This is a genomic window from Bacillus sp. MN7755 (assembly GCF_054771475.1).
On sequence record NZ_BTRL01000017.1, the window covers coordinates 1 to 114,728 of the forward strand.

114 protein-coding genes, 2 tRNA genes, 3 pseudogenes and 2 other annotated features are annotated in these 114,728 nt (G+C 36.5%); of the genes and pseudogenes, 27 read left to right on the top strand and 92 right to left on the bottom strand.

What is annotated here, in order from left to right; translation table 11 throughout:
* The 4 genes and pseudogenes from exsA to nadB form a co-directional block, all read right to left on the bottom strand.
* Positions 1-1,002 (bottom strand): annotated as a pseudogene (gene exsA, locus ACYVEC_RS19210) (spore coat assembly protein ExsA); the annotation flags it as partial.
* A gap of 226 nt (positions 1,003-1,228) precedes the next feature.
* Positions 1,229-2,335, bottom strand: coding sequence for a quinolinate synthase NadA (nadA, locus tag ACYVEC_RS19215; protein ID WP_199677528.1), 1,107 nt, complete (start codon positions 2,333-2,335; stop codon positions 1,229-1,231).
* Between the two features lie 30 nt (positions 2,336-2,365).
* Positions 2,366-3,199, bottom strand: coding sequence for a carboxylating nicotinate-nucleotide diphosphorylase (nadC, locus tag ACYVEC_RS19220; protein ID WP_460507909.1), 834 nt, complete (start codon positions 3,197-3,199; stop codon positions 2,366-2,368).
* A 19-nt stretch (positions 3,200-3,218) separates the two neighbouring features.
* Positions 3,219-4,748 carry an L-aspartate oxidase gene (nadB, locus tag ACYVEC_RS19225; RefSeq protein ID WP_063224851.1) on the bottom strand — a complete coding sequence of 510 codons (1,530 nt, stop codon included), beginning with the start codon at positions 4,746-4,748 and terminating at the stop codon, positions 3,219-3,221.
* Between the two features lie 152 nt (positions 4,749-4,900).
* Between nadB and ACYVEC_RS19230 the strand changes: the two genes are divergently transcribed.
* The 3 genes from ACYVEC_RS19230 (at position 4,901) to ACYVEC_RS19240 (ending at position 7,318) form a co-directional block, all read left to right on the top strand.
* A complete protein-coding gene (locus ACYVEC_RS19230; RefSeq protein WP_098556267.1) occupies positions 4,901-6,043 on the top strand; it encodes an IscS subfamily cysteine desulfurase in 1,143 nt (380 codons plus the stop codon).
* A complete protein-coding gene (locus tag ACYVEC_RS19235) occupies positions 6,043-6,585 on the top strand; it encodes a transcription repressor NadR (protein ID WP_000812240.1) in 543 nt (180 codons plus the stop codon). The genes ACYVEC_RS19230 and ACYVEC_RS19235 overlap by 1 nt, the downstream gene beginning before the upstream one ends.
* 85 nt (positions 6,586-6,670) lie before the next feature.
* Positions 6,671-7,318 (top strand): MOSC domain-containing protein, encoded by a 648-nt coding sequence (locus ACYVEC_RS19240; RefSeq protein ID WP_063224849.1) that lies wholly within the window; start codon positions 6,671-6,673, stop codon positions 7,316-7,318.
* A 92-nt stretch (positions 7,319-7,410) separates the two neighbouring features.
* Here the strand turns inward: ACYVEC_RS19240 and pheA are convergent, their stop codons facing one another.
* The 32 genes from pheA to hemA all read right to left on the bottom strand — a co-directional run bounded on the left by pheA (position 7,411) and on the right by hemA (position 40,965).
* Positions 7,411-8,262 (bottom strand): prephenate dehydratase, encoded by an 852-nt coding sequence (gene pheA, locus ACYVEC_RS19245; protein ID WP_063224848.1) that lies wholly within the window; start codon positions 8,260-8,262, stop codon positions 7,411-7,413.
* Positions 8,263-8,358: 96 nt separating this feature from the next.
* Positions 8,359-10,272, bottom strand: coding sequence for an ABC transporter permease (locus tag ACYVEC_RS19250; protein ID WP_063224847.1), 1,914 nt, complete (start codon positions 10,270-10,272; stop codon positions 8,359-8,361).
* Positions 10,273-10,321: 49 nt separating this feature from the next.
* Positions 10,322-12,244: an ABC transporter permease gene (locus ACYVEC_RS19255; protein ID WP_063224846.1), complete on the bottom strand. Its 1,923-nt coding sequence runs from the start codon at positions 12,242-12,244 to the stop codon at positions 10,322-10,324.
* Positions 12,219-12,995: an ABC transporter ATP-binding protein gene (locus ACYVEC_RS19260; protein ID WP_063224845.1), complete on the bottom strand. Its 777-nt coding sequence runs from the start codon at positions 12,993-12,995 to the stop codon at positions 12,219-12,221. Before ACYVEC_RS19260 ends, ACYVEC_RS19255 begins: the two co-directional genes overlap by 26 nt.
* A 93-nt stretch (positions 12,996-13,088) precedes the next feature.
* Positions 13,089-14,171 carry a HAMP domain-containing histidine kinase gene (locus ACYVEC_RS19265; RefSeq protein ID WP_063224844.1) on the bottom strand — a complete coding sequence of 361 codons (1,083 nt, stop codon included), beginning with the start codon at positions 14,169-14,171 and terminating at the stop codon, positions 13,089-13,091.
* Positions 14,161-14,868 carry a response regulator transcription factor gene (locus ACYVEC_RS19270; protein WP_000276717.1) on the bottom strand — a complete coding sequence of 236 codons (708 nt, stop codon included), beginning with the start codon at positions 14,866-14,868 and terminating at the stop codon, positions 14,161-14,163. Before ACYVEC_RS19270 ends, ACYVEC_RS19265 begins: the two co-directional genes overlap by 11 nt.
* Positions 14,869-15,006: 138 nt before the next feature.
* Positions 15,007-16,293 (bottom strand): GTPase ObgE, encoded by a 1,287-nt coding sequence (obgE, locus tag ACYVEC_RS19275; RefSeq protein WP_063224843.1) that lies wholly within the window; start codon positions 16,291-16,293, stop codon positions 15,007-15,009.
* On the bottom strand, positions 16,293-16,841 hold the full coding sequence (locus ACYVEC_RS19280; RefSeq protein ID WP_063224842.1) for a sporulation initiation phosphotransferase B: 549 nt from the start codon (positions 16,839-16,841) through the stop codon (positions 16,293-16,295). Before ACYVEC_RS19280 ends, obgE begins: the two co-directional genes overlap by 1 nt.
* A 63-nt stretch (positions 16,842-16,904) precedes the next feature.
* Positions 16,905-17,195 carry a 50S ribosomal protein L27 gene (gene rpmA / locus ACYVEC_RS19285; protein ID WP_000944957.1) on the bottom strand — a complete coding sequence of 97 codons (291 nt, stop codon included), beginning with the start codon at positions 17,193-17,195 and terminating at the stop codon, positions 16,905-16,907.
* 3 nt (positions 17,196-17,198) lie between these two features.
* On the bottom strand, positions 17,199-17,543 hold the full coding sequence (locus ACYVEC_RS19290; RefSeq protein WP_001973720.1) for a ribosomal-processing cysteine protease Prp: 345 nt from the start codon (positions 17,541-17,543) through the stop codon (positions 17,199-17,201).
* An 11-nt stretch (positions 17,544-17,554) separates the two neighbouring features.
* On the bottom strand, positions 17,555-17,863 hold the full coding sequence (gene rplU / locus ACYVEC_RS19295) for a 50S ribosomal protein L21 (protein ID WP_000270907.1): 309 nt from the start codon (positions 17,861-17,863) through the stop codon (positions 17,555-17,557).
* Between the two features lie 14 nt (positions 17,864-17,877).
* Positions 17,878-17,955, bottom strand: a sequence feature (ribosomal protein L21 leader region).
* Between the two features lie 77 nt (positions 17,956-18,032).
* Positions 18,033-19,421, bottom strand: coding sequence for an Rne/Rng family ribonuclease (locus tag ACYVEC_RS19300; protein ID WP_063224841.1), 1,389 nt, complete (start codon positions 19,419-19,421; stop codon positions 18,033-18,035).
* Between the two features lie 67 nt (positions 19,422-19,488).
* On the bottom strand, positions 19,489-20,349 hold the full coding sequence (spoIVFB, locus tag ACYVEC_RS19305) for a stage IV sporulation intramembrane metalloprotease SpoIVFB (RefSeq protein ID WP_063224840.1): 861 nt from the start codon (positions 20,347-20,349) through the stop codon (positions 19,489-19,491).
* The gene (spoIVFA, locus tag ACYVEC_RS19310) at positions 20,342-21,088 is read right to left on the bottom strand and encodes a stage IV sporulation protein SpoIVFA (RefSeq protein WP_060632402.1); all 747 of its coding nucleotides are present in this window, start codon (positions 21,086-21,088) and stop codon (positions 20,342-20,344) included. Before spoIVFA ends, spoIVFB begins: the two co-directional genes overlap by 8 nt.
* Before the next feature lie 132 nt (positions 21,089-21,220).
* Entirely contained in the window at positions 21,221-22,018 is a 798-nt protein-coding gene (gene minD, locus ACYVEC_RS19315; RefSeq protein WP_000503310.1) for a septum site-determining protein MinD, read from the bottom strand.
* 2 nt (positions 22,019-22,020) lie between these two features.
* Complete coding sequence (gene minC, locus ACYVEC_RS19320; RefSeq protein ID WP_063224839.1) at positions 22,021-22,707, bottom strand: septum site-determining protein MinC; 687 nt, start codon at positions 22,705-22,707, stop codon at positions 22,021-22,023.
* A gap of 35 nt (positions 22,708-22,742) precedes the next feature.
* Positions 22,743-23,288, bottom strand: a complete 546-nt coding sequence (gene mreD, locus ACYVEC_RS19325; RefSeq protein WP_063224838.1) for a rod shape-determining protein MreD — start codon at positions 23,286-23,288, stop codon at positions 22,743-22,745.
* A 14-nt stretch (positions 23,289-23,302) separates the two neighbouring features.
* Positions 23,303-24,154, bottom strand: a complete 852-nt coding sequence (gene mreC / locus ACYVEC_RS19330; RefSeq protein ID WP_063224837.1) for a rod shape-determining protein MreC — start codon at positions 24,152-24,154, stop codon at positions 23,303-23,305.
* A 41-nt stretch (positions 24,155-24,195) separates the two neighbouring features.
* Complete coding sequence (gene mreB / locus ACYVEC_RS19335; protein WP_000466737.1) at positions 24,196-25,215, bottom strand: cell shape-determining protein MreB; 1,020 nt, start codon at positions 25,213-25,215, stop codon at positions 24,196-24,198.
* Between the two features lie 157 nt (positions 25,216-25,372).
* Positions 25,373-26,050, bottom strand: a complete 678-nt coding sequence (gene radC, locus ACYVEC_RS19340) for a DNA repair protein RadC (protein WP_199677530.1) — start codon at positions 26,048-26,050, stop codon at positions 25,373-25,375.
* 46 nt (positions 26,051-26,096) lie between these two features.
* Positions 26,097-26,672, bottom strand: coding sequence for a Maf family protein (locus tag ACYVEC_RS19345; protein ID WP_460507928.1), 576 nt, complete (start codon positions 26,670-26,672; stop codon positions 26,097-26,099).
* A gap of 221 nt (positions 26,673-26,893) precedes the next feature.
* The gene (locus tag ACYVEC_RS19350; protein ID WP_063224835.1) at positions 26,894-27,856 is read right to left on the bottom strand and encodes a hypothetical protein; all 963 of its coding nucleotides are present in this window, start codon (positions 27,854-27,856) and stop codon (positions 26,894-26,896) included.
* Between the two features lie 165 nt (positions 27,857-28,021).
* Positions 28,022-29,323, bottom strand: coding sequence for a bifunctional folylpolyglutamate synthase/dihydrofolate synthase (locus ACYVEC_RS19355; protein WP_063224834.1), 1,302 nt, complete (start codon positions 29,321-29,323; stop codon positions 28,022-28,024).
* A gap of 92 nt (positions 29,324-29,415) precedes the next feature.
* Positions 29,416-32,061 (bottom strand): valine--tRNA ligase, encoded by a 2,646-nt coding sequence (locus ACYVEC_RS19360; RefSeq protein WP_063224833.1) that lies wholly within the window; start codon positions 32,059-32,061, stop codon positions 29,416-29,418.
* Positions 32,062-32,098: 37 nt separating this feature from the next.
* Positions 32,099-32,331: a binding site (T-box leader), on the bottom strand.
* 273 nt (positions 32,332-32,604) lie between these two features.
* Positions 32,605-33,630, bottom strand: a complete 1,026-nt coding sequence (ysxE, locus tag ACYVEC_RS19365) for a spore coat protein YsxE (RefSeq protein ID WP_460507933.1) — start codon at positions 33,628-33,630, stop codon at positions 32,605-32,607.
* Between the two features lie 66 nt (positions 33,631-33,696).
* Positions 33,697-34,701, bottom strand: a complete 1,005-nt coding sequence (gene spoVID, locus ACYVEC_RS19370; protein ID WP_142332795.1) for a stage VI sporulation protein D — start codon at positions 34,699-34,701, stop codon at positions 33,697-33,699.
* Between the two features lie 79 nt (positions 34,702-34,780).
* A complete protein-coding gene (gene hemL, locus ACYVEC_RS19375; protein ID WP_063224830.1) occupies positions 34,781-36,070 on the bottom strand; it encodes a glutamate-1-semialdehyde 2,1-aminomutase in 1,290 nt (429 codons plus the stop codon).
* A complete protein-coding gene (gene hemB, locus ACYVEC_RS19380) occupies positions 36,070-37,059 on the bottom strand; it encodes a porphobilinogen synthase (RefSeq protein WP_063224829.1) in 990 nt (329 codons plus the stop codon). Before hemB ends, hemL begins: the two co-directional genes overlap by 1 nt.
* A 20-nt stretch (positions 37,060-37,079) precedes the next feature.
* Positions 37,080-37,832, bottom strand: a complete 753-nt coding sequence (hemD, locus tag ACYVEC_RS19385) for a uroporphyrinogen-III synthase (RefSeq protein WP_199677532.1) — start codon at positions 37,830-37,832, stop codon at positions 37,080-37,082.
* Positions 37,833-37,834: 2 nt separating this feature from the next.
* Complete coding sequence (hemC, locus tag ACYVEC_RS19390) at positions 37,835-38,764, bottom strand: hydroxymethylbilane synthase (protein WP_098556264.1); 930 nt, start codon at positions 38,762-38,764, stop codon at positions 37,835-37,837.
* Positions 38,765-38,779: 15 nt separating this feature from the next.
* Positions 38,780-39,613 (bottom strand): cytochrome C assembly family protein, encoded by an 834-nt coding sequence (locus ACYVEC_RS19395; protein WP_000008996.1) that lies wholly within the window; start codon positions 39,611-39,613, stop codon positions 38,780-38,782.
* A gap of 17 nt (positions 39,614-39,630) precedes the next feature.
* The gene (hemA, locus tag ACYVEC_RS19400) at positions 39,631-40,965 is read right to left on the bottom strand and encodes a glutamyl-tRNA reductase (RefSeq protein WP_275718742.1); all 1,335 of its coding nucleotides are present in this window, start codon (positions 40,963-40,965) and stop codon (positions 39,631-39,633) included.
* 416 nt (positions 40,966-41,381) lie between these two features.
* On the opposite strand from hemA, the gene ACYVEC_RS19405 reads away from it, so the two are divergent.
* On the top strand, positions 41,382-41,834 hold the full coding sequence (locus ACYVEC_RS19405) for a MarR family winged helix-turn-helix transcriptional regulator (protein ID WP_063224825.1): 453 nt from the start codon (positions 41,382-41,384) through the stop codon (positions 41,832-41,834).
* Between the two features lie 2 nt (positions 41,835-41,836).
* A complete protein-coding gene (locus ACYVEC_RS19410; RefSeq protein WP_000359781.1) occupies positions 41,837-42,253 on the top strand; it encodes an organic hydroperoxide resistance protein in 417 nt (138 codons plus the stop codon).
* Between the two features lie 32 nt (positions 42,254-42,285).
* Here ACYVEC_RS19410 and ysxC read toward each other — a convergent pair whose 3' ends face one another.
* The 7 genes from ysxC to ACYVEC_RS19445 all read right to left on the bottom strand — a co-directional run bounded on the left by ysxC (position 42,286) and on the right by ACYVEC_RS19445 (position 51,724).
* Positions 42,286-42,882, bottom strand: coding sequence for a ribosome biogenesis GTP-binding protein YsxC (ysxC, locus tag ACYVEC_RS19415; protein ID WP_000869114.1), 597 nt, complete (start codon positions 42,880-42,882; stop codon positions 42,286-42,288).
* A complete protein-coding gene (gene lon, locus ACYVEC_RS19420) occupies positions 42,879-45,209 on the bottom strand; it encodes an endopeptidase La (RefSeq protein WP_063224824.1) in 2,331 nt (776 codons plus the stop codon). The genes ysxC and lon overlap by 4 nt, the downstream gene beginning before the upstream one ends.
* A 182-nt stretch (positions 45,210-45,391) precedes the next feature.
* Entirely contained in the window at positions 45,392-47,062 is a 1,671-nt protein-coding gene (gene lonB, locus ACYVEC_RS19425; RefSeq protein ID WP_063224858.1) for an ATP-dependent protease LonB, read from the bottom strand.
* Between the two features lie 106 nt (positions 47,063-47,168).
* Complete coding sequence (gene clpX, locus ACYVEC_RS19430; RefSeq protein ID WP_000472281.1) at positions 47,169-48,428, bottom strand: ATP-dependent protease ATP-binding subunit ClpX; 1,260 nt, start codon at positions 48,426-48,428, stop codon at positions 47,169-47,171.
* Positions 48,429-48,692: 264 nt separating this feature from the next.
* The gene (tig, locus tag ACYVEC_RS19435) at positions 48,693-49,970 is read right to left on the bottom strand and encodes a trigger factor (protein WP_063224822.1); all 1,278 of its coding nucleotides are present in this window, start codon (positions 49,968-49,970) and stop codon (positions 48,693-48,695) included.
* A gap of 309 nt (positions 49,971-50,279) precedes the next feature.
* Complete coding sequence (locus ACYVEC_RS19440) at positions 50,280-51,278, bottom strand: hypothetical protein (protein ID WP_063224821.1); 999 nt, start codon at positions 51,276-51,278, stop codon at positions 50,280-50,282.
* Positions 51,279-51,475: 197 nt separating this feature from the next.
* The gene (locus tag ACYVEC_RS19445) at positions 51,476-51,724 is read right to left on the bottom strand and encodes a hypothetical protein (protein WP_060632422.1); all 249 of its coding nucleotides are present in this window, start codon (positions 51,722-51,724) and stop codon (positions 51,476-51,478) included.
* Positions 51,725-52,241: 517 nt separating this feature from the next.
* Here ACYVEC_RS19445 and ACYVEC_RS19450 point away from each other — a divergent pair.
* Positions 52,242-52,856 carry a PH domain-containing protein gene (locus ACYVEC_RS19450; RefSeq protein ID WP_000473867.1) on the top strand — a complete coding sequence of 205 codons (615 nt, stop codon included), beginning with the start codon at positions 52,242-52,244 and terminating at the stop codon, positions 52,854-52,856.
* Positions 52,857-52,950: 94 nt separating this feature from the next.
* Here the strand turns inward: ACYVEC_RS19450 and ACYVEC_RS19455 are convergent, their stop codons facing one another.
* Both ACYVEC_RS19455 and ACYVEC_RS19460 read right to left on the bottom strand, forming a co-directional pair.
* Positions 52,951-53,151 carry a hypothetical protein gene (locus tag ACYVEC_RS19455; protein ID WP_063224820.1) on the bottom strand — a complete coding sequence of 67 codons (201 nt, stop codon included), beginning with the start codon at positions 53,149-53,151 and terminating at the stop codon, positions 52,951-52,953.
* A 653-nt stretch (positions 53,152-53,804) separates the two neighbouring features.
* Positions 53,805-54,059 carry a hypothetical protein gene (locus tag ACYVEC_RS19460; RefSeq protein WP_063224819.1) on the bottom strand — a complete coding sequence of 85 codons (255 nt, stop codon included), beginning with the start codon at positions 54,057-54,059 and terminating at the stop codon, positions 53,805-53,807.
* Positions 54,060-54,144: 85 nt separating this feature from the next.
* Here ACYVEC_RS19460 and ACYVEC_RS19465 point away from each other — a divergent pair, with 85 nt between their 5' ends.
* On the top strand, positions 54,145-54,504 hold the full coding sequence (locus tag ACYVEC_RS19465) for a DUF6572 domain-containing protein (protein WP_063224818.1): 360 nt from the start codon (positions 54,145-54,147) through the stop codon (positions 54,502-54,504).
* 158 nt (positions 54,505-54,662) lie between these two features.
* Here the strand turns inward: ACYVEC_RS19465 and ACYVEC_RS19470 are convergent.
* The 16 genes and pseudogenes from ACYVEC_RS19470 to ACYVEC_RS19545 all read right to left on the bottom strand — a co-directional run bounded on the left by ACYVEC_RS19470 (position 54,663) and on the right by ACYVEC_RS19545 (position 67,957).
* Positions 54,663-54,736 (bottom strand) — tRNA-Arg (locus ACYVEC_RS19470).
* Position 54,737: 1 nt separating this feature from the next.
* A tRNA-Gly gene (locus tag ACYVEC_RS19475) sits at positions 54,738-54,811 on the bottom strand.
* Positions 54,812-54,920: 109 nt separating this feature from the next.
* Entirely contained in the window at positions 54,921-55,424 is a 504-nt protein-coding gene (locus tag ACYVEC_RS19480; protein ID WP_000645495.1) for a metallophosphoesterase, read from the bottom strand.
* A 13-nt stretch (positions 55,425-55,437) separates the two neighbouring features.
* On the bottom strand, positions 55,438-56,046 hold the full coding sequence (locus ACYVEC_RS19485) for an XTP/dITP diphosphatase (RefSeq protein ID WP_063224817.1): 609 nt from the start codon (positions 56,044-56,046) through the stop codon (positions 55,438-55,440).
* Positions 56,047-56,057: 11 nt separating this feature from the next.
* Positions 56,058-56,795: a ribonuclease PH gene (gene rph, locus ACYVEC_RS19490; RefSeq protein ID WP_063224816.1), complete on the bottom strand. Its 738-nt coding sequence runs from the start codon at positions 56,793-56,795 to the stop codon at positions 56,058-56,060.
* A gap of 128 nt (positions 56,796-56,923) precedes the next feature.
* On the bottom strand, positions 56,924-57,973 hold the full coding sequence (gerM, locus tag ACYVEC_RS19495; protein ID WP_063224815.1) for a spore germination protein GerM: 1,050 nt from the start codon (positions 57,971-57,973) through the stop codon (positions 56,924-56,926).
* 131 nt (positions 57,974-58,104) lie between these two features.
* Positions 58,105-58,914 (bottom strand): glutamate racemase, encoded by an 810-nt coding sequence (racE, locus tag ACYVEC_RS19500; RefSeq protein ID WP_060632430.1) that lies wholly within the window; start codon positions 58,912-58,914, stop codon positions 58,105-58,107.
* Positions 58,915-59,124: 210 nt separating this feature from the next.
* Positions 59,125-59,673 (bottom strand): annotated as a pseudogene (locus ACYVEC_RS19505) (MFS transporter); the annotation flags it as partial.
* A gap of 87 nt (positions 59,674-59,760) precedes the next feature.
* Positions 59,761-60,423 carry a type 1 glutamine amidotransferase domain-containing protein gene (locus ACYVEC_RS19510; protein WP_063224814.1) on the bottom strand — a complete coding sequence of 221 codons (663 nt, stop codon included), beginning with the start codon at positions 60,421-60,423 and terminating at the stop codon, positions 59,761-59,763.
* A 156-nt stretch (positions 60,424-60,579) separates the two neighbouring features.
* On the bottom strand, positions 60,580-60,867 hold the full coding sequence (locus tag ACYVEC_RS19515) for a hypothetical protein (RefSeq protein WP_063224813.1): 288 nt from the start codon (positions 60,865-60,867) through the stop codon (positions 60,580-60,582).
* Positions 60,868-61,053: 186 nt separating this feature from the next.
* On the bottom strand, positions 61,054-61,278 hold the full coding sequence (gene gerE, locus ACYVEC_RS19520; RefSeq protein ID WP_000659484.1) for a spore germination transcription factor GerE: 225 nt from the start codon (positions 61,276-61,278) through the stop codon (positions 61,054-61,056).
* A gap of 165 nt (positions 61,279-61,443) precedes the next feature.
* Positions 61,444-62,748, bottom strand: coding sequence for a purine/pyrimidine permease (locus ACYVEC_RS19525; RefSeq protein WP_142332794.1), 1,305 nt, complete (start codon positions 62,746-62,748; stop codon positions 61,444-61,446).
* Between the two features lie 30 nt (positions 62,749-62,778).
* Positions 62,779-63,678, bottom strand: coding sequence for a DMT family transporter (locus ACYVEC_RS19530; RefSeq protein WP_063224793.1), 900 nt, complete (start codon positions 63,676-63,678; stop codon positions 62,779-62,781).
* 93 nt (positions 63,679-63,771) lie between these two features.
* Positions 63,772-65,016, bottom strand: coding sequence for an amidohydrolase family protein (locus tag ACYVEC_RS19535; RefSeq protein WP_063224792.1), 1,245 nt, complete (start codon positions 65,014-65,016; stop codon positions 63,772-63,774).
* A 13-nt stretch (positions 65,017-65,029) separates the two neighbouring features.
* Entirely contained in the window at positions 65,030-66,280 is a 1,251-nt protein-coding gene (locus ACYVEC_RS19540) for an amidohydrolase family protein (RefSeq protein WP_000114206.1), read from the bottom strand.
* 111 nt (positions 66,281-66,391) lie between these two features.
* Positions 66,392-67,957 carry a glutathione ABC transporter substrate-binding protein gene (locus ACYVEC_RS19545; RefSeq protein WP_063224790.1) on the bottom strand — a complete coding sequence of 522 codons (1,566 nt, stop codon included), beginning with the start codon at positions 67,955-67,957 and terminating at the stop codon, positions 66,392-66,394.
* Between the two features lie 270 nt (positions 67,958-68,227).
* On the opposite strand from ACYVEC_RS19545, the gene nikC reads away from it, so the two are divergent.
* From nikC to ACYVEC_RS19585, 8 genes and pseudogenes are all read left to right on the top strand, one after another.
* Positions 68,228-69,127 (top strand): nickel transporter permease, encoded by a 900-nt coding sequence (gene nikC / locus ACYVEC_RS19550; protein ID WP_000453816.1) that lies wholly within the window; start codon positions 68,228-68,230, stop codon positions 69,125-69,127.
* Between the two features lie 15 nt (positions 69,128-69,142).
* The gene (gene nikB / locus ACYVEC_RS19555) at positions 69,143-70,063 is read left to right on the top strand and encodes a nickel ABC transporter permease (protein ID WP_000928489.1); all 921 of its coding nucleotides are present in this window, start codon (positions 69,143-69,145) and stop codon (positions 70,061-70,063) included.
* 14 nt (positions 70,064-70,077) lie between these two features.
* A complete protein-coding gene (locus ACYVEC_RS19560) occupies positions 70,078-71,094 on the top strand; it encodes an ABC transporter ATP-binding protein (RefSeq protein ID WP_063224788.1) in 1,017 nt (338 codons plus the stop codon).
* 1 nt (position 71,095) lies between these two features.
* Positions 71,096-72,082: an ABC transporter ATP-binding protein gene (locus tag ACYVEC_RS19565; RefSeq protein WP_275718768.1), complete on the top strand. Its 987-nt coding sequence runs from the start codon at positions 71,096-71,098 to the stop codon at positions 72,080-72,082.
* A 69-nt stretch (positions 72,083-72,151) separates the two neighbouring features.
* Positions 72,152-72,925 carry a sensor histidine kinase gene (locus ACYVEC_RS19570; RefSeq protein WP_063224786.1) on the top strand — a complete coding sequence of 258 codons (774 nt, stop codon included), beginning with the start codon at positions 72,152-72,154 and terminating at the stop codon, positions 72,923-72,925.
* A pseudogene (locus ACYVEC_RS19575) lies at positions 72,922-73,617 on the top strand (response regulator transcription factor). Before ACYVEC_RS19570 ends, ACYVEC_RS19575 begins: the two are co-directional and overlap by 4 nt.
* A gap of 3 nt (positions 73,618-73,620) precedes the next feature.
* The gene (locus ACYVEC_RS19580; RefSeq protein WP_098556261.1) at positions 73,621-74,925 is read left to right on the top strand and encodes an SLC5/6 family protein; all 1,305 of its coding nucleotides are present in this window, start codon (positions 73,621-73,623) and stop codon (positions 74,923-74,925) included.
* 228 nt (positions 74,926-75,153) lie between these two features.
* Positions 75,154-75,339 (top strand): PspC domain-containing protein, encoded by a 186-nt coding sequence (locus ACYVEC_RS19585; protein WP_000038792.1) that lies wholly within the window; start codon positions 75,154-75,156, stop codon positions 75,337-75,339.
* A 70-nt stretch (positions 75,340-75,409) separates the two neighbouring features.
* Here ACYVEC_RS19585 and ACYVEC_RS19590 read toward each other — a convergent pair whose 3' ends face one another.
* Complete coding sequence (locus tag ACYVEC_RS19590; RefSeq protein WP_048531501.1) at positions 75,410-75,982, bottom strand: helix-turn-helix domain-containing protein; 573 nt, start codon at positions 75,980-75,982, stop codon at positions 75,410-75,412.
* 100 nt (positions 75,983-76,082) lie between these two features.
* Between ACYVEC_RS19590 and ACYVEC_RS19595 the strand changes: the two genes are divergently transcribed.
* Together ACYVEC_RS19595 and ACYVEC_RS19600 are read left to right on the top strand one after the other, a co-directional pair.
* Complete coding sequence (locus ACYVEC_RS19595) at positions 76,083-77,048, top strand: DMT family transporter (protein WP_063224783.1); 966 nt, start codon at positions 76,083-76,085, stop codon at positions 77,046-77,048.
* A gap of 143 nt (positions 77,049-77,191) precedes the next feature.
* Positions 77,192-77,857 carry an MIP/aquaporin family protein gene (locus tag ACYVEC_RS19600; RefSeq protein ID WP_063224782.1) on the top strand — a complete coding sequence of 222 codons (666 nt, stop codon included), beginning with the start codon at positions 77,192-77,194 and terminating at the stop codon, positions 77,855-77,857.
* Positions 77,858-77,916: 59 nt separating this feature from the next.
* Here ACYVEC_RS19600 and ACYVEC_RS19605 read toward each other — a convergent pair whose 3' ends face one another.
* The 3 genes from ACYVEC_RS19605 to ACYVEC_RS19615 form a co-directional block, all read right to left on the bottom strand.
* Positions 77,917-78,348, bottom strand: a complete 432-nt coding sequence (locus ACYVEC_RS19605; protein WP_063224781.1) for an Rrf2 family transcriptional regulator — start codon at positions 78,346-78,348, stop codon at positions 77,917-77,919.
* Positions 78,349-78,466: 118 nt separating this feature from the next.
* Positions 78,467-79,687: an ABC transporter permease gene (locus tag ACYVEC_RS19610; RefSeq protein WP_063224780.1), complete on the bottom strand. Its 1,221-nt coding sequence runs from the start codon at positions 79,685-79,687 to the stop codon at positions 78,467-78,469.
* A gap of 2 nt (positions 79,688-79,689) precedes the next feature.
* Positions 79,690-80,574, bottom strand: coding sequence for an ABC transporter ATP-binding protein (locus ACYVEC_RS19615; protein WP_063224779.1), 885 nt, complete (start codon positions 80,572-80,574; stop codon positions 79,690-79,692).
* 342 nt (positions 80,575-80,916) lie between these two features.
* On the opposite strand from ACYVEC_RS19615, the gene ACYVEC_RS19620 reads away from it, so the two are divergent.
* Complete coding sequence (locus tag ACYVEC_RS19620; protein WP_063224778.1) at positions 80,917-81,744, top strand: 5'-nucleotidase, lipoprotein e(P4) family; 828 nt, start codon at positions 80,917-80,919, stop codon at positions 81,742-81,744.
* Positions 81,745-81,768: 24 nt separating this feature from the next.
* On the opposite strand, the gene motB is transcribed toward ACYVEC_RS19620, so the two are convergent.
* Together motB and motA are read right to left on the bottom strand one after the other, a co-directional pair.
* Positions 81,769-82,557: a flagellar motor protein MotB gene (gene motB, locus ACYVEC_RS19625; protein ID WP_063224777.1), complete on the bottom strand. Its 789-nt coding sequence runs from the start codon at positions 82,555-82,557 to the stop codon at positions 81,769-81,771.
* Complete coding sequence (gene motA / locus ACYVEC_RS19630; protein WP_060632446.1) at positions 82,547-83,341, bottom strand: flagellar motor stator protein MotA; 795 nt, start codon at positions 83,339-83,341, stop codon at positions 82,547-82,549. The genes motB and motA overlap by 11 nt, the downstream gene beginning before the upstream one ends.
* Before the next feature lie 264 nt (positions 83,342-83,605).
* Here motA and ACYVEC_RS19635 point away from each other — a divergent pair, with 264 nt between their 5' ends.
* Positions 83,606-84,385, top strand: coding sequence for a M15 family metallopeptidase (locus ACYVEC_RS19635; protein WP_063224776.1), 780 nt, complete (start codon positions 83,606-83,608; stop codon positions 84,383-84,385).
* Positions 84,386-84,421: 36 nt separating this feature from the next.
* Here the strand turns inward: ACYVEC_RS19635 and ACYVEC_RS19640 are convergent, their stop codons facing one another.
* The 4 genes from ACYVEC_RS19640 to sdhC all read right to left on the bottom strand — a co-directional run bounded on the left by ACYVEC_RS19640 (position 84,422) and on the right by sdhC (position 88,149).
* Positions 84,422-84,868: an acyl-CoA thioesterase gene (locus ACYVEC_RS19640; protein ID WP_063224775.1), complete on the bottom strand. Its 447-nt coding sequence runs from the start codon at positions 84,866-84,868 to the stop codon at positions 84,422-84,424.
* 93 nt (positions 84,869-84,961) lie between these two features.
* The gene (sdhB, locus tag ACYVEC_RS19645) at positions 84,962-85,723 is read right to left on the bottom strand and encodes a succinate dehydrogenase iron-sulfur subunit (RefSeq protein WP_060632449.1); all 762 of its coding nucleotides are present in this window, start codon (positions 85,721-85,723) and stop codon (positions 84,962-84,964) included.
* Positions 85,716-87,509 carry a succinate dehydrogenase flavoprotein subunit gene (sdhA, locus tag ACYVEC_RS19650; protein WP_060632450.1) on the bottom strand — a complete coding sequence of 598 codons (1,794 nt, stop codon included), beginning with the start codon at positions 87,507-87,509 and terminating at the stop codon, positions 85,716-85,718. Before sdhA ends, sdhB begins: the two co-directional genes overlap by 8 nt.
* A 13-nt stretch (positions 87,510-87,522) precedes the next feature.
* Positions 87,523-88,149 (bottom strand): succinate dehydrogenase cytochrome B558, encoded by a 627-nt coding sequence (sdhC, locus tag ACYVEC_RS19655; RefSeq protein WP_000678354.1) that lies wholly within the window; start codon positions 88,147-88,149, stop codon positions 87,523-87,525.
* A gap of 300 nt (positions 88,150-88,449) precedes the next feature.
* On the opposite strand from sdhC, the gene ACYVEC_RS19660 reads away from it, so the two are divergent.
* The gene (locus ACYVEC_RS19660) at positions 88,450-88,899 is read left to right on the top strand and encodes a YslB family protein (RefSeq protein WP_000042215.1); all 450 of its coding nucleotides are present in this window, start codon (positions 88,450-88,452) and stop codon (positions 88,897-88,899) included.
* 114 nt (positions 88,900-89,013) lie between these two features.
* Here the strand turns inward: ACYVEC_RS19660 and uvrC are convergent, their stop codons facing one another.
* The 8 genes from uvrC to ACYVEC_RS19700 all read right to left on the bottom strand — a co-directional run bounded on the left by uvrC (position 89,014) and on the right by ACYVEC_RS19700 (position 97,661).
* Positions 89,014-90,798: an excinuclease ABC subunit C gene (gene uvrC / locus ACYVEC_RS19665; protein WP_063224774.1), complete on the bottom strand. Its 1,785-nt coding sequence runs from the start codon at positions 90,796-90,798 to the stop codon at positions 89,014-89,016.
* 148 nt (positions 90,799-90,946) lie between these two features.
* On the bottom strand, positions 90,947-91,261 hold the full coding sequence (gene trxA, locus ACYVEC_RS19670) for a thioredoxin (protein WP_001018943.1): 315 nt from the start codon (positions 91,259-91,261) through the stop codon (positions 90,947-90,949).
* A 211-nt stretch (positions 91,262-91,472) separates the two neighbouring features.
* Positions 91,473-92,450, bottom strand: a complete 978-nt coding sequence (gene etfA, locus ACYVEC_RS19675) for an electron transfer flavoprotein subunit alpha (RefSeq protein WP_063224773.1) — start codon at positions 92,448-92,450, stop codon at positions 91,473-91,475.
* A 36-nt stretch (positions 92,451-92,486) separates the two neighbouring features.
* Positions 92,487-93,260, bottom strand: coding sequence for an electron transfer flavoprotein subunit beta (gene etfB, locus ACYVEC_RS19680; protein ID WP_063224772.1), 774 nt, complete (start codon positions 93,258-93,260; stop codon positions 92,487-92,489).
* 78 nt (positions 93,261-93,338) lie between these two features.
* Entirely contained in the window at positions 93,339-94,115 is a 777-nt protein-coding gene (locus ACYVEC_RS19685; protein WP_063224771.1) for an enoyl-CoA hydratase, read from the bottom strand.
* Between the two features lie 11 nt (positions 94,116-94,126).
* On the bottom strand, positions 94,127-94,714 hold the full coding sequence (locus tag ACYVEC_RS19690) for a TetR/AcrR family transcriptional regulator (protein WP_460507972.1): 588 nt from the start codon (positions 94,712-94,714) through the stop codon (positions 94,127-94,129).
* Positions 94,715-94,820: 106 nt separating this feature from the next.
* Positions 94,821-96,506: a long-chain-fatty-acid--CoA ligase gene (locus ACYVEC_RS19695; protein WP_063224770.1), complete on the bottom strand. Its 1,686-nt coding sequence runs from the start codon at positions 96,504-96,506 to the stop codon at positions 94,821-94,823.
* A 189-nt stretch (positions 96,507-96,695) separates the two neighbouring features.
* Positions 96,696-97,661, bottom strand: coding sequence for a collagen-like protein (locus ACYVEC_RS19700; RefSeq protein ID WP_142332793.1), 966 nt, complete (start codon positions 97,659-97,661; stop codon positions 96,696-96,698).
* A gap of 448 nt (positions 97,662-98,109) precedes the next feature.
* On the opposite strand from ACYVEC_RS19700, the gene ACYVEC_RS19705 reads away from it, so the two are divergent.
* From ACYVEC_RS19705 to ACYVEC_RS19720, 4 genes are all read left to right on the top strand, one after another.
* Positions 98,110-99,084 (top strand): ABC transporter substrate-binding protein, encoded by a 975-nt coding sequence (locus ACYVEC_RS19705; RefSeq protein WP_063224769.1) that lies wholly within the window; start codon positions 98,110-98,112, stop codon positions 99,082-99,084.
* A 7-nt stretch (positions 99,085-99,091) separates the two neighbouring features.
* Complete coding sequence (fhuB, locus tag ACYVEC_RS19710) at positions 99,092-101,128, top strand: Fe(3+)-hydroxamate ABC transporter permease FhuB (protein WP_460507977.1); 2,037 nt, start codon at positions 99,092-99,094, stop codon at positions 101,126-101,128.
* Positions 101,129-101,241: 113 nt separating this feature from the next.
* Positions 101,242-101,745, top strand: a complete 504-nt coding sequence (locus ACYVEC_RS19715; RefSeq protein WP_063224767.1) for a DinB family protein — start codon at positions 101,242-101,244, stop codon at positions 101,743-101,745.
* A 136-nt stretch (positions 101,746-101,881) separates the two neighbouring features.
* Positions 101,882-102,214 (top strand): YfjL-like protein, encoded by a 333-nt coding sequence (locus ACYVEC_RS19720; protein WP_016109156.1) that lies wholly within the window; start codon positions 101,882-101,884, stop codon positions 102,212-102,214.
* A gap of 62 nt (positions 102,215-102,276) precedes the next feature.
* On the opposite strand, the gene ACYVEC_RS19725 is transcribed toward ACYVEC_RS19720, so the two are convergent.
* The 7 genes from ACYVEC_RS19725 to ACYVEC_RS19755 all read right to left on the bottom strand — a co-directional run bounded on the left by ACYVEC_RS19725 (position 102,277) and on the right by ACYVEC_RS19755 (position 107,477).
* Entirely contained in the window at positions 102,277-102,972 is a 696-nt protein-coding gene (locus tag ACYVEC_RS19725) for an ABC transporter permease (RefSeq protein ID WP_063224766.1), read from the bottom strand.
* Positions 102,973-102,998: 26 nt separating this feature from the next.
* Entirely contained in the window at positions 102,999-103,871 is an 873-nt protein-coding gene (locus tag ACYVEC_RS19730) for a DUF4097 family beta strand repeat-containing protein (RefSeq protein WP_063224765.1), read from the bottom strand.
* 34 nt (positions 103,872-103,905) lie between these two features.
* Positions 103,906-104,610 carry an ABC transporter permease gene (locus ACYVEC_RS19735; RefSeq protein WP_063224764.1) on the bottom strand — a complete coding sequence of 235 codons (705 nt, stop codon included), beginning with the start codon at positions 104,608-104,610 and terminating at the stop codon, positions 103,906-103,908.
* Positions 104,611-104,644: 34 nt separating this feature from the next.
* The gene (locus ACYVEC_RS19740) at positions 104,645-104,806 is read right to left on the bottom strand and encodes a hypothetical protein (RefSeq protein WP_162840214.1); all 162 of its coding nucleotides are present in this window, start codon (positions 104,804-104,806) and stop codon (positions 104,645-104,647) included.
* Positions 104,799-105,722: an ABC transporter ATP-binding protein gene (locus tag ACYVEC_RS19745; RefSeq protein ID WP_063224763.1), complete on the bottom strand. Its 924-nt coding sequence runs from the start codon at positions 105,720-105,722 to the stop codon at positions 104,799-104,801. The genes ACYVEC_RS19740 and ACYVEC_RS19745 overlap by 8 nt, the downstream gene beginning before the upstream one ends.
* 125 nt (positions 105,723-105,847) lie before the next feature.
* Positions 105,848-106,783 carry a HAMP domain-containing histidine kinase gene (locus ACYVEC_RS19750; protein ID WP_063224762.1) on the bottom strand — a complete coding sequence of 312 codons (936 nt, stop codon included), beginning with the start codon at positions 106,781-106,783 and terminating at the stop codon, positions 105,848-105,850.
* 1 nt (position 106,784) lies between these two features.
* Complete coding sequence (locus tag ACYVEC_RS19755) at positions 106,785-107,477, bottom strand: response regulator transcription factor (protein WP_063224761.1); 693 nt, start codon at positions 107,475-107,477, stop codon at positions 106,785-106,787.
* A 168-nt stretch (positions 107,478-107,645) separates the two neighbouring features.
* Between ACYVEC_RS19755 and ACYVEC_RS19760 the strand changes: the two genes are divergently transcribed.
* Entirely contained in the window at positions 107,646-107,819 is a 174-nt protein-coding gene (locus ACYVEC_RS19760) for a hypothetical protein (RefSeq protein WP_063224760.1), read from the top strand.
* Positions 107,820-108,014, top strand: a complete 195-nt coding sequence (locus ACYVEC_RS19765; RefSeq protein ID WP_001014310.1) for a YwbE family protein — start codon at positions 107,820-107,822, stop codon at positions 108,012-108,014.
* A 39-nt stretch (positions 108,015-108,053) separates the two neighbouring features.
* Here ACYVEC_RS19765 and ACYVEC_RS19770 read toward each other — a convergent pair whose 3' ends face one another.
* Positions 108,054-109,253 (bottom strand): class I SAM-dependent rRNA methyltransferase, encoded by a 1,200-nt coding sequence (locus tag ACYVEC_RS19770; protein ID WP_460507987.1) that lies wholly within the window; start codon positions 109,251-109,253, stop codon positions 108,054-108,056.
* Between the two features lie 293 nt (positions 109,254-109,546).
* Between ACYVEC_RS19770 and isdG the strand changes: the two genes are divergently transcribed.
* Positions 109,547-109,870 carry a heme oxygenase gene (isdG, locus tag ACYVEC_RS19775; protein WP_060632463.1) on the top strand — a complete coding sequence of 108 codons (324 nt, stop codon included), beginning with the start codon at positions 109,547-109,549 and terminating at the stop codon, positions 109,868-109,870.
* A gap of 68 nt (positions 109,871-109,938) precedes the next feature.
* On the opposite strand, the gene srtB is transcribed toward isdG, so the two are convergent.
* From srtB to ACYVEC_RS19800, 5 genes are all read right to left on the bottom strand, one after another.
* Positions 109,939-110,703 (bottom strand): class B sortase, encoded by a 765-nt coding sequence (gene srtB, locus ACYVEC_RS19780; protein WP_460507990.1) that lies wholly within the window; start codon positions 110,701-110,703, stop codon positions 109,939-109,941.
* Between the two features lie 31 nt (positions 110,704-110,734).
* Positions 110,735-111,505, bottom strand: coding sequence for an ABC transporter ATP-binding protein (locus tag ACYVEC_RS19785; protein WP_063224758.1), 771 nt, complete (start codon positions 111,503-111,505; stop codon positions 110,735-110,737).
* Entirely contained in the window at positions 111,495-112,478 is a 984-nt protein-coding gene (locus ACYVEC_RS19790) for a FecCD family ABC transporter permease (RefSeq protein WP_063224757.1), read from the bottom strand. The genes ACYVEC_RS19785 and ACYVEC_RS19790 overlap by 11 nt, the downstream gene beginning before the upstream one ends.
* 27 nt (positions 112,479-112,505) lie before the next feature.
* Entirely contained in the window at positions 112,506-113,387 is an 882-nt protein-coding gene (gene isdE, locus ACYVEC_RS19795; protein WP_063224756.1) for a heme ABC transporter substrate-binding protein IsdE, read from the bottom strand.
* A 69-nt stretch (positions 113,388-113,456) separates the two neighbouring features.
* A partial coding sequence (locus ACYVEC_RS19800; RefSeq protein ID WP_460507995.1) for an NEAT domain-containing protein occupies positions 113,457-114,728 on the bottom strand: 1,272 nt, incomplete at its 5' end.

Sequence of the window (114,728 nt, forward strand, 5' to 3'; positions counted from 1 at the left end):
CATGATTGGCATTATATTTGGCGGTTGATTGTTATCCAACATTGGCATGATGTTTGGCACTTGAATATTTGGCGGTATTACTTGTGGAATAACTACATTTTCTTTCGATACATTTGGTGAAACTATATTTCCTATATTTTCTTTCTTTACCTGTGGTGATACTATGTTTCCTACATTTTCTTTCTTTACTTGCGGTGATACTATGTTCCCTACATTTTCTTTCTTTACTTGCGGTGACACTATGTTCCCTACATTTTCTTTCTTTACTTGCGGTGACACGATATTATCTTTTTTCGTTTGAGGAGAAATGATGTTATTAGGTTTCATTTTAGTAATTTGAGGAGCAATTAACTCGCTTCCTTTTTTAATTACATCTGAAATTTTATATTCCTTTTTCGCTTTTATTGGTGGTTGCGGCGGCTGTGGTAAAACATTTACCGAAAACTTCGTGTTTTCTTTCTCTGCTGGTTTTTGTTTTTCTATAACAGGTGGTTTTTGAATAACAGACGGTTTTTGAATAACAGACGGTTTTTCAACTGGTTTTTCTATTTGAATTGGCTTTTCTTTTTGCACTTCTTTTTGTGGCTTTACCTGTACTTCTTTTTGCGGCTTCACTTGCATTTCCTTCTGTGGCTTTACCTGTACTTCTTTTTGTGGTTTTACTTGCACTTCTTTTTGTGTTTGCTGCATAGCAGGCTGCTGTGTAATTGGCGCTGATTGATACGTAACTTCTTCCTCATCTTCTATTCCAAGCGGCGTTGGTGTTGCTGCAAATTCTTTTTGCTGCACTTCTTTTACGTATTGTTTTGGAGGTGCTGAGCCAGCACCAGCATGTTGTTTCACGTGAACGCTGTTTGATGGTACTTTAATTTTCATACCTGGCATGATTAGATCAGGATTACTAAGTTGTGTATTTGTTTGTTTCAGCGTATCAAAATCCACTCCGTACTTTTTCGCAATTTTCCAAAGGGTATCCCCTTTTTGCACGATATGAATTTTCAAATTTTCCCCCTCCTGTATAACTTATCTATAAGTAACAAATCTCATGAAGTAACTCTTTCTAAATAACGTTAACTTCTTTTCACTTTCATCACTTCTTCGATTTTCAATATCATTTGAAGTGGAATAAGCATAAAAAAATCGCAATGATTTCTTCACAACAATGTATGCCCATTTCGTTCTCGTTATGATTATGTGTATGAAAAAAAGCAACGGGAATCCCGCTGCTTCATACACGCTCTAACATACGATTTAATGCAAGAACCGCTTCTTCAGTCACTTGTTTATCTACGCTAATAACGTTAATTTCTTCTCCTCTTTCTATCGTTTCAAGCGCCCATAATAAGTGCGGCAGATCAATTCGGTTCATCGTTAAACATGGACACATAAAGGGGTTAAGTGAAACAATCTCTTTATCTGGATGTTGTTGAATAATTCGGTTCACTAAATTCATTTCTGTACCAATCGCCCATTTACTTCCAGATGGAGCCGATTCAATCATATCAATAATATATTTCGTTGACCCTGCGTAATCCGAAGCTGCTACAACTTCGTAGCAACATTCCGGATGTACAATAATATTCATATCCGGATGATTCTTCCGTACATTTTCAATATTTTTCACTGTAAAGTTTTGATGAACCGAACAATGACCTTTCCATAGAATCACTTGAATTTCTTCTATATCTCCATCGTACTCTAATGAATCTGTATACGGGTCCCATACTGCCATTTTATCTAACGGGATGCCTAAATCGTACGCTGTATTTCTCCCTAAATGTTGATCCGGTAAAAAGACAAGCCGTTCTTTTTGTGTAAACGCCCAAGATACCATTTGTTTTGCATTAGAAGAAGTTACTGTCGCTCCTCCATTGCGACCACAAAACGCTTTAATGGCAGCTGTAGAGTTGACATATGTTAATGGAATCATCGTATCTCCAAATAATTTCGCGAGCTCTTTCCACGCTCTTTCTGTTTGTTCGATATCTGCCATATCTGCCATCGAACAACCTGCGCGCATATCTGGCAAAATAACGATTTGATCAGCTGTCGTTAACATATCAGCTGTTTCTGCCATAAAGTGTACACCACAAAACACAATATATTTTGCTTCTTTATTGCTCGCTGCAACTTGCGCAAGCTGAAGTGAATCTCCTGCCGCATCAGAAAACTGTACCACTTCATCCTTTTGATAATGATGTCCTGGAATAAATAATGTTCTCCCCATTTTTTCTTTAATTTCACGAACCCGCTTTTCCATAACTTCTGTTGACATCGTGTGATAACGCTCCGGTAACATCGTTTCAATCGGTTGCACTTTTTCTAAAATACTCATATTTCTTTCTCCCCCTCTAAGCCACTTTCCTTACGCCTCAATATTGAAACTAATATCAAGTGCTTTCACTGAATGTGTTAACGCTCCAAGTGAAATATAATCTACCCCTGTTTTTCCATATTTCGATAAATCTTTAATTGTAATGCCTCCCGATGCTTCCGTAACGATGGCACTCGGTACAATCTTTGAAAACTCCCGAATCTCATCTGGCGTACGGTTATCAAACATAATAATATCCGCACCAGCAGCTACAGCCTCTCTCACTTGCTCCTCTGTTTCTGTTTCCACTTCCACTTTCACCATATGCCCTAATTTTTCTTTCACCGATGTAACAGCTTTCGTAATAGAACCAGCAAAAGCAATATGATTGTCTTTGATCATGACACCATCATATAAACCGAAACGGTGATTAAATCCGCCTCCGTATACGACTGCATACTTATCAAACATACGTAGCCCTGGCATCGTTTTTCGCGTATCACAAATTCGTGTATGGCTGCTATCTAAAGCAAGAACAGCTTTATGTGTCATTGTCGCTATCCCACTCATGCGCTGGATAACGTTTAATATAACGCGCTCTGCCGTTAATAACGATGCGATTGGGCCTTGGACAGTTGCGATTATTTCGCCTTTTTCTACAAGATCTCCATCTTTTTTATGAAGCTCCACTTCAATTCTCTCATCAATTAATTTAAACCCTTCTTCAATTACTAACCGTCCCGCAAAGACCCCTGTATCCTTCGCAAGAAACGTTCCTTTTGAAAGTAAATTGTCTGGAAAAATAAGCTGAGATGTTACATCTCTTTCTCCTATATCTTCTAGAAAAAATCGATTTAACGCTTCTTTAACCTTTATCGTATTCATAAAGCCCCTCTTCCCCTCATTACACAAGTTGTAGTTTTCTTTTCACTCGAACGATCTCTTTTTTTACGCTATTTCTATCTGGATAATCACTTCGATAATGGCCACCAATGCTTTCTTCTCTTTGCAAAGCTGATACGACTATAAGCTCACAAACCGTTAACATATTAATAAGCGTTATCTCTTCATTTGTAAGAGCATCATGTTGTAATATCATATTTCGAACACCGTACTTACTAAGCCATCTCTTCGCATAAGATAAACTTTGCTCTGTTCGTACAATCCCAACATATTTCATCATGCATTCTTGTATTTCTTCTTTCGTCGGCAAATGATTCAGAACGATAAATTTCTTTTCCTTCTCAGCGAAGTTGTTCAATCTGTCTTTTGTCGCTTTAGTTAAAATATGTTGTCCTATTCTTTTTCCAAACACAAGACCTTCTAATAATGAATTACTTGCTAACCTATTTGCTCCATGAACACCATTACAAGCTACTTCACCGACTGCATATAAATTTGGAATGGACGTCTCTCCATCACAGTTCGTTTTCACACCGCCCATATGAAAATGAGCACCTGGTACGACTGGAATGCGTTTTTCATTTATATCAACACCATTCTTTTTACACAATGATGATACAGTCGGAAAACGTTCTTCGAAATTTTGGATAGGCTCAATATTCAAATACACTTTTTCACCCGCCAACAGCTGTTCATGAATCGCTCTTGCCACTACATCACGCGGTGCGAGATCATAATCAGGGTGTATATCCATCATAAAACGCTGTCCTTTTCCATTTATAAGGACAGCTCCTTCACCTCGAACAGCTTCAGAAACGAGGCCACTGCATCGCTCGCTCGCATATAACATCGTCGGATGAAATTGTACAAACTCTAAATCTACGAGCTCCCCACCTGCGCGGTATACCATCGCAAGTCCATCACCCGTAATTGTCTTGTCATTAGAAGTAAAGGCATATAGACCGCCAATCCCCCCTGAAGCTAACACCGTATAATCTGCAACGTAACGCTTCAGCTTCCCTTCACTATTTCTTGTTAAAACTCCACCACATTTATCATTTTCTATAATAAAATCGAGCACCATTTCCTGTTCCACTACCGTAACGTGCGGCGCTACTTCTTGAATGAAATGCTCTAATAAATTCTTTCCTGTTGCATCGCCACCTGCATGTAAAATGCGACGCTTTCGATGTGCACCTTCTTTTCCAAGATGGGGACCTGTTTCATCTCCATCGAATTTCATTCCATTTTCAATGAGATTATTTATTTCTTTCGGCCCTTCCTCAACTAAATAACGGACCACATCTTCATTGTTATAATGACATCCTGCTACTAACGTATCTTCCAAATGTTCATTTGGATTGTCATATGTAGCAACCGCTGCGGCAATTCCACCTTGCGCTAAATGTGTATTATTATTACGATTCGTTTCCTTTGTGATAATAATCACATTCTTTTCGTGACAAATCTCTTTCGCAACACGAAGTGCCGCAACACCACTTCCAATAATTAAGACATCTGCACTTGGCATAATTGTTGCCTCCTACTTTACACTTTTCAACTGTCTTGACACCTATATTTACATAGTTTTAAAATAATGACAAGAGTTTTTTTATAATTCTTATTTTCACTACCATTAAAAAAATAAAAGAAATGTAACTCTTACTAGAGAGAGGACCTTACATGATGATATATCTTGACTATGCAGCTACTACACCTATGAGTGAAGAAGCGTTACAAACATATATGAAAGCAGCATCGCAATACTTTGGAAATGAACAAAGTTTACATGATATTGGAGGAACAGCCTCTTCTTTATTACAAGTTTGCAGAAAAACATTTGCTGAAATGATTGGCGGAAAAGAACAAGGGGTATTCTTCACAAGCGGTGGCTCGGAATCCAACTACCTTGCGATTCAATCCCTTCTAAATGCCCGAAATAAGAAGCATATTATTACAACACCTATGGAACATGCATCCATTCGAAGTTATTTTCAATCTCTAAAATCACAAGGCTATACGATTACTGAAATTCCTGTTGATAAAAGTGGACTCATTCGTTTAGTAGATTTAGAAGCGGCTATTACAGAAGATACTGTTCTAGCAAGCATACAGCACGGAAACTCTGAAATTGGAACCGTTCAAAATATCGCAGAGATTGGGAAACTCTTAAAAAAATATAACGTTTTATTCCATTCAGATTGTGTGCAAACATTTGGTAAACTTCCTATCCATGTTTTTGAGATGGGGATTGATAGTCTTTCTGTTTCAGCACATAAAATATACGGACCAAAAGGTGTTGGCGCTTGCTATATAAACCCGCAAGTTCGCTGGACACAAATATTCCCAGGAACCTCTCACGAAAAAGGTTTTCGCCCAGGCACAGTAAACGTTCCTGGCATCGCATCTTTTTTAACGGCTGCTGAGAATATATTAAAAAATCAACAGGACGAAAACTTACGTTTTAAGGCGTTACGATCCTACTTTTTAGAGCGATTACACACAATCCCGCTAGAAATTGAAGTAGAAGGTCATTCTACTTCTTGTTTACCACATATTATTGGGGTTACAATAAAAGGAATAGAAGGTCAGTATACAATGCTAGAATGTAATCGCCGCGGTATTGCCATTTCTACGGGAAGTGCTTGCCAAGTCGGTAAACAAGAACCTTCGAAAACAATGCTTGCAATTGGAAAAACGTATGAAGAGGCAAAACAATATGTTCGCTTCTCTTTCGGACAACAAACAACGAAAGATCAAATTGATACTACTATTCATGCACTACACACAATTGGAAATCAATTTTATAGAGGTGTTAAATCATAATGAAACAAAATGACCAAAAAAAGATTTTAGGTGAAGAAAGACGACAACTTATCCTTCAGTGGCTTCTTGCTGCAAATGAACCGTTATCGGGGAATGAACTATCTAAAAAGACGAACGTAAGTAGACAGGTTATTGTGCAAGATATTTCCTTGCTTAAAGCAAGAAACGAACCGATTATCGCGACTGCTCAAGGCTATTTATATTTAAAGCCACAAGAAAAGCAACAAGCTTTCGAACGCGTAATTGTATGCCAACATAAACCAGCAGAAGTACGTCAAGAACTTACAATGCTTGTTGACCACGGTGTTACGATTAAAGATGTAAAAGTTGAGCATCCTGTATACGGTGACTTAACAGCATCTATTATGGTAAGTAATCGCTTTGATGTAGAGCAATATTTACAAAAAATCGAAAACACAAATGCTTCCTATTTATCGCAATTAACAGATGGTATTCACTTACATACAATTGAAGCAGATTCAAAAGAAAAGTTAGATGCTGCTTGTGAGGCACTAGATAAAGCAGGGTTTCTCGTTTATTAATGTAAAGCACAGAGTTTTTATAATTCTCTGTGCTTTTATTTTGTAAGTGATATAATATTGTAATCAATCGTAAAGGAGATCAACTATGGGAATTGAACTCGTTCACTTTAGCATTGGCAAACCGAAACAAATGAAATATAACGAAGATAAAGAAATGATTACTGGTATATGTAAAGAGCTTACAGAAGAAGCTTTCCTCTCAAAAGATGGCTTCATTGGTGATGATGTAGCAGATTTAAAACACCATGGGGGACCTGATCGCGCCGTTTGTGTGTACTCACACGAGCATTACGCACTATGGGAAGAAGAATTTCAAACTACGCTTCCAGCTTCCACATTCGGTGAAAACATTACTGTAACAAATATGTTAGAGCGTGATGTTTGCATCGGAGATACATACCAACTAGGCGAAGCAATCATTCAAGTGACACAAGCAAGAGTACCTTGCAGCACTATTTCAAAACGTCTCGGTATTCCTGGCATACTGCCGCGCATTGTAGCAACTGGATTTACTGGCTACCTATGCCGCGTTCTTCAGGAAGGTACTGTACGTAAAGATTCTAAAATTACATTACTAGATCGTCCATCAAACAATGTATCTGTTTTATTCTCTAACGAAATTTATTTTCATAATAGAAAAGATAAAGATGGCATTGAAAAGATTCTTGCTGTAAAAGAGCTAGCCGATATTTGGCGTGATCAGTTAGAGGATCGTCTTGCGAAGTTAAAATAAAAAATCCCACCATTATAGGTGGGATTTTATTTATCTATCAGACGGTCTACTAGCGACTGAAATTATATCGAATTAACTACTAATACTCCCCTTTACAACCAATAAGAAGAATAACTCCCCAGCACAGTAACAGAAAAGCCGAGTGCTTCGAGTTCCATCGTTACACCTGGCAACAATACATCATCGTACGCTTTATCAACATCGATTAAGAAAAAGTAATTTCCAAGACCCGTTTTCATCGGGCGTGATTCGATTTTTGATAAGTTTAATTTTCTCCATGCGAAAGCTGATAACACTTGATATAGTGCCCCTGCATAATCAGCAGGTAACGTTATCATAAGCGTCGTCTTCTCTCCACGGTTTTCTCCGTTATTTGGGAGTACAGCTTTCTTTTTCTTATGCAGAACGAGGAAACGTGTATGATTGTTTTTATGCGTATGAATGCTACGTCTTACGATCGTTAATCCGTATTTTTCTGCAGCTGCTTCATTTGCAATGGCGGCAATTTTTTCTTCAGGATGTTCTTTCACATATTGCGCAGCGGCACTTGTTGACGTCATATCTCGGACGGTTACCCCTTTTAATTCTTCATTTAAAAACTTATGACATTGTGCAATAGCGTGTGGATGCGAGTGCACTGCATATACTTCTTCCCACACTTCTGCATACTGCGGATGTACAAGTAAATGTTGCTGAATTGGCACTGTAATTTCTCCTACAATAGAAAGTGGTTGCTCATGCACAAGATAATCAACTGTTATATTCACTGAACCTTCTATGGCGTTTTCTAATGGTACCACTGCATAATCTACATTTCCATTTGCAGCTGCATCAATGCAGTCTGGAATCGTTCGATACGGTACATGCTCTGCTTCCGGAAAAAAACGACTCACCGCCATATTTGTAAATGTTGCTTCTGGTCCTAAATATCCTACTCGAATCATCGTCTTTTCCCCTCTTTTTCGTTTTCTTACTGTTATACCATACTTTTTTATATTCTTCTATGTAAATTTCGAATATTTAAAAAAGACTAGCATTCGCTAGTCTAAATGTTTTCTATATTCTCTTTGAGCAAAAAAGAAATAAATGATGCATGCAGCCATATAAAATAGAATAAACAAGCCTACTTTTCTTAATGAACCATCCATAAAGATTGTATTATGAAACGTATATAACGCAACTGCACTATGCATACTCCCTACTATAATTGGCGCAAAAAATAGCATACATAATTGCCAGCGAGAAATCTTCCATACTTCTTCCTTCGTCATTCCCAGTTTAGAGAGTGCCCCGTACTGCTTTCTATCCGTTGAAATATTATGAAACCATTTAAAATATACGATACTACATGATGTAAGGAAAAATAATATACTAATGAATGAGCCTATAAATAGCGTAATATCACCGAACGCTTTCATATTCACATAGAGTTCCATATTACTTCGAAATGCATTATTATCTTGTTTCATATGTTTCCGTAAATCTTCATTTAATTCTTTCGTATTTTCGATATTTGGTAATGTATAGCCTCTATATATCATTTTTTCAGAATCAGGAATCTGATTTGCTATACCGTCAAAGTCTTCATCATTCATGACGAAGAACAGACCATTAATGTGCAAAGGATGATAGTTAAATTGTACCCCTTCCTTTTGACCGTTAAATACGAATGAATAAGTTTGATTCATTACTTGTAGTTGAATCTCTTTTTGATCATATATATACGGATGATTGTATTTACTATAATAAACAAGCGTAACTGTTCCTTTTTTAGGATGATACGTTTTCTGTTTTTGTTTTCTTGCCTCTTGATTGTATTCACTTTCCTTTATAAGCGGCGCTACTTCTGTTTCTCCCTTATTGGACTGAAAAGATGCATACACTCCAACAAAACTCATATATTGAAAATCATCATATCCATATTGGTGCAATAAATGTTCAACCGTACCTTCCGCAAAGACTTCATGAGAAGAAATACCTTTTTCTATGTAAGAAAGTGAGTGCACTCCTCCGCCCCGCCACATATCTTGCATACCAGAAAAATATAAGAACACCGTACCTGTTGCCGTAACTACAAACGTCGTTGCCATTGACATGAGAAAGAAAAAACGACCATTTTCCTTCATTCGATGTGACAATTGATTCACTATAAATAAATACGGATATGTATACATAATCTTTTTATTTCGTTTTATCATTTCTAATACTTGGGCAACTCCGTGTGTAAAAGAAAAGTATGTTCCGAAAAAGACAAGTATAGACACTGGAAAAAAGTATAACGCTATCGTCGTCGGCATCGCCGCTTGTAACGCTAACGTATATCCTACTCCTAAACAAATAAAGCCGAATATACAAAGCCACATTGATGTTTTCTTCTCTTTTTTATCTGTTCGAAATTCTTTCAATAACCGAATGATTTTTATATTCCATATACGTAAAGCACTTATAAAAGATAAGACAACAAATACGACCATATATGTAACAAGCGTTAATCCAATTGCTCTCACGTCAAAAATGACAGGGAGTTCTTTCGGAAGTTGAAGTAACATACTAAATACCATGAAGAAGAGCTTTAAAAAGATCATACCAAGCCCAATACCGAAAATATTAGCAAATATCCCGATCAATATTTGCTCGGTCATAATTACGCCAATTACGTTAGATTTCGTTGCTCCCATTAACATATATAATCCTAATTCTTTCTTACGTGCCTCTATGAAAATAGAAGTAGAGTACAAAATAAATATGACGAAAAAAGAAATGATAATAACATTACATATGATCAGTCCCCAGCGTACGTTTTGATACCACATCGTCTCCTGCATATACGGATGTACAATAACAGACATGTATGCAAAAGACGCAAATATTGCAAAACAACTACTTAAGAAAAATACTTTATAATTACGCCAATTTCCTTTTATATTTTGCAGCGCTAGTTGCCGAATGTTCATCTATCGTCCCCCTATAACTTACTACATAGGCAAAAAGCTAGAGGTTTCTCTAGCTTTGCATGTGTTTCAAATATCCTCTTTGTGCAATCATAAAGTAAATCGCAGAAGCTACAAAGTACGTTCCAATTACAATCGCACCTGATTTCCATAAATCAATATAAAGCATTTTCCCTAACGTATGAAGAGCAAATCCACTATGAATGGCACCGATTAAAATTGGGATAAAGAAGATAACACCCATTTGTCGAATTGCAATTTTACGAATTTCTTTATCCGTCATACCAATTCTCTTTAACGATTTAAATTGAATACGATCTTGTTCTTTATCGTTAAACCATTTAAAGTACGTCATACTACAAGCAAAGAAGAAGAACAGTACAGCTACAAAAAAACCAATAAACATTGTAATTGCTCCTGATTCCCTTATATTTTTATAAGCGAACACCGAGTTATTTAATTCCTCTTGCTTATCTGGTGCAACTTCCTTTTTTAAATCTAACACAAGGTCTTCTGTACTTTTCCAGTCTTCTATATAATAACCGTAATATTTCGTCTTTTCTTCATCTGGTACGAGCTTTGCGTATTTCTCAAAATCTTGCTCATTTACAATGAGATATTCACTATCATTAAAAACAGAAAATGAAGTTGGCTCATTTAATTGAACAGACTGCGTTTGTCCGTTAATTTTAATTTCATACGGTTTCGTACGATCTATCTTCATCATATCGTTCGCCATATCCATTATGACCATCGTTGCACTACCTGGTGCATTATGAACTTCTCTAACTTGCTCTCTCTTTTGTTTACGTACTTCAGCGTTATATTCTTTTTCTGAAACAATCGCCATTGGCATCTCATGTTCACTGTTAAACATCGTGATTTTTTGAGTTCCAGGAAGTTTTACGTACGTTACTTCTCGCGCTTCTTCAAATCCGTGTTTTTTTATTAATTCTTTTGTTTTTCCTTCTTTGATGACATTATGCGTATTTATTCCCTTTTCCTCATACGAAATAGCATGCGGAGTACTAGTTACTGCCTTATAACTCATATCCTCAAAAAATACGTACAGCGTACCAACTGCTGAAGATACAACCGCCGTAATGATAGAAATTACAAATAGAAAACGAGCATTATCTTTCATTTTATAAATAAGATTGCTAAGTACGAACATATTTGGATATGTATAAAAAGATTTTTTTCGTTTTTGTAACGCCTTTAATACGACTGTACTACCTTGTGTAAACAGCAAATAAGTTCCGCCTATCGTCAGCCCTACAATCGGTAAAAACAGAATGATAAAATTCATAAATGTTACTTGGAAGCTAAGTACATATGCAACAATAATACATCCTATACCAACTACACATAACCATGTAAATGCAAAAGGTTCTACTTTTTGTTTTCTTGCTCCTCTTAATAAATCAATAATTTTCAAGCGTCCTACTGTCCAAACGCTAAACAATGATAAGATTAAAAATAGAATAAAGTATACACCTGCTGTAATCAAAACTGCTTTACTATTCCATACGAGTGGTAGTGTTTTATCTATTTTCAATATTACGCTTAATGCTTGGAAGAATAATTTTGAACAAAGCATGCCAAGCCCAATACCCACTACAATTGCAATACTGCCTAACATAAGTTGCTCTAATATAATCATTCGGCCAAGTTGAGATTTTGTTCCGCCTATTAATGTTAATAGACCAAACTCTTTTTTCCTTGCTCGCAAAAATGTTGAATTTGCATATAAAATAAAGAGTGCTGAGAAGATGACTACAATATAATTCATCGATTCTAACCCTTTTGAAATCATCTTCCTCATACTAATATTACCGCCTACAACATCTGGATGATAAATGAAGGAAGCATACATGAAAAATACAACTATCGATAAACAACTACTTATCAGAAACGCTTTATAATTACGCCAATTTCCTTTTACATTATTAAGCGCGAGCTGGCGAAAGTTCATGATATTCTCCTCCTAGCATCGCAAGTACGTCCAGAATTTCTTGGAAAAAGGCTTGCTTCGTTCTTCCTTTATGAATTTCTGAGAAAATCTCTCCATCACGAATAAAAAGGATACGTTCGCAATAACTCGCCGCTACTGGATCATGCGTTACCATTGCAATTGTCACTTTCTTTTGTTCATGTAAGTCTTGCAACGCACTCATTAATGATTTTGCCGACTTTGAATCTAAGTTTCCAGTTGGCTCATCCGCTAAAATTAACGTCGGTTCATGAATGATCGCTCTCGCAGCTGCTGCACGTTGTTGCTGTCCGCCTGATACTTCATATACTTTTTTATTTAAAATGCCTTCGATATTTAAAAACTTCGCAATCTCAAGCACTTTCGCATCGATTTCATTTACAGATTTCTTCGCCATTACAAGTGGTAAAATGATATTTTCTTTAATGGATAACGTATCAAGTAAGTTAAAATCTTGGAAAATAAATCCTAAATGTGTACGGCGAAACTCCGCTAATTTTGCAGCACGCATTTGATTAATTTCTTCCCCATTTACAAGCACATGACCTGAAGTTTGCTTATCAATTGTTGCTAATAAATTTAAAAGCGTTGTTTTCCCGCTTCCTGAAGGACCCATAATTCCTACAAATTCGCCTTTTTCTATTTTAAAATTTATATCGTTCAAAGCAGTCGTCGCTACTGAACCTTTCGATTGATACACCTTCGTTAATCCCTTTACTTCAAGAACACTCATTTCTAATCCCCCTATGTGTTTTCTTCTTACATTTACTATAAGAAAAATAAGAAAAAGAAACGAGTGATTTCCCTTACAAAACGTTTTGTTATCTTACAGTTTTGTCATTTTTCTCATTAATGTATGATATTCTTCATCTTTTGCAAATTGGAACGTGAACGTTGTCCCTTCCCCTTCAGCCGATTGTACATAAATACCGTGATGTAAATTATCGCAAATTTCCTTCGTAATATATAAACCCATTCCAGTCGCTTCTCTCGTTTTACGGCCATTTATCCCCGTAAAGAATGGATCAAATATACGCTTTACATCTTGCTCTGGAATACCGATTCCATTGTCCTTAATATGTAATAATACCTTTTGATCTTTCTCTTCAATTTGAAATTGAATTTCCTTTTTCTCTGCTTCCGAAATTTTTGTATACTTAATCGCATTTACAACAATTTGCCCTATAGCAATACTTAGCCATTTTCTATCAGAGGCAACCATACAAGTATCTTCTTCAAACATCACTTTCGGAAATACAGACGATTGAATGAAAGACTTTCTATTTTCATTAATAATACCCCTAATAATATCTATCACATTTACTACTTCTACTTTATAGTCTTTCGCAAACTGCTCTAACCTTGCCATATGTAACGCTAAATCTAAACCATTTAATATACGGTTATTTTCTTCACGAATACTTTCAACTGTTACTCTCGCTTCACGATGCTCTTTACCAAACTTCTGTAATAGTAATTCAATAACAGATACTGGTGTTTTCATTTGATGAATCCATTGATTCATAAATATCATTTGCTGTTGTTCTTTTGCATGTTGTTTATGAACTTCATTCATATATTGCTGTCTTAATAACGTAAACGATTCAACGACCATCTCTTGCTCTGCCGTATAAGAAGTATCAATAAGTAAGGAATCATGTAATGTATTTCCGCCAATAACATACTTTTCGATCCTCTTTAAAAACACACTCCGTTTTCGGTAATCGTAAATGAGATATACAGTAAAAACAACTGTCCCTAATAAAAGTCCGTATAACCATGTACTCCAATCAATAGATCGCTTTTCTAAAAGACTTTGCAACTGCAAAACGAGCCCAAATAAACAAAGGCTAACAATATAAGAAAGAATTAAAGAAAAACGATCCATGAGGTAATTTTTAACCTTCATGCCCTTCGCCCCACTCTGTAAGAAGCGCATAACCATATCCACGTTTCGTTACAATTGCATTTTTAATGCCTAACTCCTCTAGTTTCTTCCTTACACGTTTTACATTTACGGTTAATGTATTATCATCAACAAAAGCTACCTCATCCCAGAGGGCTTCTAACAATTCTTCGCGCGTTACATATTGATTTGCTTGTTTCATTAAACACTCTAATAAGTAAAATTCATTTTTTGTCAGTTCTGTTTGTTGCCCTTGCCACTCAACAACGTGCTGCGATGGGAATAACAACAATCCATTTACACCTAAACAATCACTTTCTGCTGCAGAAGCATACTCACCATACCCACGTCGAAGTGCACTTTTCACCTTAGCCATTACAATATCTAAATGGAATGGCTTCGTAATGTAATCATCTCCGCCATTCTCAATCGCCATTACTTGATCCATTTCCCCTGTTCTTGCAGAAACAAAAATAATTGGTGCATTCGATACAGTACGAATTTGACGACACCAATAAAATCCATCAAAATATGGTAAATTAATATCAAGTAACACGAGATGTGGATTTACTTTTACAAACTCATCCTTTATATGTCGTAAATCACTTGCTCTAAATGATTGATAGCCATACCTTTCTAAATGCTCTTCTAATATTCCTGCGATTTTTTCATCGTCTTCTACAATTAATATTTTATACATGTTCGTTTTCTCCCCATAAAAAATTCTTATAAAACCACTCCTTTTCTATTATAAATTGAAAATTTAATTAGTGGGGATTTTTTCCTGTACGAATCAGACTTTTACAATATAAAAAAAGACTGCCATATTTCGGCAGTCTTAATCGATAAATTCAAATTCATATTCAAGAATTTTTACAATATCTCCGTCTTTTGCACCACGTGCACGAAGCGCTTCATCAATACCCATTCCGCGCATTTGACGAGCGAAACGACGTATAGATTCATCACGTGAGAAGTCTGTCATTTTGAATGTCTTCTCAATATCGTAACCAGAGATAACAAACGTGCCATCACTTTCACGTGTAATTTCAAATTTAAGAGCTTCAGCATCAAATTTGTACATTACACTTGCTTCAGACTCATCAACAACATCGTACATCGGGAATTCTGGTGTTGTTTCTAATAAGTTCGCTACTTCAAACAGTAAATCACGAACACCTTGTTTCGTTACAGCTGAGATTGGGAAGATTTTTACTTCGTCTCCCACTTTCTCTTTAAAGCCTTGTAAGTTTTCTTCTGCATCTGGCATATCCATTTTGTTTGCTACAACAACTTGTGGACGCTCTGTTAAACGCATATTGTATTCTTTTAATTCATTATTAATCGTTACGTAATCTTCATATGGATCACGGCCTTCTAAACCAGACATATCAATAACATGCACGATTACACGTGTACGCTCGATATGGCGTAAGAATTGGTGTCCAAGTCCAACGCCAGCATGTGCGCCTTCAATTAGTCCAGGAAGGTCAGCCATAACGAAGCTACGGTTATCACCAGTTTCAACAACACCAAGATTCGGAACGATTGTTGTAAAGTGATACTCTGCAATTTTCGGACGTGCTGATGATACAACAGATAATAATGTAGATTTACCTACACTTGGGAATCCAACAAGTCCAACGTCTGCTAGTACTTTAAGTTCTAGAATGACATCACGCTCTTGACCTGGTTCCCCGTTCTCAGCGATTTCTGGCGCTGGGTTCGTAGCTGTTGCGAAACGTGAGTTACCACGGCCACCACGGCCACCTCTTGCGATTACAGCTGTTTGTTCATGCGTTACTAAATCGGCAAGAATTTGACCTGTTTTTTCATCTTTTACTACTGTTCCTGGTGGAACTTTTACGATTAAATCTTCAGATTTACGTCCGTGCTGACCTTTACTCATTCCATGCTGACCGCGATCAGCTTTGAAATGACGTTGGTAGCGGAAGTCCATTAATGTACGTAACCCTTCCTCAACAACAAAAACAACATCTGCACCTTTACCACCGTCGCCACCTGCTGGGCCACCTTTAGGAACATACTTCTCACGACGATACGCAACCATTCCGTTACCACCGTCGCCGCCTTTTACATATATCTTGACCTGATCTACAAACATTATTTCACCACACTTTTTTCAATTGGTTGTAATATAACTGAGACTTCTTCGTCTCTTACTGTATAAGAAATGGAATACCATTTATTGTTTTGGTTCGCAAGCCAATTCTGTAGTTCTTCTACACTCGTTAGCTTACCACGAAAATCAAAAAAGAAACGAGCATTCTCCGCGTCACATTCAATTGTGATACAAACATAATTTTCAACATATACGTCTAAACTATGCTGAAGCATTGAGAAAAATTGATTCGTCCATGTACATACAGTCTCATCTAAGTGAGATAAGTTATGTAATTTCCCTAATACTTCGTACTCCAATAAGCACGGCTGCTGTTTCCAATTATATGTTAAAATCCACTCTGAAAATAAAGGCATAGATAGCCCCATCAGATTGGATTCTTGTCTCGCTTCTTGGACAAAACGATCGATGAGACTATGAATTTCTTCCACTTTTCCAAGGGAAAGGTTTCCTTTCACCATCTGCATACGATTGAGCCAATCATGTCTTGAATGGCGCAATGCATCTATAATTGTCCATTTTTCATTCATTTAGATACCCCTTAATATAGAAAAACTCTAACCTGCACTCAGGTTAGAGTTTTCCGTGAGTTCTTATGCTTCTTGAGCAACAGGATATACGCTCACTTGTTTGCGGTCACGGCCAAGACGCTCAAAGCGTACTACGCCGTCAACTTTCGCGTATAAAGTGTCATCGCCACCACGACCAACGTTAACACCTGGATAAATTTTTGTACCGCGTTGACGGTAAAGAATTGAACCACCTGAAACCGTTTGACCATCTGCGCGTTTAGCACCAAGACGTTTTGACTGAGAGTCACGACCGTTCTTTGTACTACCTACACCTTTCTTAGATGCGAAAAACTGAAGATCTAATCTTAACATACGTTACACCTCCTGCACTTTTTCTATTAAACGGATATACTTTCCGTAATCAAGTTCGATCGTCTTAAGCGAAACAACCAATCCTTCTAAAAGCGTTTGTGCTTTTTCTGCTGCATGAACGTCTAAATCATTAGGCAATTCATACGTTAAGAATCCACCATCACTTCCGAGTTCAATAGTTGCCTGCACATTACAAAGTTCTTCCACTGCATTTATAGAACCAAACACAACCGCTGTAGTTCCAGCACAGACAAGGTCTTGTCCATGTGGCGCATAATCGGCATGTCCAGTCATTTTAAATGATTGGATACTTCCTAATTTCGTGCGACTTATCGTAATTTTAATCATGTTAACCTGGATTAAGCGTTGATAGCTTCAACAACTAGCTTAGTGTAAGGTTGACGATGACCTTGTTTCTTACGATTGTTCTTTTTCGCTTTGTATTTGAAAACGATGATTTTCTTAGCGCGACCTTGTTTTTCAACTTTCGCAGTAACTGTTGCACCTTCTACAACTGGGCTACCAACTTTAACGTTTTCGCCACCAACGAAAAGAACTTTGTCAAAAGTAACAGTTTCACCAGCTTCAACATCTAATTTTTCAATGTAGATTGCTTGACCAGCTTCAACTTTAATTTGTTTTCCACCTGTTTCGATAATTGCGTACATACTTGCACCTCCTCTTAATTACTAAGACTCGCCAAAAACGAGGTAGACATAAATGCCTTTAGGGAACCTGTCTTGTGCGGTTGTAGCATATAGCCGTTTAGGTGCTATAAACTATAACATAAAGATGTTATCATGAATCATAGACGGTTGTCAATAAATGTTCTGCTAACTATTTTTTCCGTTCTATAATTTCTTTTTTACTTCCGAAACGGATAATTGCATACTTTTCGATCATATCATCTTTGAAATAAATTTCAAATGGAATATTTTTTTGTAATTCTTTTTGTAAAAATTGTTTTTGCAGTTCTTTAGGTGCAGCAATTAATACCGCCTCATCTTCTATACTTCCATATGTAATTAGCTCTCTCTCTAGCTCATACGCAATTGTTTCATATGACATCACATACCCCGTCGCTTTGCACGGTACACACTCTTCTAGTAATACGTCACGTAAAGAATGTTTTTTACGTTTGCGTGTCATCTCTAAAATCCCTAACTCTGTAAACCCAAGCACTCTTGTATATGTACGATCATGTTGCATAGCAGCGATGAGACATTCTCTTATTTTTTCTTTATCTTCTCTTCTTTTCATATTAATAAAATCAATTAATATCATACCACCGATATCACGCAGTCTTAATTGACGTGCAACCTCTTCAGCTGCCACTTCATTTGTACGAAGGACTGTATCTTGTAAATTCTGCTTTCCAGTAAACTTACCCGTATTCACATCAATTACAGTCATCGTCTCCATTTGCTCCACAATTAAATAAGCACCATTTGGAAGCCACACAATTTTTTGAAGTGCTTTCTCAATTTCACGCTCTATTCCAAAATGGTTAAACATTGAAGACTTTTCATTATAAAAAGACACTTTTTCTTTTCCGACTTTTTCTTCTAACTCTTTTACTATACTTCTTGTATCTACAATTACTTTTTCAATCGTTTCAATTGGATTCTCTTGAAATACCCGATCTAAAAAAGTGGCCGGGCGATGAAGTAATAACGGTGCCTTTCCCTGGTCCTCTTTTCTTTTTAACTCTTCATATAACTGCTGTAATCTTTGCATTTCAGCTTGTATTTCTTCAATTTCTCCTTTTTCAGAAGCAGAACGGAAAATGTAACCTCCCGTCCCTTCCACTTCAATTTGGAGTAGTTGTTGCCTTCTTTTATTGTTTTTTATTTTCCGAGAAACCGCGCGCATTTCATCATATGGCATATAAACGACATATTTCCCGGTAAATTCTATGTTCGCTGTCAATTTTGGCCCTTTCGTATCAATTGCCTCTTTCACAACTTGTACGAGCACCGCTTGTCCTTCATGTATACGATAAGAAGATGGTACATCATCGTATGAAAGATACGCATGTTTTTCTAAACCGATGTTTACAAAAGCTGCGTTCATTCCAGCTATTGTTCTTACGATACGTCCAACATAAATATGCCCAACAATCTCTTGTTCTTCATTTCGTTTCCATAAAAACTCAACAATTTTTTTCTTCTCTTCAATTGCAACGCGTTTTTCCGATCCAGCATAGTTCATATATAACGTTTTCAAAATTATTTCCTCACTTTATAATCTTCTTTGCTTTTACAATAATAAAAGGTTAGTGCTAACGTCAACACTAACCGATTAATTCTTCAACAGATGATGTTGTTCGTTTTTCAGTAAAATACGCATAGAGCAATTCATTTTCATCCAATGTGTAATGTTCTTTATATTTTCCATGAACGATAATAGAGTGCTTATACCCTCTACGAAATTTTGTGAAGATCGTATATAAACGATCTTCCGTTTTCACCTCAATAGGTGCAATCTTTTCAATTCCCCTTTTGTTCCCATAATAACGTTCTAATAAAAAACGCATAAAGGCATATCGTCTTTGTTTCCATTCTTGATATAACGATACCGCTAAAAATATGAGTAGTACCCACATCATAATATTGTTACTATTCCAAAGTAACTGCCACCCTAGTATGACACTAAAAAAAACACATGATAATTTCATCATCTTTTCATGTGCTTGTAAATAAGGAAAACGATATGATAATACGTTAAACAATACTTTCCCACCATCAAGCGGCCAAATAGGGAGTAAATTAAACGCTAAAATAATTATATTATTCCACATAAAGAAATAATATAAATCCGCATCAAGCCAACCAACTTCAAACAACATATAGCCTACCGCCATCATCCAAATATGTTGAATAGGTCCTGCAATTACGACAACAAGCTCCTCTTTCAATGACTTATTCCCATGTTCCTCAAGCTCAGCTACACCACCAAACGGTAAAAGTTGAATCTTTTTAATACGCCAATTATAGTGTGCCGCTGCAAAAGCATGCCCGAGTTCATGGATGAGAACGATACAAAATAACAGTAGTAACTCTTTAAAACGTGCCGTGAAAATACCAATGACAATAACAACCCAAAACAACGGATGCACTGAAATCTTCGTTAAAATATCTCTATATTTAATCAAATGAAATCACCTGAATCGGATCGATAAATTTTTCATTCTTTTTTATCGCGAAATAAAACTTACCATTTTTATTATTTGCATCATTGTTCACTGTTCCAATTTTTTGTTTCTTTGAAACGTAATCATATAATTTCACTGACATATCATTTAAATTTGCATACCATGACTCCGTTCCATCCGCATGCTGAATTTGAACTGTATTACCAAGTTCCTCTTTCTTGCCTGCAAAAACAACTAATCCTTCATTCACTGACTCAACAGTTGCATTTGTAGCTGTTTGAACAAATACACCTTGGCCATTTTTTTGAAACCCTTGCATCACCTTTCCTGAAGCAGGAATTGCATAATCTTTTTGCTGAATGGTTCCTTCTTTTTTCTCATTAGGCGAATAGAATACGAGAGGTTTTCCAAACTGCTTTTCGTACCATTTCGCTACAGTAGCAAACTGAAATTCTTCCTTCATCACTTTTTCTGTAACAGCTTTAGCACCGCCGAAAGAAGGGGGGGCATTCTTATATAAAATAGCGACAGAAAGAACTAATATTGCTGATAATAAAACTTTAAAGAAAAATACTTCTTTTCGAAACAAAGGATGAATTTCCTTTTCTCCATCTTCAATAAATACTGTTTCACTATCAAAATTACCTCCAGCAAAATACTGCTCTTCCTCCATCCTTTCTTGCTCTGCCTTCCTCTTCGCAATCCGTTTTTTAATTTCTTCTACACGTCTATTCTTCATACTGTCTCCTTTCTTTCGTTAAGCTAATTTAATAGAAACAGTTGTATACAGTTTGTACATATGTATGAGCTAGGAAAGGAAGATATTCGTGTGAAGAAAAAAGAAAGCACTCCGCAAATATGCGAAGTGCTTTTAACGGATTCCAAAGAAGTTTTTCATCTTTGTAAATACCGATACCTTTTCTTGTTCAAATGCTTGTAATGGGACATTCTCACCCAACAAACGTCTTGCAATATTACGATAAGCTAACGCTGCTTTTCCGCTCGGTTGCAACGCTACAGGTTCACCTGTATTTGTAGCACGAATAACTTCATCATCATCTTCTACAACACCAAGAAGCTCGATTGACAATGTACGTACGATTTCATCAACATCTAACATATCCTGTTCATGAAGCATATGACTACGCACACGGTTAATAACAAGTTTCGGTGGTTCAATATCCTCTTTTTCTAAAAGCCCGATAATACGATCTGCATCGCGCATTGAGGATACTTCTGGCGTCGTAACAACGATTGCTTTATCCGCACCAGCTACCGCGTTTTTAAATCCCTGCTCAATCCCCGCAGGACAATCAATTAATATGTAATCATAATCTTGACGTAATACTTGTATTAATTCATCCATTTGTTCAGGTGTTACCGCTGATTTATCACTCGTTTGTGCTGCAGGTAATAAATAAAGATCATCAAAACGTTTATCTTTAATAAGAGCCTGAGGTAAACGGCAACGCCCTTCAACGACATCAACAAGATCAAATACAATACGATTTTCCAGCCCCATTACTACGTCTAAGTTTCGAAGACCGATATCTGTGTCAATTAAGCACACTTTCTTTCCAGATAACGCTAGGGCTGTACCAATGTTCGCAGACGTTGTAGTTTTACCTACTCCGCCTTTTCCAGATGTAATTACTATTGCCTCTCCCACAGCTATACAATTCCCCTTTCTAACTTTGTTAAATTAGGTCTAAGATGAGTGAGAAGTTGCAGTCGATCGACAACAATGTGATTGTTCTCATTAATATACGCACATTCTGCCGCCTCCGCTCCGTCTTCTTTCTCTTCCGGAGCCCGCATTGCCACATCACTAATTCGAAGTTGCATCGGGTTCATAACAGATGCAGCGATTACAGCATCCGAATCCCCATAATACCCAGCATGCGCAATTCCTCTTAATGATCCTACGACAAAAATATTCCCCCCAGCGATAACCGTTCCGCCTGGATTAACATCTCCAATTAACAATAAATTTCCTTTTACATGTAAAACTTGTCCAGAGCGAACAATTTTGGAAATAGGGACAATTTCTGTTTCTTCTTTCCAAGCTATTGCTTCTGCTTTCGTGATAACATCACTTTCAATTGAATCCACAACGAGATTCTTTTTATTACGAATTAACGTACGAATCTCTTCTTGTTGGACTTCTGTTAAATAACGATTTCCCACTTTCACATGCACTTCAATTAAAGAGCGCCCATCACCATCATAGTAATGTGTAGAAAGCTTTTCATCCAATTCCTCCAGTAATTCAGAGAATGAACAACAATCATCTAAATGAAGCGTTATTCCGTCTTTTGTCCCTTTTATTGTTACATTTTGTTGCTTTTTTTCTTCCACTAAAGTTCACCCCACCGATTCAATTCGACATAAAATTAGAAAATCCTTTTTTCTTTTTCTTCCATCGCTTTTGAAAGACGCACTAAATATCGTCTCAGTGGGAAACAAACTATCAATAAGAAAATTGCATTTAGCAATAAAGTAGACAGGAGACGATCTGTGAAAAAGACATACGCTGACATATGAGTACGTCCTAACAAAGTTAAAAATCCATACACATAATACTCTAGTGCTACAATGCTAGCTAGTACAATAGAAGCAACAATAAATAAATTTAATTGTAGTACTTTCATCACACTATAAACTAAATAAGCTAAAATCGGATACGCAAAAATATATATACCGACAAGTTCTGTGTATACGGTATCAAATAAGAAACCAAATAAAAGTCCGTAATAAATCCCTTGGACCGGACTATAGTACACAGTAATAAAACATAACACAATTATAAAGAAATGAGGTGCTGCTATACTGTTTTTCCAAAAAACCTCTGTTGGCACAATAGTAGCAAACATATTTTCAAATAAAAAAACAAAAAGGAGCAAAAGAGGAAGAGCTGCTCTTTTTAAAATCTTCATCATCTCTTCTCCCCCTCCTATTCTAATGGCGCTGAAGGCGTTGCACGTTTAGCAACCATAATATGCTCTACGTCATTCAAATCAGCGGCCGGTTTTACATAAGCTGTTTTTGTTAAGCCGTATGGATCCGGCTGAACATCAACGATTGTTCCAATTACAAGACCTTTCGGGAAAATATCACCAAGTCCAGATGTTACAACTAGTTGATCTTTCGCTACCTTAGCATCAGAGCCAATCTTTGTGAAAAGAAGTAAGTGCTTTTCTTTATCATAACCTTCAATCAATCCAAAGATTTTCTCATCACCTTGTACGATAGCAGAAACACGATTTGTTCGGCTCATAGAGCTTAGCAACTCTACTGATGATGTAAACTGAGATACACTTTTCACTCGCCCAACTAAACCTTGTGAAGTTACTACAGCCATATCTTTTTTAATTCCTTGCTGTGCTCCTTTATCGATTCCGATTAAATCGTACCATTTATCTGGATTACGAGAAACAACAGTAGCTGGAATTTCAGTATATTGGCTATTCAACTCTTTTTTACCCGTTAACTCTTGTAACTTCTTGTTATCATCTTCTAATTGTTTTACTTTCCCTGATAGATCTGCATAATTATCTAATTTTGCTTTTAATTCTTTATTCTCTTCATACGTGCGCTTTACATCCTCTACATTTTCGAAGAATCCAGCTACGTATTTCGCTGGCTTTTGGAATACACGTTCTACAACACCGACAGTGTCTTTAACAAACTGCTCTGGCCATGTTAAACTGTTCCGTTCTTTCAATGAGATTCCAATCAATGCCACGAGAAGAATAATACTAACTAACAAAACAATTAATCTTTTGTTTAAGAAAAACTGTGGCACGTTCACACCCTCTTAATTTCATTGATTTTTATTTTGCAATATTATCGAGCAGCAGTTTTGAAAAGATCGATATTGTCTAATGCTTTACCCGTTCCAATTGCTACGCAATCTAATGGGTCTTCTGCAACAAGAACTGGCATATTTGTTTCTTCGCTAATAACTTTATCTAAGTTACGTAGTAATGCTCCGCCACCTGTTAATACGATACCACGGTCCATAATGTCTGCCGCTAATTCAGGTGGAGTTTTCTCTAACGTATTTTTAACAGATTCTACAATTGCATCTACTGTATCTTTTAATGCGTCTGCAATTTCTTCTGGCTGAATTAGTACTGTTTTTGGTAAACCACTTACTAAATCACGACCGCGAATTTCCATAGGCTCAATACCTTCTGGCTCGCCTGCAGAACCGATTTCTAATTTTAATGCTTCAGCTGTTCTTTCACCAATCATTAAGTTGTAGCTTTTCTTAATGTACTGAATGATTGAATCGTCCATATCATCACCAGCAACACGAACTGATTGACTTGTTACAATACCACCTAAAGAAATGATTGCAACTTCTGTTGTACCGCCACCGATATCAACAACCATGCTACCAGTTGGTTCCCAAACAGGTAAGTTCGCACCAATTGCCGCTGCAAATGGTTCTTCGATTGGATAAGCATCACGAGCACCCGCTTGACGAGTCGCATCGATTACTGCACGTCTTTCTACAGCTGTAATACCAGACGGTACACATACCATTACGTAAGGCTTACGTGAGAAGAATCCATTTGATTTTTGAGCTTGTTGAATGTAGTATTTCATCATTGTTGCTGTTGTTTCGTAATCAGCAATTACACCGTCTTTCATCGGGCGAAGTGCCACAACGTTTCCTGGTGTACGACCAATCATTTGTTTTGCATCGCTACCTACAGCAACGATTTGTTTCGTATCAGTTTGTAACGCTACTACTGAAGGTTCACGTAAAACTACACCTTTTCCTTTTACATATACAAGCGTGTTCGCAGTTCCTAAATCTATTCCAAGATCGCGAGTAAAGCCACCAAATCCAAACATATTATTTATCTTCCTTTCTTGTTTTCACGGACTCATTTTTTCTTACTTTATATTATAAAAACAGTACGTTTTTTATATCTTTATCCTTTTTGTAGATAAATTTCTACAAAAAACTCATAAATCACATTATAAAACAAAATAAGTAAAAAGCATAGTCTTAAATATGACCTTTTTCCTTTAAACTCACGAATTTATGGTCGCCTATTATAATATGATCAAGCACTTCAATTCCGATAATTCGGCCGCATTCTACTAACCGTTTTGTTACTTCAATATCTTCACGGCTCGGCGTGGGGTCTCCTGAGGGATGGTTATGAAGACATATGATAGAGGCTGCTGCACGGCGAAACGCTTCTTTAAAAACTTCCCTTGGATGTACGATTGATGTGTTTAAGCTTCCAATGAAAATTGTTTGCCTATGTATAACTTGATTTTTTGTGTTCAAATATAAACATACAAAATGCTCCTGCTGAAGGAAACGCATTTCTTCCATCATATATCTTGCACAATCTTCCGGACTTCGTATGCTATATCTATTTTGATATTCTAAACGGACCATTCTTCTACCTAGTTCAAAAGCAGCCATGAGCTGTGATGCCTTCGCAATCCCAACACCATGTATACTAACTAACTCTTCTAACGTTGCGTCTTTCAACATACGTAAACCATCAAAGTGATACAAAATTTTATCTGATAACTTTAAAACTGTTTCTTCTTTAGAACCTGTTCTGAGTAACACTGCAAGAAGCTCTCGGTTTGATAAACTCCCAGCCCCTTCCAACAATAAACGCTCCCGTGGCTGTTCTTCCCTTACAACATCACGAATACCGTTCATCTCTCCACCCCTTTATTTGTTCTCTCAAAGAAAATCCCATGCACTTTTACGCATGGGCTATATCAGTATCAAATTGTTTTAACTCCCGAACGAGACGTGCAATTGGTAGGCCGACTACACTATAGTAATCCCCTTGAATATGTTGAACGAAAATAGACCCTTTTCCTTGAATCCCATAGCTTCCTGCTTTATCAAGAGGTTCCTTCGATGCAACGTATGCGTCAATCTCTGCTTCTGTTAATTCCCAAAACGCAACTTCTGTACGCTCATAAAAAGTGACTGTTTTGTCTTTTGCTATAATTGCAACACCCGTATATACTTCATGTGTTTTCCCTGATAATAATTGCAACATTTCTTTCGCCTCAGCCTCATTAGATGGCTTTCCAAGAATACGTGACTCATATGTAACAATTGTGTCTGCACCTAACACAATGTAATCACTATTATTTTCTGCTACCGCGGATGCTTTTTGCAGAGCAAGGGACATCACAATATCCGCAGGTGATGAATACGCACCTATCGTTTCTTCTACTTCACTTACTACAATTTCAAATGGCACACCTGCTAATTCAAGTAATTCCTTCCTGCGAGGTGATCCTGAAGCTAAAATAATTTTTCTCATATTTTCTCCTCCCTTTCTCACATGAAGCAGAATAATTTACAACAATCGTATCAAAGAAATAGTTTGTCCACAAATGAAAGAAATATTATTTTCTCTAAACAAAATAATACTTCTTTACTAAAATACGATTATATTCCTGCCATAGAGAAAGCACTTTGCTCTAGATTCAAAAGAAAAGAAAGAAGTACCTATACTTCTTCCTTCGTCATTTCATTATCCTATTATTTTACCTTTTGTGAAACAATTTTTTCGTACGCGAGTATACCATCAATAATAACTTGATTTAATTTCACCAAGGATTCCTTATCACTTTTTCCGCCCTTCACTGTTTGCACAGCAACTGACGTATACATATACAATTTCTTTGCTTCTTCCTGCTTCATACTTTTCCCTTCTTTTTCAATCGCTTTCCACTCTTTTTCAATCGCATCTATATCTTTTGCATTACTTTTTCCACTGGCTTGTACGCTAGAAGCATATTTTGCTAAATGAGTATATAATGGCTGTACTTGTGTTAAAAACGCCCCAACTTCTTTATCGTCTTTTAGTAACGCTTTATCTGTTATATCCCAGCTCTTTTTCAATACGGAGACATTCTCATTTTTATACTGCGTCATTAATTGATTTATGCCTTGTTCATCGCTAGCAATACCAACAACTAACGCATACTTATCACCGCTCGGTTTTAAAGCTGCTACGCCTCCATTACCTTTCCACTCTTCAAGAGCAGCCTGTCCCTTTTCCTCGGAAGAATAAATTCCTCCTTGAACAAAAAATAATTTCATTGGATCTAATGCCGTTCCTGTCTGCGCTTTTTGTTTCTCCTCTTTTGGTGCTGGTTTTTGTTCTGCCGTTCCCCCGACCTTTGATTCTTCATTTCGCATCTGCTTCGAAGCTGTTACTTCGCTTCCCCCTGTTGCACCTTGCCCTTTAAGTAACTGTAGCATCCCCATCCCAAACGCCGTCCCAATAATAATCGCAGTTGCAACGATTGCAATTAACGTATTGTTCCACTTCTTTCGTTTTTTTTCCGTAGATACTAATTTCGCTTTTTGAAACGGAACAACGTTTTTCGGTCTTTCACTTTCTACTACCATCCATTCAAATTCATCTTTCTTCTTCTCCTCATACTTCGCTTCTGTTCCATTCACTTTCACTGAGATCGTTCGTGATTGCTTGTCCATACACTCACACCTCACCTCTTATCGTTGTCCGCATCATATCATATTCATTTCACAAAAAAACGAGATATTTGTCAGAGGAATTCGCCAAATAACCCTATATATTTATCTTATATGTATGCATTTGACTTCATTTGTAGAACAAAAAAACCAGATAGCAAAGACTATCTAGTTTTTCTCGCGAATATATTTTCGAACTTCCGAAATGAAATAAAGAGAACCTGTTATGATAAAAACATCATTTTCTCCAATCATTTCAACCTTCTTATCAATTGCCTCTTTCCAATTTTCAAAAACTAATTTTGACTCTTTCTTTGAATATGATGCAAGCTTGTCAGCAGAAATAGCACGATCAAAGGCGAATGTTGTAAAAATAATTTCATCAGCGATGGTTTCTAATTGCCCTACCATATTAGGCAATTGCTTATCACCAAGGGCAGTAAATAAAACTATTACATTTTTATCTTTGTAATGTGATTCTACCGTTTTCACAAGGCTTTCAATACCTTCCGGATTATGAGCACCATCTATAATAATATCTGGATTACTTTGCAATTGTTCAAAGCGCCCAATCCAATACGCTTCCTGTAATCCAGTTCTTATTTCTTCTTCCTCAATTAAAAATGATAAGTATGTTTTTACATACATGACTGCCATCAGTGCAAGTGCTGCGTTTCCTACTTGGTGAGCACCTTTCATTGAGATTCGCACATCTTCAAAAGAGGCGAAAGGACAAGTGAAATTGAACTGTTCTCCATCTTCACTTGACTGTTTATGTAACGCTGTAAAATGGTTGCCCATCTCGTATAGGTTTGCATGATTTTCCTTTGCAACCTTTTGAATGACTTGCAACGCTTCCTCATCTTGCACACCAGTAATAACCGGGACACCAGACTTAATAATCCCCGCCTTTTCATATGCAATTTCTCCTAGTGTATTGCCTAAAATGTGCATATGATCGTGGCCAATATTTGTAATAATCGTGAGAACAGGATGAATCACATTCGTAGAATCAAAGCGTCCTCCAAGCCCTGTTTCAAATAAAACAACATCACAGAAATTGACTTTACCGAAATAACAAATTGCCATAACGGTAATAATTTCAAACTCAGTCGCTTCCCCTAAATCCGTCTCATCTAGTTTTTCAACGACTGGCTTTACCATCTTTACAAGTTCAGTAATCTCTTCATCTGCAATTGGTGTGCCGTTCACACTAATACGTTCGTTAAATGTTTCAATATAAGGAGAGGTAAATGTCCCTACCTTATATTTTGCGTCTTCTAACATGTAGCGCATATATGTTAACGTTGAACCTTTTCCATTTGTACCAGCAAGATGGACACATTTTATATGACGCTCTGGATTTCCGAGCTCTTCTAGCATCCATCTCATTCTTTCTAATCCTGGTTTAATACCAAACTTCAACCGACTATGAATCCAACCTATCGCTTCTTCGTATGTATGTATCACGTATGCTTTCCCCTTTCAAAAGACAACCTTCATCATTCTATTATACGCAAAGAAAAGAGACTCACCAATATAGTGAGTCTCTAAAAACATTTTTATTTCTCAAGATCTGCTAGACGTTGGCGAACTGCTTCGCGTTTTTCTAGGTAATCTTGCTCTTTCGCACGCTCTCCTTCAATAACTGCTGCAGGAGCTTTCGCTACGAAACCTTGGTTTGAAAGTTTCTTCTGTACACGTTCTACCTCTTTATCGAACTTCTCAAGTTCTTTCTCAAGACGCGCTCTCTCTTCATCAAGATTGATAAGATCAGCTAACGGTAAGAATAACTCTGCACCTGTTACGATTGCAGTCATCGCTTTTTCTGGCGCTTGTAAATCCGTTTGAATTGTTAATTCGCTTGGGTTACAGAAACGCTCAATGTAAGAGCTGTTTTTCGTAAGTTGAGCAAGTACAGCCTCATCTTTTGCTTTAATTTGCATTTGAACTTTTTTGCTCATTGGCGTATTAACTTCTGCACGGATGTTACGAACAGAGCGAATGATATCAACTAGAAGGTGCATTTCTGCTGCAGCTTCTGTATCTTGTAAATCTTCGCGAACTGTCGGCCACGCTGCTACTGTAATAGATTCGCCTTCATGCGGTAAATGTTGCCAAATCTTCTCTGTTACGAATGGCATGAATGGGTGTAATAGACGCATTGTTTGGTCTAATACGTAAGCTAAAATAGAACGAGTTGTTTTCTTAGCTGCTTCATCTTCACCGTATAGAGGAAGTTTCGCCATTTCAATGTACCAGTCACAGAAATCGTCCCAAATGAAGTTGTATAATGAACGACCAGCTTCACCAAACTCATATTTATCCATGTTACGTGTTACGCTTTCGATTGTTTCATTTAAGCGAGTTAAAATCCACTTATCCGCAACTGATTTTTCACCAGTTAAATCGATTTCTTCATACTTCATATCATCCATGTTCATTAATACGAAACGTGATGCATTCCAAATTTTATTAATGAAGTTCCAAGTAGATTCTACTTTTTCCATGCTGAAACGTAAATCTTGACCTGGTGCACTTCCTGTTGATAAGAAGAAACGCATTGCATCTGCACCATACTTCTCGATAACGTCCATTGGATCAATACCGTTACCAAGAGATTTACTCATTTTACGTCCTTGCTCATCACGAACTAAACCGTGAATTAATACATCTTTAAATGGACGCTCGCCTGTAAACTCTAAACCTTGGAAAATCATACGAGATACCCAGAAGAAGATGATGTCATAACCAGTTACTAGTGCATCTGTTGAATAGTAACGTTTGAAGTCTGCTGAATCTTCATTTGGCCAACCAAGTGTTGAGAATGGCCATAACGCTGAACTGAACCATGTATCAAGTACGTCGTTATCTTGGTTCCAGTTTTCAATATCTGCTGGCGCTTCTGTACCTACGTATACTTCACCAGTTTCTTTATGATACCAAGCTGGAATGCGGTGTCCCCACCATAACTGACGAGAAATACACCAGTCATGAATGTTTTCCATCCAGCGTAAGTATGTGTTTTCGAAACGCTCTGGTACGAACGTTACTTTCTCTTCTTCTTTTTGTTGAAGCGCTACTGCTTTTTCAGCAAGTGGAGCCATTTTTACGAACCATTGTGTTGATAAGTACGGCTCAACAACTGCACCACTACGCTCACTATGACCTACAGAATGCATATGAGGCTCAATTTCTACTAATACGCCTGCTTCTTGTAAATCTTTCACTAACGCTTTACGACACTCAAAACGATCCATGCCGTTATACTTACCAGCTTTTTCATTCATCGATCCATCTTCGTTCATTACTAAAATACGTGGTAAGTCATGACGGTTACCTACTTCAAAGTCATTCGGGTCATGAGCTGGTGTAATTTTTACAACGCCTGTTCCGAAATCTTTTTCTACGTATTCATCAGCAATAATCGGAATCTCACGGCCTACGATTGGAAGTGTAACTGTTTTTCCGATTAAATGTTTGTAACGATCGTCTTCTGGATGAACCGCTACTGCTGTATCACCAAGCATCGTTTCTGGACGAGTTGTTGCAAGACGAATGTGTCCAGAGCCATCTGTTAACGGATAGTTCATATGGTAGAATGCACCTTGAACTTCTTTATGAATTACTTCGATATCAGAAAGAGCTGTGCGTGTTGCTGGATCCCAGTTAATAATATATTCACCACGGTAAATTAAGCCTTTTTCGTATAATTGAACGAATACTTTATTAACCGCATCAGATAAACCTTTGTCTAATGTGAAGCGTTCACGAGAGTAGTCTAGTCCTAAACCAACTTTCCCCCATTGTTGACGAATATGAGAAGCGTATTCTTCTTTCCATTCCCAAGCTTTTTCAAGGAATTTCTCACGGCCAAGATCGTAACGTGAAATACCTTCTTCACGAAGTTTCCCTTCTACTTTCGCTTGTGTTGCGATTCCCGCATGATCCATTCCTGGAAGCCATAATACATCGTAACCTTGCATACGCTTCGTACGAGTTAAAATATCTTGAAGAGTTGTATCCCAAGCATGACCTAAGTGTAACTTACCAGTTACGTTTGGAGGTGGAATTACAATTGTATACGGTTGTTTCTTCTCATCTCCTGTTGCTTCAAAATATTTGCCTTCTAGCCACCACTGATAAAGGCCTTCTTCAACGGACATATGATCATATTTAGTTGGTAAATTCTTTTCCGTGTTTGACATTATTTTCCCTCCTTAAAATAAAAAATGCCCCTCATCCAAAAAGGACGAGGGACATCGCGGTACCACCTTTATTTACAAACAAATCCAAGAATTTGCTTATACTCTTAATTTGATAACGGACAAATCCGTCTTTTCCTAATGAGAACTATTCCGTTCAGAAAAGATGCTCCAGGGCTACCTTCTAACATAACTATCTAGAGAATCTCCCAGCTAATGATTCTCCTCTCTGAAGACGTTTCTTGTTATACTCTTCCCCTTCAAGGCATTTATATGATTGTTAATTATTATATACAATAGTGTAAAAAACGAAACCTTATTCGTCAAGATAAATTTAATACTACAGCTTTTCGGACCAAAAAAAGAAGATAAGTAGCACCCTCTACTTATCTTCTTTACCCCGCTATTTGCGGGCAGTAAGACCTCCACCTCAAAATTCAGCTGAAGCAAAGAAGTTAGGTGGGAGATCAACTGCCCGTAAATGCCCGATTGGTTCAACTAATAATCGGCGGGGGATGAACACCCCCCACTGATTAAAGCTTCACTTTATCCGTTCCCTCGCTGGGCAGCTTGTAATTGCGAAAGGAAATATTCTATATTACTAACGAGCCAATGCGATTGTTGCAAGCTCTTCACTCCGAGAAGTTCATTTTCCTCATTACGACTCTCTCTTCTTTTCTTATAAGACTGGATTTGCCGAATAAATTGCGATGGATACGTCATATACGCAAACATGAGTAGTTGCTCTTCTTTCGTAAAAGGGAAATTTTTTTGGTACATTTGATACCATTCAAACCGATCACTTCGCGCAATTGGATATGTGTTTAACGACCGAGAATAAAACCCTACAATATCTTGCACAGGTGTTGCAAACTTTGATTTTTCTAAACTAATAAAATAGCCATTCCGCTCATAGTCGAATAAAAAATGATTAAGTGATACGTTACCATGTACAAACGTAATGCGTGTTGTCTCTTTTTCTTTCATCGCATCGTTCCACTCATTTAATTGCTTCGTCGCAAACTCACGCGCTCTCATTACATGATGATAGTACGTACAATATTGCAGTTCAAATGGTGACATATACCACTTCGCTTCAGATTCTACAAGAAACTCTTCTAGCATCTCGCCATCATTCTCCCAGCGATTGGATATATTTGTATAATGTTTTTCTAGATCCTCTTCTGTATACGTTTCTTCTTTTACTGTTTTTTGATGCAACGTTCCGAGAGTCTGAAACATTTTATGGTATTGATCATTATCCTCGCCGCTTCCTTCCGCACGTTCTAACCAAGGCATTAAATAATAATTATACGTCCCGTCACTTAAAATATAATTTCCATCCGTCGCATGGTAGATAGGTACATAATTTGAAAAGCCTTTCTCCTTCAAATATTGAATATGATGCAGAAAGTTATTCCGCTCTAACTTTCTACCTTCTATTTTCTTGAGCGCATATGGACCTTGATTCGTATAAATTTTCGTTACGCTTCCGTGCTCTTCCATATGCTGCGTATCCAATCTATATTGCCTTACAATGGGTTCATAGCGATTTCGTAATTCCATATCCATACGAATAACCCTTTCTATTCAAAACGTAGACTCCAGGAAAAGAAGTGAGTGAAAACACTCACTCCCTTATTTCGCTTTTGTTCTTGAAACGGGAATATAAATAATTTGCCCTGTAGTTAAATATATATCTTCCGATTGATTTACACGATATAAGTTTTGTACAGACGTTTCATAACGATCTGCAACAGATTCAATTGTATCCCCTTCTTGCACGAAATACATTCTTAACTTCGTAAATTCTTCTTCCGGTTCTTTCGTAAATAATTGTGTTAAATAAAGCGCATTTTCATCTCGCTGTGAGTACGCTTCTTCTTGCTCTTCCTGCTTTTTCGCTTTTTCTTTCTTGAAATCTTTTCGTCCGAACAATTCAAATTGTGGCGTCGTTTCTTTCTCCTCTTCACGCTCCACAAATTCATGTTCTTCTATTTCCTCTTCTTCTAATTCCTGTTCTTTTCTTTCCTCTAATTGGAACGGTTCAAATGCGTAATCTTCCCATTCATCCGATTCCTTATAGACTGGTTCTTCTATGTGCGGCGTTGGTCTATTTTCATCCTCTTGCGCCGAATCAACTTCTAACTCAGCATACGCCGTTTCTTCCTCTTCATCCTCAATTCTTTCTTCATCACATAAACCTGTAATAGATATATCCGCTAGTAATTGTAAGCAACCATTTTCCTTTAATTCGTAATCAAATTCTTCGATGGATACATATAGTTCTTCAATTACTTTCACTCGATTTCTCGGAATTGATATTTCAAGCGGAAAGGAATGAACAAGTTCATTAACCCCATCTTCTCTTGTTTCGACATAATCAATTGACTTCGCTGGTGATAGATCTCTTAATGAATGGGCTGAATCATCTTGCCGTGCAACATACTCTCCCGTTAAATCTAATTGCCCTCTCACGATAACTTCATGATCAAGCTCTTCTATCTCAACGTCTGGATCTAACGAAATTGACAAAAGTTCTTCGACTTCCTGTCCTTTTTGGAACCAAACAGATTCTTTTAATGAAAAACGTAATGAATGATCTGTTGCCACTTCTTTTCCCCCTCCCAAACTATATGTCATTACAGATTTATGTATGGAAAGCTGACTTTATGAATAAAAAAAATCGCTCCCCTTATGGAGAGCGATTTTCTTTATTCAATTAAGCCTTTAATTTTGACATTGCAATTTCAGCCGCTGCAATCGTCGCCTCAATATCTGCATCACTATGTGCTGTCGATAAGAATAAACCTTCGAATTGAGATGGCGGTAAAAATACACCTTGTTCTACCATTTCACGATAGTAAGCCGCAAAGAATTCTAAGTTTGAAGATTTTGCTGCATCGTAATTAATAACTGGTTCATCTGTAAAGAAGATACCAATCATAGAACCCGCACGGTTGATATAATGCGGAATACCATGTTTTTCAGCCGCTTTACGTAAACCATCTTCTAACATTTCAGCTTTACGCTCGAATTCTACATATGATTCTGGCGTTAACTGTATTAACGTTTCATAACCTGCTGCCATTGCAAGTGGATTACCTGATAAAGTACCCGCTTGGTAAATCGGTCCGCTCGGTGCAACTTGGCGCATAATTTCTGCTTTACCACCGTATGCTCCTACTGGTAATCCACCACCGATTACTTTACCTAAACAAGTTAAGTCAGGTGTTACACCGTAATAACCTTGTCCACAATTGTAAGCAACTCGGAATCCTGTCATTACTTCATCAAAAATAAGCAATGCACCATTTTGCTCTGTTACTTCACGAAGACCTTCTAAAAATCCTGGTTGCGGAGGAACAACACCCATATTTCCTGCCACTGGTTCTACAATTACACAAGCGATATCATCACCGAATTGTTCGAATGCGTATTTCACACTTTCTAAATCGTTATACGCTACTGTAATCGTATTTTTCGCTACACCTTCTGGTACACCAGGGCTATCTGGTAAACCTAGTGTTGCCACACCAGAACCCGCTTTAATTAACAACGAATCACCATGACCGTGGTAACAACCGATGAATTTCAAAATTTTATTACGGCCTGTATAACCACGAGCTAAACGTAGCGCACTCATTGTCGCTTCTGTTCCAGAGTTAACCATACGTACAATCTCAATTGATGGTACGCGCTCAATAACAAGTTTCGCTAATTTATTTTCAATTTCCGTTGGTGCACCGAAGCTTGTACCTCTTTCAGCAACAGCTTTTAAAGCTTCAACAACACGATCATTTGCATGGCCATGAATTAAAGGACCCCATGATAATACGTAATCGATGTATTCATTTCCATCGATATCATATACTTTAGAGCCTTTTCCACGCTCCATAAACAATGGATTCATACCGACAGACTTAAAGGCACGAACTGGGCTATTTACGCCACCAGGCATTAAATCTTGTGCTTCTTCAAACGCTGCAATCGACTTATCAAACTTTTTCATTATTTAGCGCCTCCTTCTTGTAACCATCTTGCTGCATCTTTTGCATGATACGTAATAATTAAATCTGCTCCTGCACGTTTCATGCTAATTAATTTTTCAAGTACAACTTCTTTTTCATTAATCCAACCATTTTGCGCTGCCGCTTTAATCATTGAATATTCACCGCTTACGTTATAAGCAACGACTGGTAAATTAAAGTTATTTTTCACATCACGAATGATATCTAAGTAAGAAAGAGCTGGCTTTACAATTAGGAAATCTGCTCCTTCCATTACATCTGATTCTGCTTCACGGAATGCTTCCATACGGTTCGCTGGGTCCATTTGATATGTTTTACGATCACCAAATTGTGGTGCACCGTGTGCCGCATCACGGAATGGCCCGTAAAATGCTGATGAATATTTCACAGCGTACGACATAACTGGTACATGTCCAAAACCATTTTCATCTAATGCGTGGCGAATTGCTGTTACGAATCCATCCATCATGTTTGATGGCGCAATAATGTCCGCTCCTGCTTTCGCTTGGCTTACAGCTGTTTTCGCAAGAACTGCAAGAGACTCGTCATTTAAAATAATACCATCTTCAATTACACCGCAATGACCATGGCTTGTGAATTGACATAAACATGTATCCGCAACTACCACTAGCTCAGGGAAATCACCTTTAATTTGCTTAATTGCACGTTGCACAATTCCATGATCACAATATGCTGATGATCCAACTTCATCTTTTTCAGCAGGTAAACCAAATACAATAACAGAACGAATACCTAAATCAACAACCTCTTGCATTTCAGCTTGCAATAAATCTAATGACATTTGATATACGCCTGGCATAGAAGGTACTTCATTACGAACATTTTCACCTTCTAATACAAAAATAGGGTAAATAAAATCTTCCGTATGTAAAAACGTTTCACGCACAAGCGCACGCATATTACCGCTTTGTCTTAAACGACGATGACGATTAAATTGTAAAGAGTTCATAGATTTCTATCCCCATTCTTTTATTTTATAGATTCACAAACGCATTGTAGTAATGCTTCTACAGTGTACTCTTTCGGCATAATAACATGCGGAAAATAAAGGCTCGCTTCTTTTTCCGTAATAGGCCCTATACAAGCAATTGTACATTTTTTTGTCCATTCTCTCCAGTTTGTACCCTCAAGTAAACGAACAAAACTAGTAACAGTTGAAGGACTCGTAAATGTAATAATATCTACTTTCTCTGCTTCTAACGCTTCTATAAGCTCTCGCTTTTTCTCTACATTTTCTTTCGTACCATATACCATTAGCTCATCTAGAGAAACACCAATTTCGCGAAGTGCAACTGGAATGACATCTCTTGCTAAATTCCCTTTCGGAAATAAAACGCATTCGCTTCCACTTAGTTTTTTTACAAACTCTTCTGCAAATACTTCTGCAACAAATGAAGTTGGAACAAAGTCCACTTCATAGCCTCGCTTTTCTAACTCTAACCTTGTTTTCACGCCTACTGCAGCAATTTTAGCCGTTACGGGGAGCCTCTTTCTCAAACTATCCAGAAAAAAAGCCACCCCATTTTTACTCGTAAAAATAACCCAGTCATATGAATGCAACTGCCCTGCTATATGTTGAATTTGCCTATAAGACATACCTTCCATACGCAAAAGCGGAATTTCCAATGGAATTCCGCTCTTTTCTTTCACCGCTACACTCATTTGTTTTGCTTGATGCTGGGCACGTGTAATCAATACCGTTTTGCCAGCGAGAGCGTTCATATTTATTGTTGCCCCTTATTCGCAGCAAAAATGAGTTCTTTTGCGCCTTGTTTAATTAAACGGTCCGCAGCCTCTAATCCTACTTCCTTCGGATCAGTTCCTACCACTGTCTCTTTCAATAAAACAGAACCGTCCATAGACCCGACAAGAGCTGTTAATTCGATTGCATCGTTTTCTGTAAGAGTTGCATATCCAGCGATCGGAACTTGGCATCCACCTTCAAGTTTATGAAGAAATACTCGCTCCGCTGCCACTGTTCTTTCTGTTACAGCATCATTTATATGTGATAACAGCTGCAATAAATCTGTATCATCCTCACGGCACTCAATCGCTAATGCACCTTGTCCTACAGCAGGTACACATAACGTCTCATCTAAATGTTCTGTAATAACTTCATCATCCCAGCCCATTCTTTGTAATCCAGCTGTTGCTAAAATGATTGCATCGTAATCTTCTTCTTTTAATTTACGTAAACGTGTATCGATATTTCCACGAATCCACTTCACTTGTAAATCTGGTCTCGCAGCTAATAATTGTGCACTACGTCTTAAACTACTCGTACCTAAAATAGCGCCTTCTGCTAACTCTTTAAACGATGCTCCGCTTTTTGAGATAAAAGCATCACGAGGGTCCACACGCTTCGGTGTACAACCGATCATTAATCCTTCTGGAAGTACGGCCGGCATATCTTTCATACTATGTACAGCCATATCAATTTCTTTCGTAAGTAACGCATGTTCAATCTCTTTAACAAACAAGCCTTTTCCGCCTACTTTTGAAAGAGTAACATCTAAAATAACATCGCCTTTTGTGACGATTTCTTTCACTTCAAATTCATATGGTAAACCTAGCGCTTTTAACTGATCAATAAACCAGTTCGTTTGCGTTAGTGCTAATTTACTCTTTCGTGACCCTACAATAATTTTGCGCATAATTTTCTCTCCTCATTATAAATACCAAAAGTGGAAGTTGGATAAACTGCTTAATAGAAAAATATTAATTAGCATTACGAGAAATGCCCCGATGTTCCACTGCACTATTTTCTTCCCTTGCAACACATCTGCCGCTCGTAAATATAGGCCAGCACAATATACAAATAGAACGACAAAAGACCCGATCACTTTCGTATCATACCAATGGAAATTGTCCAATTTTGTATATCCCCATATGCATCCTAATAAAATAGCTAGTAAGAAAAATGGAACAGAAAATAAATTTAATCCGTAAGACATCGATTCTAGCTTCGGTAAATTCCCTAACCTTCTTAATCTCGCATTCCATTTCTTCTTCTTTAATAGGCGATATTGCAATAAATACATAATAGAAAAAATGAACGATACAGTGAATGTTGCATAAGAAATAATAGCCATACCGACATGTACATATACAAGTTCCGAAACCAATTGCTCTGCAAGTACTGGTGACATCTTTCCGAGCGGCGTAAAAATAGAAAAAGCGCTTACGCCAAATGCGACAACATTTGTAAAAAAGACTAAAAAATCGATTCTCATAAATCGATTAATGACTAACGACATCGTAATCAATAGCCAAACATAAAAATAAATCCCTGATAATAAAGTTAAAAGAGGGTTCGTTTCTGAATCTGTAGCCCTAAGCAACATAAAAATAGAATGCAGAACCCATACAATCGAAAGTAACCAAAAAGCAAATCGGTTCGCCTTTCGGTTACTTTGGAAATAATCTATAAAATATAAACTAATGCTACAAGCATATAAAATAATTGCAATATGATAAATAATACTGTTATTTAAAAAACTCATCCGATCATCCTTCCAAGTTATAAAGATGGAACGGATGGTGTCCACGCTCTTTTATGTTCTACTTCTTCCGCACAACTTTCTACATCTTCCATTTCTAAATCAAAGATTTTTGCAAATAACGCTAATTTTTCGTCTGCTCCCTCTTCAGCAGCTATTTCTTTTGCTACTAAAATTGGGTCTTTTAATAATTGATTAATAATACTTTTTGTATGCTTACTAATTACTTTTCTCTCACGATCACTAAGGTTTGGTATTTTTCGTTCCAAGCTTTCCATCGTTTCGCTTTGAATGGCAAGTGCCTTATCACGAAGAGCTGATATTAACGGAACGACACCAAGTGTACTTAACCACGTTTTAAATAAAACAATTTCCTCTTCAATCATAAATTGAATTTTCTCTGCTTCTTTCAAACGTTCAGCACGGTTCGCTTCCACTACTCCTTGCAAATCATCAATGTCATATAAGAAAGAACCTTCTAGCTCATCAATCGCCGGATCAATATCACGTGGCACTGCAATATCAACCATAAATAAAGGACGGCCAGAGCGCATTTTCTCTACCTTTGTCATCATCTCTTTCGTAATGACATACTCTGATGCCCCAGTTGAACTAATTAAAATATCTGCTTCTAATAATGCACATTGTAATTCACTTAAAGGTTTTGCATGTCCCATATATTTCTCAGCCATTATTTCTGCTTTTGAAAGCGTCCTATTCATGACTGTTACTTTACGAGCACCACTTCCATATAAGTTTTGCAGTGCAAGTTCACCCATTTTGCCAGCACCAAGAATAAGTATGTGACAATCTGTTAACTCGCCGAATATTTTCTTCCCAAGCTCAACAGCAGCATAACTAACAGACATCGCACTTTCACCAATTGTCGTTTCTGAGTGAGCACGTTTTGCTAATGTAATGACTTGCTTAAACAATTCATTAAAGATTGTGCCTGTCGCTTTTACTTGTTGCGCTTCTAAAAAGCTATCTTTTATTTGACCTAAAATTTGCGTCTCTCCAACTACCATAGAATCTAAACCGCACGTTACCCGGAATAAATGATCTATTGCACCATCTTGTTCAAAAATAGTTAAATATGGTGCGACTTCTTCTATTTCAAGCTGAAACCAATCAGCTAAAAACTTCTTAATATAATACCGTCCCGTGTGTAATTGATCGACAACAGCGTAAATCTCAGTGCGATTACAAGTTGATACAATGACATTCTCTAACACGCTCTTTTGATTTTGTAATGTCGTCATTGCTTGCTCTAGCTCTGCTGCCTGAAATGTGAGTTTCTCACGAAATTCTACAGGGGCTGTTCGATAATTTACACTAACAACAAGAATATGCACGCAGCATGTCCCCCTTCACCCGTTTTATCACTTTATCTACTATCATAATACAACTTTCCTCTTATGAATCTGACAATCGTGTGAACAACCGATTATTTTTTTATTTATTCTCCGTATGTAATAAAGGAGATTCAGTAAAACTAATAAAAACTCCCTACTTTATAATGATTATAAATTAATAACTCTATTTGTACGTTACCAAAAAAAGCACTCATAATCAAGTGATGGAAACTATTCCATATGAATTATAACATCATCTTTCCTATCTTCTTTCATCATGAAGGAAAATATGTATGATTGTTCCAAAATGTAGCAAACACTTTCTCAATACAATGTATTTGACATTGTATTTCTTTTTCGTTATATTGGTTTTACAAAATTAAATTTCGCACAATTTAATTAGAAGGGAGTTATGTATGACAGAGGACTCTTTACATCTAGATAACCAACTTTGTTTTTCTATTTACGCCTGTTCTAAAGAAGTTACCCGCTTTTATCGACCATATTTAGAAGAGATGGGTATTACGTATCCCCAGTACATTACTTTACTCGTACTATGGGAGCAAGATGGACTCACAGTCAAAGAAATTGGAGAACGTCTATTTTTAGATTCCGGTACGTTAACGCCTATGTTAAAACGAATGGAATCATTACAACTTGTAAAACGCGTTCGTTCCAAAGAAGACGAGCGAAAAGTTTGTATTGAATTAACAGAACAAGGTAAAGATTTAAAAGAAAAGGCTTGTTCATTACCGACAACAATGGCAACAAATTTAGGAATTACAGAACAAGAATATCGTTCTTTATTAATTCAATTAAATAAACTAATTGAAACAATGAAAACAATTAATGATAGAAAAGGGGAATAAACATGGATAAATTATATACTGCTTCAGTAACTGCTACAGGTGGAAGAAACGGAAAAGTAGTCTCAGATGACGGCATATTAAATCTTGATGTGAAAATGCCGAAAGCACTAGGTGGTGCAGGCGGAGAGGCAACAAATCCAGAACAACTATTTGCTGCTGGTTATGCCGCTTGTTTTGATAGTGCTTTACAACTTGTCATTCGTACAAAACGTGTGAAAGTAGAAAGTACAGAAGTAACTGCTCACGTTTCTATCGGAAAAGATACGGATGGTGGTTTCGGCCTATCTGCTGTACTTGATGTACATGTCGCTGGCGTTTCACATAGCGAAGCACAAGAACTTGTAGAAGCTGCTCATGGTGTATGTCCTTACTCTAAAGCAACACGAGGAAATATTGAAGTTACGTTAAATGTACGCTAAAAATGTATAAAGAAAAAAACGCGCGACATTCGTCACGCGTTTTTTGTTTTTGTCATTTTATGAATTGCTTTCCATGCTTCTTCTTTTCCAAGTCCTGTTTCAGAAGAGAATAGAACAATTTCATCGCCAATTTCAACAGCAAGCGTTTCTTTTACAACTTTTAAATGCTTTTGCCATTTTCCTTTCGGAATTTTATCGGCTTTCGTTGCAATAATAATTGTTGGGATTTCATAGTGCTTTAAGAAATCATACATCATTACGTCATCGTTTGTTGGTTGGTGACGTAAATCAACTACTAATACAGCTGCGTCTAATTGCTCACGCGTTGTAAAGTACGTTTCAATCATTTTGCCCCATGCTGCGCGCTCTGATTTAGATACTTTCGCATATCCATAACCTGGAACGTCAACAAAATGCATCATCTCATTGATTAAGAAAAAGTTCAACGTTTGCGTTTTTCCTGGTTTAGAAGAAATACGTACTAACTTTTTACGATTTAAAATTTTATTAATAAAGGAAGACTTCCCGACATTTGAACGACCTGCTAATGCAATTTCTGGTAAATCACTGTCTGGATATTGTTCTGGTTTAACAGCACTAATTACAATATCTGCTTTTGTTACTTTCATTGTTTCACTCCTACTAATGCGTGCTCCAATACTTCATCTAAATGAGATGCAAGCACAAACGTAAGGTTTTCTTTTACGCTCTCTGGAATATCATCTAAATCTTTCTCATTTTCCGCTGGTAAAATAATCTTAGTTAAACCTGCGCGGTGAGCACTTAATGTTTTTTCTTTTAAACCACCAATTGGTAATACACGGCCACGAAGTGTAATTTCACCTGTCATCCCCACTTCTTTACTTACAGGAATACCTGTTAGTGCAGAAATAAGTGCCGTTGCCATCGTAATACCTGCTGACGGTCCATCTTTTGGAACTGCTCCTTCTGGAACATGAATATGAATATCATTTTTCTCATGAAAATTCGGATCAATCTGAAGCTCTTCTGCACGAGAACGAATATAACTAAACGCAGCTTGTGCTGATTCTTTCATAACATCCCCAAGTTTCCCTGTTAAAATTAATTTCCCCTTACCTGGCGCTACAGAGACTTCAATCGCAAGTGTATCCCCGCCTGCTGCTGTATACGCCAAACCTGTCGCCATACCAACTTGGTCTGTTTTTTCAGCTTGCCCATAACGGAATATGTGCTTACCAAGTAAATCAACAACATTTTTCTCCGTTACAACAATGCGCTTGCGTTCTGCTGTAACGATAATTTTTGCTGCTTTACGGCAAACTTTTGCAATTTGGCGCTCTAGCGTACGAACACCAGCCTCACGTGTATAATAACGAATAATTTCAAGAAGTGCTTCATCACGTACTTGTAAATTACCTTTTCGTAAGCCATGCTCTTTTAATTGTTTCGGCAATAAATGTTCACGAGCAATATGAACTTTTTCAAGTTCTGTATAGCCAGCAATCGAAATAATTTCCATACGGTCAAGTAATGGACCTGGAATACTTGAAAGTGTATTTGCAGTTGCTACAAACATAACTTTCGATAGATCATATGGTTCTTCAATATAATGGTCACTGAAGTTATGGTTTTGTTCTGGATCTAACACTTCAAGTAATGCTGCAGATGGATCTCCACGAAAATCGTTAGACATTTTATCAATCTCATCTAATAAAAAGACTGGATTAACTGATTTCGCCTTTTTCATACCTTGAATAATACGTCCTGGCATCGCTCCAACATACGTACGACGGTGACCACGAATTTCAGATTCATCACGTACACCACCAAGGGAAACACGGACAAAATTACGATTTAATGATGTTGCAATTGAACGCGCTAACGAAGTTTTTCCGACCCCAGGAGGTCCTACTAAGCAAAGGATAGGTCCTTTTAATGAATTCGTTAACTTCTGTACCGCTAAATATTCAAGCACGCGCTCTTTCACTTTCTCAAGACCGTAATGATCTTTGTTTAAAATCTCTTCAGAATGAACAAGATCAATCATATCTTCTGTTGCTTCTGTCCACGGAAGTGCTAATAACCAATCCATATAATTGCGAATAACACCGCTCTCCGCAGAACTTGCTGGTAACTTTTCATAACGGTCTAATTCTTTCAGTGCAGCCTTCATTGTTTCTTCAGGCATTCCCGACTGTTCAATTTTCTCACGAAGTTCTTCAACTTCCCCGCCCTTACCTTCTTTATCGCCAAGTTCAGTTTGAATCGCCTTCATTTGCTCACGTAAGAAATATTCTTTTTGCGTGCGCTCCATTGAACGTTTCACTTTTTGTCCAATTTTCTTTTCTAAACTAAGTAACTCTTGTTCATCTTGAATAATTGAAATAAGTGTATGTAATCGTTCCTTCACAGATATAATCTCTAAAATTTCTTGTTTCTGCTTCGTCTTAATTGGCAAGTGAGAAGCAATTAAATCAGCTAATCTTCCTGGCTCTTCTACATCAGCTACCGTTGCAAATGTTTCATTTGAAACTTTTTTCGAAACTTTAATATATTGTTCGAAATGCTCCAGTAACGTACGCATAAGAGCTTTCTCTTCTAGATCATCTTCCACTTCTTCCGTTACCGTTTTGATAGAAACTTGCACTACATTTTCTTCTTCGATAAACTCTACTACTTCTGCTCTATGTAAACCTTCTACAAGGACACGAAGCGTACCGTTCGGCAATTTTAACATTTGCTTCACTTTCGCCACTGTACCTACACTATATATGTCATCTTCTTTCGGATCATCGATATTCATTTCTTTTTGCATTGCTAAAAAGATGATATTTTCATCCATTGCCGCCTGCTCTAGTGCTTGTATCGATTTATCACGTCCTACATCAAGATGCAGAACCATCGTTGGATATACGAGAACGCCTCTTAATGGTAGGAGGGGTACGATTCTTTCATTCGTATTCATACTAGACATAGCACCTCCATAATAAATTAAACTCCTGTTCAACTATTTTATATTACAATACATCTAGATGCAATTGCAGAGATTTTCCGCAATTGTAAATCCCTCGTTTTTTTCCCTTATAAAAAGAAAAAAAGACTCCGCTTAAGCATACAAACTTAAACGAAGTCTGGCAAATGTTATTATCTTCATTCTCACATTGATTGTGCATCTGTTTCGTCCACAGCAGTATGTATATCAAGCTCTCGATGCATATTTTCCTGCATAAATGTTAGCTCAAATACTTCATTTAACTTACGAACAGGAATGATTTCAATTCCTTTTATTGTGTACAAAAACGGTTGCATGTTTTCAGCAGGAATGATAACTTTCTTAGCACCTGCTTTTTTCGCGGCTTTTATTTTTGCATACACACCACCAATAGGTTTCACTTCTCCGTGTATACTTATCTCACCGGTCATCGCTACTTCATTATTCACATACGTACGATGCACTGCTGAATATACACCTGTTGCCATAGCAATTCCTGCCGAAGGCCCATCAATCGGGATCCCGCCTGGAAAATTAATATGTATATCGTACCCTTCTGGCAACACATCTAGAGAACGAAGTACTGTTAATACATTATCTACAGAACCTTTCGCCATACTTTTACGGCGAATTGATTTCGTTTGACTACCAATACTTTCCTCTTCAACAATTCCGGTAACATTTACCGATCCTTTATCTTTCGCCTTGATTGCTGTTACTTCAATTTCTAATAACGCACCTGTATTTGGTCCGTACACAGCAAGTCCATTTACAAGACCGATTCTCGGAATAGGATAAATACGCTTTTCATACTTCGGTGTAAGCTGACTAGAGTGAACAACCCACTCTATATCTTCATCTTTAATGAAAGAACGCTCTTCATTTATTGCCATTCCAGCTGAAATTTGTACAAGATTAATCGCTTCTCGTCCATTTCTTGCATACATCCCGATCATTTCAATACCATTCTCACCAATCTGCATTTCCACTTTGTCAGCTGCATTCTTCGCTACTTTTTGAATTTCTTCTGTATCTAACTCACGGAAAAACACTTCTAAACAGCGCGATCGAATAGCAGGAGGAATCTCCTCTGGCGAACGTGTCGTCGCCCCAACTAAGCGAAAATCGGCTGGTAAACCTTTTTGAAAAATGTCATGTATATACGTTGGAATCATCGTATTCTCTTCACTATAGTATGCACTTTCCAAAAACACTTTCCGATCTTCTAGCACCTTTAACATCTTGTTCATTTGAATCGGATGTAGTTCACCAATCTCATCAATAAATAAAATACCACCGTGTGCATCTGTTACCGCACCTTTTTTCGGTTGCGGAATACCCGCTTGCCCCATTGCGCCAGCACCTTGATAAATTGGATCATGCACCGAACCGATTAAAGGATCTGCAATACCACGTTCATCAAACCGAGCTGTCGTCGCATCCAGTTCAATAAATGTTGCATTTGTGCGAAATGGAGATTTCGGATTTCGTTTCGCTTCTTCTAATACGAGACGTGCTGCCGCTGTCTTTCCGACACCTGGCGGGCCATATATAATCACATGCTGTGGATTCGGACCACAAAGAGCCGCTTTTAACGACTTAATCCCGTCCTCTTGCCCTACAATATCTAAAAAGGATGTAGGACGTACCTTTTCCGCAAGCGGCTCTGTTAAAGAAATCTCGCGCATTTTACGAAGCTGTTCTAATTCTTTTTTCGATTCTCGATCAATTGAAACTTTTTGTGTTCGCTGATTTCGAAGTAAATGCCAAAAATACAATCCGACAATTACCCCAAAAACAAGTTGAACAAGTAAAAATATATTTGTCCAGCTCATCATTTATTTCCTCCCGCAATGTTTTATCTCTTAGTATTTCCGCGGAGGAACATAGCTAAACATAAAGAAAAACAGCAATTATAAAAATTGCTGTTTCTCCTTCGCATTATGCAGATGTTTTTGTATCAAGTACAGTACCGTCTTGTAACACCAATTTTGGCGGTGCATTATCAGCTACTGTTTCTTTTGTAAGAACACACTTCTCGATATCTTTACGAGATGGAAGTTCGAACATTACATCTAGCATTAAGCCTTCAATAATAGAACGAAGTCCACGAGCACCCGTTTTACGTTCAATTGCTTTTTTCGCAATTTCAATTAGTGCGCCTTCTTCAAACTCTAACTCAACATCGTCAAGCTCCAATAGTTTTTGGAATTGCTTAACAAGTGCATTTTTCGGTTTCGTTAAAATATCAACAAGAGCATCTTCATCAAGCGGTTCTAGGTTCGCAATAACTGGAAGACGACCGATAAACTCTGGGATTAAACCAAATCTTAAAAGATCCTCTGGTAATACGTGAGATAAAACATGCTTCTCATTTACATCAGCATTTTTCTTCTCAGAACCAAATCCAATTACTTTTTCACCAAGACGACGTTTAATAATTGGCTCGATGCCATCAAACGCTCCACCACAGATGAATAAGATGTTCGTTGTATCAATTTGAATAAACTCTTGGTGCGGATGCTTACGACCACCCTGAGGTGGAACGCTTGCTACAGTACCTTCTAAAATTTTCAGAAGTGCCTGCTGCACACCTTCACCAGATACATCACGTGTAATTGATGGATTTTCGGACTTACGTGCCACTTTATCAATCTCATCAATATAAATGATTCCTTTTTCCGCTTTTTCTACATCATAATCCGCTGCTTGGATTAATTTAAGTAAGATGTTTTCTACATCTTCCCCAACGTATCCAGCTTCAGTTAAAGATGTTGCGTCCGCGATTGCAAATGGAACATTTAAAATACGCGCTAACGTTTGTGCCAGTAATGTTTTACCACTACCTGTTGGCCCGATAAGTGCGATATTACTCTTCGCTAATTCTACATCATCAATTTTGCTGTTAGAATTAATGCGTTTGTAATGGTTATATACCGCTACCGCTAGTGCTTTTTTCGCGTTATCTTGTCCGATGACATACTCATCTAAGATTTCACGAATTTCTACCGGTTTCGGTACATCTTTGAATTCTACTTCTTCGTCTTTCGCAAGCTCCTCTTGTACAATTTCAGTACAAAGTTCGATACACTCGTCACAAATGTAAACACCTGGACCTGCAACTAACTTTCGAACTTGCGTTTGTGTTTTACCACAGAAAGAACATTTTAATTGCCCTTTTTCATCATTAAATTTAAACATATTTTCACACCCCTTACAAAGTGCTAACCTCTTGCCTTCGTATGTACACGATAAATGTATCGTATGTAAATACATATTATGTCACTACGTGGCGAGAAATACAAATAATATGACTAGTTATGTACAAATAAAAAGTTTTTAAAACTTTTGAAATATGTATATTCGACTTATTAAGGAAGTTTTCCTTCTTCATCGAAAAGTTTTATAAATATATTTCTATATTTATAAAACAAGGCACGATTAAAATCGTGCCTTGTTATTTTATTATGCAGCGTTTTCTACTAAGAAGTCTACAGCTTTACGAACTTTAAGATCTTCAGCTAAAGCGTCTACGCTTCCAAGAGCTTGCTTGATAGCGTCTACTGGCATACCGTACATTTCAGCCATTTTTTCAACTTCTTCAGTAACTTCTTCTTCAGTAACTTCGATGTTTTCAGCTTCAATGATAGCTTCAAGAACAAGGTTGATTCTTACGCGTTTTTGAGCGTCTTCTTTCATTTGCTCTTTTAACTTGTCAGCATCAGTACCTGTGAATTGGTAGTAAAGCTCAAGGTTCATACCTTGTTGGCTTAAACGTTGCTCGAATTCACGAACCATACGATCTAACTCAGTGTCGATCATAGCTTCTGGAATGTCGATTTCAGCGTTAGCAGCAGCTAATTCTACTACTTCGTCACGTACTTTGTGCTCAGCTTCGTGCTTTTTGCCTTCTTCTAAGTTTGTACGAAGTTTTGCTTTTAATTCATCAAGAGTTGCAACCGCTTCGTCTGCTTCTTTAGCGAACTCGTCGTTTAACTCAGGAAGTTCTTTTGTTTTGATTTCGTGAATTGTTACTTTGAATGTTGCTGGTTTGCCAGCTAATTCAGCAGCATGGTACTCTTCTGGGAATGATACTTCAACGTCTTTAGAATCACCAGATTTAAGACCAATTACTTGCTCTTCGAAACCTGGGATGAATGTACCAGAACCGATTGCTAGAGAGTAGTTTTCGCCTTTTCCGCCTTCAAATGCTTCGCCATCAACGAAACCTTCGAAGTCGATTACAGCTGTATCACCGTTTTCAACAGTTCCTTCTTCTTTAACAACTAGTTCAGCTTGACGCTCTTGTAAAGATTTTAATTCGTTCTCTACATCTTCGTCAGTTACAGTTGTTTCAACTTTTTCTACTGCTAAACCTTTGTACTCACCTAATTTAACTTCAGGTTTCACTGTTACTTTTGCAGTGAAGATAAGGTTAGCATTTTTTTCGAACTTCTCGATGTCGATTTCAGGATGAGCAACTGGGAAGATACCAGCTTCATCGATCGCTTCACCGTATGCTTTTGGTAAGATGATGTCTAAAGCATCTTGGTATAAAGATTCGATACCAAAGCGTTGTTCGAATAACGGACGAGGCATTTTCCCTTTACGGAAACCTGGTACGTTAATTGTTTTTACTACTTTTTTGAACGCAGCGTCGATAGAGTTGTTTACTTCTTTAGCATCAACTTCGATTGTTAAAACGCCTACGTTACCTTCTAATTTTTCCCATTTTGCAGCCATTTATTCTTTCCCTCCAACTATAATAATGTATGCACATACCTCTATAGATTAAGATCTTCATTATCTCTTTTTTGAAATAACAAAAGTACAAATAATCCTCTAGCAAAAGCTTTCAGATATAATGTTCCAATCTACTAATTGCCTAAAAGACAATTACGGTATATTTTGTTCGAGAATAATATGAAACATATTAAGTAAGAGAATTACACTTCTCTTCTCTTACAAACAGGCAGATTTCTGCCTTTTGCAACCCTTACATTATAACATAGAATATGCTCGTTTCAAGAACCGAACGATTCTTTTTCATAATTATACGGGCAAATATCCTTCTCTTTCAACACGCAATAACCATTGATAGGCAATATGAAACTCTTCTAATTCAATATTATACGCTGTCATAAGCTCTTCTTCATCAATAGTCAACCCGAAACGCTTTCTACCAATTCTCTCTAAAACAGCAGCCCAAATCTCCACTTTATCCATTAATAGAGCGAATGGGAAAACGCTAATTTGCAATTCTTTCCAATATGTAACCATCGCATCAAATATATCAGGATAATTTTGCTCTAATCGGTTTGATAATGTATGTATAATGTTATCGGATTGCTCCTCATTATGACCTGTAAATGCTGGAATTACCTTAATCGTATTCCCAAACTTTTCTACCTCTATCTCTTCTTCTATTTGATTTTCTACCATTTTATACAAAATAGAAGTTTTCAAATAAGGGTGCTGTTTTTCGTCTATTAAAAATTTCTTTAAAATAGGTAATGCAAGATCTAAGTCTTTTAACGAAAGTTGCTGAATCGCTCTTAGCTTTTGCCCAAAGTTTTCTCCAAACATTTCATTAGTAAACTCATTCAACTCAAAATTCGAATCGACTAGTGACGTATCCACTTCATTTAACATACCTTCTGCAAATAAAGCGAGCTGTGCTAATTTTTCCTTTTGCTCAGGCATTATATCCTTCGTTTGCAATACTTTTTCAACGGTTTCAATAACGCCTTCATAATCATTTGTTTGGACTAAAATCGTCACATATGTTTCAAGAATATCACCAAATAATACAGCTCCTGTTTCAAGCAACTGTTCACATTTGTCTTTCGCTTCTTCCATATGTTTTAACTCTAACAAACAAATAACTGAAGCTAGTTCCGTTTGTTCCGTTTCTGCATTATACTGACGTAATATTTCAAAGCAGCGCAATGCATCTTCGAATTTCCGCTCTTTCAGTGCTAAAAAACCTTCATCAATATATCGCTCTGATAGCTGCGGAAACAATACGACCGTATTTTCTTTTTTATCCATACGTCCGCCTCTTTTTCTAGATTTTAATTATCTTTAAAGTAAATATATCAAATGAGTAATGAGAACACAACATCCCAAAACCCTTTGTTTGAAATATGAAAATATTTAATTTTTATATTTCAATATAAACAAATCCTTACCAAAAATTAAAAATGTACAAATAAAAACCCTCAGCAATGAAAGCAGAGGATTCATCATTATTGGAAAGCCTTTATAATAGTGGGGTATATAACAAGGGTAATAATTTGGAGAACAATAATTGCCATAACAATCATGCTAAAATAGAAGATTGGTTTACTCCGCTTCATTAAAAACATAATGATAAGCATCGTACAAGCAAACAAACTTAAGAAGAACAAACTCGTCGTCGAACTAAGTATACCACTTGGGACAAAGAACAATAACACTACACTACAAGTACCTATAATTCCAAATAACCATTCCATTCATTCACTCATTCCCTTTCCCTCTCATGGTAGTTTCCTCTAAGCGATTAAATGTTTTACAACATCAACTACATACGTTAATTTCTCATATGCTACAAATCCGAAAGCAACTGTTAAACCCGTTACGATTAATCCTTTCATCATTTCTTCCTCCTCGTTTTATCGTTGTTACCTTTATTATAGAGGATTAGTAATTCGTTACCATCGAACTACCTTACAGTTACCTTACAGAATTGTAAGATTTCAAAAAGAGATAGAAAAACACCTCATATCGTTTGAGGTACTTTCACGGAATTTCTCTATAATCGCATGCAAAATTAACTTTTGCTCTTGGTTATTTTCCGGAAAATCCACTCTTAAACTAATAGATTTACTAAATAATTTTAGATTAAAATAATTATTCGTTCCTTTTCTCAACTTTCCTTCGAATATTTTTAATTATAAGAAAACACTTTGTTGAAATCATGTTAATATATTTTTATACAATTAAGAATTTAATTTATAAGGGGGATTATGTATGTTTAAAAAAATGGCTGCAGATGTTTTAGGATTAAGCGATGTAGGTTCTGTCATTACACCGAAAGATTACGATAAAGTTGATGCCGATGATTACGTGATGCATGAAGATGGGGAGAAAATTTATTTTCTAATCAAATCAAAATCAGATGAATATTGTTTCACAAACAAAGGATTAATTCACCTAGATGGCACAAGTGCGACAAGTAAAAAACGTACATTACGCCGCTTTAGTTATAGCAAATATCAAATTAAAAACGTAGCACTTGAAACTGCCGGAACGATTGATTTAGATGTAGAAATTAAGTTTCAAATGGGCGATGAGCATTACTCAATTGATGTTCATAAAAAACATATTGAAGAATTAAAAGATTTATATAAAGCTTTACTTAAAATCGAAGAAATTTCATACGACAACGACATCACATTGCAGTATGCACATAAAAGTCTAGATATGGCATCTAACGCTTTCAGCCGTATTTCAAACGCACAAGTAAATTTGGCAGAACAATTTAAAGAAATAAACGAAATCGCCTTTAACTGGCTCGTTGATACGAAGAAACAATATAATGTGAAAGATTATGGTTTTGTGTTTGAAAAGTTTATTAATAATTAATTTACAACAAACAAAAAACCTTGTTATCAAAAGATAACAAGGTTTTCTTAGCGCCCCAGGAGAGATTCGAACTCCCGACCCGCCCATTTCCGTACTATTTTATATATTTTGATCGCAGTCTTAATATATCTTCCTCTTCGCGAATGCCTGCCGATCCCTTCCTCACATTTTTTACGACAGTCCAATTCGGGTTAGTTTCATCACCGATGTTCTGTATTGTAAAGTTGCCGTCACCATATTTCCGTTTACCTTCTGCCAATTTCTCCGTTAAGTCATTCTCTTTTGCTCTCGCCATCTTTGCGCCATCTCCCTTTTTTATACAACCTTCTTAAACTGTCCAACCAATCACACGTCCAGTCAATTGGAGATTCTCGTTTTCCGCTTCTATTAATTGTAACACACTGCCGGGGATAAGTTCCGACAACGGATGCTCAATCGTACTAGAATGGTAAAAAGTTTTATAACATTGTAAGTGATTAATTAGGGGCATCTGGATATGAATTCGATTTCCATCATAAACCTATTGATTCTTTAAATTAAATACTATGAGGAACAGGGCGCATAAACGGCGCTCCTTTTATTTAAGAAAAAGAATTACATATACAACTGCTTAATATCGAAGGAAAGGTTACAGATATTAAGAATGAGCTACAATTATAACCCAAACTAGACGCGAAACTTATAAGTAATCACTTCTTGTGATAATCTTTCACTCGTATTAATTATGCTATTTCATTCCTACCCCCATCTCTTACACCAAAACATCAATTTTTAGCGTCCCAGGAGAGATCCGAACTTCCGGCCCACCTATTATCTACAATATATAAACGATTCTTTCATCGCTTGTTTAACATACACTGGCTAATGTATAGATACGGTATAATTTTCTTGTGAAAATATTATAGGAGAAGCAGTAAAAGCCCAAAGCCAGGTACAAATAGGAATAAATCAAGAAGCTGGGAAAGCCTTTGAAAAAGAAGTACATAAGGACTTCTCAAAAGAGGTAGATACAGTAGTAGAACAAATAACTTTAAAGACTAATAAAACAGGAACAAAGACAAGACTTGATTTTCTAGGAGCCAATAAAGATCTAGAAGATATAAGAATAGTTGAGGCAAAAGGTTCACCAACTGCTCCCCTTACTAAAAAACAAAAAATTGCGATTCCTGAAATTGAAAAATATGGCGCAACAGTTGTAGGCAAAGGGAAACCACCTTTTGTAGGCGGTACGGAAATACCTCCAACTAAAGTTGAAATTAGAAGAAAACAATAGATAAGAGGTGTACTTATGTCTTTATACGAATTAGAAAAAGTTGATTTTATGGGCTACAATAAAGAAGAAAAAATAGCCTATTTAGTCATCGCTGATGAATTAGACTGGTCTGATGAGGAAAAACATATTGAATTACTGCAAGAAAAAATCAATTTGTATTTGGACTTTATAGAAAGTGACGAGGTTTACGAAAGGTATCCTGAAGTAAAAGGGTATGGTTTTGTTATTAAGATATTCGGGAAATATCTTTTTACTGAATGGGGCAAAGAATTTTTAGAAAAGGTTGATGAGGTTCTCGTTGAAGCTGGATACGGTTTTCAATACGTGCATAAACCATTTGATGAGCCTGAACAAACAAATAATATAACTGACTAGCAAAGAGCGTTTTTAAGCGCTCTTTTTAATGCACTTTAATCTGTTGCATATACTCATTATCATATATCCCGTTATAATATTTTTAAACCTCTTGCACATACATCAATTTGTAGACAAACAAAAAACCTTGTTATCAAAAGATAACAAGGTTTTCTTAGCGTCCCAGGAGAGATTCGAACTCCCGACCGTACGCTTAGAAGGCGTATGCTCTATCCGGCTGAGCTACTGGGACATGGAGCGGGTGAAGAGAATCGAACTCTCGACCAGAGCTTGGAAGGCTCTTGTTTTACCACTAAACTACACCCGCATATGTTATTTTATTTTTATTCGTTAGCGCTGTTGCCCTATCGACAATATTTATTATATGTATAACCATACATAAAGTCAACACCTTTTTTAAAAGAGGATAATTTTTATTATCCTCTTTTAAAAACTGCTTGTTCAACTAGCTGTCCGTCTAGTGTTTCAAAACGAACTTCCATTTGATTTTCATCCATTTCTAATAAGGCAAATGTCTTTTCTACACGCTGACGCGGTAATAAAATACTGCCTGGATTAATAAATAAAACGCCGTCGATTAATTCCGCACCTAATACGTGAGAGTGTCCGAAGCATGCAACTTGCGCCCCTACTTCTTCTGCACGGTACGCTAATGTTTGTAACGTCATTTTCACGTTATGACGATGTCCGTGCACAACAACGAAACGAATGCCGTCTACATCAGTTACAATTTCGTCTTGAAAGTTAGCATAATCACAATTCCCTTTTACAACATGGAAACCTTGCAGCTCTTCATGAGCAGGCGTTAGCTCTGAATCACCGCAATGAATCATGATATCTACTTTCCCTTCATACTTCTCTTTTAACTGCTGTAATTCCTTCACAGAGCTATGACTATCGCTTACGATTAAAGCTTTCATCAATCTCTCTCCCTTATTCTCCTAAAAACCATTCAGGGATTTTTTCTTCTAGCTTACGTAGAGCACGTCCACGGTGACTAATAGCATTTTTCTCATCTGAACTTAGTTCCGCCATCGCTTTTTTATATTCTTCCACATAAAAAATCGGATCATATCCAAAGCCGTTTTCTCCGCGGCGTTGTTCTAAAATAAACCCTTCACATGTCCCGTTTACAATGACAGGCTTTTTATCCCCTTCAGGGAAAGCAACTGCTAATGCACAGTAGAAACGAGCTTTACGCTTTTCAAACGCTACGTCATTTAATTCCTGTAAAACTTTATCCATATTCGCTTGATCATCTTTCGGTTCTCCAGCAAAACGAGCTGAATATACGCCTGGTTTCCCGTTTAAAGCATCTACAATAAGACCTGAATCATCCGCAATTACGATTGCATTCAACTGTCTACTCAAACTATCCGCTTTTAAGATCGCATTTTCTTCAAATGTTTCACCAGTTTCTTCGACTTCTTCAATATGAGGAAAATCGTGTAATGATTTCACTTCTAAATCAAATCGCTCAAATAACTCAGCAAATTCACGCACTTTCCCCATATTTTTTGTCGCTACAACAACTTGTTTCATATTTTCCACCTCTACTCTATATGAGATACGATGTCACCTAACGCTTCTTTTTGCATGTCAATCAGTTGGAAAATGCCTTGTTCTGCAGCATCAAGTAATTCATTTAACTGCGCTCTACTAAACGTCGCTTCTTCTCCAGTTCCTTGTACTTCAACAAACTGGCCTTTTCCAGTCATAATTACATTCATATCAACGTCTGCTTTAGAATCTTCTGCATAGTTTAAATCTAAAACAACACCTTGCTGTTCCACAATCCCTACTGAAGTTGCTGCTAAATAATCTTTCACTGGAATTTTAGATACTTTTTCTGCTTGTAATAACTTCTCGAAAGCTAATACCATTGCTACATATGCACCTGTAATAGAAGCAGTTCTCGTTCCACCATCAGCTTGAATAACATCACAATCAATCCAAACCGTTCTCTCACCAAGTGCTTCTAAGTCAACTACCGCACGTAATGCTCGTCCAATTAAGCGCTGGATTTCCATTGTACGCCCTGTTACTTTCCCTTTGCTTGATTCCCTTATTGTACGTTGCTCTGTTGCACGTGGAATCATCGCGTATTCAGCTGTTACCCAGCCCTTTCCTTCTCCACGCATAAACGGCGGGACACGCTCTTCAATTGTCGCTGAGCAAATTACCTTTGTATCCCCAACCTCAATTAACACTGATCCTTCTGGATGTTTTAAATAATTCGTATGAATATGTATATGGCGTAATTCTGTTTTCTCTCTACCATCTACTCGCATAAAAATAACCTCCTCATAACTATTTGTTAGTATAGCCAAATTTAAATGTATGATATGTATACAATAAAAGAAGAGGAACCCAAAAAGCAATTCCTCTTTCTTACTTAAGTATATCAAATTATCGACGATTAAAAACTACCTGTATTCACGTTTTCTGGACGATCTACAGGTTTTATTAATTTTCCGCCCTTTTCATCTATAAGATTCGCTTTACCATTCACTTCAATAGAAACACTTTTCACGCCTTTCTTTTCTGTTAAAGATAAAACTAATGACTTCAATACGTAATTTGAAACCATATTTTTATCTGGGTTTATAAATATATTTTCATTAAAGTTTAATGTAAGATTTCCGTCTTGTAATTTCGGATTCGTAATCAGCTTAACTCCTGGATTGAAATCATTCAGGAGCGATTGATGAATCGGTCCTTTTACAAGTTCATCTATAATGGTTGCATAATCATTTTCTTTTCCTTCTACAACGCGGCGTGTTACTGGTACGTAGTATTGCTGTTTATTATTATTTTGCGCCATAAAATAAAGGGTAACTGGTTTTGTATTTGTTACATCCGCTACTTGTTCATCATCGAAGTTGATACCGTTCGCACGGCTCACGCCTTCACCAAGCGGTGTACCACCAACAGGCATCTTCGCCAATTTCTCACCATTTATTTGGAACTGCACTTGTTTTATTTCTTTAAATTGCGTCAACGTCCATGCAATAGATTCAATGATTTGACGTTCTTCCTCTTTCGCATAGTTTTTCATTTCTTTAGAGAAATCAATGACTGCCGTCCCATCTTTTTTCAAATTTAGGGTCATCGATGTATTCGCTGGAATGACTGCACGGAACCCATTCGGTAATAAATTCGTTACCGGTCCATCTTTCACAAGGTACTCTAACGTTTGCTGAATGACCTCATTTGCTTTCGGAGTAGGTATAGCTAACGTTTGCGGCACAACATAGCCATTTTTATCAACAAGGTATAGTTCTCTATTCACCGTTTGTCCTTGCTTATCTTTCTTAGCTACTTCTTTCTTTCCACCCTCTGTATACGTAACTTGTTTTGGCGGATCAATTTGTTCCGTTGCTTTCTCCTGATTTATAAAGCCACACCCTGTTAGTAAAACAGCGCTCACAGTAGCACCAACAACCCATTTAAAAGTGGATTTAGGCATGCCATTCCCCCCTAAAATCTAAGTTTGTACTATTATGTATACGAGCTGTTTCACTTTTTAGAACAAGCTGTGCTTCCTATAAACAAAAAAACTCCTGATTTCTCAGGAGTTTACTTATATGGATTCTACTATTATTCTTTTTCTAAATGAATATGTTTCACATTTTCAATCGGTTGACCGAACCATTTTGATGCAATTTCTTTAAATAGACCTATTTTTCCTGTTGTTAAGAAGAGATGATCACTTTGTTCCTCTCCCTCATTCAACATTTTACTATGGTATAAAATTGTACTTACTTCACGCGCCGTTTCATCACCAGAACTAATTAGTTGCACTTTATCTCCCATTACTTGTTTAATAACAGGGCCTAAAATTGGATAATGTGTACAACCTAAAATAAGTGTATCAATATCAGTATTCTTCAGCGGTTGCAACGTTTCTCTTACAACTTCATATGCCATTTCACTTTCGAAATTACCACTCTCTACAAGCTCAACGAAAGGCGGACACGCTAAACTTTCTACCATAACACGGTTATTAATAGACTTTAGCGCTTCTTCGTATGCACCACTTTTCACCGTTCCGATTGTTCCAATAATCCCAACATGATACGTGTTTGTCATTTTTAAAGCTGTACGTGATCCCGGGTGAATAACTCCTACCACCGGAATTGGTAATTGTTTCTGCATCTCTTCTAATACAACTGCAGTTGCTGTATTACACGCAATAACTAACATTTTGATATTTAAATCTAGTAAATGCTCCGTCATTTCCCACGTAAATTGACGCACTTCTTCTCGAGAACGCGGACCATAAGGGCAACGTGCTGTATCCCCTAAATATATAATGCGCTCTTTCGGCAACTGACGAATTAATTCCTTCGCTACTGTTAAACCGCCAACTCCTGAATCGATAACACCGATTGCTCTATTCAACTTCATCACCCGTTTTCTCATTCATCATCTTATTTTATCATTATATTTTACACACTTTAAGTTCGCTAACTTAAACTGCTTCTGTATGAAAATTTTCATTTGTACCTGTATAGACTAGGACCTTTTTTATTTTGCTCCTTTTTTTCATAATTTGCAAGACAGAAAAATAACCGACCTTCTATAGGAAAGTCGGTTTCTTCTATATAAAGTACATATTTAATGCTCCATCTTTTTTTGGAAAGAAGACATTCCTATTAATAAGAAGAAATGAGCAGAAATTAACATAACGATTAAAATAAAATTCAAACGATAACTATTTGTAGATTCCATAATTTTGCTTGCTACAGCTGGTCCAAATGCCATACCGAAAAAATTAATTAAATTATATAAACCAAGACCTACTCCAACTTTAGCTGAATGTAATGTTTTCGGTATAAATGTGTTTAATGATACTTGAATGGCTGAATAACTCATAAACGTTAAAATAATCACCAATATAATAACGACTATACTTCCATTCGGAATAAACCCTAAAATTAAAAAGCCAACAATCATAATGACAGACGCTACATAAATCATATTCACATGTCCAAACGAAGGGACAATCTTTCCAGTAATAAAACTAGACACAATACCAAAGAGTGATGCAACAAACAATACAATTCCGATAACAAATGACGACAATCCGTGCACTCTTCCTAACAGTAAGGGCAATAATAATAAATTAGCACATAACGCCACATTAATTATAAATGAAGTCACTATACTCAATACCTCTTTTTAGTTTAAGGGATTTTCCATTTACACTATGGAAAAAATACCCGCTACCTTTATGAGTAGCGAGCACTTTTTCTATAATTTATTTACAGCTCTTCTTATAGCTTTTCCTATTTCCATACTAGACTGCGGATTTTGCCCTGTAATTAAATGCCCATCTACTACGACATGCGGCGTGAAATTTGGAGCAACATAAAACAAAGCGCCTTCTTCTTTCAATTTACTTTCTAATAAAAACGGAACTCGCTTTTCTAAATGTACAGCTTTTTCCTCATCATTTGTATAACCTGTTATACGCTTACCCGCACTAAAAAACGAGCCATCCTTATTTTTTACACCGACTAAAGAACTTACTCCGTGACAAACAGCCGCTACAATCCTGTTATTGTTGTATATATTCTCAATTAAATTTGCAACATATGGATTACCTGGAAAATCTACAATCGCCCCGTGCCCACCACCAAATAAAACTGCATCATAATCCGAAAAATGAGCCGTTGAGATCGGCTTCGTATTTTGCAATAAAGAAGCGACATGCTTAAATTCACGTGGTATACCATTCGGAATAGACACTCTATCAATAGGTACTCTACCGCCCTGTATCGACACAATATCAACATCGAACTTAGCCTTTTTAAATACATGATAAGGGGCTGCGAGCTCTTCAAGCCACAAACCAGTCGGGTGTCCATTCATATCATGAGCGCTTGTTGAAACTAACAATATCCTTTTCAACATATCCCCTCCTTACTACCTATTTATGTATGGAGTGTTGTTATCATTCATACAGCAAGCGAAAAAAACGATAACAACAAGCTGACCTTTTGTATAAAAGTCAGCTTGTTGTTATCGTTTGAATTCTTTCGTACGAAGATGTTCACAACCTTATAGCTTTTATCTCCAACGCCACGCAATCGTTGTATCCTCCATATGAATAGCAGGTATATCAATCCCTAAATATCGCTGATCGTCCTCATCAAAAATAGACCAATTTTCTTCATATAAAAATTCAGGGTCTATGCTTTCAAAATCAAATACACTATCTTCGTCTACCATCTCACGAAAATATTTTTGGACCGGTTTACTATTCTCGTATAGACGAATTGTTCCATACATCCATGGCATGTCTCCAAAAACATCTTTAATTTCACCTATCTCCATATCCTTAAAATACAACTTCACATTTGCACCTTCTTATTCATAAATGACAAAGATATCTATCCTAAATACCTCATCATGTTTAAAATAGTTATTTTTAACGTTTTTTTCTTAAACATACCTTCTCTCTCAAAGTCTGAGATACCTTTTTTAAGTTCAAAATTTAGACAGAAAAATAGCCGACTCTTTACATAAAAGTCGGCTGCTTTCTTATAGTTCGAGCTCTCCCATGCGAAGAAGCTCAACAACTGCTTGTGAACGTCCTTTAACTCCTAGCTTTTGCATTGCGTTTGAGATGTGGTTGCGTACTGTTTTTTCACTGATAAAAAGTTCACCCGCAATTTCTTTTGTTGTTTTATCTTGAACCAGCAATTCAAATACTTCTCTCTCTCTCTTTGTGAGTAACGGTTTAGATTGATACGCTTTTTCCTTCAACTGGTATAACCCTCCTTGCTTAAGCCAGAGCCGTGTATGTGTAAGTTGGGTGTTTATTTAGTCAAGATATTGTATGAATGAAATGTGCGGGTGGTGAATAAAAATGGGCTTTATTTCTCATGTTATTTTAGACTTTTATACATTGCATTCACTCTTTGTATCCACTTACTTTTCGGTACGCCATATTTGTTCTAGTAATATGCTGACAACTGTACCTACGAACAAACCATTTCCGAATATATATTGCATAACAGACGGTAAGGATTGGAGCGCTCCAGACGGTAAAAACATAACACCGCTGCCAAATAATACTGCAACGCCTAAAATCGTTACATTCCTTTCATTAAGCTCCACTTGTTTTATATTATTTAACCCAATTCCAATTAGCTGTACGAATGAAGCCATTAAAACTGCAGATGCAACAGCGGATGGTAACGATGCTAAGTAACGAATAACACTCGGAAACATCGACATTATGACTAGTAACATACATGCTAGTAAGAACGATCGTATATATTTTTGTTTTGTTAAGCGAATAAATCCTGCCGTTGCTGGTAACGGAACGACACCTACAGTTGAAAATACGGAAGAAATGATGTGCGAAATCCCTCCAACCCACGTACCATCCTTCAACTGTTTCTGTTCAATAGTCGCTTTTTGAATGGTAGCTTGATTAATTGCTATAATAGCTGCTACTGTATTTGAAACTAAAATACATACCATAACGAAACTTGATACTGCCATACCTGTATTCCACTTTGGAAACCCCCAAGCAAATATTTGCGGAAGTTGCACAAAATGAGTTACTTGAGATGGAATCGTAACTTTTCCTGCCATTAGAAAAAGAATCCATCCACTAATTAATCCTATTAAAACCGCATAACTTTTGACAAAACCTTTTCCAAAATTAGATAGTATAATAACGAACAAAAATATACTAAACGCGATTATCGCTGTAAATCCATCGATTTGGGAAGCAGTAGCAGTAATTCCTAGCATTCCTTTTAAAAATACACCGCTTAATTGTAAACATAATAAAAGTAAAAACGTCCCTGTCACAAGCGGCGTAAATAAAAATAAAATACGTCCAATAAAACCAGTTACTCCTAATCCTATTAAAATAACACCGGAAATTATCATTCCTAATTCTAAAATTTGCAATGTACTATGTAATTGGTTTTGCCCGACAGTTGCGTAGGCAAGTACGGTAAATACTCCAACCCAAGATCCAGCTGGTCCATCCGCAATTGGAAGTCTATGTCCAAGCCACCCTTGTAAAAAAGAAGATATACCAACTACAAAAAACGTACGCTGCATCAAATAAAATATTTCTTCTGTCGTAAGATGAAATAATCCGCCAACGACAATTGGTAGTGCGATTGAATTCGCCAATAAAAATATAAACCATTGCAAGGTTCCCATAATATGATTTTGGTTATGTTGATTGTCCAAATTTTTCATCCCTTCCATACATTTCACACAGAAATACACGCTATACTATTACGTAGCTTTTCGAAACAATACTTTTTGTCCCCTCGATTTCTTCCCGTATCCAAATGTTGCAATATAAACTCCACAAACGATAAAAACAGCTCCAATTATTTGAATGGCTGTTACACTTTTCTGCAATATAATATAACCTACCACCATCGTAACGAATGGTTCTAAATTTAAAAACATGGCTGCTGTTGATGCCTGTGCTTTTCTCAATTGATTATTCCAAACTAATGTACAAATCCCATGCATAAGTATTGCTGTCACAATGAGAAGCGACCAACTCTCTATAGAGTATTTCAACGTTATGTGAGAAAAGGTAAAAGCAAGAAACGGTAGCATAATTAAAAAACCAAAAATTGAAGAAAAGAATGTAATCAAAAACATATCATCTCTGTTCCCCAATTTCCGAATGAAAACGATAGATAAAGAAAAAGATAGCATCGTTATAAAAATCCATATTAACCCTTCTGAAAAGACGAACCTCTGCCCAACACCAATTACAAAAAATACTCCAAAAGTAGCAATCCCTCCTCCTATTACTAACTTAGCTGTTAACGGTTCGTTTAAAATAAATACTGCTAGAATAGAAGTCATAACAGGAGTAAGTGCTAATATTAGCGCAGCTGTTGTTGGATCTGCTGTTTGTAACCCTTCATAAAAAGACCATTGATTAATCGCAACACCTATAATCCCAATTAATAATACACTTTTCATTTCATTCTTTTCTATATATAAGTCTTTCTTACACATAATAGCGTACGCTAGAAAAAACAAATTAATAAATAGTAAGCGAAGTGTCGTTAACAACACCGGATGAAATGTATTTACTAAAATCGCACCAAATATAAAATTACTCCCCCAAACTACTACACATATAAACAGTAATATATATGTACGTGTCACCTATTCCCCTCCTTTTCTCGTAAAAAAGAAGGATTCCTATTCTTTCATTAGGAACCCTTGAAAAAATATATATAAATTAGGGAGATACGTAAATTAAATCAATACACCTTGAACATGTTGCAAGGAACCTGCTACTATTTTCCCATCTTTCATCACGGCTGGTCGCTTCGCTCGTCTAGCAATCGCTTCTGCTGAACAAGTAGCTTGTAAGAAGACGAAATCAGCTTTATCTCCTACTTTAGGCCAAACTTGATTTCCTTCTTGATCCAATGGCGTTTTTCCACCTGTAATATACGCTAAAGAAGAAGATAAAGACTTCTCATCAATCCAGCGATACTTTTCTGCTAAACGCCCTACTCTTTCAAAAATATCAGCATTTCCAAATGGTCCCCATGAATCAAACATACTATCGCAACCTAAAGAAACGGAAACTCCTTTTTCTGTAAGCAATGGTACTGGCGGCATATTTCTGTTAATTGGTACTGTCGTAATAATAGACATTCCTCTCTCAGCTAATAAGTCTGCCATATCTGCTCCTTCTTCTTTAGATACATCACCTAGACTAAACGCATGACTGACCGCGACACGTCTGTCCCAATTAGCCTCCTCTGTAAATTGAGCTAATTTTTTAATTGTATAAATACCTAAATGCCCTGCATCATGTAAATGCAAATCAACATCTGCATTTGCCTCTACAGCAATTTCCATCATATCAAAAAGTGATTTTTCAATATTATTATCTACAGTAGCTGGATCTACACCACCTACTAAAGTTGCGCCCATTTTCATCGCTTCTCTCATAAGAGAATGCGCTTCGGTACGAAGTAAACCATGCTGCGGGAACGCTACGATTTCATATGTAAACGCACCTTTCATATTCTCTAAAGTTTGACGGACAGATTCTAAGTTTTTAAGACCGATATACGGATCAATATTTACATGCGTTCGTATATGAGTCGAACCAGCATTTAAAATGTTTCTGAGTAATAACTCTGCTCTCTCTCCAGTTGTTTGAGCTAAAATTGGTAACTCTTGCTGTTCTAACTCTAATCTCTCAATAATATTTTTTACTGGTGTGCACGCTTCCCATGGGCCACCAAGTTTTGTCTTATCCAAGTGAAAATGATTTTCCACAAACGATGGAAGAACAAGCAATTCTTTCGCATCTTTCGTTTCATATTCTGTTTGAAGCGGTACATCCGCAAGTACAATCTTTTCAATCTTTCCATCTTGTATGAGTAAATGATGCAAAGCTGTTTCTGTACCTGTAACTACTTCATTATTAAACTTGTAACCTATTTCTAATCGTACATTCGTTAACCAATACACATTTTGCATTTCAATCATCCTCTCAAACAAGATTATTTATAGCCGCTTTTTGCAAACTACCAGCAACAACATTCCCTTTATATAAAACAGCACAACGCTCTGTTTGTCTTGCTACTACCTCGGCTGAACATGATGCTTCTGTAAAGACAATATTTGCCTCATCCCCAATTTTTGGCCATTGACGATTTCCTTGATCATCTAATATAGATTTCCCGCCCGTAATAAACTGAAGTGCTTTCCCTAAAGAGCGCTCGTCAATCCATCTAAATCTCTCCGCTAGACAATTTGCCTTTTGCAACATATCTCCTGTTCCAAATGGAGACCAATGATCAGTTATACTATCGTTTCCTAGTGAAACTTTTACACCTTTACGATTTAATAGCGGAACTGGAATTACATGTCTACTAATTGGAACTGTTGACGTTATATCAATGCCTAATGCCGCAAGTCGTTCAGCCATTTCCTCCGCTTCTTCTACAGATACATCTCCAAGTCCAAGAGCATGACTAATCGTAACTCTTCCTTGCCACCCTGCTTCTTCTGTTAATGCAGCTAATCGCTTCATTGTAAATGTTCCGAGTTGATCCGCGTCATGTAAATGAATATCAATATCTGAATCAAACTCTACTGCAATATCCATAATTGTATTTAATGATTTTTCAATATTACCGTCTACTGTAGCTGGGTCTACTCCACCTACTAAATGAGCTCCCATACGCATAGCGTCTTTTACAAGCCCTACGGAATTACTTCGTAACAAACCGTGTTGCGGGAATGCTACGATTTTTGCTGATAACTTATCTTTATATGTTTCCAGTGCCGCAATCGTTGCTTCTAAATTTCCAAGACCAATTACAGGATCAATATTGCAATGTGTTCGAATATTTGTCGCTCCATTTTCAAGAAGTAATTGCAACATTTTCTCCGCTCTACTCTTTGCAGTTTCTAATTGCTTCGGAAGAATAGTTTGCTCCTCATGAATACGAGTGAATATACTCTTTACTGGTGTACATGCTTTCCACGGTCCACCATAATACGTTTTATCAATATGAATATGCATTTCTTCAAATGCTGGTAATGCCAGTAAACCATTTGCATTTACTACTTCACCATCTTGCTCTGATACAATCCCAGGTAATATCTTCGTAATCTTTCCATCTTCAATAAACAAACTACAAATTTCCGTTTCTGTACTGGTAATTCGCGATTCCTCATATACGTACCCACATTCAAGTTTCACATTCGTTAACCAATATTGTGATTTTACACTCACTTTGTCAATCTCCCTTCGCAATATGATTTTTCTACTTCACAAACGAAACAAAAACAGATAAAAATTTCTATCAGTGTAAAATGGTGTTTTACACTGATAGAATTTCCTATTTTACTGAAGTTCTACACCTTCCAGTCGCAAATACCCAGATGGATCAATCCAAAATCCTTTTATATTTTTCGTAGTTGCGGCAATATGATTAATCCCTCGAATTGGTACTAGTAAAGCATCTTTTAATTCAATCTCTTGTAACTGTTTATACAATTCTTTTCTCTTTGTCTCATCTTTTTCTTTTCTAGCATCTTCTATTAATTTATCTACTGCCGGATTACTATAAAAGAATTGGTTACCAGTTGCTCCGTGTGAACTAGAATGGAATAAATTATATTGATTATAGTCACCATCACCTGTTGCGTTTCCCCAACCTCCAACAAACATCGCATGTTCTGATTTATTCGTTGCAGCTAAAAACGTACCATATTCCATAACTTTAATTTCTACATCAACGCCAATCCCTTTTAATTGAGATTGAATTACTTCCACTAACGCCATTCTAACTTTGCTGTCATTCGTCCAAATTGTTGTTTTAAATCCATTTGGATAACCAGCATCTGCTAATAATTTTTTCGCAGTATTAATGTCATACTTATATCCTTTTACGTCTTTCGTATAACCGAATACTTTAGGAGTCATTACGGAGTTTATTTCAGTCCCAACATTGTTATATACCCCTTTTAAAATCCCTTTCGTTTCAATCGCATGTGCAATCGCTTGACGAACAAGCGGGTTATCAAATGGCTTTTTCTGTACATTAAAGCCAATATATTCTACACCTAAACCTTCATTTTCAATTAACTCCATGGATGGTGAATTTTTCACACGCTCTACTTCAGTTACAGGTAAATTCTCTGCAATGTGAGCTTCACTAGTTTCAATCATCCCAATACGTGTTGCATCTTCTGGTACTACTTTGAATACAACTTCATCAACCTTTGATTTTTCGCCCCAATAATTTTTATTCTTTTCAAGTCGAATTTCTTCACCTGGTTTCCATGACTTAAAAGTATATGGACCTGTCCCAACTGGATGCTGCGCTAAACCTTTTCCTTTTTCATCAATTGCTTTCGGACTTAAAATACTTCCTTCATTACTTGCGAAAATAGATAAAAGAGGTGAGTATGGGTATTTCAATACGAACTGTACTGTGTATTCATCAATTACTTTTATTTCTTGAATCATGGAATAAACAGTTGCTCGATTTGAACCTACTTTCGGGTCTAATACACGTTCAAAGTTTTTCTTTACTGCCTCAGCATTAAATGGTGCACCATCTTGGAATGTCACTCCTTGTTGCAACTTAAATTCCCAATTTAAATCATCAATTTGTTTCCATTCCTTCGCTAACATCGGCTTAAAGTCCATGTTTTTATCTCGTTGTACAAGATTTTCATACACTTTATGGTACACAACACTTGCGGAAGGGATGTTTGTAATAAAATGCGGATCTAAATTATCAGCATCTGACAGTCTAGCAATTGTTAAAACGCCGCCTTCTTTTGTTCCTTTGCTTCCTGATCCTTCATTTCCTGTCTTCGCGTTAGATGAACATCCCGCTAGAAAAACTGAAAGACATAAAATTGTGATAAAACAAATCACAAGTCCCCTTTTGAATCTCATCGCCCTTCCCCCTCCACTTTCTTTTATCTCTACATCCTAAAGTGAAACCTTAAACCTAGCTTTCTATCCCCCTACTTTCTAATAACAGATCATTCCACCACCCTCTCTTTTTTCAATTTTGTCTATGTATTTGTAATTATAAATAACTTTACGGAAAAAGTTTTTAAACATCTTTACTTCTATTTGCATTTTCTTTACTTATTGTTTTAAACTCGTTGACTCGTTTTAATTTTCTGATAATTTAATCATAAAGAAAGGGAGGTATGAAAAATGGAAGTTCGTCTTTCTAAAGAAGAAAATACTTCTTTACAAACGATTCAAACGAAGAACACATCGAAATGGATCATTAGCTATCGAAAACTGAAAAAAAATAAGATGGCATTTATCGGAGGGATTATCGTTCTTTTCTATATTTTAATAGCTATATTTGCCCCATTGTTAGCACCCTATAATCCATTTGATATTCAGTTAGTTAACAAATTACAACCACCATCTATGGAACATTGGATGGGAACAGATGATAAAGGCAGAGATATTTTAAGCCGCCTTTTACACGGGACACGCCTTTCATTACTTGTTGGATTTTCTTCTGTATTTATAGGGGCATTGTTCGGCATTATTCTTGGTATCATTTCTGGTTATTACGGTGGATGGTTTGACACAATCATTATGCGAATCATTGATATTATGCTAGCTTTCCCTGGTATTTTACTTGCTCTTGCCATTGTAGGCGCACTAGGACCAAGTCTTGTGAACGTAATTATCGCTATTGGCTTTTTCTCAATTCCTATGTTCGCTCGTATCGTTAGAGCTTCTACATTAACAGTAAAAAAATTAGAGTATATCGATGCTATAAGAGCACTAGGGGCAAATGATTTTACTATTATTATGAAACACATATTCCCTAACATCTTATCACCTATTATCGTCCAAGCTACTTTACGCTTAGCTACAGCAATTTTATCTGCAGCTGGATTATCATTTTTAGGACTTGGAGCGCAACCACCTTCACCTGAATGGGGTGCCATGTTAAGTAATGGACGCGACTTTTTATTTACCGCACCACATATTGCAATGTTTCCCGGAATCGCAATGTCTACACTCGTAATCGGTTTAAACATGTTTGGTGACGGATTACGTGATGCACTAGATCCGAGACTTAAAAAATAGAAAGGGGCATTATACATGCTAATGTTTATATTTCGTAGAATACTACAATTAATTCCCGTTCTTTTCGGCGTTGTATTCGTTGTTTTCTTGATTATGCAAATGGTACCCGGTGACCCAGCTCTCCTTATCGCTGGTGAAGGAGCATCAAAAGAAACTGTCCAGCAGATACGTCACCAATTAGGATTGGACAAACCTTTTATCATGCAATATTTCTCTTATATCGGAAATATATTACAAGGCGATTTCGGGGTTTCAATTCGTTCTAACCGTCCAGTGTTAGACGAAGTATTAATCCGCCTTCCAATCACTATTGAACTCGCCCTATGTAGTATCGTCATTACAGTTGTAATTGGGATGATTGCTGGCATCATCTCTGCTACAAAGCAATATTCTTGGACAGATGTTTCTATTATGATTATCGCCTTGTTAGGTGTCTCATTACCAAGCTTTTGGTTTGGACTTATGCTCATTTTCTACTTCTCTGTCCAAATTCAAATATTCCCCGTTTCTGGTTGGGGAACCTGGATGCACATGGTTTTACCAGCACTTACACTAGGTGCATCTGGCGCAGCAATTGTAGCACGTATGACTCGCTCAAGTATGCTTGATGTTATACGCCAAGATTATATACGAACAGCAAGAGCGAAAGGAGTAAAAGAAAGAGTCGTTATATATAAACATGCTTTGAGGAACGCATTAATTCCCGTTATTACTGTTGTTGGATTACAATTTGGTGCACTTTTAGGCGGTACAGTTTTAGTAGAATCAGTTTTTGCTATAAATGGACTTGGAAGATTAATCGTAGACGCCATCCGAATGAGAGACTTACCAATGTTACAAGGGGGCGTATTAATCGCCTCGGTCATCTTCGTTCTAGTCAATCTTATTGTTGATATTTTATACCGTCATTTCAATAAACGTATTGAGCTTAATTAAGGGGGTGCACAAACATGAATAAAAAGGAAGAGGTATTACAAGTTAAAGATTTAAAAACACATTTCTTTACAGACGAAGGTGTAAGCAAAGCGGTTGATGGTTTAAATTTCTCTGTTTCTAAAGGAGAAACACTCGGTATCGTAGGTGAATCTGGTTGTGGGAAGAGTATCACTTCTCTATCCATTATGAGATTAATTGACCGAGAAAGTGGCAGTAAAATTGAAGGCAGCATTTTATTTAAAGGAAAAGATTTATTACAACAAAAAGAAGCTGAAATGCGCGCAATTCGTGGAAATCAAATCTCAATGATCTTCCAAGAACCAATGACATCTTTGAATCCAGTATATTCTGTTGGGGAACAGATCGCAGAAGCAATTCGTATCCATCAAAAATTAAATAAAAAGGAAGCTTGGAATAAAGCCGTAGATATGTTGAAACTAGTTGGAATTCCTTCTCCTGAAAAGCGTGCAAAACAAGAGCCACATGAACTAAGCGGAGGAATGCGACAACGCATTATGATTGCAATGGCACTTGCTTGCAATCCAGATTTACTCATTGCAGACGAACCAACAACTGCTCTTGATGTAACAATTCAAGCTCAAATATTATCACTTATGAAATCACTTCAAAAACAACTCGGTATGGGAATTATCATGATCACACATGACTTAGGAGTCGTGTCAGAAACATGCGATAGAGTCGCCGTTATGTACGCTGGAAAAATCGTCGAATATGCAGATATCGAGCATATATTTACTAGTCCAAAACATCCTTATACAATCGGACTTCTTCAATCTCTTCCAAGACTCGATACAGACCAAGAAGAATTACAAACTATTCCTGGGTCCGTACCGAGTCCATACCATATGCCGAGTGGATGTCGCTTTGCTGATAGATGCACACATGCAAAAGAACTATGTCACAATACTCTTCCAGAACTTCAACTCACGCAAGATGGAAGTGAAGTTCGATGCTGGATGTTTACAGACCTTTGGGATAAATCATCTTCAGAAAAATTGGAGGTATTATAATATGTCTACTGCTACGCCAATAAATAAACGAGAGTTATTACAAGTACAAAACTTAAAACAATACTTCCCTATAAAAAAAGGAATTCTAGGACGCTCTATTAGCTATATTAAAGCGGTTGACGATATTAGTTTTACAATTTACGAAAAGGAAACTGTTAGTATTGTTGGTGAATCTGGTTGTGGAAAATCCACCACTGGGCGTGCAATATTGCGCCTTGATGAAGCAACAAGTGGAAAAATTATTTTTCAAGACAAAGATTTACTAGCATTAAATAACTCAGCAATGCGAAAGGTTCGAAAAGATTTACAAGTTATTTTTCAAGATCCCTTCGCTTCTTTAAACCCTCGGCAAACTGTAGGGAGCATTTTAGAAGAAGCTATGACCATTCAAAACGTATGTCCAAAAGGCGAAAGAAAAGCAAAGGTTATTGAGCTGCTCGGGAAAGTTGGTCTTCCACCTGATGCAGTGAAGCGCTATCCACATGAATTTAGTGGTGGTCAACGGCAAAGAATCGGAATTGCGCGTGCCTTAGCTGTTAATCCAAAACTCATCATTTGTGACGAAGCTGTCTCCGCCCTAGATGTTTCAGTGCAAGCACAAGTTTTAAATTTATTAAAGCAGTTGCAACAACAATATGGATTAACATATTTATTCATCTCTCACGACTTAGCTGTCGTTCGTCACATATCAGATCGCATCATTGTAATGTACCTTGGTACCATTGTGGAGATTGCCGATAAACATTCTCTTTTTAACAATCCGCAACACCCTTACACAAAAGCGCTTCTCTCAGCAATTCCTACCATTAGTGCAGGAATGAAAAAAGAGCGTATTGAACTTAAAGGAGACCTTCCCTCTCCTCTAAACCCGCCAAAAGGCTGTCGTTTTCATACTCGTTGTCCGTATGCCATTGAAAAATGCGCTACGCAACAACCAAGCTTTCAATCTATAAGTGAAGATCATAAAGTAGCCTGTCATATCATTTGATACGAGTCTGAATAATAGAAATATTTACAACACTTTAGTATAATAATAAAAAACAAGATTGAGGTATGTATGTTAACTTATGAAGCATTTGCTGTATTAATAACTATACTTGTCTTAGCTCCAATTTTTGGAGCTATTATTTTATTATGTTTATTTATTTTTGAAAAACGAATCGATTTACTAGAAAGCGAAAAGAAAAAAATAGCACTAGAACGAGAGTTGCAACAGTCTTTATATCATCAACTTACGCAACAAATTCAGCCTCATTTTTTATTCAATACATTAAATACAATTTTAAGCTTAGCTCGTCTGCAGAGAACTGATGAAGTTGTCAAATCACTTGAGATCTTTTCTCTATTTTTAAAAGGAAAATATAAAACAACAGATTTGTTAATTCCTATTTCTGAAGAACTAACATACACGAATTATTATATCGAAATTCAAAAGATGCGATTTCGCTCAAGGCTCTCAGTAAGCATTACCTCTTCTGAAGATTTACATAATGCCCATATTCCACCTTTCGTTATTCAAACGTTAGTTGAGAATTCCTTTAAACATGGGCTAGAAAAAAAAGCTGGTCAAGCAATTTTAAATATTCATCTATACAATACAAATAACCGAATTACACTTCTAGTATCCGACAACGGTACTCAAAACGAACCATTTACTTCCCATACGGAAGAAAGCGGGTACGGACTTGAAAATATAAAACAACGATTTCAGTTATTCTTTCAAGAACAAACTACGTTCTCTTTCCTCTCTACAAAAGAGAACGGCACGAAAGTAGAAATCACATGGCCTTTCATCTCAGAAAAAAACACAGAGGAGGTAATACAAAAATGAACGTGCTATTAGTAGATGACGAACCACTGGAACTGGAACAATTAGAATTTCTTATCCACCGTCAGTTTCCTAATTGGACACTGCATCTAGCTTTAGATGCGGATGAAGCTTTACGTATAAATGAAAAATTCTCGATTCATTTAGCACTTTTAGATATTCACCTTCCAGGTATATCCGGCCTACAACTAGGTGAAAAATTAAAAAGCAATAACTCTAACCTCGACATCATTATCGTAACCGCATATCAAAATTTCGATTATGCAAAACAATCTATTCGTCTAGGAGTTATTGACTATATAACAAAGCCAATTATAGAAAAAGAACTCATTGATATATTACAAAAGTACAAAGGGGATTCCAATACTCCTTCCTACTCACGTATTATTCAAGATACATTAGACATCATCCATGAAACCTTTCATGACAAACTACACTTAGCAGACATCGCAGCTAAAGTACATACAAATCCGACTTATTTAAGCCGACGGTTCCATGAAGAAGTAGGTATTTCATTTTCCGGATATATCATGCAATATCGGATTGAAATGTCACAGAAATATTTAACGGAACACCCACATTGATGTATCTCTCAAATCTCTGAACAATCTGGTTTTAATAGTCAGCATTATTTCAGTACTGTTTTTCGTAAAGTGACCGGAATGACTCCGAAAGAATATAGAGGTGAGGGATAAATTGTGACGAAAAACAACTCAGCTTTCACACCTTTACAATTAGGTATAGGAACTGGTACTGTTCTTTTATTATCTAAATGGGTCGCAAGTATATCAACACTCGCTTTACCCGAATCTATTATCAATTATGGGCTAATCGCTGGTATTCTTTATGCGATGATTGGCCCTTTTACTCTTATTTTATTGGGAATTTCAATAAAAAAAATACGTTCTACATTCCCAGAAGGAGAATCCATTCACGATTACTTATCTTATAAACTTTCTCACAAAGGATATATAATTGTATGCTGTTTCCTCGTTCTATTAAGTATAGAAAGTATGTTCATTCAAACGAAAGTTGCTAGTATTTTACTTAATGTTTTTTTCCATATTCCATATACATTGGGTTCTTTCCTTTTCATTACCCTTTGTACAATATTCGTAATGTTAAGTAACGCTAAGCTACTTACTAAAATGGCTATTATGCAAACTGTATTAATGTTTTCTACCATGATTATTATTCCAATTTATTTTTTTGTGCAAGATGGCATTACCCATGTATACGATGGAATTCGCTTATATCACCCGTATTTGCTATTTTATGAAAATATAAACGGAATATATTTTCTTACTGCCGGCATTCTCATCGAAACAGGAAGAGTATTAATAAGTCCCGCATCTTGGGATAAAGCTTTCCGTATTCATCCTAAAAAAATCATTCCGACTTTTTTACTATCAGGGTTTATATGGATTACCATCCCTTTGGCGTTCGCTTCTCTAATTATGATAGTTATTTTTAGTGGGAGCTTAGATCATTTGTATGATCTTCTAGCTCAACTTCCAAAAAAAATAGAATTTACTATTTTATTTTATTTACTCGTTATCGGCTCTTTAAGCGCAATAACTTCTAGTTTTATTTCTTGGATGCATGGATTTACTAAACTTATTCGAGATTTTATACCGATGATACGTACAAAAATAAATTTCAAATTATATACAGCTCATTTTATTTCTATAGCTATCGGATTTTTAGCTTTTTTCATTACAATTACTACAAACTATACTATTTTAGAAATTATTTTTTTCTTTGGTATTCTTTATGCATCTCTTATCATCACAATATTATTCGTTATTTTCAGCAAGCAAAAAATCAGCATCATTATACCGCTCATCTCGATTATTGGTGCTCTTTCCGGTTATGTAGTTTACTTCTTAATCGGTCCTTTAACGAGCATTTGGGTTAGTATAGCGGTTACTCTTTCACTAAGTATTTGTTATCTGTTTTCACATTGGATACACCAACAATTCAACTATAAAATGAAACAATAATATGAGGCCCTTTTGGTAGTTTAACTTTGCTACCTAAGGCCTTTTTATTTTTATCGCAAACTATTGTACTGCGCTATAAATTAAATTCATTATTTATGTAGCCTCACATCTAAATTGTAAAATACGGTTCACTTTATAAAAAAATGTCATACAACCTCATAGTCTTCTCATAAATTTCCATATAGAATAGAAGTATATAGTTTGCTATAAAAAGGAGTTGATCGTAATATGTCAAAAAAATTATATAAATCCGAAACTGATAAAATGTTATTTGGTGTATGTGGTGGTTTAGGAGAATATTTTGATATTAGCTCTACTCTTATTCGCATACTTTGGGTTATTGCTATTTTATGTTTTGGAACGGGTTTTTTAGTTTATTTCATTTGTTTATTACTTATGCCACGTTCTTACTAATAACTTCATTCAATATATTTGAACAAAACATATAAAAAATCCCCTATAGTTTTTTCTATAGGGGATTTTTTCATGAAGAGTATTTCATCGTTAAATGTAATACTGCCACTTCATCTTCTTCATTTTTATAACTATGTTTCTTATTCGCTTCAAATTGAATGGAGTCAAACTCATTTAATTCGTATACATCATTCTCCACTTGAATCGATACTTTCCCTTTCATTACCGTTACAAGCTCAATAGCCCCTTCATGATGAGCTTCAGGTTCATATATACTATTTGATCGTAAACAAGCACGATGCATTTCCATCCCCGTTTCTTTCGTATAACGGAACATTGTTTCTAAATGCCACGCTTGTCCTACATCTACTGCAAATCCTTCTCCGCAGCGCGCAACAGCTACAGGTTCTCCAACAACCATCAATCTCGATAAAGGAATCGATAACCCTTTCGTTATTTTCCAAATGACAGCTAACGTCGGATTCGTTTCGCCTCTTTCAATCTTTCCTAATGTTAATTTACTAACCCCTGTTTTTTGAGCTAATTCTTCTAAACTTAATTTTTGTTCATTTCGAATTTGTCTTAATAACTGACCTACTTGCTGAATGACTTCTTTCGTTTGCATATCTTCATGTTCTTTCATCTATAAAACCACCTTAAAGTATAAAATAGTTTACTTTTACATAATTAAAGTATATTATACTATACATAATCATTTAATTCCAAAAGGAGTGTTATACTTCATGCGCGCAATATTATTAGGACTTTTATCATCGGCCTTTTTTTCTGCAACCTTTATTATTAATAGAGCGATGAATGTATCTGGAACGAGCTGGGCTTGGACAGCTTCCTTCCGTTTTTTATTTGCTCTCCCTATTTTATTCCTTATCGTTTTATTTCGCAAAAACTTTAACGGTTTATGGGAAGAGTTAAAGAAACATCCATTGGCGTGGATCGGATGGGGTTCTGTTGCAGGTATTGGTTTCTATTCTTTATTAAGTTTCGCAGCTGTCTTTTCTCCAGCTTGGCTCGTTGCTGGAACTTGGCAAGTTACGATATTAGCAGGTTTACTACTATCACCACTATTTTTCATTAAAATAGAGACGAAATCAGGAACAAAACTTGTACGCGGAAAAATTCCACTTCGCAGCTTATACGTTGCATTATTTATTTTACTTGGTGTAATTTGTATGCAGGCAACTGAAGCAGGCCACATTACAATGACTCAGTTCATTTCAGGTTTTTTACCTGTCGTGTTAGCTGCTTTCTTATATCCGTTCGGCAACCGAAAAATGATGGAGCTTGTTGGTGGACGTCTCGATACGTTCCAACGCGTATTAGGAATGGCAATTGGAAGTCTCCCTATTACTATTTTACTTGGCATATACGGATTTTCTACTACCGGTATTCCAACATCCAGCCAAATGCTACAAGGATTTTTATTAGCATTATGTTCCGGCGTAATTGCAACGATGACATTTTTCTTCGCTACTGACTTAGCCAAAGATAACTTCGCTCTACTTGGAGCTGTTGAAGCAACGCAAGCTGGAACGATGGTCTTTACCGTGCTTGGCGAAATTGTTTTCTTGAATGGTTCATTCCCTGGTGGTCTTTCCCTATTTGGAATGATTATTATTATGTTAGGAATGGTTGCCAATAGCGTATTAAACCGATCTGTTCCAGTCGTTAAACAGAAAAAAACAGCATAAAAAAAGAGTATGGTTCTATAACAAAGAACCATACTCTTTTTTATTGTCCCCCTATTTCGCCTTATCAGAATAGTATTTCATTAGCTATTTATACTAAAACCTATGTTATAATACGTTTCATGCGCAATAATAGGAGGTAAATTATGTTAAAAAAAGCAATCGCTGAATTTATTGGTACATTTGTACTTGTATTATTCGGAACTGGAGTAGCTGTCATTGGCGGCGGAATTGAAGGAATTGGAACATTAGGAATCGCTATGGCTTTCGGTCTATCTATTGTAGCTATGGCATATAGCATCGGAACAATTTCTGGATGTCACATTAACCCAGCAGTATCAGTAGCTATGTTCATCAACAAAAGAATGAACGCTATGGAACTTTGTTATTATGTATTAGCTCAAATTTTAGGTGGTTTATTAGGAACTGCAACGTTAGTAACAATTTTAAAATCTGCTAAAACACCTTTAGATAATTTAGGACAAAATGGTTTTGGAACTCTTGGTTTATCTGGAGCATTTCTAGTTGAATTTATTTTAACTTTCGTATTCGTATTAGTGATCGTTGCTGTAACAGGTAAAAAAGGAAGCTCTTCTCTAGCGGGATTAGTAATTGGTTTCACATTAGTGTTAGTTCACTTATTAGGTATTCCGTTAACTGGAACGTCTGTTAATCCAGCCCGTAGTATCGCACCAGCTTTATTCGCTGGCGGAGAAGCACTTTCTCAACTATGGGTATTCATCGTTGCACCAATTCTTGGTAGTATCGTAGCGGCTATCGTAGGTAAATTCATTTTAAATACTGAAAAATAGAATTTTCAATATTTCTGAATAAAAAAAGGCGAGCCCTCATTATGAGGATGCTCGCTTTTTTACTCTTTCATTTTACACTTTAAATTTGTAACTAATTGATCTACCGTTACATTTGCAAGTACGTTTTCCATCGCTTCTTGCGCTTGCATTAAAATAATTTCTAATACTGATTGAATATTAGCTCCTACTGGACATTCAATGTTGGGATTTTCATGGAAGGAAAATAGCTGTCCTTCTTCTACAACTTCCACTGCTTTATATACATCAAGTAATGTAATTTCTTCTAAATCACGAGCAAGTGTCGTACCACCTTTACCAGCTTGTACATCAACAAGTCCTGCTCTCTTCAACATTCCTGTAATGCGACGAATCACAACTGGATTTGTATTCACACTACCGGCAATCCATTCAGAGGTACAGCGAGAGTTTCGATCTATCGCAAGTAATGTCAGCATATGAACACCTACTGTAAAACGACTACTAATCCCCATCTGCACACCCTCCTTTGTATTCATTCTATTAAAAGACGACTCTTATTATTATATACTATTTTTAATTTATACATAAAGAAAAAGCATGATTTCAATAGGAAATCATGCTTTTCTCTCATTATTGACGCTTTATGAATTTTGCTAAATCTTTAAATTTCACTTTATCTGAGTAATTCATTACGCCGTTTACGTAAATGCGACTTGCAAGCATATTGACGATAGCAATAGTCACCAATAAAATGACTAAAGTCACAATAATCTCTACAGTTCCTGCTTCACCCGCTACAAGCCTTGAAAATGTAACCATAGGTGTAAAGAATGGAATATACGAACTAACTACAGCCAATGTACTATTAGGATCAAATAGTGATTTAATACTAATGAAAAATGCTGCTATACCTAACATTGTAATTGGGAACGAAAGAGATTGCACATCCTCAATTTTTGATACAACAGCACCAACCGCTGCATATAACATTGCATATAGTAAGTAGCCCGTAACAAAATATACAACGAACATACTAATTACTACAGCATCCAACTTAGAAAAGTCTAGTGCAAGTCCCACTAAAGATGCATTTTCTAGGTCTACCCAACCTAATAAATATGGTACAAGAAAACCGAGGGAAGCAGTAATAAGTAATAGTAAAGCACTAGAAACAATTGCTAAAATTTTGGCATGTAGCATTGTTAATGGTTTTACTTTCGGAAGCATTAACTCCATAACACGAGACGACTTTTCAGATGCTATCGTCGTCCCAATTGCAGTTCCAAACACAATAATAAACATATATAAGGCAAACGAGAAAACATAGCCAATGCCAAAGGAAGATGCATGATCCTTTACTGCCTCTTGTTTTAACGGAATTTCCATCTGTAACTGCTTTGCTACTTCTACTGATACATTATTCTTTTCAATCATTACCGCTGTATATTGTTCTTTTAAATAACTCGCCATAAGTGTAGCAGTTGATTGACTCGGAAAACCACTATACATATACGTCACTTCCGGAATACCATTCTTTTCTGTAATACGGAATAGACCGTCTAAATCCCCATCTTCTACTTGCTTACGTAACTCATTAAACTTATCCTTATTTTCTACAGTTACTTTAGCAGATGGAAGTAACTTTGTTACATCACTTTCTTGCACTTTATACGTATCACTTTCCGTTACTACGGCAAATTTATCTTTCCCTTTGTCATTATCAGCAGTGAAATGATTAAACGCAAAAAGTCCAAACACAACTAAAAATAAAATCGCACTCGTAATTAATGATTTTTTAGATAAAAACGCTTCTCTAAAATAAAATGAAAATACGTGAGAAAATTTACGCATCGTTATTTCGCCCTCTCTACAAAGATTTCGTTTAACGTCGGCTCTAACATTTTAAATTGTCGTAAGGTAACACCTTGTTCTTGCAATTGTTGTAAAATCTTTAGAGCTTCTGCATCATCTTGTACTTGCACATAAAGAAGGCCTTGTTGTTTTTCATACGATACATGAATAGATTCTAATCCCTTCTCATTCTCTTCTGTATCTTCAATCGTTAAATTGCGGAAACCGTATTCTTTTTTAATATCACTTAACTGGCCTTTTACGACAGCTTCGCCTTTTTTCAAAATACATACATGTTGGCAAAAAGCCTCTACTTGTTCCATACGATGACTAGATAAAATAATCGTCTTTCCGCTCTGTACTTGTTCTTCAATAATGCTAGCTAACATCCCAGCATTAACTGGATCCAGCCCGCTAAATGGTTCATCTAAAATGAGCAGTTCTGGATTATGAAGAAGAGCAGCAATTAATTGGATTTTTTGCTGGTTCCCTTTCGAAAGCTCTCCTGCCGTTTTAAATTTATATTCCGGTATTGCTAATCGCTCTAACCAGTGATCAATAGCGAGATCTACTTCTTTCTTCGTCATGCCTTCTAATCTACCAAAATATCGCAACTGGTCTATTACTCTACTTTTCGTATATAAACCTCTTTCTTCTGGTAAATAACCAATTGTTATCCCGCTAGTCCCAAATGGTTTTCCATTCCATGTAATAGAGCCTTCATTAGGCGTTAATAATCCGAGAAGCATTTTGATTGTCGTAGTTTTTCCTGCACCATTTCGTCCAAGTAATCCTAGCACTTCACCTTTTGGCAACGAAATTTGCAAGCCGTTCACTGCTTTTGATTCCCCAAATAGTTTCGTTAAGTTTTGAATTTGTAAACTCAAAGTATAAAGCCTCCCCTTAGTTTCATTCATACTCTCTTTCAAAGACTATGTTTATTCCGGATAAAATATAGCACTACACTTCATCCTCTTAGTATGTAACATCATCTTAATCCATCATTTGTTCTATTTAGTTAAAATTGTAAATAATATAGTTTCATTTGTCAATTATAATTGTCATTTCGACAATAAAACTTGTCAAAATGATTCCCATCATTTTTCTCATCTTTCTAATATAGGACATACTACTATATATACAAAAGACAATATGCAAATGTTCATACAAAAAATATTATTTTTCGATATATAATATTAACTGATTTTCTAACATCAAGGAGGATACATATGAAGATGAAGAGGGGCATTACCACTTTATTATCTGTAGCAGTTCTATCTACATCACTTGTAGCATGTTCCGGAACACCAGAGAAAACAGTGGCAAAAGAAGAAAAAGTAAAATTAACAGACCAGCAATTAATGGCTGATTTATGGTATCAAACAGCTGGTGAAACGAAAGCACTTTACTACCAGGGATACAATATCGGTCAATTAAAGCTTGATGCAGCTCTTGCAAAAGGGACAGAAAAAAAACCTGCTATCGTACTTGATTTAGATGAAACTGTTTTAGACAACAGTCCTCATCAAGCCATGAGCGTAAAAACAGGCAAAGGCTATCCGTATAAATGGGATGACTGGATTAATAAGGCTGAAGCCGAAGCCCTTCCAGGCGCAATTGATTTCTTAAAATATACCGAGTCTAAAGGTGTAGATATTTACTACATCTCAAATCGTAAAACGAACCAACTAGATGCAACAATTAAAAATCTTGAGCGTGTAGGTGCTCCTCAAGCAACGAAAGAACATATATTACTACAAGATCCGAAAGAAAAAGGAAAAGAAAAACGACGTGAACTCGTTTCTCAAACACATAATATCATCTTATTCTTCGGTGATAACTTATCTGATTTCACTGGTTTTGATGGAAAGTCTGTAAAAGATCGAAATCAAGCAGTAGCAGATTCAAAAGCACAATTTGGTGAGAAATTTATTATTTTCCCTAATCCGATGTATGGTGATTGGGAAGGCGCTTTATATGATTATGATTTCAAAAAATCAGATGCAGAAAAAGATAAAATCCGCCATGACAACTTAAAATCATTTGATGCAAAATAAAGAGGATGGCATTCGCCATCCTCTTTATTTTGCTTTCTCTGTTAAAGGCAAGATAAACACTTCCACACGTCTATTCTTTGCCTTTCCTTCTTGTGTATCGTTTGGAGCAATTGAACGGTATTCTCCGTAACCAATCGCACTAAATTTTTCTGGTTGTAATTCTTTATTTTGGAGTAATACTTGCATAAAGTTAACTGCCCGCTGCGTACTTAATTCCCAATTCGACGCAAATTGTGCATTTGCAATAGGAACATTATCTGTATGTCCCGATACTGTAATTTCACGAGGTGATGCTGAAACAAGTAAGCTAGACATCTCTTTTGCAATCCCTAGTGATTCTAACTTCACATCTGCTTTCCCCGAATCAAACAGTACATTTTCTAATATTGTTACCATTAATCCCTTTTCAGTTAATTTAGTTTGAAAAGAAGATGATAATTGTTTCTCATTAATATATTGATCAATCTTTTTTTGTAATGCTTTCAATTCATCCATTTCTTTTTTTTCATTCGCCCTAGCTTCTTCTTGTTTTTTTGTTTGTTCTGCCTCAAGGCTACTTGCTGATAATTCCTTTTCATCATTTGGCTTCTGATCACTTAAAAATTCTTTGTTACCTGTTCCACCAGCTAATTCACTTCGAAAAGCAACAGCCATCTGTTTAAACTTCGCAGCATCTATACTACTCATTGCGAATAAAACGATGAACAATGCAAATAACAACGTTAACATATCAGAATATGGGATTAACCAAGTTTCATCGATATGTTCATCATGTTTTTTCTTTTTGCCTCTTCTATTTTTCTTACTCCGCATTTTGTTCTGCTCCTTTTTCTAGCTTTTTACGCTCAGTTGCAGAAAGTGAACCTAAAATGCGGTTCTTCATAATAAACGGATATGTACCTTCTTGTAACATTAATAAACAATCAATGATTAAACGTTTTTTCTCGATTTCAGCTGCAGATTTTTGTTTTAACTTATTTGCAAATGGATGCCATAATACATAACCTGAAAAAATACCAAAAATCGTTGCAATAAACGCACCTGAAATAGCATGTCCTAACTTTTCAATATCAGTTAAATTACCAAGCGCAGCTACAAGACCGATAACAGCACCTAAAACCCCTAATGTCGGTGCATACGTACCAGCTTGAGAAAAAATTGCCGCTCCTTTTGCATGCCTTTCTTCAATTGCTTCTAATTCAGCTTCTAAAATCTGTTCTAAATCTTCTGCAGATACGCCATCAATCACAAATTTCATACCACGCAAAAGAAATTCATCTTGAATTTTGTCTAATTGTTGCTCTAAAGACAAAATACCGTATTTTCTACTTTCAGATGTCCAATGAACAAACAATTCTAGCAACTGTTCATAACTTAAATCCTTTTTATTTGAACCAAAAAGAACTTTAAATAATTTTGGAACCCTTTTTAGTTGATTCATCGGAAATGCGATACATACTGCAGCAAATGTACCGATAAAAATAATTAATGCTGCGGCAGGATTCAATAAGGCATTTACGTCAGCGCCCTTGACGACCATCCCTACTACCACTGCTACAAATCCTAAAATAAGTCCAATAATTGTTGCAAAATCCATTCCCATTCACTCCTAGTCTATACAAGAAGTTCTTTATTCTCGATAATCGCTACATCTTCTTATGTATATATATTACATAAAAAATTCATTTCATGAAAGATAAGAAATGAATTAAATGAAAAAATACTACAATTTCACACATTTTCTGACATTTTCTTTGCATTTCTATTACGTTACGACTCTTATATTTCTTTTTCAACAAACTAGACTTATAATAAAAACAATACATATTTTATTAAGAAAGGACTGTGATTACAAGGCATCATGAAAAAGATAATCATTATTTCTGCCACTACTATTGTAATCGGTATCACTTCTTTCGTTTACTTTGGTTCTAAATCATCACTACAAAATGAGGCGAAAGCTGTCGAAAGTCAACAGCATAGTAATCACCAAAAAGAAGAGATTCCTGCTTTTCCAAAAGCTGATCATAATGCAAAGAAACTAGACAATGATTTTTCCGTTGTAACAAATCCAGAATCTAATCTTGTCTTAGTTAATAAACACCGAAAACTACCAGACGGATATACACCTGAAGACTTAACTAGACCAAACGTACCATTTACTAGTCCGAAAGATAAAGAAAAAACGCTACTGCGCAAAGATGCTGCAGATGCGCTTGAAAATATGTTTGAGGCGGCAAAGAAAGAAGGACTTGAACTTACAGCTGTATCTGGTTATCGTTCATACAAACGCCAAAAATCATTACATGATACATACGTTAGACGTCAAGGAAAAGCTGAAGCTGATTCAGTAAGTGCCATTCCTGGTACGAGTGAACATCAAACCGGCTTAGCAATGGACATTAGTTCAAAGTCTGCTAAATTCCAATTAGAGCCTATTTTTGGAGAGACAGCTGAAGGCAAATGGGTGGCAAAACACGCTCATGAATTTGGCTTTGTCATTCGTTATTTAGAAGATAAAACCGAAACAACAGAATATTCATATGAACCGTGGCATTTGCGTTACGTTGGAAATCCATACGCTACATACATATATAAACATCATTTAACATTAGAAGAAGCGATGAAAGACAAAAAATAAGAGAGCAATTTGCTCTCTTATTTTTCTTTTACTCTATCATTGTAGTAATTTTTTCTTCCATTCTTCAGGCCACGGTTCGCCTTTTCCGTTTTTTTTCGATGCTTGAACCATCATTCCACGACCAACTAAACAAACTTCTCCTGCCGCATTCTTCACCATATAATGCAAATCTAAAGAAGAATTCCCAACCGATCCCGCTTTTACATACACCTTCAACTCTTCATCAAAATATATTTGCTTAATAAAATTACATTGTAAATCTGCAACAACGATCATCGTTTCGGAAGATTCATGCGTCCATTCTTGCATAAATCCAAGTTCTTTAAACAATGCGATACGTGCTTCTTCAAAATAGGTAAAGGCAACGACATTATTTACATGCCCAAACATATCTACTTCACCAAAACGAACTTTTACAGGTTTGTAAAATGAAAAACCACTTTCCCATTGCTCAAAGTCTTCAATATAAGAAATCCTCTTCATTGTTCCCTCTCCTTTTCGCCTTTTTAATAAACTGAATAAACAGAAAAATAAAGTTATAAATATTGCCTCTTCAACATGAAGAGGCAATATTTATTAATAGTTATTGTCGCTACCAAAGAAATCTTTGAACGATTGAATTGTTGTATCACGGTTTAATGCCGCAATTGAAGTCGTTAATGGAATACCCTTTGGACATGATTGCACACAGTTTTGAGAATTACCACAGTTTGCAAGTCCTCCATCTCCCATAATTGCACGTAAGCGATCTGCTTTATGCATTTCACCCGTTGGATGTGAGTTGAATAAACGAGCTTGTGATAATGGCGCTGGTCCAATAAAGTCAGATTTACTATTTACGTTTGGACATGATTCTAAGCAAACACCACATGTCATACATTTTGAAAGCTCATAAGCCCACTGACGTTTCTTCTCAGGCATTCTTGGCCCTGGTCCTAAGTCATACGTACCATCAATTGGAATCCAAGCTTTAACACGTTTTAGAGCATTAAACATGCGACTACGGTCAACTTGTAAGTCACGTACAACTGGGAATGTCTTCATCGGCTTTAAGCGAATTGGTTGTTCTAATTGATCGATAAGCGCTGTACATGATTGACGAGGTTTTCCGTTAATCACCATCGAACATGCGCCACATACTTCCTCTAAACAGTTCATATCCCATGCAATCGGAGTTGTTTGGCTTCCTTTTGAATCAACAGGATTACGACGAATTTCCATAAGCGCCGAAATAATATTCATATTTGGACGATACGGAATTTCAAACTCCTGGTCAAACGCTTGCGCGTCTGGCCCGTCTTGTCTCGTAATGATGAGGCGGATTGTTTTCTCAGACATGTTGTTTATCCCCCTTCTCTTCACCCTTAGCAGCTACATCGTGTTTTGAAGAATAATCACGTTTACGTGGTTTAATTAACGAAACATCCACGTCTTCGTAATGGAATGCTGGTGCATTTCCTTCTCCTTCAAATTTCGCCATCGTAGTTTTTAAGAAGTTAGCATCATCACGATTTGGGAATTCAGGTTTGTAATGCGCCCCACGGCTCTCATTACGGTTATATGCGCCAATTGTAATAACACGCGCTAACTCAAACATATTTGCAAGTTGGCGTGTAAATGAAGCACCTTGGTTACTCCATCTTGCTGTATCGTTAATGTTAATACGTTTGTAACGAGCCATTAACTCTTCAATTTTCGCATCTGTTTCTAATAGCTTTTTATTTTCACGAACTACTGTAACGTTATCTGTCATCCATTCTCCAAGCTCTTTATGAAGAACATACGCATTTTCGTTACCATCGAGCGTTAAAATATTGTTAAATTTCTCCGTTTCGATCAATTCATTTTGTTCATACACAGTAGATGAAACAGCATCAGATGATTTAGTAAGACCTTTCATATATTCAATTGCATTTGGTCCTGCTACCATACCACCGTAAATTGCTGATAATAGTGAGTTCGCACCAAGGCGGTTACCACCGTGCATAGAATAATCACACTCACCTGCTGCAAATAAACCTGGAATACTTGTCATCTGCTTATAATCAACCCATAGTCCGCCCATTGAATAGTGAACAGCTGGGAAGATTTTCATTGGTAGTTTACGAGGATCGTCACCTGTAAACTTCTCATAGATTTCAATAATTCCACCTAGTTTAATATCTAGTTCTTTCGGATCTTTATGAGAAAGATCTAAGTACACCATGTTTTCACCGTTAATACCTAGTTTTTGCTCTACGCAAACATCAAAGATTTCACGCGTTGCAATATCACGAGGTACAAGGTTTCCGTAAGCCGGATATTTTTCTTCTAAGAAGTACCATGGTTTACCATCTTTATATGTCCAAACACGTCCACCTTCACCACGTGCAGATTCACTCATAAGACGTAATTTATCGTCTCCAGGAATTGCCGTTGGGTGAATTTGAATGAACTCACCGTTCGCATAATATGCGCCTTGTTGATATACAGCAGAAGCTGCTGTACCTGTATTGATAATGGAGTTTGTTGATTTTCCGAAGATGATACCAGGGCCCCCTGTTGCCATAATCACGGCATCAGCTCCGAAACTTTTAATCTCCATAGTTTGTAAGTCTTGTGCAACGATCCCTCGGCACACACCTTCATCATCAACAACAGCTCGTAAGAAATCCCAACCTTCATATTTCGTTACAAGTCCTGCTACTTCGTGACGACGTACTTGCTCATCTAATGCGTATAGTAATTGCTGTCCAGTTGTTGCACCAGCAAATGCTGTACGGTGATGTTGTGTTCCACCAAAACGACGGAAATCAAGAAGTCCTTCTTCCGTACGGTTGAACATAACACCCATACGGTCCATTAAATGAATGATACCAGGTGCTGCTTCACACATTGCTTTAACTGGTGGTTGGTTCGCTAAGAAGTCCCCACCATAAATTGTATCGTCAAAGTGGATCCATGGAGAATCCCCTTCACCTTTCGTATTTACGGCACCGTTAATTCCACCTTGGGCACATACAGAATGCGAACGTTTTACTGGTACTAAAGAGAACAGTTCAACATTTACTCCTGCTTCCGCCGCTTTAATCGTTGCCATTAAGCCAGCCAAGCCACCGCCGACTACTATAAGTTTCCCTTTCATGCTCTCCCACTCCTTACTGGTTTGCTAGCTGTGGATCGATGAACGCTAATAATGCACTCACACCTACATAAGATAGACCTAAGAAAATAGCTAATGTTACATAAGTAGAGATTCTTTGTGAACGTGGAGATACTGTAATTCCCCAGCTGATGCAGAATGTCCATAATCCATTTGCAAAGTGGAAAATTGTTGAAACAACACCAACTAAGTAGAATGCAAACATAGCTGGATTGTTTAAAATATCTGCCATCATATCATAGTTTACCTCTTTACCTAACATTGCTTGAATACGAGTTTCCCAGACATGCCAAGAAATGAAAATCAGTGTAACGATACCTGAAATTCTTTGGAAGACGAACATCCAGTTACGGAAATAACCGTAAGAAACCGCATTGTTCTTAGCTGTAAATGCAATATATAAGCCATATATAGCATGGTACAGTATTGGTAAAAAGATAATGAAAATTTCTAGCGCATACCGGAATGGAAGGAGCTCCATAAAGCCTGCAGCTTTGTTAAAAGCCTCTGCTCCTCGTGTTGCAAAGTTGTTTACAATTAAATGTTGCGTCAAAAAGACACCAACCGGGATGACCCCCATTAATGAGTGCCACTTACGAAACGTATACTCGCGGCCTTTCATATCCCCATTACCCCCCTTGAATGATTGACTGCTGTTTTCAGATTAGTTTATAGCAATAATGTTTTTTCACTATTGGCATAAGAAAAACTGAAAAAATTATTCGAAATATTTCAGCATAATTTGATACCAAGTTCATTTTACTCCTATTTTTGTCGAAGCGTCAAGAAAACGTATACATAATTTGCATATAATTTGCCAATTCTTTTTTTCTTCTTATATATTCAGATTTTCCTAAAGAAAAATCTGTTTTTATAATTGTGAAATGTTATATAATAAGCCCTATAGAAAGAGGGGAATATTGTGAGCAAAAATACAATCGATATAACATCTTTAGAAGATGTTTCATTGAACGCCTTCGCTTATGAATTGCTACGTGAAGAATTACTACCTGATTTAATTGGTAACGATTTAGATGGTATTTTATACTGGTCCGGTAGAAACCTTGCAAGAAAATATCCGCTAGAAACAATTGAAGAAGTCATTCAGTTCTTTGAAAAAGCTGGTTGGGGCACTTTAAGCATTATTGAACATAAACGTCGTGAAATGCAGTTCCAACTTAAAGGCACTCTCATTGCTGAACGTCAAAAACAAAACAGACATTCTTCTTATCAATTAGAAGCTGGATTCATTGCTGAGCAAATTCAGAAGCAACGAAACGTCGTAGCAGAGTCCTACGAAGAAAAGAAAAAACGTTCAGACTCTATTACATTTCTTGTGAAATGGGATATAAAAGATCTCATTGAAGTGTAGCCTTACCTACAGTCAACTAGACATATAAGTTTAGTTGACTTTTTTGTATTTTCATTCAGATGAGTTTATTTTAAATCTTCAGAAATTATACCAAAAAACAGAAGACGTTGTAAACTACAACGTCTTCTTATCTGTTAAATACGTATAAATTGTTTCCGCGACATTTTTCGGCATACCCGCTTCGACAAATTCTGCTACAGAAGCTTCTTTCATCTTCTTTAATGAACCAAAATGTTTTAACAATACCTTTTTCCGTTTATCACCGATTCCTGGAATATCGTCCAGTGCTGATTGAATGACAGATTTCCCGTGTAATTGACGATGGAATGTAATCGCAAATCGATGCACTTCATCTTGAATGCGCTGCAATAAATAAAATTCTTGGCTATTCCTCTCAAGTATCACCGGTTCAGGTGGATCCCCAATAATTAAATGGGATGTTTTATGTTTGTCATCTTTTACAAGGCCTGCCATCGGAATATATAACCCAAGCTCATTTTCTAGAACATCACTTACAGCTGCCAGATGACCTTTTCCCCCGTCAATAATGATTAAATCTGGTAATGGTAAATTCTCTTTCAGTGCCCTTGTATAACGGCGCCTCACAACTTCTCTCATAGACTCATAATCATCTGGTCCTTGAACCGTTTTAATTTTATATTTCCTGTACTCTTTCTTCGCTGGTTTCCCATCGATAAAAGCAATCATTGCAGAAACGGGATTTGTTCCTTGAATATTTGAGTTATCAAACGCTTCAATACGATACGGTGTTTCAATCCCGAGCTGCTTTCCTAACTGATCTACAGCTTTAATCGTTCGCTCTTCATCACGTTCAATTAAATAGAATTTCTCTTCAAGAGCAATCTTCGCATTTTTATTTGCCAGTTCTACAAGATCTTTTTTCTTACCGCGTTTCGGCTGTGTCGCTTCCACTTCTAAAAAGCGCTCTACTAATTCTGAGTCTATACTTCCTGGAACGACAATTTCCTTCGGCTTAAAATGACTGCTGTTTTCATAAAATTGACCGATAAACGTTAAGAATCCCTCTTCTGGTTCATCGTAGATTGGAAACATAGAAACATCACGTTCGATTAGCTTTCCTTTTCGAACGAAGAAAACTTGAACACACATCCACCCTTTATCAACTGCATACCCAAACACATCACGATCCACTAAATCACTCATAATCATCTTTTGTTTTTCCATAATCGCATCGATATGAGCGATTTGATCACGTAACTCTTTTGCACGTTCAAACTCTAGTTTCTCTGAAGCTTCATACATTTTTGTTTCTAATTCTGAACGAACTTCTTTATGTCCACCATTTAAAAACTTAATAATTTCATCTACAATTTCTTTGTTTTGTTCTTCCGTCACTTCTTTCACACAAGGCGCTAAACATTGACCCATATGATAATATAAACAAACTTTATCGGGCATATTTGAGCACTTACGAAGCGGATACATACGATCTAGCAGTTTTTTCGTTTCATGAGCTGATTGTGCATTCGGATAAGGGCCAAAATACTTTCCCTTATCCTTTTTTACATTTCGCGTAATAAGTAATCGCGGCTGTTTCTCAGCTGTAATTTTAATAAAGGGATATGTTTTATCATCTTTTAATTGAATATTATATTTTGGATCATGTTTTTTTATTAAGTTTAACTCTAAAATGAGAGCCTCTAGATTTGAAGAGGTTACAATATATTCAAAATCTACAATTTCCCCTACTAGCCGAAGTGTTTTCCCGTCATGCGAACCAGTAAAGTACGAGCGCACACGATTTTTAAGCACTTTTGCCTTTCCGACATATATAACCGTTCCTTGCTTATCTTTCATTAAATAACAACCAGGTTGATCTGGTAAAATAGCCAATTTCTCTTTTAAATGTTCGTGCACTCGTTACCCTCCATTTCTACATGCTTAGCATTTTTATTTTCACATGAAAACATACTATGCCAAAATACCCAACATACGTTCTTTTATTGTAACGGAAAGGTGTAAAAAAGGAAAATAAAAAAAGCTACCAAATGGTAGCCCTTTTATTTTAGAAGTGTTTAGAAACTAATTCTACTAACGCTTCTTTCGGTTTGTAACCTAACGCTTGATCAACTACTTTACCGTCTTTTAATACGAAAAGAGCTGGAATACTCATTACTTCGAATTGACGAGCAGTTTCTTGGTTTTCATCCACGTCTACTTTTACTACTTTTACTTTTTCGCCTAGTTCTGCATCAATTTCCTCTAATACAGGAGCGATCATTTTACAAGGTCCACACCAAGGTGCCCAGAAATCTAATAATACAACACCTTCGCTAGTTTCAGCTGCGAAGCTTTGGTCATTTGCGTTTACAATTGCCATTTTATTTCCTCCTTCAAGTATATTCTACCAAGAGTATATCATTAACTTATATACGTGGCGAATAATATGTATCGTTATGTATTGTAACAAAAAAGTGTTCCTTTATACTATATAAAAATACGGATTAAATACTAAAAAGATGAGAGACAGGGGATCTCTCACCTTTTTCTATATATAGGGGTACTTCACTTGGAACTCAAGGGTACTCAAATCATGAATGTACTTTTAACTTTTTAAACTCTTCTGTTAAAAGAGGTACGACTTCAAATAGATCGCCAACAATGCCATAGTCAGCTACTTTGAAGATACTTGCTTCTGGGTCTTTATTAATCGCAACGATTATTTTTGAGTTAGACATACCAGCTAAATGCTGAATCGCACCAGAAATACCGCATGCAATGTATAGGTCTGGCGTAACAACTTTACCAGTTTGACCAATTTGTAATGAGTAATCACAGTACTCAGCGTCACAAGCACCACGAGATGCCCCAACAGCGCCGCCTAGTACGTCAGCTAACTCTTTTAATGGTTTAAATCCGTCTTCACTCTTCACACCACGTCCGCCAGCGATAATAACTTTCGCTTCAGAAAGATCAACACCTTCTGCTGTTTTACGGACGACATCTTGAATGATTGTACGTAGGTCTTTCACATCTACTGTAATAGAAGATACGTCACCACTGCGAGACTCATCTTTTTCAAGTGTTGCAATGTTATTTGGACGCACTGTTGCAAATAATATGCCCTCCGTTACAATCTTCTTCTCGAATGCTTTACCAGAGTAGATTGGACGAGTGAAGATCACATTTCCACCCTCAACTTCTAAAGCAGTTACGTCAGAAACTAGACCAGCTTCAAGCTTCGCTGCTAATTTTGGTGATAAATCTTTACCGAGTGCTGTATGTCCAAATACAATACCTTCTGGATTTTCTTCAGCATATACAGCTAAAAATGCTTGTGCATAACCATCAGATGTATATGATTTTAATTTATCATTTTCAACTGTCACAACGCGATCTGCACCGTAATGAATCAATTCATTTGCAAAAGAAGCAACGCTGTCTCCAACTAGAAGACCTACTACTTCACCGCCTTCTGCAATTGTTTTTGCTGCCGCTACCGCTTCAAACGAAACGTTACGTAGCGATCCATCACGAACCTCACCCATTACTAATACTTTACGAGCCATAGATTTTCCCTCCTGCATATATAATTTCGTATTTTATTAGATTACTTTCGCTTCTGTATGGAGCAACGATACAAGTTCTTTTACTTGATCTTGCAGCTCGCCTTGTAACACTTTTCCTGCATCTTTCTTAGGAGGCAAATAGATTTCAATTGTTTTTGTCTTTGCTTCCACATCATCTTCTTCTAAATCTAAATCATCTAATTCTACTTCCTCTAGTGGCTTTTTCTTCGCCTTCATAATACCTGGAAGTGATGGATAACGAGGTTCATTTAAACCTTGTTGTGCTGTTACTAATACTGGTAATGATGTTTCAATTACTTCTGTATCACCTTCAACGTCACGTTCAATTTTCACGTTTGTACCGTCAATCTCAAGTTTTGTAATTGTCGTTACGTACGGCATATTTAATGCTTCAGCTACGCGTGGACCAACTTGTCCAGATGCACCATCAATTGCAACATTTCCGCCTAAAATTAAATCTGCATCTTTATCTTTTAAATATTCAGCAAGAACTTTTGCTGTCGTGAACTGGTCACCATTTTCCACATCATCTTCAATATTAATTAATACCGCTTTATCACAGCCCATCGCTAATGCTGTACGAAGTTCTTTCTCACTATCTTCGCCACCGACTGTTACAACAGTAACTTCTCCACCTTGTGCGTCTCTTACTTGAATTGCTTCTTCAATCGCATATTCATCGTAAGGGTTGATGATGAATTCCGCTTCGCCATCGTAAATTGCACCGTTTTTAATTACGATTTTTTCTTCTGTATCAAATGTTCGTTTCATGAGTACGTAGATGTTCATTCCATTTACCCCCTTGTTTTTCAGAAAGATTCTATCAATTTTAATTTTCTGTTAATTTATATTAAAAAAATAATTGTACTACCTGCCACTAAATGAAGGCTTACGTTTTTCTAAAAACGCTGCTACACCTTCTCTTCCATCTTCACTCGTAAATACTTCACCAAAGATTTGAGCTTCGCGTTGTACACCTTCATAATAATGATACGATTTCGTCGTTTGCAATAACTCTAGTACAGCACGAGTTGTCGCTGGGCTTTTTCCAGCAATCTGTTTTGCAACTTTAAGCGTATCATCTAAAAATGTTTCTTCAGCAAAAACTCCGTTAACAAGTCCCCATTTTAATGCTTCTGCACTAGTAATCGGTGTACTTGTTAACATCATTTCACAAGCTTTCGCTTTCCCAACATAACGTGGTAATCGCTGTGTACCTGCAAATCCAGGAATTAATCCAAGTGTTAATTCAGGTAAACCAAGTTTTGTACTTTCAGTTGCAAAGCGCATGTGGCAAGACATAGCAAACTCAAGGCCGCCGCCAAGTGCCGCTCCATGAATTGCCGCGATAACTGGTTTTGAACATTTTTCAACACGCTCAAACGTAACTTGTCCAAGCTGTGCTAATTCTGTCGCTTGCTTTGCTTCAGTAACAGATGTAAATTCTTTAATATCTGCTCCTGCTGAGAAGAAGCGCCCTTCACCGTGAATAACAACAACACGAATGTTATCATCCTTCTCCACTTGATCAATTAATTCAGTAACGTCATGCATAACTTGTGAAGACATCGCGTTAGCCGGCGCATGATTTAACGTTGCCACCGCGATATGATCTTCAACTCTTACAGATAGGAATTTCAACATGATCCCTCCCATTATTGACGATAACCACAAGCTGCGATAAGTAGCCCGTGTACCGTTTTTGAAAGTGCGACCAGATCATACTTATGATCGCTCATTACCCAATTGGTCACAACTTCATCTACTGTTCCAAAGATCATTTGTCTTGCCACGCGAACATTTAAATCCGCTTGGAATTCACCTTGCTTTATACCTGTCTCTAAAATCTCATCCATAACTTGTAAGTAGCCTTTTAATACTTCATTTATTTTCAGGCGTAAGTCTTGATTGGACTGTCTTAGCTCTAATTGCGTAACGATAGCAAGAGGATCATTTTGTGACAACAGCAAGAAGTGCGTTTCTACCAACATGAATAACTTCGATACAGCGCTATCAATTCCTGCTGTTTTTTGACGAATTGTTTCGACAAATTCTCCCATTTTCTCTTGGAATAAGGATATTAATATATCTTCTTTATTTTTAAAATATAAATAAATCGTGCCATCAGCTACCCCAGCTTGCTTTGCAATTTTAGAAACTTGCGCTTGGTGGTACCCATTCTCCGCAATCACAATGACTGCCGCATCAATAATTTGATTGTATTTCGGTCTATTTTTCCTCACTTTACTGTCCCCTTCAAGAAGATGACTGAATGAATAGTCATTCATATTCTTATAATACTGACTATTTAGAAAAGTGTCAATCCTATTTTTTCAAAAAGAAAGGGCCTTAGCCCGTTTGCTCATCCTCATTCTTTCTTTTTTCTTCATCAATTAGGACACGTCGCAAGATTTTTCCGACTGTCGTTTTCGGCAGTTCATCTCTAAATTCATATACTTTAGGCACTTTATAGGCTGCTAAATATTTACGTGCAAACTGGTTTAATTCTTCCTCTGAACACTCCGCACCTTCTTTTAACACAACAAATGCTTTAACCGTCTCTCCTCGGTACGGATCTGGAACACCGATTGTCACTACTTCTTGCACCTTTTCATGTTCATATAACACTTCTTCTACTTCACGAGGATATACGTTAAAACCGCTAGCAACAATCATATCTTTCTTACGATCTTTCACATAGAAGAATCCATCTTCATCCATGTAACCAACATCCCCTGTATGAAGCCAGCCATCTTGCAATACAGCTGCTGTTTCCTCTGGCTTATTCCAATATCCTTTCATAATTTGAGGGCCTTTAACAACTATTTCACCAATTTCACCTGGAGGTAATGCCTCACCAGTTTCAAGCGACATAATTATTGCTTCTGTATCTGGCCATGGAACTCCAATACTACCTGGTACTCGCTTTTCCCATAAAAAATTACTATGTGTAACCGGAGATGATTCTGTTAAACCGTATCCCTCTACTAGTTTACCACCTGTAACTGTTTCAAACTTTTCCTGTACTTCTACTGGAAGTGGTGCTGATCCACTAATACAAGCACGAATGGAAGAGATATCGTATTGTTTTAAAAGTGAGCTATTTAAAAGAGCGATATAAATAGTTGGTGCCCCTGGGAACAATGTCACTTTATGCTTCTTAATCGCTTCAAAAACCATTTTCATATCAAACTTTGGAATCAGAACCATTTTGTATCCTTGCATAACACTCAAATTCATGACAGCCGTCATGCCGTATACGTGGAAAAACGGAAGAACTCCAAGAACAACTTCTTCTCCTTCTTTGCAATTATATAACCAGTGAACCCCCATCAACGTGTTAGAAACAAGGTTTTTATGCGTTAACATAACTCCTTTCGGAAATCCAGTTGTTCCTCCTGTGTACTGTAAAAGAGCGAGATCATTTTCAGGATCACAAGGCACTTCAACATCCGTATTCACTTCTTTTTCTACTGAGTTCCAAAGATGAGTCGTTTCACTCTCTGATACTTTCACAACTAAATTCGACTGTTTTTTCTGCACAAATGGATACAATAGATTTTTAGGGAAGGGTAAAAAGTCCGCAATACGGGTTACGATAATATGTTCAATTTTTGTAGCAGATTGAACATTCGTTACTCTTGGAAACACTAAATCGAGACAAAGAATTACTTTTGCTCCCGAATCATGAAGCTGGTATTCTAATTCTCTTTCTGTATACAGTGGATTTGTTTGTACTACGATACCTCCCGCAAGTAATGTACCGTAATAGCCAATTACAGCTTGTGGACAGTTCGGCAACATAATAGCAACTCGATCACCCTTTTCCACACCGAGCTTTTGGAGATAATTTGCAAACCTCTTCACCTTATCGTGGAAGTCTGAAAATGTAATATCCTTCCCTAAAAAGTGAAGCGCTTTCTTTTCTGGATAGCGAGAAGCCATCTGTTCTACATATCTATGAAGCGGCTGAATATCATAAGAAATCGTACTCGGAATCTCCTCTGGATAACTTTTCAACCATGGTTTTTCCACCTTCATTCCCCCTTCAAATACATAAAAAATAAATGAATGTTCATTCATGATGGTTGTTTTCATTATATTATAGTCGCCATAACGTTACAATCATAATATTCTGACTTTTATATAACTATGCTTTACTTCATTAACTTCTTATTATATGTAGAAACTCTCCTAATCTTCAAAGAGTAAGAGAGTTATTATTTAGCTTAATCTTATTATCGTTAACACAGCTCCTGGTGTAGTTGTTGATAATGTTGCAACAGCTAACAAACCAAATAGTTGCAAACTAATAGCACTTCCAGCCGCAAGAGTGGTAATAATTGTTGCACTAAACGATGTGGTCGCTAATGCAGGAGAATTGATAGTCCCAGCAAGGGGTGCACCATTAATTGTAATTCGTGAACTTACTAATAACGAAGCTGTTATGTTAATTGTATATGAAATATAATAATTCCCAGCATTTGCAACCGTAAATACCGTATTTCCCCCAGACACAGTAATTCCGGGACCAATGTTTTGATTATTTGGAAGCGGGACATTCGTTCCACCAAGAAGTACCGATATTGCTGTCCCCGACGTATTATTTGCAAATGCATACGTCGCCGTTATACTTGTACCAGTTGCTCCAGTTTCACCTGTTGGCCCTGTTGAGCCTGTTATTCCCGTCGCTCCTGTTGAACCCGTTGCCCCTGTTATTCCCGTCGCTCCTGTTGGACCCGTTGCTCCTGTTATTCCCGTCGCCCCTGTTGGACCCGTTGCTCCTGTTGGGCCTGTATCACCTGTCGGACCCGTTGCTCCTGTTATTCCCGTCGCTCCTGTTGAACCCGTTGCCCCTGTTATTCCCGTCGCCCCTGTTGGACCCATTGCTCCTGTTGGGCCTGTATCACCTGTCGGACCCGTTGCTCCTGTTAGGCCTGTATCACCTGTCGGACCCGTCGCTCCTGTTGGGCCTGTGTCGCCCGTTGGACCCGTTGCTCCTGTTAGGCCTGTATCACCTGTCGGACCCGTTGCTCCTGTTAGGCCTGTGTCGCCCGTTGGACCCGTCGGACCTGTTGGGCCCAGCTTAGGAACTGTCCCATCGCAACTAAAACAGCATGAATCAACATGTACACCATTTTGATTATTACACCCACAATATCCATTTATATTATTACTCCATAAAGACATGTTGATCACTTCCTTTACATTCGATCTTTTAAGTACAATCAACGAGTTAGAAAACAACTATCTAAATAACAAAGACATACTTTGCCTAGTGGGGATAAACACAGATTTATTCCATACATTCTAGTAACTATTACATGCGATTCTCACTCTTTTTGCTTGTACTTTCGCCCCATCTCCACAGATGATTAACCACACATATTACGCTTTCGTACACAGCCAAGTTCCCATTTAAACTCCCTATATTCTCCAATTTTTTAGTAAAGAGGCTTATTCTTCCTAAATAGCGACCATGATATATAAAAATCCGTATAATTTGTTGTTTTTCGTCAAAATTTTAAAAAAATATTGACACTTAAAATATCCTCATAGTATGATTTTGGTGTTGTAATTGATAACCATTTTCACTTATGGTGCTAGTTACAAAAAACACTTAATTTGGGGGCAGAAGATGAAGAAAATTCTCAGTATTTTCATAGTAGTTCTTCTATTCGCTGTTGGATGTGGACAGCAAAAAGAGGAGAAAAAAGAAACAAAGACAGACGCTAAGAAACAAGCTATAACAATTAAACACGCTGAGGGGGAAACAAAATTAGATAAACCAGCGAAAAAAGTTGTTGTACTTGAGTGGGTATATTCAGAAGACTTATTAGCACTTGGTGTTCAGCCAGTAGGGATGGCAGACATTAAGAATTATAATAAATGGGTAAATACAGAAACAAAACCAGGTAAAGATGTTGTAGATGTAGGGACACGTCAACAACCAAACTTAGAGGAAATTAGCCGTCTAAAACCAGATTTAATTATCACAGCTTCATTCCGTGGTAAAGCAATTAAAAATGAATTAGAACAAATCGCTCCTACAGTTATGTTCGATCCATCAACAAGCAATAACGATCACTTTGCTGAAATGACAGAAACATTTAAACAAATCGCAACAGCTGTCGGAAAAGAAGAAGAAGGTAAAAAAGTATTAGCTGATATGGATAAAGCATTCGCTGATGCAAAAGCAAAAATTGACAAAGCAGGCTTAAAAGATAAAAACATCGCAATGGCACAAGCATTTACTGCTAAAAACGTGCCAACATTCCGCATCTTAACTGACAATTCTACAGCTTTACAAGTTACAAAAAAATTAGGTTTAACAAACACTTTTGAAGCGGGTAAATCAGAGGCAGATGGTTTCAAACAAACAACTGTAGAATCATTACAAAGTGTACAAGATTCAAACTTCATTTACATTGTAGCGGATGAAGATAACATTTTTGACACGAAACTAAAAGGCAATCCTGCTTGGGAAGAATTAAAGTTCAAAAAAGAAAACAAAATGTATAAATTAAAAGGCGACACTTGGATTTTCGGTGGTCCTGAGTCTGCAAAATCTTTAGCAACACAAGTAGCAGATGTAATGACAGCGAAGAAGTGATTACACGATGAATAGCTTACAACATACACTTCGAGCAAGTCTTGTATTCGGAGGAGGAGCAGCTCTCTTGCTCCTCCTTTTCTTTATTCATATCGGACAAGGTCAAGCAAATATTTCCTATAGTATGATTATTGATGCTCTTATCTCACCGAACCAATCGCTAGAGCATCAAACTTTAATCATGCTTCGATTACCTAGAGCTGTAATTGCCATTTTAGCTGGAGGTGCTCTTGCTGCATCTGGGGTCATTTTACAAACGTTAACGAAAAATCCACTTGCTGAATCCAGTACAATGGGTATTCACTCTGGTGCATATTTCTTTCTAGTAGCGGCTACAATTTTCTTACCGAAAGGTCTGCAAATTAACTCACTTCTTTTCACATTTATCGGTGGTGCTATTACTGCTTTATTTGTATACCGTATTTCTGGTGGAAAAAAGGGAACTCCACTTAGAATGGCACTAGCTGGTATGGTCGTTACATTAATGCTTTCTGCCTTTACTGGAACGATGCAACTTTTCTATGAAAATGAAACAGCTGGTTTATTTTTATGGGGAGCTGGCTCTCTTATTCAAAATAACTGGGATGGCGTTCAATTTGCTTTTCCATTTATCATTATTTCTTTCCTAGTTTTACTATTTATGTCTCGTAAACTCAACATTCTCTTACTCGGTGATGATGTTGCTGTTTCTCTTGGCGAAAAAACAGCGGTAACACGTCTTATCGCCTTCATTGCTGCAATCTTTTTAACAGCAGTAATTGTTACTGTTGTTGGACCAATCGGTTTTGTCGGCTTAGTTGCCCCTCATTTAATGCGCCTGATCGGATACCGCCAACACCTTACTCTTCTTCTCTCTTCCTTCTTATGGGGAGCAGTATTATTACTTGGAGCAGATGTTGTCGGTAGATTAATAGATCCAACCGGTGCAGAACTTCCTGTTGGGGCAGTCACGGCAATGATTGGATCGCCTTGGCTTATTTACTTAGTGTATCGAATGATGAAGTCGATACACTATATGAATGATAACGGTGCGAATGCTGCTGGAGCTAGTTCTCGCTATTACTCTTATAAAAAGGTAATCATTATATCTATCACACTTTGTATTGTGACGATTGCTCTTGGTGTTACAATCGGTAGTAACGCTTATATCGAAAGCATTACAAATGTTATATCAGGGCAATTAACGCAATTTGATAAAAATATGATGATGAACCTTCGTTTACCAAGAATGCTCGTTGCTGCTATTGCTGGCGCTTGCCTTGCAATAAGCGGGCTTGTTTTCCAAGGTATATTACGAAACCCACTCGCCGATCCTTCTATTATTGGCATTTCATCGGGAGCTGGTGTTGGTGCTTTAACTATTATGTATGTCTTTCCTGCACTTCCTGGTTTCTTCCTACCAATTGGTGCATTTATCGGCGGATTACTTGCAGTTGGAATTGTCCTCTTCTTCTCATGGAAATCAGGATTTAGCCCAACAGCTCTGGCTTTAATAGGAATCGGTATTTCAGCTCTCGGCTCAGCGATTATTCAAATCTTTATCGTTAGAGCAAATTTGAACGTTGCTGCCGGTTTAACATGGCTATCAGGTAGTACGTATGCAAGAGGATGGAATCACTTAGAAAATATCATTCTATATCCATCACTTATTCTCGTACTCATTATCTTTTTCTTAATAAAACAACTTGATGTTCTCGTACTTGGAGACGATTTAGCAACTGGACTCGGGCAACCAGTAAATAAAACGCGCCTTGCCCTCATTGTGTTAGCAACACTACTTGCATCTGTAAATATCGCAGCTGTCGGTACAATTGCCTTTTTAGGCCTTGTCGCACCACACTTAGCGCGAATCGTTGTTGGAATGAATCACCAAAGACTCTTCGTTTGTTCAGCACTGTTTGGAGCAATCCTTCTTTCCATTGCTGACTTACTAGGACGAACAATTGCATACCCGAAAGAAATCCCTTCTGGTCTTGTCGTTGCTGTACTTGGAGCACCTTATTTCTTATGGTTAATGAGGAAGAGTGGGAAGAAGGTTAATTAAAAAAGAGGCTTCTTATGTGAGAAGCCTCTTTTTTTAATTCATTCTCATAAGCCTAAAGGAAACTATCTTTTTTTCACGAATTTAACCTTTGAACATAACTAGGGGGGATAAATATGTATCAAACTATTGAAGGCTTCTTGCAATCATGGACATACGAGGCTGAGTCTACTCAAAAGATGCTCGATGTACTAACAGATGAATCTTTGTCAAAAGAAATCGCACCTGGGCACTGGACGTTAGGCAGAGTTGCTTGGCATATCGTGACGGCAATTCCAGTTATACTATCTGGTACGGGACTTAAATTTGAAGGGGAAACGAAAGATTATCCTGTTCCAACTTCAGCTAAAACAATCGCTGATGAGTATCGTAAAGTGAATGCGGCTTTTGTTGAAGCACTTCAAAGCGAATGGACTGATCAAGATTTAGCAACTATTAATGACTTCTTTGGTCGTCCTATGCCGAATTCTATATTTTTAATGACACTTATTAATCATCAAAATCACCACCGCGGACAAATGACGGTTTTAATGAGGCAAGCTGGCTTAACAGTTCCTGGCGTATATGGTCCTGCAAAAGAAGAATGGACTGCCGCTGGAATGGAAGCTCCTAAAATGTAACAACAAAAAAGACAAGATGTTTACAAATCTTGTCTTTTTCTGTAACTTGTTTCATGTGAAACTATTTTTTCTAAATGGTTGTTTTATGGAAAAGATAGGTTAAAATGAATACATATTATGAAGAGGAGTAACCAAATTGAATACAAAAAATAAAAAAATAGCTATGGGAACTATTTTACTAACTTCTATTATTGGAGTTATTAGTGTATCTCTTTATTTCACCTATTATGGTACCCCTTGGGGAAAACAAGCAGCAATTACTGAATCAAAAGAGTATATTACAAAATACTTTAATCTAGATGCGGAAGTCAAAAATACTTCTTACGATGCTAAAATGAATAGCTATGCAATCTCCTTTGAAACAAGTACCGACGGAGAGTTTACTATCGAATATAAAAGTCCTAATAACTTTAACATTTCTCCAGGAGTGCAAGAGTATTTAAGCACACACTCTAAATTTACAGAGTAGTAACGAAGCATACATATACAAAAAAGAGTTGGTGTGACGCCAACTCTTTTTACGTATTCTTATCATACAGTTATATCTTCCTTCTCTATATTTTTAATTCCGTAATATGCAATCACAACTCCAATTGCTGCCAATGCTAGTTGAAGGGGAAGAAAAGTTGCTATAGGAAACATTGGGTTGTCATTCATTGCAATTGAGACAATGATAAGAGATGAAACAATTGTAGTTGGCACTGAACGTTTACGCATTCCGAAATATAATGGGATTAAACTCATTCCCGCAGTTGCAATGGCTAAAGGAATCAGTTTTATTCCTTCTTGCATCAATTGATCTACTGTGAATGAATTAGGAATAATTGAAAAATAGCTATCTATCCCAAAGAAAACTCCTACTACTAAAATGTTAGATACAATAACTGTTATAAATGTTACTATCGCTGTAATAGCCAACTTACTAGCCATCATTTTCTTTCGGTTAATAGGATAAGAAAACATGATTAGTATTGTATTATTTTTATATTCACCAATTATTAACCTTGCGATTAATACACTACCAAAAACAATAAATGTTGCTCTTACTACTGTACTAGCCATTAACAAAATCATCTGCGGATCTCTTATTTCAGGATCTCCTTCTATTTGAGAAACGATGCTAACAAAGATCAAGAATGCCAGTATAACAAGATTTGCAATAATCGCTCCCCTCACATACCATCCAAGCTTAAACTTCTTCAGTTCTAGCTTCATTAAACGTAGCATGATAGTGTCCTCCTTTCTCATAAGACTTAATCAATATAAATGACTCCTGTTTCACTTAAAATCTTCGCTTCGTTTTTTGCATCACCAATAGTTCCTTCTTTTATCTTTTCTGTATTTTTATCTTTCTTAAGTCCTTTTAAATCTATCATTACGTCAGTCGAATTACTTTTAGCCGTAAGTTTCAATGATGCCGGAACACCTTTATACCGTACGCCAATATCTCCTGATTTTGTTTCTATAAATAATGATTTTCCTTCTGTCATATCTTTTAGTAATACTTCCCCAGATGTTGAAGTAATGTTCATATTTTCGTTTTTTACATTTTTTACATAATTACCGCCAGTAGTAGAAGTTATATTTACTTCTTGTAATGAACTATCTTTTAACATTAAATCTCCACTTTCGGATATGAACTCACTCTTCTCTGCCGATAATCCTGTAATCATTGCATCTCCAGACTTGCCTTTTGTCACGATATTTTTTACTACTATATCTCTTATTTTCACATCACCCGATTTATTATTTAATACAATTTTATCTATTTCTTTCTTCGGAATAGCTATAGATATACTATTTTTCTTCCTAAACGTAAAACCATTAAAAACACTGGTCACCTTTTGTTTTTGCTTAATCACAATTTTATTTTTGTCATTTTCTATTTTGACGGGATCTATCTCTTTATCTACTTGTTGACCTTGGACGGAAATTACTATTTTATTAGAGTCTGTACTTTTAAATTCAATATCCCAGTTTTCATTGTCTACTTCTATTTCTTTTATATTATTTATCTCAAAAGACTTTTCTTTCTTAAAATCTTTCCCCTGAAATACCTTAAAACCAAAAAACATACTAGCAATTGTAATGAATAATATTGCAATTACTATTATTTTTTTCACCATTCATACCCCAGTTCGTTGTTGTTTTAAGCTTGCTTCACGCCACATCGATCTTGTCGATTTTACGATACGATAGATAACTAATGAAAATTCCTAATAAACAGAGCACTATTGGGATAGCTATAAAATCATACATACTTACTTGACCGTTTCCAGGACCAACGTTACTGTTCGTCATCATCCCAATTATTACTGCAGAAGTAATCGTTGTCGGTGTTGATTTCTTTCTCATCCCAAAAAATAAAGGAATTAAACTAATACCAGATATCATAAATGCACTTATAAAAGTAGCTGGAACGATAGCTATTATTTCCCCCATCGTAACAGGCGTTTCAAGTAGTCCCATTATTGGATTCATACAGAACATGAGCAAACTAATAATGAATGTTGCGATTATCGTGCTCACAAAGCAAAAACTAAAAACAATTGCTAATTTCGCTCTCATTAGCATTTTCCTTTGCAGTGGGTACATAAATAGTAGCTGTATTGTTTTGTTCTTGTATTCATCAATCACTAAACGTGATAAAATAACCGATGCAAAAATAATAAATGTAATTCTAATAAGAATATTTGCTAAAGACATGTATTCCATATAGTTAGAGAACATCAAATCACCCTCTACTTTAGACCCCCATGCCATAAGACTTATCGCAGCAAAAATTGCTATAATACAAATCGCTACTCCTTTAAAATAACTAGATAATTTATGTTTTTTCCATTCGAGTTTCATTAATTTAAACATATAAACCACGCCTCCATTCTTTATATAACTCTCTCTACGCTGTTAACATTCTAATTCCAGCAGTAATTACGCTTAACATTCCTATCACTAATAGAATTAACAACCATTTCCGCTCTGGTTTCCTATAATATAAAATCCCACTTATGAACATTACGATCAATCCACTTACTAGATTCACTAACAATCCATTAAGCATGAATGCCCTCTCCATCCATTACATTTAAGAAATACTCTTCTAAGGAACTATGTTTCTTATTTATACTTTCAATTTCCACATCGTTCATAATAAGTGCTTTTGAAATGGCCTGCTGAGACACTGCCGTATCATACACACGAATCATATTTCCGCTCATTATTTTATAATTTTTTATGCCGAGTTTATCTTCTAAAATGTAAGCTGCACGCTTCACATCAGGAACAGTAATTTCAATGTACTCTGTTTGTTTTCCGTTAATACTCTTCATTGAAACTTCTTTTATTAGTTTTCCATTTTGAATTACACCAATTGTATCCGCCATTAGTTCCATCTCACCTAAAATATGACTAGAAACTAATAATGTAATGCCATATTCTTTGCAGAGCATTTTAAATAAGTCTCGTAACTCTTTAATACCAATTGGATCTAAACCGTTTATGGGTTCGTCTAAAATGAGTAATTCTGGCTTCGTTACAATTGCCCTTGCAATACCGAGTCGTTGTTTCATTCCTAATGAAAAATCTTTTACTTTTTTATTATCTATTCCTTGCAGTTTTACTAAATGTAAAGCATGATTAATTGCGTTTTTATCGTAATAACCCATATATTCACAATGTAATTCTAAGTTTTCTTTCGCCGTTAATTTATCATAAAAGATTGGATATTCAATAATTGTCCCCATTCTTTTTAATACTTCATACGATGTGTCTATTAACTTCTCACCGAAAATTTCAATATCACCACTCGTCGGTTTTATTAAATTTGTAATCATTTTCATAATCGTTGTTTTACCAGCACCATTGGGTCCTAAGAAACCGTATATCTCTCCTTTTTTCACATGCATGTTAACGCTAGAAATAACTTCTTTCCCTTTAAACACTTTTGTCAGCTGGTTCGTTTTTAATATATATGTCACGTCACTTACCCCTTTCGCACTACTTTATATTTCTATAATAGACAACGGAAATCTCTTTTTTCTTACCCGTTTCTTACAAATTCCTTACGCTGCAAAAAAGCTTGTAGAATCTACTTCTCTACAAGCTAAAACTGCATCTTTTTTAATACAACTGTAAAAATTGTTTTTTCATACGGCTTACTAGAAAGATGAATTTTTCCATCCATCGCTTCCACAAGCCTTTTCGTAATCGTTAACCCTAAACCGCTTCCTTGGTACAATCTATTTCTTGAATCTTCAAGTGTGTACATACGCTCAAACACTTTATCAATATGAGACTCATCAATTCCTTTTCCTTTGTCCCATACGTCTATATACACATTCGTTTCATCATCTCTTAACATCATACCAAGTGTCTTTCCATCGTCTCCATATGTAATCGCATTTGATATTAAATTATTCAATACCCTGCCTAATACTTCTACATTTCCAAGTGCATATATATTTCTTTCTGGTATATCAATATGAACATGAAAACCTTTTGCCGTCACTAAATCATAAAAAGATAAAATCTTCTCACGACAAACTTCATTCATATTTACTTTTGTCATTTCGATTGCCTTGTCACCAGATTCTAACTTTGCTAAATCAAAAAACTTATGAATCAATTCCATTACTTCTAGTGTTTTCACACGCACTTTTTCAAGTAATATTTGTTGTTCTTCTTTACTTATCGTTTTATCCTTATTTAACATTTCTGTATATCCAAGAATAACTGTTAGTGGCGTCTTTAAATCATGTGAAATATTTGAAAGCATTTTTCTCATCGAAATTTCTACTTTTGCATGATCTGCATTCGTTTTCTGTTTTGCATCTAACAATTCATTAATTGCCACTAATAATTTTTGCAATTCTAGATCATCTGTCATAACGAGTAACTTCTCGCCGGTTTTTTCATTTACAATACTTTCTAACTTTTCATATGTGTATCGTAAATTTTTACTACTATTTTTTCTCATTTTATACTGTATGTAAATGACACATAACAATATAAAAATAATACCTATTAACAAATTGACCATATTACATCACTTCCAACTTATAACCGATACCCCATAACGTTTTAATGTATTCTGGATTAGATGGATCACTTTCGATTTTCTCACGCAATCTTCTCATATGAACATTAATAACGTTATCGTCACCATAATACTCTTCGTTCCAAACTAGCGTATATATTTGTGCTTTTGTAAATACACGATTTTGATTCTTTACAAACAGTTTTAGAATCTCAAATTCTTTTAAAGTAAGCTTGAGAGGCTTCCTATTTTTTTCCACAGTAAAATTAATTGGATCGATTGTTAAATCACCAATTTGAATCATCTTTTCTGTTGTTTCTGTAGTCGAATATTTCGTAGATCTTCGAATACCTGCTTTTACACGCGCCGCCAATTCAATCATAGAAAATGGCTTACAAATGTAATCATCTGCTCCAAGTCCTAATCCAACAGCTTTATCAACATCTGTATCTTTTGCTGACATCATTAATATCGGAACCGCACTTTTTTCACGAATGATACGCACAACCTCTAAGCCATCTAGCTTTGGCATCATAATGTCGAGGATAATCAAATCAAATGAACCTTTTAAATATGTGTTCACGCCTTCTTCTCCATCAGATGCGATTGTAACTTGAAAGCCCTCTTTTATTAAATACTTTTCCACCATCTCTTGAATTGAGCGATCATCTTCAACTAATAAAATATGATGTGACATATGTCTATCCCCTTTTTACAAACGTTAACAATTCAATTGTATCGTAACTACTACAGACTTGAAACAAATATATGAATTTTCAAACCAACTTCCCTTCCTTCCTTAACAATGATATGATGAAATTCACTACGATTGTTCATAATTAACTTTATATAAAGGAGACTTATCATGTCAGAAAACAAAAAAGTAAGCTTAGCTGATTTAATGCGTGAACAACTTGCAAAGAAAAAGCAAGGAAATGGAAATAACTTAAATAATACGAACCAAAGCCAAGAAACAAAAAAATTGCAAAACCAACAAACGAAAAAAACAAACAACCAACGTAGACGTACAGGTGTATAAATGAACGGACAAAAACGTTCTAATATCGCACCCGGCCTTGAAGTTGATATTGTATTAAAACAAGATCAACGTACCGGCAAATTAACACGTGGAATTGTAAAAGATATTTTAACGAACTCTCCTTCTCATCCGCATGGCATTAAAGTGCGATTGCAGGACGGGCAAGTCGGTAGAGTACAAAATATCGTTCAATAAGAAAAGGAGCTCAAGTAAACTCGAGCTCCTTTTTCTTTATTACCCTTTAATTTTCTCGATGAAAACTACCTTTAAATAGTCTCCTTCTTTAAATTGATCGATTGTACGGAAATCTTCTGGTAAAGAATGTTCTTCTAATATTTTATATTTTCCATTCATTTCTTTAAATGCTGTATCGATAAAGCATTTAAACTTTTTCATATCGAATGCGCTACAATTTGTAGAAGCAACGATAATTCCGTTATTTTCTGTAATGGCAATTGTTTCTTTTAATAAATTTTTATAATCTTTCGCTGCACTAAATGTATATTTTTTTGAACGCGCAAAGCTTGGAGGGTCAAGTACGACCATATCAAATTTCATCTTTTTCTTAGCTGCATATTTGAAGTAAAGAAATACATCTTCTACGATAATGTCTTGCGCTTCATAATCAACTTCATTTACACTAAACTGCTCAATCGTTTTACTTAAACTACGATTTGCAAGGTCGACACTCGTCGTTTTACTCGCTCCACCAAGGGCTGCAAATACAGAGAAAGCACCTGTATAAGAGAACATATTTAGCACTGTTCTTCCCTTCGCATACTTATCACGAATTTGTTTTCGAACGTTACGCTGATCTAAAAATACACCAACCATCGCTCCGTCGTTTAAATACACCGCAAAGTTCGCACCATTCTCTTTTACGATAAGTGGGAACTCCCCGCGCTCTCCTGCTACGAAATCATCACCTTCAATGTATTTCCCTTTCGTATCAAAACGCTTTTTCTCATAAATACCTTTAAAGTTTGCTACTTTTTGAAGAGCTGCTATGATTTCATCTCTGAAAGTATAGATTCCTTCACTATACCAGCTCACTACATAATAACCGTCATAATAATCGATGATTAAGCCTCCAAGACCATCACCTTCGCCATTTAAGACACGGAATGCTGTCGTATCATTTGATTTGTAAAATTGTTTTCGTTTATGTAAGGCAGATTTTATTTTACTTTCAAAGAAAGATTGATTAATTTGTTCACTCTCTTTTCTCGTTAAAATCCAGCCGTATCCTTTATTTTGTTTTCCATAATAACCTTTTCCGACAAAGTTGTTCTTCTCATCTACTACTTTGATGATTGTCCCTTCTTCACGGACGTCATTTAAATTTTGAATTGCATCTTTTAAAATAAGCGGATATCCACTTTTAATTTCTTTTATAAATTTCGGTTTTATTTTTACAGTTACTTCTGATCGCATATAATAACTTCCTTTCCATTTGCATGCTTTCTCTATAGGAAGCATTTCAAAAACGAGACTGAAAAACAGCCTCGTTTCACTATACCATATTATTGCTTTGCTAGTACAACTCGCTCATTCTCTCGCTTAACCACCATATATTTACTACATTTTGAAATGGAAATCTTACTGTCCAAAACAATAAAAAAACTTATTTATTTTACATTTACCATTGACAATGATAATGATTTTCATTATCATTTAATGTATATGAGTTCTCGAAAACAAAGGCAATATTTATAGGAGGAATAAACATGATTATTGTTACAAATACAGCTAAAATTACAAAGGGAAATGGACATAAATTAATTGAACGTTTTAATAAAGTAGGTCAAGTCGAAACGATGCCAGGCTTTTTAGGTTTAGAAGTTCTTTTAACGCAAAATACAGTTGATTATGATGAAGTAACAATTAGCACACGTTGGAATGCAAAAGAAGATTTCCAAGGTTGGACGAAGAGCTCAGCATTTAAAGATGCTCACTCACATCAAGGCGGGATGCCAGATTATATTCTTGATAATAAAATCACTTACTACAATGTTGAAGTTGTACGTATGCCAATGGCTGCAGCACAGTAAACATATTTCTTTTTTAAAGTATAGAATACGAGAAGCGTTACCACCTCTCATATTCTATACTTTTTTATTTACTGTCTTTTTTCTAGTTTCGCATGCACGACTAACCTTCCTGCTTCCGGATCGAGTGCATAGTCACACGTCGAAAGTGTTACGATTTGATCACTTGCTGTCAATTTTGTATCCGTTTTGTACAACGATTTTTCTTGAATTTTCTCCAAAAATGATGTGTATTCCGTATCACTGCTAAAATCCGTTTCAATGTAATAAAAATCAGTTGTTGTTGTATACACCGAGAACACTTCAAGATCATATCCTTCAAATAATGTATCGTAATATAATTTACGATGCGACATGAAGAACTCTTCATCTAACATTTTCTTTAAACTTCCAAACATAGAACCATCTTTCATACGATGACCATATAAAATAGTATTTCGATTTTGAGATTTCACATCATTACGATAGTCCATAAAGATGCTTCCTGCTCTCATTTCTTCACCTTTATAATTACGAAATAAATAGTAATCATTGTCTTTCGCTTGAACGATTGGATAATTAATTTGTGTATCATCCATCGTAACCCATCCAACTATTTCTTGGTTAATTTGCTGCAGAGCCTTGAACTGTTTACGTACTTCCCCGTCTTGTGATTGCTCTTCCATCGGACTTTTTTCATAAATGTTTTGTGCTTCGGCCATTACTTTACGATTTTCATAGTAATCCATGAAAATATCACCTAATTCATATACTGAATAGAAAAAGGTACCTAAAAAAACAACTGTAAGTATTCGTTGAAAAAAAGAATTCTTCTTCCGTTCTTTTTTACTACTCAAATTATCACCTCAAAACGGATTGTTCGCATATTTAAATACCCATTGGGACCATATACAACCCTGTATCTTCATCTTGCTTTACAACGACATCTACACCGTATATCGTCTTTATCATACTTTCTGTCACAACATCATTTGGCTTACCTTTCGTAACAATTTCGCCGTCTTTCATAACAATGATATGATCACTATAGCGAATCGCCTGATTAATATCGTGTAATACCATAACAATCGTCAATCCATGTACTTCATTTAACTCTTTTACTAGCTCTAAGATTTCGAGTTGATAATAAATATCTAAATAGGTTGTCGGTTCATCTAAAAAGAGCATTGGTGTTTTCTGAGCTAACGTCATAGCAATCCAAACACGTTGTCTTTCTCCGCCAGATAACGCATGAATCTCTTTATCACGTTTACTTAGCAAATTCGTACATGCTAAAGCCCTTTCGATCGCTTCTCTATCTTCATTGGTTTGCGAGGAAAAAACATTTTTATGAGGCATACGACCAAAACTTGTTAATTTTTCTACCGTCATATCTGCCGGTGCTTCATTTTGTTGATGGACAACGGCTAACTTTCTAGCAAACTCTTTCGGTTTATATTGGCTAATGGCCTTCCCATCCAGTATTACCTCTCCGCTACGAGGATCGTGATTTCTTGACATCACGCCAAGTAATGTCGATTTCCCGCAACCGTTTGGACCAATAATTGTTGTAATTTTACCAATCTCTATTTCACTACTAACCGACTTTAATCGATCCGTTACATTATCATACGAAAAGGTTACATTTTTAATTTCCATGAACTTTATCACTCTTTCTAAGCAAGAATATTAAGAATGGGCCACCAATAACTGCCATAATCGTCGCTGCTGGAATTTCGTTAGGTGGCACAATTAACCTTCCAATCGTATCCGCCGTCAAAATTAATAACGCTCCTGCAAGAGCAGAAAATGGAATTAATACTTTATGATCTGAACCGACTAGTTGTCTTGAAATGTGCGGAACGAGTAATCCTACGAAAGCAATAACACCTGCAATCGCTGTTGATACTGCTGCTAAGAGTACTGCAATAGCAGAGATAATAAGACGAACTCTCGTCACGTGCAGACCTAAGTTTTTCGCAGTCTTATCTTGTAGCGATAATAAGTTACACCAAGCTCCTACAAACAGTGCAAGAATAAGACCAATTGTTCCATACGTAACCATTATTTCTACATCGCCCCACGTCTTCATCGTTATATTAGAAGTCGTCGTTTGCTTAATACTCTTAATGAAATATCCGCAAATCGTAATGAACGATTCATTTAATCCAGTGAACATCGCATTAATAGCTATACCAACTAAAATAATGCGAAGTGGACTTAACCCCGACTTCCACGAAAATGCATAAACGAGATAACATGCAAACGCACCACCTAAAAAGGCGAATATCGGTGTCCAGAAAAAGAATTGCGGGAATAACGTAATAATAACAAGTGTCATAAAACTTGCTCCTGAAGATATACCAATCACTCCAGCATCAGCGAGTGGATTTTTCATAACAGCTTGAAAAAGCACACCCGAAACGGCAAGAGCCGCCCCAGTGAACAGCGCAATAATAATACGCGGGAAACGTAAATCTTTAATGACTTCAACATCTTCATTGGCCCCTGTAAATATCCCTTGTACAAGGTCCACTATCCCTATTTCTAAACTCCCTTTCATTGCTGACAATGATGTCATAACAATAAGCAATACAGTAACAATGAAGAAACTCCAAGTTTTTTTATTCATTCCACTCTTCCTTTATATTAAAATGCATCACGGATACATCATTTTCTTCAATTCATCTAACGCTTCTGTTGCTTCTAAATTCCCTGTCGTTCCAAATAAACGCTCTTCTAAATCGTAAACACGATTATTTTTAACTGCAGCGAAGTGTTTCCAAATATCATTTGTTTTAAATTCTTTATCAAACATTTTTACAACTTCATCAGGCATACCATGCGCTGCTCGTAAAATAATGTCTGGATCTGCTTTTTTTAAATACTCTGTATTAGAAGCTAAATACTCTACTTGCTCACCTTGTACGATGTTTTTGCCACCTAATTGTTTCACTAAATCTCCAATATAAGAATGCTCTGTTGCTACCAAATAACTCCCCGGTACACCTAATAAAATAAGCACTGTCGGTTCTTTCTTTCCCTTTACTGCTTTTTTAATCTCTGCAACCTTGTTATCTAACTTCGTAACAACGACTTCAGCCTGTTTTTCACGTCCATATTGCTTACCTAAATTACTAATGGAATTTTGCATGTTTTTTAAACTAGTTAAGTCTACAAAGTTCGCTTTCATACCTACACCATCAAAAACTGGCTTTAATTCATATTCAAGTGTTGTCACAGATAATACTTCTGACGGCTTTAATGATTTTACCTTTTCCATATCAGGACTCATCGGATTCCCGACTTCTGGTAAACCTTTATATCTCTTTGGTAAATCTTTCGTACTTGTTGGAACACCAACTAAATCTACTTCTAACGCGTCCATAATTTCAGTAACAGCGACTGTCGTTGCAACAATTCGCTCTTTACTATCACTCTTTACCTGCTTCGCTGTTTCTTTTTTTGGTGATGAGCACCCAGCTATACTTATTAACAGAATGATAGCCATTAGTACACTTGCGATTTTCTTCACTCTCAATCACCACTCCTTTCCAAACAATATGAAACAAGTCTTGATGCACGCGAACACGCATCAAGACTCCAAAAATTACAATCTACCAGCTCTATATTTACGAACTAATAAAGCAAGTGACCCTAGCAGTAGCACCATGTATAAACCAAGTTGTGCTGTATCTGCAGTTTTTGAATTTTTCTCTTTTTTCTCACCATTACCTGTAGCTTCGTTTTTCTTCTTACCATCTGCATTTCGGTTAAAATCAGGAGTACCTACTGTTTTTACATTATCTACTTTCGGTGTAATCACTGGATTATTCGGATTATTTTTCGGATCTTTTTTTGGATCCTCTTTAATCGTTCCTAATGCACCAATATTATTTGTATCAAATTGAATTTGGACATCGTAGAAATGATGGTAGTTCATTTCATTGATATCAACTTTTACTTTTGCATTTAATTTTGCAAACAAATCACTTACTTCAAAATGCACTACTCTCGTATTTGCATTTTTATCTTCGCTTACTACTTTCGCATCAGCAAAAAGACTGTTATTTTCTGTTTGGAATTTCGTAATCCATGCACTATTTTTCAACGTCATCTCAATGTACTTTTTACCATCTTTAACGATTAATTTTGCTGGATGTACAGTATAGTCATGCATCTTTGAAAGTTCATTTGTTTTATCTTTTAACACTTTAAATGGAATATCATATTGACCATCTATTAAATTTCTCGGATCAACTTTTACTTTCGGTGTATCATTTCCACCTTGATTATTGATTACGCCTTGGTTATTATTTCCACCTTTGCCGTTGTTTTCACCTTGAATATTACTTCCACCTTGATCATTGTTTACACTTTGATCCTCATTACCGCCTTGATTGTTACCTAAAAACTTGATGCTACCTTCATCAAATACAAATTGAACATCGTAGAAATGGTGATAATTCATTGCATCAATATCTACTTTTACTTTTGCATTTAATTTTTTAGCTAAATCATCTACTTCTAACTCTACTACTTTTGTATTTTGCTCTTTATTCTCACTTAACACTTTTGCGTTAACAAAAGAGCCATTCTTCTCAAACTCAAATTTTGTAATCCATGCACTATTCGTTAATGTAAACGATACATACTTCTTACCATCTTTCACTTTTAGTACAGCTGGACTCTTTGTATATGTGTTCATGATTGAAATTTCGTCTGTTTGATCTTTTAAAACTTTAAAACCAATGCTGTATTCACCATCTTTAAGAGCTTTTGGATCAATGGTTGTGTTATTACCTTGGTTGCCGTTTCCACCTTGGTTGCCGTTTCCGCCTTGGTTGTCGTTTCCGCCTTGATTATCGTTTCCGCCTTGGTT

Excerpts from the sequence above, each read along its gene's own strand:
- nadA (WP_199677528.1), bottom strand. The coding sequence starts at position 2,335 with ATGAGTATTTTAGAAAAAGTGCAACCGATTGAAACGATGTTACCGGAG.
- nadC (WP_460507909.1), bottom strand. The coding sequence starts at position 3,199 with ATGAATACGATAAAGGTTAAAGAAGCGTTAAATCGATTTTTTCTAGAA.
- nadB (WP_063224851.1), bottom strand. The coding sequence starts at position 4,748 with ATGCCAAGTGCAGATGTCTTAATTATTGGAAGTGGTGTTGCGGCACTT.
- ACYVEC_RS19230 (WP_098556267.1), top strand. The coding sequence starts at position 4,901 with ATGATGATATATCTTGACTATGCAGCTACTACACCTATGAGTGAAGAA.
- ACYVEC_RS19235 (WP_000812240.1), top strand. The coding sequence starts at position 6,043 with ATGAAACAAAATGACCAAAAAAAGATTTTAGGTGAAGAAAGACGACAA.
- ACYVEC_RS19240 (WP_063224849.1), top strand. The coding sequence starts at position 6,671 with ATGGGAATTGAACTCGTTCACTTTAGCATTGGCAAACCGAAACAAATG.
- pheA (WP_063224848.1), bottom strand. The coding sequence starts at position 8,262 with ATGATTCGAGTAGGATATTTAGGACCAGAAGCAACATTTACAAATATG.
- ACYVEC_RS19250 (WP_063224847.1), bottom strand. The coding sequence starts at position 10,272 with ATGAACATTCGGCAACTAGCGCTGCAAAATATAAAAGGAAATTGGCGT.
- ACYVEC_RS19255 (WP_063224846.1), bottom strand. The coding sequence starts at position 12,244 with ATGAACTTTCGCCAGCTCGCGCTTAATAATGTAAAAGGAAATTGGCGT.
- ACYVEC_RS19260 (WP_063224845.1), bottom strand. The coding sequence starts at position 12,995 with ATGAGTGTTCTTGAAGTAAAGGGATTAACGAAGGTGTATCAATCGAAA.
- ACYVEC_RS19265 (WP_063224844.1), bottom strand. The coding sequence starts at position 14,171 with ATGAAGGTTAAAAATTACCTCATGGATCGTTTTTCTTTAATTCTTTCT.
- ACYVEC_RS19270 (WP_000276717.1), bottom strand. The coding sequence starts at position 14,868 with ATGTATAAAATATTAATTGTAGAAGACGATGAAAAAATCGCAGGAATA.
- obgE (WP_063224843.1), bottom strand. The coding sequence starts at position 16,293 with ATGTTTGTAGATCAGGTCAAGATATATGTAAAAGGCGGCGACGGTGGT.
- ACYVEC_RS19280 (WP_063224842.1), bottom strand. The coding sequence starts at position 16,841 with ATGAATGAAAAATGGACAATTATAGATGCATTGCGCCATTCAAGACAT.
- rpmA (WP_000944957.1), bottom strand. The coding sequence starts at position 17,195 with ATGTTAAGATTAGATCTTCAGTTTTTCGCATCTAAGAAAGGTGTAGGT.
- ACYVEC_RS19290 (WP_001973720.1), bottom strand. The coding sequence starts at position 17,543 with ATGATTAAAATTACGATAAGTCGCACGAAATTAGGAAGTATCCAATCA.
- rplU (WP_000270907.1), bottom strand. The coding sequence starts at position 17,863 with ATGTACGCAATTATCGAAACAGGTGGAAAACAAATTAAAGTTGAAGCT.
- spoIVFA (WP_060632402.1), bottom strand. The coding sequence starts at position 21,088 with ATGAAGAATAGACGTGTAGAAGAAATTAAAAAACGGATTGCGAAGAGG.
- mreD (WP_063224838.1), bottom strand. The coding sequence starts at position 23,288 with ATGATGAAGATTTTAAAAAGAGCAGCTCTTCCTCTTTTGCTCCTTTTT.
- mreB (WP_000466737.1), bottom strand. The coding sequence starts at position 25,215 with ATGTTTGGATTTGGTGGCTTTACTCGCGATCTTGGAATAGATTTAGGA.
- radC (WP_199677530.1), bottom strand. The coding sequence starts at position 26,050 with ATGAACGGTATTCGTGATGTTGTAAGGGAAGAACAGCCACGGGAGCGT.
- ACYVEC_RS19345 (WP_460507928.1), bottom strand. The coding sequence starts at position 26,672 with ATGAGAAAAATTATTTTAGCTTCAGGATCACCTCGCAGGAAGGAATTA.
- ACYVEC_RS19350 (WP_063224835.1), bottom strand. The coding sequence starts at position 27,856 with ATGGACAAGCAATCACGAACGATCTCAGTGAAAGTGAATGGAACAGAA.
- ACYVEC_RS19360 (WP_063224833.1), bottom strand. The coding sequence starts at position 32,061 with ATGTCAAACACGGAAAAGAATTTACCAACTAAATATGATCATATGTCC.
- ysxE (WP_460507933.1), bottom strand. The coding sequence starts at position 33,630 with ATGGATATGGAATTACGAAATCGCTATGAACCCATTGTAAGGCAATAT.
- spoVID (WP_142332795.1), bottom strand. The coding sequence starts at position 34,701 with ATGACATATAGTTTGGGAGGGGGAAAAGAAGTGGCAACAGATCATTCA.
- hemL (WP_063224830.1), bottom strand. The coding sequence starts at position 36,070 with ATGAAAAAGTTTGATAAGTCGATTGCAGCGTTTGAAGAAGCACAAGAT.
- hemB (WP_063224829.1), bottom strand. The coding sequence starts at position 37,059 with ATGAACTCTTTACAATTTAATCGTCATCGTCGTTTAAGACAAAGCGGT.
- hemD (WP_199677532.1), bottom strand. The coding sequence starts at position 37,832 with ATGAACGCTCTCGCTGGCAAAACGGTATTGATTACACGTGCCCAGCAT.
- hemC (WP_098556264.1), bottom strand. The coding sequence starts at position 38,764 with ATGCGCAAAATTATTGTAGGGTCACGAAAGAGTAAATTAGCACTAACG.
- ACYVEC_RS19395 (WP_000008996.1), bottom strand. The coding sequence starts at position 39,613 with ATGAGTTTTTTAAATAACAGTATTATTTATCATATTGCAATTATTTTA.
- ACYVEC_RS19405 (WP_063224825.1), top strand. The coding sequence starts at position 41,382 with ATGACAGAGGACTCTTTACATCTAGATAACCAACTTTGTTTTTCTATT.
- ACYVEC_RS19410 (WP_000359781.1), top strand. The coding sequence starts at position 41,837 with ATGGATAAATTATATACTGCTTCAGTAACTGCTACAGGTGGAAGAAAC.
- ysxC (WP_000869114.1), bottom strand. The coding sequence starts at position 42,882 with ATGAAAGTAACAAAAGCAGATATTGTAATTAGTGCTGTTAAACCAGAA.
- lon (WP_063224824.1), bottom strand. The coding sequence starts at position 45,209 with ATGTCTAGTATGAATACGAATGAAAGAATCGTACCCCTCCTACCATTA.
- lonB (WP_063224858.1), bottom strand. The coding sequence starts at position 47,062 with ATGAGCTGGACAAATATATTTTTACTTGTTCAACTTGTTTTTGGGGTA.
- clpX (WP_000472281.1), bottom strand. The coding sequence starts at position 48,428 with ATGTTTAAATTTAATGATGAAAAAGGGCAATTAAAATGTTCTTTCTGT.
- tig (WP_063224822.1), bottom strand. The coding sequence starts at position 49,970 with ATGGCTGCAAAATGGGAAAAATTAGAAGGTAACGTAGGCGTTTTAACA.
- ACYVEC_RS19440 (WP_063224821.1), bottom strand. The coding sequence starts at position 51,278 with ATGGATAAAAAAGAAAATACGGTCGTATTGTTTCCGCAGCTATCAGAG.
- ACYVEC_RS19445 (WP_060632422.1), bottom strand. The coding sequence starts at position 51,724 with ATGGAATGGTTATTTGGAATTATAGGTACTTGTAGTGTAGTGTTATTG.
- ACYVEC_RS19450 (WP_000473867.1), top strand. The coding sequence starts at position 52,242 with ATGTTTAAAAAAATGGCTGCAGATGTTTTAGGATTAAGCGATGTAGGT.
- ACYVEC_RS19455 (WP_063224820.1), bottom strand. The coding sequence starts at position 53,151 with ATGGCGAGAGCAAAAGAGAATGACTTAACGGAGAAATTGGCAGAAGGT.
- ACYVEC_RS19465 (WP_063224818.1), top strand. The coding sequence starts at position 54,145 with ATGTCTTTATACGAATTAGAAAAAGTTGATTTTATGGGCTACAATAAA.
- ACYVEC_RS19480 (WP_000645495.1), bottom strand. The coding sequence starts at position 55,424 with ATGAAAGCTTTAATCGTAAGCGATAGTCATAGCTCTGTGAAGGAATTA.
- ACYVEC_RS19485 (WP_063224817.1), bottom strand. The coding sequence starts at position 56,046 with ATGAAACAAGTTGTTGTAGCGACAAAAAATATGGGGAAAGTGCGTGAA.
- rph (WP_063224816.1), bottom strand. The coding sequence starts at position 56,795 with ATGCGAGTAGATGGTAGAGAGAAAACAGAATTACGCCATATACATATT.
- gerM (WP_063224815.1), bottom strand. The coding sequence starts at position 57,973 with ATGCCTAAATCCACTTTTAAATGGGTTGTTGGTGCTACTGTGAGCGCT.
- racE (WP_060632430.1), bottom strand. The coding sequence starts at position 58,914 with ATGAAGTTGAATAGAGCAATCGGTGTTATCGATTCAGGAGTTGGCGGT.
- ACYVEC_RS19510 (WP_063224814.1), bottom strand. The coding sequence starts at position 60,423 with ATGTTGAAAAGGATATTGTTAGTTTCAACAAGCGCTCATGATATGAAT.
- ACYVEC_RS19525 (WP_142332794.1), bottom strand. The coding sequence starts at position 62,748 with ATGGAAGGGATGAAAAATTTGGACAATCAACATAACCAAAATCATATT.
- ACYVEC_RS19535 (WP_063224792.1), bottom strand. The coding sequence starts at position 65,016 with ATGCAAAATGTGTATTGGTTAACGAATGTACGATTAGAAATAGGTTAC.
- ACYVEC_RS19545 (WP_063224790.1), bottom strand. The coding sequence starts at position 67,957 with ATGAGATTCAAAAGGGGACTTGTGATTTGTTTTATCACAATTTTATGT.
- nikC (WP_000453816.1), top strand. The coding sequence starts at position 68,228 with ATGGAAGTTCGTCTTTCTAAAGAAGAAAATACTTCTTTACAAACGATT.
- nikB (WP_000928489.1), top strand. The coding sequence starts at position 69,143 with ATGCTAATGTTTATATTTCGTAGAATACTACAATTAATTCCCGTTCTT.
- ACYVEC_RS19560 (WP_063224788.1), top strand. The coding sequence starts at position 70,078 with ATGAATAAAAAGGAAGAGGTATTACAAGTTAAAGATTTAAAAACACAT.
- ACYVEC_RS19565 (WP_275718768.1), top strand. The coding sequence starts at position 71,096 with ATGTCTACTGCTACGCCAATAAATAAACGAGAGTTATTACAAGTACAA.
- ACYVEC_RS19570 (WP_063224786.1), top strand. The coding sequence starts at position 72,152 with ATGTTAACTTATGAAGCATTTGCTGTATTAATAACTATACTTGTCTTA.
- ACYVEC_RS19585 (WP_000038792.1), top strand. The coding sequence starts at position 75,154 with ATGTCAAAAAAATTATATAAATCCGAAACTGATAAAATGTTATTTGGT.
- ACYVEC_RS19590 (WP_048531501.1), bottom strand. The coding sequence starts at position 75,982 with ATGAAAGAACATGAAGATATGCAAACGAAAGAAGTCATTCAGCAAGTA.
- ACYVEC_RS19595 (WP_063224783.1), top strand. The coding sequence starts at position 76,083 with ATGCGCGCAATATTATTAGGACTTTTATCATCGGCCTTTTTTTCTGCA.
- ACYVEC_RS19600 (WP_063224782.1), top strand. The coding sequence starts at position 77,192 with ATGTTAAAAAAAGCAATCGCTGAATTTATTGGTACATTTGTACTTGTA.
- ACYVEC_RS19605 (WP_063224781.1), bottom strand. The coding sequence starts at position 78,348 with ATGGGGATTAGTAGTCGTTTTACAGTAGGTGTTCATATGCTGACATTA.
- ACYVEC_RS19610 (WP_063224780.1), bottom strand. The coding sequence starts at position 79,687 with ATGCGTAAATTTTCTCACGTATTTTCATTTTATTTTAGAGAAGCGTTT.
- ACYVEC_RS19620 (WP_063224778.1), top strand. The coding sequence starts at position 80,917 with ATGAAGATGAAGAGGGGCATTACCACTTTATTATCTGTAGCAGTTCTA.
- motB (WP_063224777.1), bottom strand. The coding sequence starts at position 82,557 with ATGCGGAGTAAGAAAAATAGAAGAGGCAAAAAGAAAAAACATGATGAA.
- motA (WP_060632446.1), bottom strand. The coding sequence starts at position 83,341 with ATGGATTTTGCAACAATTATTGGACTTATTTTAGGATTTGTAGCAGTG.
- ACYVEC_RS19635 (WP_063224776.1), top strand. The coding sequence starts at position 83,606 with ATGAAAAAGATAATCATTATTTCTGCCACTACTATTGTAATCGGTATC.
- ACYVEC_RS19640 (WP_063224775.1), bottom strand. The coding sequence starts at position 84,868 with ATGAAGAGGATTTCTTATATTGAAGACTTTGAGCAATGGGAAAGTGGT.
- sdhB (WP_060632449.1), bottom strand. The coding sequence starts at position 85,723 with ATGTCTGAGAAAACAATCCGCCTCATCATTACGAGACAAGACGGGCCA.
- sdhA (WP_060632450.1), bottom strand. The coding sequence starts at position 87,509 with ATGAAAGGGAAACTTATAGTAGTCGGCGGTGGCTTGGCTGGCTTAATG.
- sdhC (WP_000678354.1), bottom strand. The coding sequence starts at position 88,149 with ATGAAAGGCCGCGAGTATACGTTTCGTAAGTGGCACTCATTAATGGGG.
- trxA (WP_001018943.1), bottom strand. The coding sequence starts at position 91,261 with ATGGCAATTGTAAACGCAAATGACCAAAGCTTCGCAGCTGAAACTAGC.
- etfA (WP_063224773.1), bottom strand. The coding sequence starts at position 92,450 with ATGGCTCGTAAAGTATTAGTAATGGGTGAGGTTCGTGATGGATCGCTA.
- etfB (WP_063224772.1), bottom strand. The coding sequence starts at position 93,260 with ATGAACATCTACGTACTCATGAAACGAACATTTGATACAGAAGAAAAA.
- ACYVEC_RS19685 (WP_063224771.1), bottom strand. The coding sequence starts at position 94,115 with ATGTTGAAATTCCTATCTGTAAGAGTTGAAGATCATATCGCGGTGGCA.
- ACYVEC_RS19700 (WP_142332793.1), bottom strand. The coding sequence starts at position 97,661 with ATGTCTTTATGGAGTAATAATATAAATGGATATTGTGGGTGTAATAAT.
- ACYVEC_RS19705 (WP_063224769.1), top strand. The coding sequence starts at position 98,110 with ATGAAGAAAATTCTCAGTATTTTCATAGTAGTTCTTCTATTCGCTGTT.
- fhuB (WP_460507977.1), top strand. The coding sequence starts at position 99,092 with ATGAATAGCTTACAACATACACTTCGAGCAAGTCTTGTATTCGGAGGA.
- ACYVEC_RS19715 (WP_063224767.1), top strand. The coding sequence starts at position 101,242 with ATGTATCAAACTATTGAAGGCTTCTTGCAATCATGGACATACGAGGCT.
- ACYVEC_RS19725 (WP_063224766.1), bottom strand. The coding sequence starts at position 102,972 with ATGCTACGTTTAATGAAGCTAGAACTGAAGAAGTTTAAGCTTGGATGG.
- ACYVEC_RS19730 (WP_063224765.1), bottom strand. The coding sequence starts at position 103,871 with ATGGTGAAAAAAATAATAGTAATTGCAATATTATTCATTACAATTGCT.
- ACYVEC_RS19735 (WP_063224764.1), bottom strand. The coding sequence starts at position 104,610 with ATGTTTAAATTAATGAAACTCGAATGGAAAAAACATAAATTATCTAGT.
- ACYVEC_RS19740 (WP_162840214.1), bottom strand. The coding sequence starts at position 104,806 with ATGCTTAATGGATTGTTAGTGAATCTAGTAAGTGGATTGATCGTAATG.
- ACYVEC_RS19750 (WP_063224762.1), bottom strand. The coding sequence starts at position 106,783 with ATGGTCAATTTGTTAATAGGTATTATTTTTATATTGTTATGTGTCATT.
- ACYVEC_RS19755 (WP_063224761.1), bottom strand. The coding sequence starts at position 107,477 with ATGTCACATCATATTTTATTAGTTGAAGATGATCGCTCAATTCAAGAG.
- ACYVEC_RS19760 (WP_063224760.1), top strand. The coding sequence starts at position 107,646 with ATGTCAGAAAACAAAAAAGTAAGCTTAGCTGATTTAATGCGTGAACAA.
- ACYVEC_RS19765 (WP_001014310.1), top strand. The coding sequence starts at position 107,820 with ATGAACGGACAAAAACGTTCTAATATCGCACCCGGCCTTGAAGTTGAT.
- ACYVEC_RS19770 (WP_460507987.1), bottom strand. The coding sequence starts at position 109,253 with ATGCGATCAGAAGTAACTGTAAAAATAAAACCGAAATTTATAAAAGAA.
- isdG (WP_060632463.1), top strand. The coding sequence starts at position 109,547 with ATGATTATTGTTACAAATACAGCTAAAATTACAAAGGGAAATGGACAT.
- ACYVEC_RS19785 (WP_063224758.1), bottom strand. The coding sequence starts at position 111,505 with ATGGAAATTAAAAATGTAACCTTTTCGTATGATAATGTAACGGATCGA.
- ACYVEC_RS19790 (WP_063224757.1), bottom strand. The coding sequence starts at position 112,478 with ATGAATAAAAAAACTTGGAGTTTCTTCATTGTTACTGTATTGCTTATT.